Consider the following 115,343-nt stretch of genomic DNA (forward strand, 5'->3'; position numbering starts at 1 on the left):
AAATTCTTCTTTCTCGTTATTTCTCCAAGTTCTAGTTATTTTCTCTCCTTTTATAGTCACTACCCATAATGGATTGGACGCTACAACACTCCACCTACCCAAAGTATCTCCACCTTCAACTGATTCAAGCAGAACCCCTGGTGGATTCTTCTGGCCAATTTTTAGCCATGTAGAAAGAGGAGTCTCAAGATCTGCTGGCCAAGTTTGAACTAAGGGAATAAAATTTATACCCCTAGAAGCAGCATCTAAAAAAGAAACACGATCAGATATTGACATTTATTTATCATCGCAGACTTAACAAACAATTAAAACCTATCAGTCCTAAGAAGTTGTTATCTAATCAAGCGTCGAACGTGTTTTTACCAGTAAATTTAATGCTTGCAGGATTTGGATTCTGACCAATTCTGCGAGGATTATGATTTGTAATTGGTCTACCCTCATTAACTTTTTCTGGGAATACCCCATCTTTTGGATGAAGATACTCTGTATCTCCTCCTGGGAAAATTCTATAAATTTTAAAGTCCTCAATTCTAGGCTTAAAACCTCTAAATTGAGTCCCTAAGGCTAGGCATTGCTCCTTTCTAGCAAAATACATAATATTCTCTCCTTCGTTCATCATGGCTGCTCCCCCTGTAGGGAGTTCAAAAGCTTGTGATTTTTTACTTGTCCAAGTTATTGCATACTTCTCCTCAGTTTCAGCAGAATTCAGAAGGCCTCCTGTACTTCCAATACTTTGAGGGAGACTACCTTTGAGAACTTCAGTCATTGCGGTTCTTAATAAACTGACTTCACTACAAGTTGAAAGTAGCACTAACTTTTGTACCTTTTATCACTTTAGGAGGAGAACCTTCACACGAGTCAACATTAGAACCAGCAATTATTTGATTTCTGCTGTGGGAAAAAATATTGTTATCCCTCTATCTCGTCTTCTGATTAATCTCCCACCAAGACTTGCCAATAATCTTTGAGTAGCAGCTTGAGTCAATTGAAGGCTTCCTGTATTTGGGTTCCAACTTAATACAGTCCCAAGATCAGAATTTTGATCAAAAGTGCTTTCATTCCTTTGTTTTGTATATGAGAAATTACTGGTGATTTTGAGTTTTAGACGTTGTCCTGCTGGTCTCAATTCCAACAAGAGAATCCCTCCATTTTGAATCCCTCTAGTATTTCTATCAATTAATCCTCCCAACATCAATTCAAGACGTTCAGGATCACTCAGGACCTCTGGTAAGTCTGGTGTTATATCTAATTGAAGTTTAATTCCACGTCTATTCAATTGTTGTTCCCAAACAGGAAATAATATTTCAAGAATATTCCCCAAATCCGTTTTAGCTAAATCTGACTTTTGAGTTTGATTTCTTTCAAGCTCAACAGCATTAAAAATCAACCCAAATCTATCAATTTGCTCTGTACATTCTGCATCAATTTCTTTTAATCTAGAAACAACCGTAGGAGCTAAATCCTCCCTTCGCAATATTGACCGGATAAGTGTTCTAATAGTTGCCAAAGGAGTACGAATTTCATGAGTGAGAGCTTCTAATAATGAAATTTCTCCTGGAGGTTGAGACTCGTGTTGATCTAATTGCTCTGAATTCTGGTAAGTCTGAATATTTAAGCTAGGCGCAATACCTGCCAACCTAGAAGCAATAAGAGGCCAAAAAACCTTTGCTACATCTTCATTGCTGGTTAACTGGCCTAAATCTGCCAAAGAATCTCGTATTTCCTTTGCTTGTTCTGGAGCTTCTAGATTCAATCTTTGATCCAAAATATTTAATACATCAGTCAAAGTTTCAGGATCACTTCTCATAATTAAATTTCTTTTACCTGGTTCACCTTGCAAAGCAAGAGCTATCTGCACTTCAGGAGTAAGTATTATTAGCAAAGGATCTTGTCCATCATTTTTACGTAAAGGCAACCGCCTAAAATGCTTAGAGCCAGAAACATTACCCTGATGAATCGACCTGGTAGATGCAGGCAATAAGCCTGCGTAAGGAGAACTAAGCATCGACAGTTCCTCAGGAGCCCATACCCATCCTTGCAATCGCGCCAATAATTTTGACTCATAGAGAGCTGGTAAAGGTGAAGCAAGCCAGAGTCCTTTCTCAAGGTTCATAGGCAACAAAATTTGTTCTTGGAGAATATCCAATGCAGCCCACCACAGTCTTCGAACAATTTGCTCATCAACGCTTCCAGTAGGTGCACCAAGAGCCATACGCTGCTGAATAGAACTAATTGAAGCTGTATTTACCACTAATTTCGATGAAATAATTTTGCTCTACGAGATACAGATAGACACAGTCCTAACCCAATAAAACTAGCGATCAATGCTGTTCTTCCATAACTCATAAATGGTAATGGAATACCAGTTATAGGTCCAAGACCAATGGTCATAAAAATATTTACTGCCACTTGAAATAAAATCATAGTAGCGATTCCAATAACAATTAAAGACTCAAAATTTGTATAAGCATTTCTAGCAATAGTCAATAGCCGAAAAATGAATAGCAAAAATGCAATTGATACAAACATTGTTCCAAAAAAGCCTATTTCTTCTCCTAATGCACTAAAAATAAAATCTGTATGTTGTTCCGGAATAAAGCGTAATTTAGTCAATTGACCTTGTAATAAACCGGTTCCAAAAAGGCCTCCTGACCCTATCCCTATAGTACTTTGAATTAAATGATAACCTCCGCCAAGAGGATCTTTCCCTGGATCAAGAAATAATATGAGTCGATCTCGTTGATAATCCTTTAAGGCATTAATCCAAAGCCAAGGTGTAGAAATAGCTATTCCACTTAAAGTGCTCATTGTTAAAAATGCACTCAAATATTTTTTAGGCAATGAACGATATGCCAAGAATCCCATGAAAGGAATCCATAAAAAAAGTCCCCAATGAAATATTCCAACTAAAACAGCTGTAAGAATTCCTGATAAAAATAATAACAACCACTCCAACGGCATACCTGACCAATAAAGCATAATCAACAAGACTGCTCCAAAAACAAGTGACGTGCCTAAATCAGGTTGAATAAAAACCAAAAACCAAGGTATTAAAATGACTACAAAAGGCCTCCATAATTGTATTGGAGAATTAAACTTTTGATTTTCAAGTATAGAAGCAAGAATAATTATCAAAGAGATTTTTGCAATTTCAGAGGGCTGAATATTTAATCCTCCAATACTGAGCCAGCGTTGTGCCCCTAAAGCAGAAACACCTAAAAGTTTTACAGCTAAAAGACTAGAAATAGTAATTAAGTATAAAGGAAATAAAAAATTACGTATTCTTTCTAAATGCAATCGAGAAATAATTAATGCAAGAAAACCCCCAAATACTGCAGTAATTAAATGCTGGTACCAACTGCCATAAAATACTTGTCTTTGAGTACTTGCAATTAATACACTAGATAAAACAACTAAACTTAAAGGAACAAACCAAAGAATTAATTCAGCATCATTTAACTGTTTTCTTCTGAAATCTAATTTTGTTGATCGATTACTCTGTCGAGCAAAAGAATTAACAATAGAAGGCATTTAATTTGAATTTGTCTCAATAATTTCTAAAACTGAAAGAGCTAGTCTTTCAAAAGCCTTTGCAGTTTTTGAATCTGGGTATTGAAAAACTATGGGTTTATCTTCCTCATTCCCATTAGAAGTATTCATTTCTAAAGGCAATTTTGCTAGTAGAGGTACAGAGTTTTCTTCCGATAAGACTTGTCCACCACCTGTGCCAAATATTGCATATTCTCTCTCCGGCTGATCAGGGGGGATGAAACTAGACATATTTTCTATTACTCCAAGTATTGGAACATTCATTTGCTTGAACATAGCCAAGCCTCTGCGTGAATCTTGCAATGAGACTTTTTGAGGAGTAGTGACTATTAAAACGCCACTCATCGGAACAGCCTGAGCAAGCGAAAGCTGCGCATCTCCTGTGCCAGGGGGAAGATCAACTACCAAAAAGTCTTTTTCGCCCCAACTAGCTTGATAGAGAAATTGTCTAATAATCCCATTCAGCATTGGTCCACGCCAAATCACTGGTTGATTGTCGTCAATTAGCAATCCCATAGAAACCATGGAAATTCCAAAGCTCTCAATTGGAATAATTTTCTGTTCAGCTCCACTACCTTGAACTTCTGGAGTTTTATCTGATACTCCAAGCATAATTGGCGTATTTGGACCATATATATCTGCATCAAGTAAACCCACGCTATATCCTTTTTGAGAAAGTCCACAAGCAAGATTTACTGCAACGGTACTTTTACCTACTCCTCCTTTCCCACTGCTAACTGCAATTACATTCTTAACTCCAGGAATTTTCTGAAGAGAGGAGACTTGACCATGCCCAGCATTACCAATTTCTGATTGACCATTGGCATTGCTTAATTCAATCTGCAATTCAGAGATTTCTCTATAACTCTCAACAATTCTTTTTGCCTCAGCAGCTATTCGATCCCTTTGGCTTTGTGCATAGCTGGGTAAATTCAATCGAACAATTGCCTTGGGGTGGTTAATTCTTAGTTGATCTAACCAACCAAGATCGACTACGGATCGATTACTCCCAGAGTCTTTTATAGAAGAAAGTGCTTTCAGTAGCTCTTCTTCGGAAAGCATTGTTTAAATACATCTATTACTAATCCTAATGAAGAGAATCAAATGACTTAGCCTCCTAGAGAAAAACAAAATAAAATTGTTCTCTCATGAGCCTTAGCCAACCATCAACACAATCAAGAGTTAAGGTAAAAAGTTTTCTCACAGGTCTTCAAGATGACATATGCAAAGGACTTGAAAATATAGATGGTGAGGGTACTTTTCAAGAAGAATCATGGGAACGACCTGAAGGCGGTGGTGGGCGATCTAGAGTCATGAGAGAAGGGAGGATTTTTGAACAGGGTGGAGTAAATTTTTCAGAAGTACACGGTGAAGAATTACCTCCCTCAATCCTGAACCAACGACCAGAAGCAAAAGGTCATAAGTGGTTCGCGACTGGGACTTCAATGGTCCTACATCCTAGAAATCCTTATATACCAACTGTTCATCTAAATTATCGTTACTTTGAAGCAGGCCCAGTTTGGTGGTTTGGGGGAGGGGCAGATCTTACTCCTTACTATCCCTATTTAAAAGATACTCGTCATTTTCACAAAATTCATCAAGAAGCATGCGACTCTATCAATCCTAAACTTCACAAAGTTTTTAAACCATGGTGTGATGAATATTTCTTCTTAAAGCACCGGAATGAAAGTAGAGGCGTAGGAGGAATATTTTTTGATTATCAAGATGGGTCTGGGAAATTATATAAAGGACAAAATCCTAATGGACTTTCTTCAATTGCTTCTAAAGAGCTTGGAGAATACAAACTATCTTGGGAAGATCTTTTCTCGCTCGCAAAGGCATGTGGCAATGCATTCCTACCCTCTTACATTCCAATTATTGAAAAACGTCATAATCAAACGTTTAGTGATAGAGAGAGGAACTTCCAGTTATACCGACGTGGAAGATACGTTGAATTTAATTTGGTTTGGGATAGAGGGACTATTTTTGGACTGCAAACTAATGGAAGAACAGAATCTATCCTCATGTCTTTACCACCACTGGCACGATGGGAATATGGATTTAAAGCTCCTCCAGAATCAAGAGAATCTCTACTCACTGACGTCTTTACAAAACCACAAGAATGGTTTACAGATGAGAGTCTGGAAGAAAAATGTCGTCCTCATCACGCAGTGGATTAAAAGGACCAGTTTTCATCACACCATCCAAGATCCCTTGAACAATGAGATTTGCAATTTTCTCTATTGTCTTGTCCCTTGAATCTAAGTCTCTTAATTTTTTTTCCAGATCGCCCTCTAATTTGCCTATTTCCAAAATTCTTATTTGGCGTCTTGGCCCACCCAAACCGCCACGAAAAAATATTGGATAACGTCCAAAGCTCTGAGCAAGCGCCTCATCAATATTGTTGATATTTTTGGACAATGGTGGAATTAATCCTGAGCCAAAACCGTGTTTACCATAAGAGTCAAAGTGAATCTCAATGACATAGCCACCCTTTGCAGCATGTCGAGAACCAACTGACCAATTTGTCTGAAAATCATTTTCATCAACTATGGTTCTAATACTTGGAGAATAAGAGTCAATCGTCAACCCATTATCCTTGCCTACTTTGACCACAGCATCTTGAATTTTAAAATTCCAAAACAGTTCATCACTAATTTCTGGATCCATAGGTTTAGATCCATTTATACCTACTGCCTCTCCGACCGTACCCGCTCCTTCAATTCCTTGAGAATCAGCATGCCCAGCCAAAATCAAAATCGAGATTGAAGGTGATACAACTTGATTGCCAACCCATCTAGCATTTTTCTGAATTCTTTGACCGAGAAAAGAATCAAGATTTTCTGCAGAAAGAAATAACGGGATACATGAAGCATGAAGAGTTAGAAAAACAACACTCCAAAAATTTAATCTGAGAACCTTTGCAAATAACGCGGGAGTTAGTCCCATACGTTTTCAAATTGGAGAAGAAGTCAATGAACCATCGCTTGCCAATTGAAGGTTCTCTGCTAGTTCTGCTTCTATAGCAATCAATTCATCTCTATGCGCCTTTATGCGCAATTGACTTTTCTTATCATTAACCTTGCTTACTAATCTCATTTCTAAGGACTCTATTCTCGAAGCTCTATTTCTATAAAAGAAGCCTGCAAAAGGGCCTAGCAGAACAAGTACTAATGGCCACCAATTTAATGAAGCATAAAGCTGACAAATCACTAATCCCAAACAAGCACCTCCTAATCCACAAAGTATTGATAAGAAAACAGCTAATACTGGGCTAGATGAAACACGACCGTTAAACCTAAGCACTTTTCTATCAGCATCTCCACCTTCTCTTCTCCATCCACGCTCCTCAAGCCAATTGCTAATTCCATTTAACACATCTAGCGGAGGCAAGGGTGAGGAAATATCTACAATAGTTGTACGATCTTTGCTAGCCGCTCGTAGAAAAAAGGCAAGACCAATAGCTAACAATATCGTTAAAATAAATGTTGAATAATATGAGGATTCCATCTCTCAAGAATAAATCAGGTAAATCCAATTGATATCAAAACTTTAATGGCAAACAAAGTTAATTGATAAATATTTGGAAAATAAAACAAGACCTATAAGTCTGTAAACTAAGACTAGTAAGAAATTAAATTAAAAGCTATTTAAACGTGGTGAAATTTGTTTCTTCTAAAAAAGTCTGATCTAAATTTTCTCTGTAAACGTATGTCAAGCTTTGCCAAAAAGCCAGCCAGTTTTAAGGTCTTTGAGACTGACCTTGATGATCAATGGACGCAACATTTTTCCACACAATCCTGCTTAGCTATAGATACAGAAGCGATGGGTCTTATACATGGTCGTGATCGACTTTGTCTAGTTCAAATCTGCGATGAGCAAGATAATGTTGCTTGTATAAAAATCCAACAACACCAAACAAAAGCAAATAATCTCCAATCATTAATGGAAGATTCCGCTATTGAGAAAGTATTCCATTATGCAAGATTTGATGTAGCTGCTATTTCATGCAATCTCAATATTGCTGTAAATTCAATATTCTGCACAAAATTAGCGAGCAAAATTGGGAGGACATATTCCCCTAGGCATGGATTAAAAGAAGTGATTTTGGAACTTGTTGGAATAGAACTAGATAAACAAGCTCAAAGTAGCGATTGGGGAAGAGTTGGTGAGCTAACAGAAAAGCAACTAGAATACGCTACTAATGATGTTCGCTATCTTATTCAAGCAAGAAATCAATTAGAAAAAATGTTAATCAGAGAAGACAGGTGGGAGCTAACAAAACGGTGTTTTGAATGTATATCGGTCATGTCAGAATTAGACATCAGACGTTTTCACAATATTTTTGAACATTAATCTTCTACCATAAAATTTTCTTCTTCTGCTAGTGCCTCTAATAAATTATCCAATTGATTAGCAATTGTAGTTTCATTCGAACTTGAATATTTAATAGCTTCTTCTAGCAATTTTGCAGCTATTTCTTTTCTTGAAGAAAGATCTCTTGCTCCTTTTCTGGCTGCAGCAAGATCAATTTTCTTTTTTGCAGCTGAAATACTAATGCTTAAGCAAGAGGCCAATTCAGCACATACTTTTAAATACTCATGTTCTTTAATACTTGACATGACTTAGATCAATAAAACTTTGATATATCTACTTTAGTTTAAGCATCTCAAATTATTGAATATTTACCACAAAAGAATTCAAAATCAATTTAGCCAAAGCCTTACTTCCCCCCGCTGGCCCCATACGTTTCTTCCCTACTAATGATAGAGAATCTCTAAATTTAGACTGTCTCAGCAATACAGGAATTATTTGCGCCATTTGTTTAGGGCTCTTACATGGAATGACAGCACCACCTAGCAACCGACTCTGGCGAGTCGCAAATGCATATTTAAATTGCGGTCCATCTCCTGGTAAAGAAACACAAGGAACACCTAGGCCTACAAGTTGCTCAGTAGCCGTTCCTGCATTGGCAATTCCCACTTCAGCAAACCTTGACCATTCAACGAATTTGCCAACCCCAATAACAATTTTGAGTCCTTTTTTTTCAAAGCAAGCGTCTGAAGATAATCCTTGCTCAAAAGATGGTTCCTTTCGATAGCCCACTCTGCTCAAATAATCGCAAAGCTCAATCAAAGAAGGTTCAGCTCCAATTGCTACAAGAATCAAAAAAGGAGTATTCCTTTCAATTTGTTCAATAGCTAAAAGTAATCGCTTGAAATTCCTCATTGCTTCTGGCATACGACTACCACAAAGCAAAATCAAACGCCTAAAACTTTTTAAAGAAAGTGGGCACTGCATGTGACCCAAGCCATCCATCATTGGATTGCCACAGGCCATTGCTCTTATACGTTTCATTCTTAAGCTTCTTGCAGTTAATTGATCTCTAACAGCAACTACTTTGCATCTAACATCTTGCATGAGATAGCACTCCCAAGGATCCCATTCCGTCCCTTTAAATCGATGATAATAATCACTAAAGGATTGTCTTTGAGCAGATACCCATGTGTAATCACTTTTAGGAGTACCCAAGAAAGCATATAAACCGCCACTACTCCATGCAAAAAAAAGAGGTAACAAGTCTCCAATAGCCAGAATAAAACTGCCATTCTTTGCAGCATTTCGGACAACTAACCAATTCTTCCAAGTGACACATATAAGACCTGCTGTTATATCAGCAAGAAACCCCCTAAGACTCTGATTACTAAACCCACCACTTGGCAAACGCTTAGAGATACCTTTCTTGACCAGCCATTGATTTGCAATTGCTTTTGAAAAGGTTTTACCTTCTCCAACCAATGGAAGCACCTCAAGTTTTAATTCATGATTTAAGTGATGTAAAGCCTCAATTACTCTTAAAGCAATTAGATCTTCCCCATGACCATTCGAGAGCACTAGAACTTTTTTTTTCTTTTGACTGATACGATCCAAAGGTGTGATTATATCTTTCAATCCCACGGCGGCATGGCCAAGCGGTAAGGCAGAGGATTGCAAATCCTTTATCCCCAGTTCGAATCTGGGTGCCGCCTTCTTTATTTTATGCTTAACTTTCCTGAGAAGGCTCTCTAGAACTATGCTCCAGCGGTATCGAGTAGCAAGTCTCAAGAGCAAATCAAGCTATTAAACGAATGGTACATAGCAATGGAGCCAGACCGTATATTAATTGTCGCAAACACATATAACTGAGGCACTTACATAAAACATTCATCGCCAAGGCTTTTTGGAACGCTGAAGAAGCAAATATAAAATTAGACAAAAAAAAGAGCGCCCTCAACGAGCAGCGCCCTATTGGACAATTGTGTGAGGAGTGTCCTTTATCACTCTATACCAAGAAAAAGAACTTTTCCAAAATTAATCCGATTTTACAATTCAATAGTTATCGTCTCCTCCAAGCTAATTCCTGATAATTCATTGAAGCTAAGGCTTCTCACAGAAATCAAATCCTTCTTTCTGTGAGCAAAAAATAAAATGAAACCAGGAATACTGTTTGCTTATGAAATATATTGTCCCTAAATCCAGCAGAAATTTTTATTATCAATTACTTTTTAGCAAGTGAGACTTGTAAATTGTTAAGATCTTTCGCTTTATTTTGACTAATCTTATAGAGTCCTGAAAATAAATTAAACAATTTCATGGCGCCTCAAGTACAGCCTCAAGATAATCTATATACACTTTTCGGAGTGTTATTATTTTCCAGCATTATTATAGCTTCCCTTGGAGCTTTAATAGGTTATGAAAAAGTTTTCTTCCCATTCTCATAATTAACTGAAAAAAGGAACGTCTAGTATTAAAAAATTAAACTATATTTAATCAGTTAAATATATAACTTTTAAAAAAGACAGGCTTCTAGTAATCATTATCAGCAACACACATACCAATGCATGACAGGCCATTGTTTTTTGTCCTCTTGCAATAGGGACAAAGCACCTTGAACTTGCTATCTTCTATTTCATTATTTAGTTCCCTTTCTAGTCTTCTTTTCTCAAAATCCTTAGAGGATTTAATTGCCATCTCGATATTTTAATAACTGGATTATTTCAACTCATCCGTAATTAATACTGCTGAAGTATTAGATGAAGAAGGTAGATCAACTATTTGAAGTGGTGGCGAATCATCTTTAACCACTTCTGGGACAGGAGCATTCTTTGCGTCCTCTTCTTTTGCACAAGCCTCTAGAGCCTCTCGTAATAATGAATCAAAAGTTGCTCCAGGTAATCTATGACGAGCAACCTCAAGAAAAGTTCTCGGCAAAGACTCTGTAGCAGCATCTTTTAATGCAGGATTATTGCGTCTATGATCCTGTTCCCCTTCTATAGCCCTTATAAACCTAAGCGTAACCTCATGCTTGGTAGAAGCCTTAATTAAAGTGTCATTATCATTATTTGTAGTGTCACCCTCTAAATCAGTAATACGCCTCTCAAGGCTGGTCAACACTTCCTCGGCTTCCTTGGATATATGTGCTAACTGACCATCTGAAAGATTTGGTAAATCGGCAACATAGACTTTTCCATGATCTCTAAGAGTAAGGAATGTCGGTCTAGGTCCCTGTCTATTATCCATGACAGAAGAATTGTTGCCCAAAGGCCTCCTAGGAGGAACTGGACCTGCTGAGCTTCGTCTACGCGTTGAACGCTGTTGATTTTCCAGTGGCATTGATTAATTTAAGTCAAGATCTAACTTCGCAGCTTCCGAAATAATCTTCGGTTTGCATTAATAATTAGTGTTTTAGTATCTATCATCATCAACTTTTGGTCAAGAGGCATTATTTACTTCATTCCTTAAAAAGCAATAATTTAATTCAAAGAAACAATAAATACCTTTGATCTAAGTTGGCAATCCAACAATTCTGGACTGCATTTGTTTAGGTTGCTCTTCAACTTGACCAATGTTCCAAGCAACGAAGCCATTAGCAGAACACATATCTATTAAATCCTTAGATTGGTCTGGAGATACAACTAAGCAAAACCCAATACCAAAATTAAATGTATTCCACAAATCACTCTCTGGAATATCTCCTTCATTGCGCAACCATTTGTAGATAGAAGGTTCTTCCCAATTGTTTCTATCAATCGAAGCTGCCAAGCCATCAGGAAGGCATCTTGGCAAGTTCTCAGGCAATCCTCCGCCAGTGATATGTGCCATTCCCTTTACTGGCAAATTTGCTTGAAGTAATGCTTGCACTAAATGGACATACAACTGTGTGGGCTTAAGTAAATAATCGATTAAAGGAACTTTCCTTGATCCAAAGCAACTTTTTTCATTAACGCCAGCCAGTTTCACAACCTTGCGTATCAAACTAAAGCCATTGCTATGAAACCCATTACTTTTAATCCCAATAATTTGATCGCCAACTTTGATTTTGCTTCCATTAATAATTTTATTTTCTTCTACTACAGCCACACAAAAACCTGCTAAATCATATCTTCCATCAGAATAAAAACCTGGCATTTCCGCAGTTTCCCCACCCAATAAAGAGCATTTAGATTGATTGCATCCTTCTGCTATCCCTTCAATTACTTCCGTTAAAGCCTCAGGAGTCAATTTCCCAGTTGCAATATAATCAAGAAAAAAGAGTGGTTCTGCTCCACTAGTAATTACATCATTAACACACATAGCAACCAAATCGATGCCAACCCCATAATGAGAACCATAATCCTGAGCTAGTTCAAGCTTTGTCCCTACACCATCAGTTCCAGATACTAAAACTGGTTTTTCCAATCCTCTCGGTAATCGCATAAACCCCCCAAAACCGCCTATCCCACCAATTACCTCAGGGCGCGAAGTGCTTTCGACACTTGCTTTGATTCGATTTACAAAGGCTCTACCTGCCTCAACATTGACACCAGCTGACTTGTAATCCATGGTTTTAATAAATTATGCTTTTGCTTAATCTTTGATTTTTATTTTTAATCAAAAATTTCGCCAATGTGGAGTAAATACTATTTTCACTAAAAACAGACTATCAAAGGAAATTTTAAAATGATTGCTATTAATCCATTTTGAACTTAACTATTCTCAGAACAAAAACTGCTTTAGAAGATTGGTGTAGGCAAAAACACAATCATGAAATTAATTTTGTCCCAACTATGGGAGGTCTACATCAAGGCCATCAAGAATTAATCAAAACAGCGCGATCTTTTTGCAAAAGAAAACACTCATCGCAAGTATTAGTAAGCATCTTTATAAATCCACTTCAATTTGACCTTGAAGAAGATTTTAAGAAATATCCTAGAACTTTCGAAAATGATTGCAAAATAGCCTATGAGGCAGGCGCAAATGCGATTTGGGCTCCTTCATTTGAAAGTGTATTCCCCAATGGGGAAGAGGCTCATTTCAAAATCCAAGTCCCTTTTTCACTAAACAAATATTTATGTGGGGCTTCCCGGGAAGGACATTTCGATGGTGTTGCAACAGTAGTAGTCAGACTATTAGCTCTAGTGCGTCCTAATCGTATTTTTCTCGGTGAAAAAGATTGGCAGCAATTAGTTATTTTGCGTCAGTTAATTAATGATCTTGGCTTACCAGTCTTAATTCACTCAATCCCCACAAAAAGAGATCAAGATGGTCTTCCATGCAGTTCGCGAAACGTTAACCTTTCAAAAGAAGAAAGAAAGAAAGTTGTAGCTTTACCTGCCGTACTTCAACAAGCAGCTCAGGCATTTCAAGAGAATAAGCCTATTAATCTAAATAATATGAAGACAACGTTAGAAGAGCATGATCTCAAAGTTGAATATCTAGAAACTGTAGATTTAAAAAATCTCAATCCAGTCAATCACGATGAAAGCAAGCTTTGCTTGCTTGCTGCAGCTGTCCACTGCGGCAATACTCGCTTGATAGATCACGGCTTTTTAATGAAAAGAAATCCAATTGTTGCTATAGATGGACCTGCTGGAGCAGGAAAAAGCACTGTCACCAAAAAGTTCGCCCAAAAACTTGGTCTCATTTACCTTGATACAGGGGCAATGTATAGAGCTGTTACTTGGCTAATTCAAGAAAACAATATCGATCCTCAAAATTCCAGTGAACTAGAATTAATTTTAAATGATATCAATCTAGATATTTGTTTATCAAATACAGGAAATCAACAGGTTTTAATAAATGGTAAAGATATCACTACTTTAATTCGTTCGCCTACAGTAACTTCTCAGGTGTCTTTGGTCGCTGCCATAGGTTCAGTACGAGAAAAACTTACCAGTCAACAAAAAGAATTAGGATCAAAGGGTGGACTAGTGGCTGAAGGTAGAGATATTGGTACAGCAGTCTTCCCAGATGCTGAGCTAAAGATTTTCCTCACCGCTACTGCCCAAGAAAGAGCAAAACGAAGAGCTATCGATTTAAAAAAGCAAGGTTTTTCTACTCCTAGTCTTTCAGAGCTTGAAAAACAAATTAAAGAAAGAGATAGACTTGATAGTTCACGAGAAATAGCTCCTTTATCAAAAGCCAAAGATGCACAAGAATTAATTACTGATGGAATGAATATAGAGGAAGTAGTAGAATTATTAATTAATATATTTAGAGAGAAAATTCCACAAGAGGTTTGGCCCACTAATGCTACTTAATATCTCTAATTAATCCTTCGATTGCATTTTCTAGAAGATTCAAAACATCCTCAAAACCCTTTTCTCCTCCATAATATGGATCTGGTACTTCAACCAAATCTGTATTTGTTGCGTATTCTAGCAAGGGCTTAACTTTCGCCTTATAAGAAATATTCAACTCTTTTGCCAGAGAATTTACATCATCTAAATTTGATTGATCCATTGTTAAAATTAAATCAAAATTATTAAAATCATTTAATGATATTTGTCTAGCCCTACTTTCAATCACAATTCCTCTACTCAATGCAGCAGATCGCATTCTTGAATCTGCCTTTTTACCAACATGCCAACCACCAGTACCTGCCGAGTCAACAATGAATTCATTGATTAGATCTATCTCTCTAAGATGATGTAAGAAAATAGCTTCAGCAGCAGGAGAACGACATATATTACCTAAGCAAATAAACAAAACTTTTCTAATCATGGCATATGGTTAAAGAATAGATAACAACTATCACACAATAAGTAGGCTTCAAATAAAAATATCAAATAAATTTATTGTCAATAGAGGTTTCTAAATATTAAAAAGAACTTTATGGATATAGTCTTCTGTCCATTCTTTGCCATAAAAACGACAAAGCATTGCTCGAGCAGGATCTTTAGTAGACCTATAATTGATATAAGCTTTCTGCCCTTCTAGAATTTTTAAAGCACGTTCTTTTTTTAAAGGTTTGGCAATATGAAGTAGTTCAATATAAAGAGAAAGGTATTCTCCAAAAGCAGGTCTCAAAATTTCACTAATAATATTATCGCTCTCTTTACTCAAAGGTAGTCTTGACCATAAAAAACCTGGAGAGAAATAAGGTTCTGCCTCTTTAGGAATTTCACCTCCTGATGGAAGTAATGATTGCCAGTGATCATGTAAAGGAATCAATCTGGGCCAGACATTTTCTGTATGAATATTATCTAATTTTAATGCAGGTTGTAGGTCTAATGCTAACAGGTGACCATTAGGTAAGGTTACAAAGTCAGCTCCAAAGAAAGGTAAATCATAATCGTTTAAAGGATGTATTAATAAATTAAAAACTGATAATGATTCCCCACCCTTAATACAAGCAAGACGCACCTGCTTTATTTTTTCAAATTTAGCTGCCCAAGTTAAGGTAGTAACATGTACAGGATTTCTTCGAGAGCCAGTAATACTTTCTTTGGATAGAAAATCATGAGATACCGGATAAGGCTCAATTTCAAAAACAGACAATTTATCGACTAAGTCATTGAAAAATGGAGTCCATATCCAATCTCGTAAATCTATTTTTGATAGACTATTATCTCTTTTAATTATCATCTAATCAGCAGTCAAATGACTATGAGGGAATAAAAATTCCCGGACAAATTGGTCCGCCCATGTTTGGCCAAAATAACTTTTAAATAATCCATGGGCAGGATCTCTTTCAGCACTATATATATCATAGTTAATATGCAACTGCTCTACCTTGGAAGGAATTATCTTGATATATTCCCTAGAATTATTATTATCCACTTGCCAATAAGCATGCAAAAATTCATCTAGAATTTTCGCTAATGAGCATTGTAAATCATCAAAACTTCCATTATAAAGTAATACCCAGGGCGAAAAATACTTATTTGAATCGTAAATCTTCATTGTTTTTTGACTATTAAAATCTACAAAACGATTTTTCAAAATTTGAAGGTCTTTATAATATCTGCAAAAATAACGCTCTTCTTGAACAAGAGGTTGAAAATCAAGTACTGCAACTAATTTACGCTTTAAACCAAACCAAAGAATATCGATTCCTAAAATTGGTTTGTCATTAGTATATGCAGGATAAGCAACTGAATTTAAAACTTGTAGTTTATCACCTGCATCCATCCTAGTAACCCGCCAGCGTCTAAACCCCGGAACATCCCAAAGCCAACTTTTGATTACAGTATCTTGTTTATGTGAGAAGCGTTCACTCATACCATTTTCCACTTCTATGGGCTTGCCACCATGAGAAATAATTCGTCTTTTCAAATTATTATGAAGATCTTGAAGCATTAATTTATTCATCTTTCTATCCAATTACTCTTCTTTAAAATAGTTAGATATAGCTAACATAATAAATTAATTTAAAATTGAAGTAGAATCTCTAAATTAAACACTTTCGGTACTTCCACGCCTAGATTTTCTTGTCAGAAAAGAGAACAATAGTTTACCTATGACACCAATCAGATTTCCTTCTAACTCTTTGAACATATCCATATTATATTTAAAAGCTAAATTAGCTTCATCTATTATTGAATCTGCCATTTCTTGATCTATGGGCAATGTATTTAAAGTTTGAGTATATTTTAATTTAAATTCTTTTTGGTCGGAAATTTGTTCAAATTCATAGAATCTTAAGCCATCTTTGCCAGTTAGATTCATAGCCTTTCGTGCAATTCTGCTTAAAATTTGTCCTCCTGAAAGATCGCCAATATATCTTGTATAGTGATGCCCTACTAATAACTCAGGGGTAGCTTTGGCAATATGGCGTATTCGATCTACATAGGCCTTTGCCGAAGAAGAGGGCTGTACAAGATCTGACCAATCTTCTCCAAAATAAAAATGTAAATCTTGCTCAATAGTTTCAAGTCTATTTAGTTCTTGAAAGCCTATTAAAGAAACGACAGGATGATTTGCTTTAGATAGTCTCCCAATCTCATCTTCCATAGCTAAATAAACAAAATATAAATCTGCCATCAATTTCCTATAAGTTGACTTATCTACAACTCCTTTTAAGAAACAACTTACAAAGCCAGTGTTCTCAGCCAATGTATGGGACTTTTTGGTCCCTTCTCTAAGTTGTATAGCAAGAGCTAATGGCATTTTAAACCTTGGATAAGACTTTGGTTGAAAGAGTATTTCTACTCTAATGAGCTTTTTAAGTTAAAACAGAGAGGACCAAACACTTACACTCATTCTGAAGGAAAAAGAAGAAATAAATCACGACATATGGAATGCAACTGATTCATTACTACTAGTTGCTGTGGCAAATGAGAGCCAGTTGGTTGCCAATCACCCACTGTGGCAAGTCTCCACCTCTCACCATCAAATGTAACCCCTCTCATAATTACACCTAACAAGCGAGGTAACTCCCTTGGCTGATCTTTTACAACTCTAAGTTGTATCAAAAGGCTCCTGCACTGAAGTCTTGGGCTCCAGCCAGGGAAATGAAGTGCCAAATCAAGACTGTCTTCTTCAAACCATAGTTTTGTAGAACAGTCCTCTCTCCAGGGACTGAAATTAATAGATGCAACAGGGAAGTAATTCTTTAAAAGACTTCCTGTTGAAGCAAGCGCTTGAATAGACCACAAGTTTGTTGCATGATCGGCAGCATTCAATTAAAGAACTCTCTAATTAGCTTTGACAATGCCACGCAAATGGCCTAAATGCACGTTTAAATCAAAAGTGTTAAATGTGCGTTGTGAAATGCGGATTTAGTCCAAGAGGTTCCAAAAAGTCATATTCTCAAGAAACACCCTAGAGAGTTAGCAATTTAAATGGTTCATTATGAGAAGCTCTCTCCACCAACCACAGGAGAAAAAATTAAATTCAATAATGGATTGCCTATAGTGCCCGCAAATCCCATCATTCCTTATATAAGAGGAGATGGAACAGGGGTAGACATCTGGCCCGCAACACAAAAGGTAATTGATCAAGCCATAGAAAAAGCCTATGGGATTGATAGAAAAATAGAATGGTTCAAAATATATGCAGGCGATGAAGCTTGTGATTTATATGGCACTTACCAATATCTACCTAAGGACACCATAGAGGCAATTCGAGAGTATGGAGTGGCAATTAAAGGGCCCTTAACAACACCAATTGGGGGAGGCATTAGATCTTTAAATGTTGCTCTTAGGCAAAAATTTGATCTATATAGTTGTGTACGACCATGCCGTTATTATCAAGGTACACCAAGTCCTCATAAACATCCTGAAAACCTAGATGTAATTGTTTATCGCGAGAATACTGAAGATATATATATTGGTATTGAATGGGAGTCAAATGATCCAATTGGCATAAAGCTTATAGAGCATCTAAACAATGATGTAATTCCTGCTAGTCCGTCTCTTAAAAATCGAATTATTCCTCAAGGATCAGGTATTGGAATCAAGCCCGTTAGTAAAGATGGTAGCCAACGACATATTCGAAGAGCTATACAACATGCTTTGAAACTGAATGGCAATAAACGTCATGTAACGCTAGTACATAAAGGAAATATTATGAAATTTACTGAAGGCTCATTTCGAGATTGGGGATATGAATTAGCAACTAATGAATTTCGTAATGAATGTATAACTGAAAGGGAAAGCTGGATACTTTCCAATCTAGAGCAAAATCCTAGATTAAGTATTGAAAATAATGCAAAGTTGATTGACCCTGGTTATGAATCATTAACAAAAGAAAAAAAAGATATTATTTGCAATGAGGTTCAACTTGTAATTAATAATATTCATAAAACACATGGAAATAACAAATGGAAAAAAATGGTTTTAGTTGACGATAGGATTGCAGACAGTATATTCCAACAAATACAAACCAGACCTCAAGAATATTCCATATTAGCAACATTAAATTTGAATGGGGACTACATATCAGATGCCGCTGCTGCAATTGTTGGAGGATTAGGAATGGCTCCCGGTGCAAATATTGGTGATCGAGCTGCGATTTTTGAAGCCACACATGGCACTGCTCCAAAGCATGCTGGACTCGATAGAATTAATCCAGGTTCAGTGATTTTAAGCGGCGTAATGATGCTGGAATATATAGGTTGGCAAGAAGCTGCTGACTTAATTACAAAAGGTTTGAGTCAATCAATTTACGATAAACAAGTCACTTATGACCTTGCCAGGTTAATGGAACCTCCTCAATCTCCATTAAGTTGTAGTGAATTTGCAAATGCGGTAATTGAACGATTCTAAAACTAGCTTAATTAACCTAATTACTGATTCTCCATAATCTTCCAAACATTTAAAAGACTTTTCTGATCACCTAAGTTGCCAGGAAAAGTAATAATCGGTAATCGTACTTTATATGGTTCATCAGGGCATACAACAGATACTCCTGGTACAACTTGTCCTTTTAAATTAACAGATTTCAAATTCAAGCCTTTCTCAAGAAGTGTATGCGTAGTAATTCCGCCTTTACTTATTACATAACCCAACTTATTCGAAATTTTAGAAACTAAGCGACTAATTAATTCTGAAAGAGCAATTCCGAAATTTATTCTTTCTAAATTAGATTCCAATAAGAGCTCTCCTCTACTAGTATATAAAACTGGGGTTTTACCTCTTTTCATTATATTAGTCAATTGTTTAAACCAAATATTCTCCAAATCAGGAAGTAAAGTATCTCGCAAGGATCCACTTAAAATTCTAGAGATTTTTTTTACAGGCAACTGAACTCCATCAAAACATTTCTCTGCTAATAAAACTTCTAATTGATCATCTGCTAGTTTCACATGAGAGCCAATGACGACTAAACCAGGCCGAGGGGTGCCAGATTCATCTTTTAATCTTAAAGAAGAAAAATCTTTAATACTATTAGAGTCAGAAGTGATTCCAGATAAAGCATTAATTAAACTTGCTGCAGAGCGGAAAAGAAAATTTTTTTTATAATGCAAATCTTTAATTGCATATGCAAATGAAGATAAATCAGCTGAAGTTTCTGCATCTACAATAACAGAATCATTTCCTGAAAATTTAGATAATGAATTAATGAAATTCTTCATTTCTATTTTGTTATTATTTGCTCGTTTTAATTTTTCGAGTGAAATAGATTTAACATCTTTAGAATTTATTTTACCTTTGCTTTTATCTTCTAACCAAAAAGCTAAGTTACTTGTCTTATATCCAAAAATCTTATCTTTAGCAAAAATTGTTTTGTGAACAGGGATTCCATTTAAAAGATGAATCCCATTAAGAGTAGTTCTGCCACCTTCAATAAATGCTGGTACATGAAAAGTTGCATCGAAAGGGCCAAGTTCTTCATGTATGACTTTTGGTTCTAAATATCCATGCCCTCTTAACGTTGAGTCTCCCCTACTTATAAAAAAAATATCTTTATATCTTAAAGCATTCTCTTTGATTACCTGTTTAAGCACTTTGCAAATCTCTCTGAGTCTTTCCTCTGCCATCTCAGGAGATAACGATCTCGTATTAGTTAATAAAAAAAGCAATGGCGAAGAATCTTGAAGACCTTTTCTCACCATTTCTTTATCCCAACGAAGCAATAAAGGACATCCGTAAACAGTCTGCGAGCCAGTGGGATCATCGTCAAACACAACAATCTTAATCATCAAACTATAAGCTCGCTCTCAATGAGGCAAAGCCAATCTATTTCCAACTTTCAGGAATAGTTATAAAAGAATTATTTAAACTTTTTACTGAATCGCACCCTAATAATTTCATCGTACGTAAAACATCAGTTTTAATAATTTCAATTGCCCTCGCAACACCTGGCCCGCCAGCAGCGGCTAACCCATAAGCATATGCCCTACCAATCAACACTCCCTTAGCTCCAAGACATAAGGCTTTAATAACATCGCCCCCACGTCTAATACCTCCATCTAACAAAACATCTATTTTCCCATTTACAGCTTTTACAACCTCAGGTAAAACACGAATAGTGGGAGCAACGCTATCTAATTGGCGTGCTCCATGATTAGATACAACAATTGCATCAACGCCTAAAGCAAGGGCCTTACGAGCATCATCTCCAATATGAACACCTTTAACAACAATCTTGCCACCCCAAGCTTCTCTAATCCATTTGAGATCTTCCCAAGTCACAACGGATGCCTCTAAGGCAGGGCCAATTTCGGTATAGCCCATGGGCCCATCTTCAAGTTCAACATTTGGAAAGCTCATTAAGCCACCATCCCCCAACCACTGAGTCATCCAGCAGGGTTTAACAACCATTTGAGAAAGATAAGGAAGCATTTTGATTGGATTTCTAGAAAGCAACTCTTTAGTCCCATTAAGCAAATCACGTTCTCTTAATCCTGAAACAGGGGTATCAATCGTCACAACTATTGCGGAAAAGCCTGCCAACTTCGCTCGCTGAATTGTTTTCAAGGCGACATCACGGCCACCAAGCAAATACAACTGATACCACGCAGGAGAGTTAGTTGCTTCCTTCACATCTTCTAATCTGCAACCAGACAAAGTGGATAGTGTATAACCTGTTCCTGCCTTCCCTGCTTCTCTAGCTGCTACAACTTCTCCTTTTGGGTAAAACAAACGACTGCTACCTACCGGCGCAAGCATAAAGGGAAGCTGAAACTCTTGATCAAGAACTGAAGTAGTTAAATTGCAAGTTGGTGTTGCAACAGCACATCTTGGACGAAAAAATATTTCATTAAATGCTGCGCAATTTTGAGATAAGGTTTGCTCTCTATCAGCACCACTATCTATATAGTCAAAAACCATTCTAGGAAGCCTTTTCTCCGCCAATAAGCGTAGATCGCTAATATTTACAACTGCCGGTGATGAAACATTAGCGCCCATATCAAAAGCTATGATGTATAAAAAATATTCTAAGATATAACGTGGCAGTAAAGAAAAAGAAATCGATTAAGTGAATAATTTGAGTAATAAGTGTAATTACTACAATTTTTATTCAACTTATTGGTAATTTTTTCTCTTAGACATTTTGCCTATACCTGAGTTAAAAGTATTAGTAGGATCAAGTTCTCTATAAAAAACTTCTAATGATTTTTCAGCCTTATATAAATGACCAACATTATGTTCGGCAGGATATTTTGCATTTATTGAATCCAAGAATTTCAGTATTTTTTCTTTTAATAATTTTGAATCGACTCCTTTTTTAACGACAAAATCTAAGTGGAATACCATGCAAAGAAAATGCGCCATCTCAAATGAATCTGACATTTCATTAAGAATATCCTGAGGTAATAATTGATCCCAATCTTTAAAGTTACGTGGAAATGCAATATCTAAAGGTAGTAGATCTCCTGCTAAGTCCGGATTAAGTATTTTATATCTAGCAGGAGCTGCTCCTGCAACATATCTATGCAATAATGCATCTTTGCCTTCACTCTCTGTACATTCTATATATTCAAAATCTTCACTTTTTTCTGTTTCAATATCTAATAATAGTTTCATTTCTTCAATAGAGTTATTACTAGCCAAGAGCAACATATAATAATTAAATTTCTTGCGGAAAGATAGTAGCCTTATTGGCAGGTGGTTAGGAAGAATATCTGCTATAAATTGCATCAATCTATCTGAAATATTTTCTGGTAGAAAAGTTACTTGTCCTGTTAACTGATCTATATATCGTTTGGCTTCTAAAAGTTTAGGTAAATACTTAGTTCCAAAATATTTTAGAAACAAAAAAGTGTCTTTACAATACTTAGCAGATCCATCAAAGTAACTAAAGTGCATATATTCTCCCATGTCAGGCAAAGAATTCATATTTGTCAATATTTTCTCTCTTAAATGCGTCAAATGTTCGGCATTATTTGTACCAACAAAGAAAACTTTTTCTCTTTCAGGAAGTGGAAAAGTGTCAAGTCTTACAGCAAAAACAGCGATTTTTCCTGCACATCCACTTGATTCAAACAGGCGTCTTGAATCTGAATTAAATCTAGCTGGTGAACTGGCATTAATATCTCTTACACGAAATTGGTATTCCTTATCAGATGCTAAAGATTCTGTATCAGGAACGTTCTGAATATTAAAATTAATAGCCTGTAAATTTGTAAAAATTGATCTGGGAGATTTACCTAGATTTATGCCTAAATGATTCACTAATTCTAACTTTCCTAACTCATTTAATCTTGCATAAAGCGAAAGCTCGGTATAAGCAGGTCCTCGATTAACCAAATTTCCTCCTGAATTATTGCATACTCCACCAATAACTGATGCGCCAATGCAGGAGGATCCAATTACTGAATGCGGTCCTCGACGAAATGGCAATAATTTTTCTTCTAGATCATATAAAGTAGTACCTGGCAATGCGATTACTTGAGAAGCAGAATTAATTAAAATTAATTGTTTAATATGAAGACAGTTTATTATAACTATCTCTCGATCATAATTATTTCCATCTGGTGTGGAACCTCCTGTTAAACCAGTATTAGCAGCTTGCATAATAATAATTTTTTCATGCCGAATACATTCTTCCAAAACCTGCCAAAGTTGAAATAAATCATTAGGGAAAACAACCATAGCAACAACTCCGCCTCCAACTCTTATCCCAGTGCTATAAAATAGGGTTTTATTCTTATCAAGTAAAATATTTTTTCTGCCAGCAATAGAAATTATTTTACTATTAAAATCTGATTGAGAAGTATTATTCATATTGAAATCAAATGCTAATTTTGATCATGATAAAAATAATCATCACTAGATAAATAAATCTCTATTAATTATTTGAAGTAAAATAAACAATCTAAATGAAAAAATTAATACATTCATGCAATTTATTGTGAAACTAAAAAAGTGCAAATCAATTCTTTATATTCTCTTGGATTAAGAAATAATGTTTGTTCACCACTATTTAAAGAGTTTCTTGGACTAGTCCAGGGTTCCAGGCAAACCATATTTCTAGGTGGATCAGTCCAAACAACTACATTATTAAAAGGGTAAAGATATTTCATTTCTATAGTTGTCCCTGTTAATAAATCTTTTAAGTAAAAAGGTCCTTTTCCATTGCTAAGAAAATCAACTCCTTCTGATAGTTTTTCTATTTGTTTAGATGTCAGAGATTCTTCTTTTTGCAGATGATTAAAACAAATATCAGGCAATCCTGCTATCGATACTTCTGTCAAATCTGTTACTTTAAAATAAGGGTGGATACCAAAACTAAAGGGCATATTCTCTTCACCTCGGTTATGAACAATACTCTTGATTTCCAAAGTATTTTTAGAAGGCCTTACCTCAATCGCAAGTGAAAAAAAATATGGATATGACGCAATGGTTTGTGGAGAATCATTCATGGTCAAGGAAAAGCCTTTGTGATCATTCAGCAAATTAATTTCCCAAATTGCATCTCTAGCAAAGCCATGTTGATTAAGCGAAAACTCACCCTGAGGCAACCGCAAAATACTTCTAGGCAAATCCCCACAAATAGGAAATAAAATGGGCATACCTCCTCTTACACTCTTAACTGTTTGTTGAAAACGATCTAGATCAAAATATAAAACTTCCCTTCCATTGGAAAGCCATTCTGTGATCAAGCCTCCTCTTTCAGGGACTATTCTTAAGCGGCATTGATTGTTCTCATCAGAGTATTCCCAATGAGAATAAGGCTCATTTCTTTCTGTTAATTGTACAGACATTTTACGACAATTCTCTTTAAAGAGTTTTCAACCACTCTAAAAGTGCTGTGTTCACCTTCTCTGGCACTTCATCGTGAGGACAATGACCTGCGTCCAATATGACTTCTTTTGTGGAAGCAGGAGTGAATCGAGAATACATTGCTCTTTTACTTGGAGCATTCATCCAAGGATCTTGATTACCCCAAACCAGAAGCAGAGGAGAACTTAATTGAGCAAATAATTCATCTAAAGGCCTTCCTTGAGGGCCAGCAGGTTCGAATACACTTCTAAAAACACCAAAGGCTCCTTTATCAAGAGATGGTCTTCGAATCGACTCGACAAGATCATCGTCAACATTACTACTATCGATATAAACCTGATTCAATGTCCTTCGAATAGTTGAAGGTTGTCTAAGGTTTTCAAAAAGTATTCTTTGGAAAAGGGCATTTTTTAAAAAAATGTCTGCAAATGTTTTTCTAGCAGTAGACCAAAATCCTTTAACAGTGACTTTCTCTTCACTAAATCTGCCTGCAGCATTCAACAAAACAACACCTGCAGCTTCATCTCCTAAGGCACAGCCTGCAGCTAAAGCTGCATATCCACCTAAAGAATTTCCCACTAAGACAGTAGGTCGACCAATCTTTTCTTTTACATAAGCACTAACTTGGTCTTTCCACAAAGGTCCTCCATATTCCAATCCTGCAGGTTTAGAACTTCTGCCAAATCCAAGTAAATCAATCGCATGCACTTCGCAAAAGGTACTAATTACTGGAAGATTATGTCTCCAATGATCAGTAGAAGCCCCAAAGCCATGAATCAAGAGCACTGCTGGAGATTTAATTAAAGCTTCTCTTGATAAATCTGGTGAATTGCTACAGCAATAAACAGAATGTCCCATATAAGTCCATAAATTATTTTTCTCTTGAGCTTGAACAGAAGTCACAACAATTTAATGGAAATAACTGGATTAAAATACTACTTAATTTGTGCACCAGATAGGACATGAGAGAAGCAAGCTAAATGCTTCTAAATGCTTCTATTGATTTAGATAATGCATTAAGGAATTCAAAGCAAACCTACAGGATCCGCAGCAATATCATCAGGTATTGCATTCCCTCCTCCAGGCTTTTTATCTTTAAGAACAATTCTAAGTAGCACAGGAGCAAGAAAAGTTGTTCCTATAACCATCAAAAGAATTGCAGCTTCTAAGGAAGGTGTAAGTAATCCTGCACTAGTACCAAGACCTAGAAAAATCAATCCCACTTCGCCTCGAGGCATCATTCCTAAACCAACAACTAATCTATTAGTTGGCTTATCAATTACAAAAGACCAACCAGCTGCAATCTTTCCAATAATTGCAACTATCAAAAGGAATCCTGCAACAATCAAAGCTGAGCGACTCGCTGGGTCTAAAGGGTTGATTACCGAGAGATCCATTCCAGCACCAACTAAAACAAAGAAAATTGTTGCGAATAAAGATACGAGAGGTAGAACAGATTGCTGAATTGCATGATTATTTTTTGAGCTACTCAGAATCAAGCCAGCAGCAAATGCACCCAAAGCAGCTTCAAGACCAATTGCTGTAGCTACAAAACAACTAAGAACCAAAATCACAAAAGAAGCTACTACTACCGCTCCTGGAGCCTTAAGCCTATCTAACAACCAATCAAAAGCTGGCGCTGCAGTTCTGCTTAAGCCAATGGGTGCTATTACAAAAACTGTTGCTGCAACAACAAGTTTCACAATTGGGGCAATTTCTAATGAACCACCTGTTGCCAAAGCTACTACAACCGCAAGAATAACAATTCCAAGAATGTCATCAAGAACAGCTGCTCCAATAACTATCTGTCCTTCACGAGTCTTTAGATAGCCAAGCTCTCCAAAAACACTTGCTGTTATACCAATACTTGTAGCTGTCATAGAAGCACCAGCAAATATTGCAGGTATTAAATCGACATGAAAAATAAACATCAATCCCAATGTTCCAAATGCAAACGGCAATATCACACCTGCCATAGCAACAGTGAAGGCTTGGGTGCCAACTGCAACAAGCTCTTCTAATTCACTTTCTAAACCTGTTAGAAATAGCAATGCATATAGACCCAGAGTCGCAACAGCTTGCAAAGAGGGAAAAGTCTCAAAATACAAATCTGGCACTGCTTCTTTAGGTATCGAGGCAAGAGAACTAATTATATTGATCAAACCATTATTTAAAGAAGCATGAGCACTTGGTGGTATCAGCAAATGCAGGCCAGAAGCACCTATTAAGACACCTGCCAAAAGCTCTCCAACAATTGTTGGCAAACTCAATCTGACTAAGATCTCAGCCAATGTTCTTGCTGCAACAAATATCAAAAGAAATCTAATTACACCGATTAATGTTTCTGCAACCTCTATATCGTGAGTGCTCAGAACAGAAATTACTGGTGAAAACAACATGATTTAATTGTTCAATCCTTTATTAAGAACTTAAATTACTCGATAGACAGTCTCTTAAGAACTCACCATAGAAAAGAACTGTAGGAAATCAGGTGTTGATCTGAAGTTACTCAAGATCTGAATCCAAAAGCTTGGCTAGCGTCCTTCAATATAAAACTCTACCCATGAGCAGCTCTCAGCCTAAAGATCTGCGTCTGCCTACTCCTGGATGTTACGCAGATCCAATCAAAGCTGGCATTGATGCAGATGCAGTCTTTGATGGAATGACTGAGCATCTATTTTTTAGCCTTGGGAAACTTGCTACAACAGCTAGTCTCAGAGATCTTTATATGGCATTGAGCTATGCAGTAAGAGATAGATTGATGACTAGATACCTTGCATCACAAGAAGCAATACGTGCAAAGCCACAGAAAACAGTAGCTTATTTGTCTGCAGAATTCTTAATTGGACCTCAATTAAACAATAATTTACTCAATCTAGGAATTACAAAAGAAGCAGAAGAAGCAGTAGGAAGATTTGGAATTGAATCGCTTAGTCATATTCTTGAGGTAGAAGAAGAACCAGGCTTAGGTAATGGTGGTTTAGGAAGACTGGCAGCTTGTTACATGGAATCACTTGCCAGCTTGCAAGTTCCCGCAATTGGATATGGCATTCGTTATGAATTTGGTATTTTCAATCAACTGATAAGAGATGGATGGCAAGTTGAAGTAACAGATAAATGGCTCAAAGGAGGTTGGCCCTGGGAATTACCACAGCCTGATGAATCATGCTTTGTAGGATTTGGAGGTCGTACAGAAAGTTATGTAGATGAGAAAGGGAAATATCGCTCGCGCTGGATTCCATCAGAACATGCTATAGGGGTTCCTCATGACATTCCTATTCTTGGATATAGAGTAAACAATTGTGATCGCCTACGTTTATGGAGGGCAGATGCAACTGAAAGTTTTGACTTTTATGCTTTCAATATTGGTGATTATTATGGCGCAGTAGAAGAAAAAGTGGCTTCGGAAACAATTTCCAAAGTGCTCTATCCAAACGACGGAACTGATGAAGGTAGACGTTTAAGACTTAAGCAGCAACACTTTTTTGTTAGCTGTTCTCTGCAAGACATGTTGAGAAGTTTAGAAAAAAGAGGAATTGAAGTTGAAGACTTTTCAGAGCATTGGACAGTCCAACTCAATGACACGCACCCAGCCATTGCAGTTGCAGAATTAATGCGACTACTAATAGACCATTACCATTTTGAATGGGAAAAAGCTTGGCACATCACTACAAGCTCAGTTGCATATACAAATCACACGCTTCTCCCAGAAGCATTAGAAAAATGGGATTTAGATTTATTTAGTAGCCTCCTTCCAAGACACTTAGATTTAATTTACGAAATCAATAAAAGATTCTTACAACAAGTTCGCCTACGTTATCCAGGTAATGATTTGATTTTAAGAAAACTCTCAATAATTGATGAAGATGGTTGTAAAGCAGTGCGAATGGCTCATTTAGCAACAATTGGCGCACATCATGTAAATGGAGTGGCTGCCTTACATTCTGATCTAATTAAAAGACAATTAATGCCTGAATTTGCTGAATTATGGCCAGAGAAATTTACAAACATTACTAATGGCGTAACTCCTAGAAGATGGGTTGGCCTTGCTAATCCTGAACTGTCTTCTCTTTTGGATAAAGAAGTTGGTAAAGATTGGATTACCAACATGGAATTACTTAAAAAACTTGAACAAAAAGAAAATGATTCTGGATTCCTAGAATTGTTTTCTAAAACAAAACTATCAGGGAAAAGAAAATTAGCTGGATATATTCATAGACAAACAGGTGTTTTAGTTGATCCATCAAGCTTGTTTGATGTTCAAGTTAAACGAATCCATCAATATAAACGTCAACATTTAAATGCTCTACAAGTGATTGCCCAATATCTGCGAATTAAAAATGGAGTAGATCAAGACATTGCTCCAAGAACTGTAATCTTTGGAGGCAAAGCAGCGCCTGGTTATTTCATGGCAAAACTGATGATTCGATTCATTAATGGAATTGCTGACGTTGTTAATGCAGATCCTGATATGGATGGTCGTCTGAGAGTTGTTTTCTTACCTGACTACAATGTAAAACTTGGCGAGCAAGTTTATTCAGCTACTGACTTATCAGAACAAATTTCAACGGCTGGTAAAGAAGCATCTGGAACTGGAAATATGAAATTCGCAATGAATGGTGCGCTGACTATTGGAACACTTGATGGAGCAAATATAGAAATTAGAGATCGTGTTGGATCAGAAAATTTCTTTTTATTTGGAAAAACAGAGAGTGAAATCGTAGAGCTGAGAGAAAATCAATATGACCCTAAAACTTATATAAGCAATTGTAAGGAATTATCTGAAGCTTTAAGACTAGTCGAAGTAGGCCATTTCAGTAATGGAGATAGTGAGTTATTCCTCCCATTAATAAACAGCCTAACTGGCAGTGATCCATTTTTTGTCATGGCAGACTTTGCTGACTATCTACGTGCACAAGATGAAGTAAATAAAGTTTGGAAAAATCCTCAAAAATGGAATCGTATGGCGCTTCTAAATACTGCTAGATCTGGATTCTTCTCTTCAGATAGATCGATTAAAGAATATTGCAAATCAATCTGGAAAGTTAAACCATTAGATGTAGAAATATCTTGTGATATCAATTAAATAGAGTTTAACTTTTATCAGGCAAGTCTGGTGTCTGGTGAAGAAGTCGGTTCAATCTTAAGCGATCTGGATTTAATGGATCAGGAGCTAATTCACCAGCCAGTTCTCTAAATTTATCTTCAATAGTTTCTGGAACTTTGACATCAAAAACTTTCTCCATTAACACCTCAATTGAAAAAAGGTGAGCATTAATATTTTCAAGATCAGACAAAGCTTGTTGTATAGCTTCATCGGGCTTTTCTTCAAGAGGAATCAAATTAGATGTTTCTGAAACATCTTCATTAAGTTTTGAATTATATTGTTTCTGTAAATCCTCTAATACTCTTCCAGACAAGGTTCTAAAGGATTGAAGTGATGCCCAATTTAACTCTTGCTGTTGACGAAGAGTTGGGAATTCTCTGACCATACGGTCATGTTCTCTATAGAACCTTTGACAGTCAGGACATTGGCAGGGCTCTTCGGGCACCATTATCCAAATTGATTCAATACCATCATGCCATCTTGACGGCCTTGAAACGAAAAATCTAGAAATATCTTTAAACCTGATCTGATTCCTCGGAACTTTCAGGGATAGGTACTTCAATACTTGTTACGACTTGTATAACATCTCTTAATCTCATTGAATCGGCAAACCATCCCATAGCTTGTTCTGTATCACCACGCGATTCTGCTTCAGTCGCTTGATCTTCGTGGGCTTCTGCTAAAAGAGCAAGCCAGCAAAGACATCTTGCTTGCACAACAGAAAGATCTAAATCAGTTGGTTGAGATTTTGCAATGTGCTCACTCTCTTGCTGCACCAAGAGACGAAGTCGTAAATCATGAAGCTGTGTCATCGAACCTCTTTCCGTATTCACACGCTAGCGAGAGAGTGTGGGTTTTGGCCACCCACTACATGTAGCTTATGCAACTATTTTTAGCATTTACGGGGCTGGCGGGATTCGAACCCACGACCTACGGTTTAGGAAACCGTCGCTCTATCCTACTGAGCTACAGCCCCACTGGAAGGATTCCCTCCTGCAAGGCATTATGGAATCTGAAAGCAGGAGAGGTGATCGCAATCGAGATTTATCGCGTTTCCGCAATAAACTCTCGGTTGAGGAAAGTCCGGGCTCCCAGATGGTCCAACTTGCTGGGTAACTCCCAGTGCGGGTGACCGTGAGGATAGTGCCACAGAAACACACCGCCGATGTCTCATAGAGCACAGGCAAGGGTGCAAAGGTGCGGTAAGAGCGCACCAGCAGTATCGAGAGGTACTGGCTTGGTAAACCCCGGTTGGGTGCAAGGCAAAGGTTTTAGGATGACCATTTTGCCTATTTCCTATTTAAAGCCGCTCGAGGCTGTTGGAGACAACAGTCCCAGATAGATGATCACCCACTAACCAATTTTGGATAGTGAACAGAACCCGGCTTACTTCCTGCTTTCTTTCAAAATTTAATTCTAACAATCAATAAACGCATTTAATAATGCAATATGACTAAAAAAGACATAGTTTCAATAGTTTCAAAAGAAAGAGCTGAGGAAATCTATGGATTGTTGACGCAAAGTAACCTGCATTCTTCAGATATAGAAGTAATCAAAAAAAACGAAGATTACTGTTTAAAAATACTTAACGAAGCCCTAACACATACATCTTTTAACTTATCAATCAATCATGAAAGATTAGAATTTCAAGGTGATGCGGTTCTACGGCTGGCTGCTTCTGAATACATTCAATCACACTTCCCTAAACTATCAGTTGGAGACAGGTCTGCATTAAGAGCACAATTAGTCAGTGACAGATGGCTGGCAAAAGTAGGTTACAAAATAGGTATTAAAACAACAATGCTTATAGCCAACAAAGCATTAAAAGATGAAGCTGCAACTGACACTATATGTGCAGAAGGTACTGAGGCTTTAATAGGAGCTTTGTACGAATGCTTAAGGAACATAGATGCAATACAAAATTGGCTGGAGCCATATTGGAATATTGAAAGCGAGGAGGTACTTGCAGATCCACATAAACAAAATGAGAAGTCAGCACTTCAAGAGTGGAGTCAGGGTCAGGGATTAAACAAACCTATCTACACAATCAAGGAAATTTCAAAGCAACATGGTGATTTAAAGAGGTTCTATTGCACAGTTCATATACAAAATGATTTTAGAGGCGAAGGCTGGGGGAGCTCACGAAAAAAAGCTCAAAAAGAAGCAGCAAAAGAAGCTCTGAAAAAGTTGACCAACTAAACCAATTCCAATTCATTGATAGGAATGGTTAATAATTTATCCCAATTACCACCTTCAAAAAGCACAGCTGCTTTATTTTCCGCAATACGCTGAACAAAACCTTTATATCCATTGTAAATGGAACTAGGGTTATTAACCTTGACTGAAGATCCAGGCAAGATAATGCCTTCTGAATTATTCAAAATTTAAATGAAATCACTATTTATTTTAATTCTATTCAAAATAAATCATGTGTAAAAAGATTATTTGGTTAACCATTGGAAAAATCGTTGCTCCTCAAGGCTTGAGTGGCAAGGTAAGAATTAATCCAAGTAGTGATTTTCCAGAACGATTTATCAAATCAGGTGATAGATGGTTGCAATACGATAATGAAGAACCTCAAAAAATCCAATTAAATTCTGGAAGACAGATTCCTGGTAAATCAATTTATGTTGTTGAGTTTCAAGGAATAGATGATAGAGAAAAAGCAAAAGCGCTAGTAGGAAAAAAATTATTAATTGATTCATCTCATAGACCGACTCTTGCTCCAGGAGAATTCCATCTCCTAGATCTTCTTGGATTAAAGGTCAGATTGAAAAATGATCATAGAGAAATAGGAGAAGTTACTAATTTAACTAGTGCTGGTAATGACCTATTAGAAGTAAGATTATTATCAGGCAAAAAAGTTTTAGTTCCCTTTGTGAAAGAAATTGTTCCAGAAATCAAGCTTCAGGAAGGCTGGTTAATGGTTTGTCCTCCCCCAGGTCTATTTGATCTTTAAACAATTACTAAAGTTTTGCACAATAGAATTCATGAATGAGATCAAAAAGTGACACAAAGTTCTTTAATCCCAGTAATACTCTGTGGCGGCTCAGGTACTAGGCTTTGGCCGTTATCACGAGAAAGTTATCCAAAACAATTTTGGGATCTTACAGGCGATAGCAATAAGACACTTTTACAACAAACTCATCAACGCATCCAAAACATTAGGGGGCTTCAAGAGCCTTATTTAATTTGCAATGAAAAACATCGCTTTATAGTTGCCGAACAAATGAGAGAAATAAATGTTCAACCACAAGCAATTTTCCTTGAACCAGTAGGTAGAGATACAGCACCAGCAGTCACAATAGCTGCATTAAAGGCACAAGAAAAAGGAGAAGACCCTTTACTTCTGGTTCTATCTTCAGACCATATAATTGCAAATAATGAGAATTTTACAAAAGCAATCGATGAAGGTCGTCAAGCCGCAGAATCAGGAAAACTTGTAACCTTTGGAATATATCCAACTGCTCCCGAAACTGGATATGGATATATAGAAGCAACCGAAAATGATAACAAATCATTAATAGCATTACCTATTAAAAGATTTGTAGAGAAGCCTGATCTCAAAACTGCTGAACAATTTCTTAAAGACAGTCGATTCACATGGAATAGTGGAATGTTTCTTTTCAAAGCCAGTGTCATTCTTCAAGAAATTGAACGGTTCTCTCCTGAGATACTTAGTCATTGCAAAAAAGCACTGAAAGATAATTCAAAAGATCTAGATTTTCTGAGACTAAATGTCCAAGCATTTCATAAATGTCCTAGCCTCTCAATTGATAAAGCAGTAATGGAAAAAACGAACTTAGGTGCTGTACTTCAACTAAATGCGGGATGGAATGACATAGGCAGTTGGCAATCACTTTGGGAGACATCCACAAAAGACAAAAATGGTAATGTCCTTAAAGGAAAAGTAATTTTAGAAGATAGTAAAAATTGTTACTTACGGAGTGAAAAGCGTTTAGTAGTTGGACTTGGTGTGAAAGATTTAATTGTTGTAGAAACTGATGATGCAGTTCTTGTTGCAGATCGCCAACAATCTCAAAAAGTAAAATCAATAGTTGCAACACTAAAAAACAATAAAAGTGCTGAAGCAAAAGCACATACAAAGATTTATAGGCCTTGGGGTCATTACACTTCCATAGTCCAAGGTAAAAGATGGCAAGTAAAAAAAATTGAGGTCAAATCAGGGGCTAGTCTTTCATTACAAATGCATCACCATCGTTCCGAACATTGGGTAGTCGTCAAAGGTACTGCCTTAGTAGAGCGTGATGGAGAAAAACAATTATTAGAAGAGAATCAAAGTACTTATATACCTCTAGGATGTAAGCATAGACTGACTAATCCAGGTAAAATACCCTTGGAATTAATAGAAGTGCAAAGTGGTGCATATATTGGAGAAGACGATATCGTGAGAATTGATGATAATTATGGACGTAAAAATTAATTTATATCTTATAAAAATATCTTTTATTCTACAGTAACACTTTTAGCTAGATTTCTTGGTTGATCAACATCCAAACCTCTATGAGCTGCAATGTGATAACTCAATAATTGCATAGGAATTATTGTTAACAAGGGACTAATCCATTCACTGACTTGTGGGATTGGTAATAAGTGATCAAAAATATCAGTTTCTGGAACTTTAGGTCCTATACCAATCAAGCATGCATCCCTAGCTTTAGCTTCTTGCGCATTGCTTAAAGCTTTTTCAAAAACAATACCTTTAGTGGCTATTGATACTACTGCAACTTTCTTATCTAATAAGGCAATTGGACCGTGTTTCATTTCACCAGCAGGATATCCTTCTGCATGTATATAACTAATTTCCTTAAGCTTTAATGCTGCTTCCAGGGCTATTGGATAATTGATTCCTCTGCCTAAAAATATGACATCTTTAGTCTCAGAGAATTGGTGCGAGAGTTTTTCTGTTAGCTCATTATGCGTTTCTATAAGATTTCTTAATTGCTTAGGTAAGGACCGCAATTGATTACATAAATCTAATATTTCATTTGCAGAACGTGCTTTTCTTCTAGCTGCAAACATTATTGCTAAACCATAAAAAGTTAATAATTGGCCTAGAAAAGTTTTTGTAGCTGCAACACCAACTTCTAATCCCGCTCCTATATCAAGAATATTAGACACTTGTCGTGCCAAGGAACTTTCCACCATATTGGTCACACCCAATTGTCTGGAAGCAAACGCAATATCATTACAAGCAGAGCGTCTTTCATGTTCCATTGCTAAAGCGGAAAGAGTGTCTGCTGTCTCTCCAGACTGTGTCACACCAATAGTCAAAGTATTTGGAGCTAAAGGAGGCGCTGCATAACGAAATTCACTAGCAAAAAAAACCGTAGTAGGAATTCCAGCAAATTGTTCCAGAAGATAAGCCCCTACCATTGCTGCATGACGACTAGTGCCACAAGCCAAAATCTGTATTTCTTCAATTGGGTCAAAAAAGGAATTATCAAATGGGAGAGCAACAGGTGCTTCAACCGGCAGGTCATCAGGCAGATATCTTGAAATCCATAGATCCGCAGTTGCAGGCTGCTCAAAAATCTCTTTGAGCATGAAATGTCTGAAGTTACCTTTTTCTATATCACTTTCATATCCATTAATAAATGAAGGCGACCTATATTGTCGTTCTCCTGAAGAATTATAGATTTCAACACCTAAAGGGGTTAATAGAGCCAATTCTTGATCTTCTAAAGATAAAACTGCTCTCGTGAATCCTGCAAAAGCAGGCGTATCACTTGCACATAGAAACTCCCCTTCCCCAAAACCTATTAATAGAGGGGCTTTGCTCTTTGCAACAATCAAAGCATCCGGAGTTGCAGTCCAAATAACCGCAAGCGCATACGATCCTTCTAGATAATCTAAAACTGTTTGAACAGCTAATAGAAAAAGCTGATCATTCGTTTCATGTCCATCTTTTTTTAATCTTTTAATTTCTTCAGAAATTAAATGTGGAATGACCTCTGTATCTGTATCCGAAGAGAATGAAATCCCCCTATCCTCTAATTTCTTTTTCAATAAAGTGTAATTCTCAATAATTCCATTTTGAACTACAGCTACTTCCCCTACTGAATCCATATGAGGGTGTGCATTCTGTTCTAATGGCTTTCCATGAGTTGCCCAACGAGTATGACCTATTCCTATATGACCCGGAGCACCATCTTGTTCTACTAAATTCAAAAGATTAATTAGTTTACCTTTTGCTTTTTTACAAGTAATAAAAGATTTGTGACTCCCTTTTGAAGTATTGACAGTTGCTAAACCAGCAGAATCATAACCTCTATATTCAAGTTTTTTCAGCCCTTCTAAAAGAATCGGCGACGCTTCACGAGAGCCAACTAAAGCTACTATTCCACACATATATAAAAGTATGAACTTAAATCCATAGATATTTAGGGTACAAAGAAACTAACCCAAGTATGGATTCTATCTAAAAAGCTTAGTAAGCCAAGCCCATGCTGCGAGTAGTTTCGTCTCCTAAATAGACCCTGACGCTTAGAAAATCAGTGGGACAAGCAGTTTCACATCTTTTACAACCCACACAATCCTCTGTTCGAGGTGATGAGGCAATCTGACCTGCCTTACAGCCATCCCATGGAACCATCTCTAGTACATCAAGAGGACAAGCCCTTACACATTGAGTGCAGCCAATGCATGTGTCGTAGATCTTTACTGAGTGGGACATAAAGCCCTATAGATAACGTTGCTTGTAAAAAACTTTACTCAATTTGGTTCAACATAAAGAGATTAATGCATCTGGCTTCACTCTTGTTAACTCGCGACCATGAGCTCGTAGGATAAGAACAAATATCCAGAATTATGTCTCAGGAAGCAATTCTCGAAAAAGTTCGTTCAATCGTTGCTGAACAACTCAGTGTTGAAGCAAGCGAAATCAAACCTGATTCGAACTTCCAAAATGACCTCGGAGCAGACTCACTCGACACTGTTGAGCTTGTTATGGCATTAGAAGAAGCCTTCGATATCGAAATTCCTGACGAGGCTGCGGAAGGCATAACCACTGTTGGAGATGCCGTTAAGTACATAGAAGACAAGCAGTCTTGAGGATCTAATGATGGAGAAACTCCATCGAGTTGTCATTACTGGTCTCGGCGCTATTACGCCTATTGGCAATACCGTCGCAGATTATCTCTCTGGATTGAAATCTGGCCTTAATGGGGTCGGACCAATCTCCCTATTTGATGCATCCCAACATGCCTGTAGGTTCGCTGCAGAAGTATCAAATTTTGACCCTACTGGGTTACTAGAGCCAAAAGAGTCCAAAAGATGGGACCGTTTCTCCAAATTTGGAGTTATTGCTGCAAAAGAAGCAATTGCAGACTCAGGCTTAATTATTGATGATGCCAATGCCTCAAGAATAGGTGTCATCATTGGTTCTGGAGTGGGGGGCTTACTAACAATGGAAACTCAAGCTCAGGTTCTAAATAACAAAGGGCCTGGAAGAGTTAGTCCATTTACAGTCCCAATGATGATTCCCAATATGGCTACAGGACTTACGGCTATTGCTCTTGGTGCAAAAGGCCCTAGTTCAGCAGTAGCAACAGCATGTGCTGCAGGATCAAACGCTATAGGAGATTCTTTTAGGCTGCTGCAATTAGGAAAAGCAGATGCAATGATTTGTGGAGGAGCAGAAGCAAGTATTACTCCCCTTGGAGTAGCAGGGTTCTCAAGTGCCAAGGCTCTCTCATTTCGCAATGATGATCCATCTTCAGCAAGCAGACCATTTGATGCAGATCGAGATGGTTTTGTTATAGGAGAAGGGTCAGGTGTCTTAATTCTTGAAACTTTTGACCATGCAAAAGAACGTAATGCCCAAATTTACGCAGAGTTAATTGGTTATGGCACTACATGTGATGCTCATCACATAACTGCCCCATCTCCTGGCGGAATAGGAGGAGCAGAAGCTATTAAAGAAACCATTCAAGATGGAAAAATCAATATTGAAGAAATTGATTACATTAATGCCCATGGAACAAGCACAGCCGCAAATGACAAAAATGAAACTTCTGCGATAAAAAACGCACTTGGAGAAAGGGCTAGACAAATCCCAATTAGTTCAACAAAATCGATGACAGGTCATCTTCTTGGAGGATCTGGGGGCATTGAAGCCGTAGCATGTGTACTTTCTATTAAACACGGGGTAATCCCACCAACAATCAATTATTCCAAACCAGATCCTGACTGTGATCTGGATTATGTGCCTAACACTGCTCGAGAAAGCAAATTAAATGTTGTGCTTTCTAATTCGTTTGGCTTCGGAGGGCATAATGTGTGCCTGGCTTTCCGAAAAATCAACTAAACAAACCCAAACACTTAATCAGTCAGAATCTTTCAATCACCAACTAACAAAATGGTCGCTGCGCCTGTTTCTCTTGAATCGCTCTGCATTAACAGCATAAGAATGCTCGCTGTAGATGCAGTAAATAAATCCAAAAGTGGGCATCCTGGCCTGCCTATGGGATGTGCACCTATGGGGTATACCCTATGGGACAAATTTCTCAGACATAATCCTAAAAATCCTAAGTGGTTCAATCGAGACCGTTTTGTTCTTTCTGCAGGTCATGGGTGCATGCTTTTATATGCACTGTTGCATTTAACTGGCTATGACTCAGTCACGATCGATGATATAAAACAATTTCGTCAATGGGGTGCAAGAACTCCTGGTCACCCTGAAACATTTGAAACTGCTGGTGTAGAAGTAACCGCGGGGCCATTGGGAGCAGGCATATCAAACGCAGTAGGCCTTGCAATAGCAGAAGCCCATCTTGCTGCCAAATTCAATAAAGCAGATGCCAAAATCGTTGATCACTTCACATACGTGATAATGGGAGATGGATGCAATCAAGAGGGAGTTGCATCAGAAGCTTGCTCTCTTGCAGGCCATCTCAAGTTAGGTAAATTAATTGCGTTATATGACGACAATCACATAACAATTGATGGTCGAACTGATGTTTCATTCACAGAGGATGTACTAAAACGCTATGAATCCTATGGATGGCATGTTCAACATGTTCAAGAAGGTAATACTGATGTAGATGCAATTGCCAAAGCAATTGAGTCAGCAAAAGCAATTTCTGACAAACCATCCATTATCAAAGTTACAACAACAATTGGTTTTGGATCTCCTAACAAAAGTGATACCGCAGGAGTTCATGGTGCGCCTCTAGGCGAGGAAGAGGCTGAACTGACTAGGAAATCATTGGATTGGCCATATGAACCCTTTGAAATTCCTAATGAGGTTTATCAGCAATATCAAAAAGCAATAGTGCGTGGCGAGAGCTTAGAAAAAGAATGGAATCAATTGTTAGATAATTATCGAAAAAAATATTCTAATGAAGCTGAAGAATTCGAAAGAATGTTAAGAGGTGAACTCCCTTCAGACTGGGATAAAGACTTACCTTCATACACCCCTAAAGACAATGGACTAGCAACTCGAAAACATTCTCAAATATGTCTAGGTGCAATTGGTCCCAATCTTCCTGAACTAATTGGTGGTTCTGCTGATTTAACTCACTCAAATTACACAGACATCAAGGGTGAAAGTGGTTCTTTCCAGCCTGAAACACCTGAGAAACGTTACCTTCACTTTGGTGTCAGAGAACATGCGATGGCAGCAATACTGAATGGAATTGCTTATCACAACAGTGGATTAATACCCTATGGAGGAACTTTCCTCGTTTTCGCTGATTACATGAGAGGGTCGATGCGATTATCTGCTCTCAGTGAACTTGGCGTTATCTACGTATTGACTCATGACTCCATTGGTGTTGGAGAGGATGGTCCTACTCATCAACCCATTGAAACTATTCCTTCTCTACGAGCAATACCAAATATGCTTGTTTTTAGACCAGGAGATGGCAATGAAACTTCTGGAAGCTATAAACTTGCAATAGAAAATCGCAAACGTCCTAGTTCTCTTTGTCTCAGCAGACAAGGCATGCCTAATCAAGCAAATTCATCAAGTAAAAAAGTTGCATTAGGAGGATACGTTATTGAGGATTGTGTAGGCACACCAGATCTCATTTTGATTGGTACAGGTTCCGAATTAAATCTATGTATTGAAGCTGCTCAAGAGCTAACAAATCAAGGTAAAAAAATTAGAGTTGTTTCAATGCCTTGTATGGAACTTTTTGAAGAGCAAAGCGCATCATACAAAGAAGAGGTTTTACCTCCTCTTGTTAGAAAAAGGTTAGTTGTAGAAGCTGCACTGTCATTCGGATGGCATAAATATATAGGCCTTGATGGAGACAGCGTTACTATGAATAGTTTCGGCGCATCTGCACCCGGAGGAACATGTATGGAAAAATTTGGGTTTACAGTTGAAAATGTTATCAATAAAGCAAAGAAACTTCTTAACTAAAAAATTAGACAAAGAAGTTTAGGTAATTAAACTTCTTTGTCTAATTTCATAGTATTGATTTCTTTTGCACCTTTAGAAGAAAGAATACTCTCTAAGTTTTCTAAGTCTTTATCTGTAATCTTAGTTTGCATTGGACAATGCTTAGGTCCACACATTGAACAAAATTCAGCTTGTTTATAAATATCTGCTGGAAGAGTTTCATCGTGATATTCACGTGCTCTTTCAGGGTCAAGAGATAATTCAAATTGTTTATTCCAATCAAATGCATATCTAGCTCTACTTAACTCATCATCCCTATCTCTTGCTCCAGAACGATGTCTTGCGATATCTGCTGCATGAGCAGCAATCTTATAAGCAATTAATCCTTCACGAACATCCTCAGGATTAGGTAAACCCAAATGTTCTTTAGGAGTTACATAGCAAAGCATTGCTGTCCCATACCAACCAGCCATAGCAGCTCCTATAGCACTCGTAATATGATCATATCCAGGAGCTATATCAGTAACCAAGGGTCCTAAAACATAAAAAGGAGCTTCTAAGCAATCTTCCATCTGCTTACGAACATTGAACTCAATCTGATCCATAGGAACATGACCTGGGCCTTCAACCATAACTTGCACATCATGTTTCCAAGCTCGTTGCGTAAGCTCACCCAAAGTTTTCAACTCAGCCAATTGAGCCTCGTCTGATGCATCATGCAAACACCCTGGACGGAGTGAATCCCCTAGAGAAAAGCTGCAGTCATAACGCTTGAAAATCTCACAAATATCATCAAAGCGAGTAAAAAGAGGATTCTGCTTATGGTGATAAAGCATCCATTGAGCGAGAATCCCACCTCCGCGACTAACAATCCCAGTCAACCTTCCTTTTACTTTTGGTAAATGCTCAATAAGTAAACCAGCATGAATTGTCTGATAATCAACCCCTTGTTGACAATGTTTTTCGATTATGTGTAAAAAATCCTCTTCTGATAATTTCTCAATAGAGCCATGGACACTTTCTAATGCTTGATACACAGGGACTGTCCCTATAGGAACAGGAGATGCCTGAATTATTGCTGTGCGAACCTCATCAAGATTTACTCCACCTGTAGAGAGATCCATCACAGTATCTGCACCATACTTAACTGCAAGATGAAGCTTCTTTAATTCTTCATTTACATCGCTGGCATTAGGAGAAGCACCTATATTTGCGTTAACTTTGCAACTAGAAGCAATACCTATTGCCATAGGCTCCAAATTGAGGTGATTAATATTCGCAGGTATTATCATTCTCCCTCTAGCAACCTCTTCCATAATTAAAGACTCTGGAAGATTCTCCTTCTTAGCAACAAAAGACATTTCTTCTGTTATCACTTCCCTACGAGCAAAATACATTTGAGAAACATTGCTTTGACCTTTACGTGAAGCAACCCATGAAGTACGCATAATCACAAAAACTATAGATAGCCTAGGGAGTATTCAGGCAAGCATTGATCTCGATCACTCTCTTTCACTTTCCTTCGACGGTATAAACCGAATCAGGTTCAGAGGGTGTGATCTCAGCCAAAAGCAATAGCTTGTAGGCACCCCTAGTGATATTTGTAAGGTAGCCACATTTCTGGGAATAGGACTTTATATTTAAACTCAAATTATTAATTCAAATTATTTTTTCTTTGAAGAACCTCATTCAATAATCGTTTTCTACGCAAATTCCTACCAATAGCACTAGAACAAATCACCCCTAGACCTGTAAAAAAAGCTGGTAATGCTTGTACTTTATCGTTATCTTTTCGATGGAAAAAAGCAATCATTGCAATAAGCACCAAACATGGAGCAGCAAGCGATAAAGAGAGTTTTCCAGATCCCTTCATAAATTATTGCTCTAGAGAAACGTTTTGCTGCTGTTTCATCCAATGCATAAGAGTATGAAAAATAATATTAATGCCAATCTCAATACTATTCTCATCAGGTGCAAAAGAACCATTGTGGAGAGGAGCACATCCTTCAGGAGGAGCTACTCCTAAGCGAAACATTGTTCCAGGCACATCATCTAGAAACTCTGCAAAATCTTCTGCACCTAAAGAAGGGGAGTCCAATCGTTTAACTTTTTCATTACCAATTAAAGATTGAGCACAATTCTCTAATAGAGCAGTCAACTTAGGATCATTAAAAACTGGAGGAGCTATAGGTGTATAAGTAATGACAACCTCTGCGCCACAACTAGTAGCAATACCTTTAATTGTAGTTTCAAGCCAATGAGGCAATTGATCGTTTAGATGTGCGTCCAAACAACGAACAGTGCCCAGCAGCTTTACTCGATCTGCAATGACATTAAACGCTTTACCACCTTCAATTTGTCCAAAACTAATTACCACCGGTAAAAGTGCATCCAGCTGTCTACTAATAGCTTCTTGAATACCACTAATGATTTTTGCCGCTATCCAAATTGAATCCACAGTTTGATGAGGTCTAGCTCCATGACCACCATCACCAATAATCTCTATCTCTAATTTGCCTGCTGCTGCAGTTAAAGTACCATCTCTAACACCAATGTGACCACTTGGCAGTTCAGGGTAAACATGCACACCAAAAAGAGCGTCTAGCCCTTTTGTGGCTCCATCTTCCTTCATCCACCTGGCACCAGAAGCAATTTCTTCAGCAGGCTGAAATAATAATCGTATTCCTGTTAACTCAAGCTGATTATGTTCTGCTAGAAGTCTTGCGAGACCAATACCAATGCAAATATGTATATCATGCCCACAAGCATGCATAACACCTTGTCTTAATGATGCAAATGAAAGACCTGTTTTTTCTTCCACAGGCAATGCATCCATGTCTACTCTAAAGCCAACTAAAGGGCCATCACAATTTCCTAGCTCTGCAATCAAGCCTGTTCTTCCTACTGATTCTTTAACAATCCATCCATACTTTCTTAATTCTCCTGCAATCAAAGCAGCTGTCTGATGCTCATGACCACTCAATTCAGGATGAGCATGTAAATACCTCCGAAGTTCAATAAGCTCAGGCAAAAAAGATTTTAGACTCAATATAGGTTCTTGAAAAATAGTCATATTGTCTCCAAGTTCAAAAATGCCATAAGATCCTCAATTGGCTGAGGAGGCCAACGACGTACATTCAAGAGCCAATCTGCTTGACTATATCTACTATCTAAACCAGCTGCTGCTGCCCAATGGCTTTCCGCTTCACCTGAGAAGCCTTCTCTCCACAAAAGAGCACTCAGAGCAGCTCGTCCATCAGCAAACATTGGGTATTTCTTAATTAATAAGCGAAGCTCTTTTTCTGCCTCATCAAATTCCCTTAATTGATAACAAGCCAAAGCCCGACTAGATCTAGCCATCACTAAACTAGGACTTGCAAAAGATGCTTTATTAAATAAAATTTTTGCCTCCAACCAATCACCCTGAGAACCCCTTACATTTCCCAAATTATATAAAGCCAAAGCATTTTGGGGCTCCTTTTCAAGAACCCATTTGTAATCATCGATTGCTTTTTTCAATTCACCTATAGATTCTTCTGCAATACCTCGATTTACATGAGGATCAATCGCCAAAGGTAAAAGTTCTACTGCTCGCGTTTGATCAAGAATTGCACCTTCAGCGTCGCCCAAAGCAAGTCGAACATTACCGCGATTGCTTATGGCAACAGCATCATCAGGAAATGAAACCAAAAATTCATCCCAAGTCTTTAGAGCTTGAAGAAAATTTCCCTCTCTACTTTCATTCAAAGCCTTTTTAAACAGTGGTGGTATCGAACTCTTATTGACAGCATCTACAGGGGAGACTAAAGACAAGAAGACCCAAACAAAAACTAAAATGAGCAAGTATTTTTTCATTTAATGATTGGTGAATTCTTACAAGAATTGAGATGTTCAAGAGCTGCTTGAGTAATGACTCTTCCCCGAGAGGTTCTTTTAAGGAAACCAATCTGCAAAAGGAATGGTTCCACTACAGATTCCAAGGTTGCTGCCTCTTCTCCTAAAGCAGCTGCAAGAGTATCTAATCCCACAGGACCGCCATTGTGTACATCAATAATAAATAGCAAGAAGCGTCTATCTGATTGATCTAAACCACACTCATCAACCTGATGCAAAGTTAAGGATTTATCGACCAAAGATTTATCTACTAGTTTTAATTGATTTTGAACAGTTGCATAATCTCTAACTCTACGCAGCAAACGATTGGCAATACGTGGTGTACCTCTACAGCGACGGGCTATCTCCAAACCAGCGTCACCAGTTAAGGACAATCCAAAGAGATCTGCTGCCCTTTGAATAATCCTGTTTAGATCAGAAATGCTATAAAAATTTAATCGTTGCGTGATGCCAAATCGATCTCGCAGAGGAGAACTTATTGATGCTGGTTTAGTTGTCGCTCCTACTAAAGTAAAACGAGGAAGATTAATCTCCCGAGTCCTTGCAGTTGTACCTTTCCCAACTGTCAAATCAATACGAAAGTCTTCTAAAGCAGGATACAAAAGCTCTTCTGCAACCTTGCTTAATCTATGAATTTCATCAACAAACAATAATTCGTTAGGTTCCAAATTTAACAACAAACCAATAATGTCACGCGGTCTTTCTAAAGCGGGTGCACTAGTAATACGACATTTAACACCAAGCTCATTTCCTAAGACTAAAGCCATTGTAGTTTTACCTAAGCCTGGCGGCCCATAAAGCAAAACATGATCTAAAGCTTCTTTTCTAGATAATGCCGCTTTAACCGAAATCCCAAGAACTTCTTTTAACGCAGATTGACCAATAAATTCATCCCAACATTTCGGTCTTAATGAATCTTCCTTCCTTACTTTTCCTTCCTCTAATGAAGGAGTTGGATCTAGCAGCCTTGTCTTCCGACTAAGGTTGCTAGAAGAATGTTTCTCAAAACCAGAGGACACAATTGCCATACTGGAAGGATAAGGACAGTTGTGTACTCTCAAAAGAGTAATGATAAAAAATGTCTAAAGCGCGGAATAACAAGAAGTCCAAACTATCTAAAGCTAAGTCCAATAGGCGCTTAGCAGAAAATCGATATGCAAGACATCAATATGAAATTTTAGAAGATATAGAAGCGGGAATTGAACTTTTAGGAACAGAAGTCAAATCCATAAGAGCAGGAAATGTCAATTTGAGAGACGGTTTCTGTCTTATTCGTGAAGGCAGTCTTTTATTACATAATGTTCATATATCTCCGTTTAATAATGCTGGAAGTTTTTTTAATCATGAGCCATTAAGGGTTAGAAAATTATTAGCCCATCGCAAAGAAATAAATAAATTAGAAACTCAAGTCAATAGAAAAGGATTAACACTTGTTCCACTGAATATATTCCTTAAAGGGTCATGGATAAAAATAACAATAGGCCTGGGCAAAGGGCGCAAGCTTCATGACAAAAGAGAAAATGAAAAAAGGAAGCAATCTGAAAGAGAAGTAAAATCTGCTCTTGCTCGCTATTAACTCACTATTAATATGTTCTACAAAAGAAATTCATTACCTAAATAATGAGAAAAGAAGACAAAAGAGTTGCAATTAAGTTTCAAAGAGAAAAGCTTATTGAAGAGTTAGAGAAAGTCTATAAAAATGCTTTTGATGAAATTAGTAATATGGAACTTGAAGAAGGGTCTGTCGCAAAGCTATCGAAAGCTTTCCTCTTATCTCGTCAAGCAGCTATAAGCGAATTAGAAAAGGAGATAGAGAAACCCATAATCACTAAAGCTGCTAATGAAAAATGAATTGCAAGCCTGGAACTCCTACCCTAAAAATGCAATGTCAATATGTCAGGGAATGCTTACAAAGCAATAGTTTTCGAGAATCGATAAAAAAATATATCTCTTTGAGAGCATTCCAATAAGAAGAAAATTAGAAATTCTTAGAAAATATTGAGGCTATTTCTGAGAATTAGGAGGCTCAAGGCTTACATTTTCAGGAGGAGGAGTTGGGTCAGGATCTGCAATCAACATATGTTGCAAAACAATTTCGGGCCTCTCACTATCCCTCCATCTAATGCGATATGCAGGCATTTTCGTCCCACGACTTGTGGTCTGTTCTACAGGTTCCATAACCCAACCTCGCCTGGAACGGCCCTGAGGATTGCGCTTAACCACAGCATCGGTGTGCTTAAACCTGAAACCAACGCGCTCTCCGCTCATCCCTAGACGACTTCATACTGGCTCTATTATCCACTTTGATGGTCCCCTTTAGAATTACTGAGAACCGGAATCTGGGCGAAGCAGTGGAAAAGCAATCACATCTCGTATTGATGGACTATCAGTTAAGAGCATGACCAGCCTATCGATTCCTATGCCAAGTCCGCCTGTGGGGGGCATTCCAACTTCCAATGCATTAAGAAAATCTTCATCTAATGAATGGGCTTCTATATCACCCTCATTTTTGCGAATCTGTTGCGCCAAAAGACGTTCTCTTTGATCAATTGGATCAATAAGTTCACTAAAAGCATTAGCTGTTTCACGGCCTGCAATAAATAATTCAAATCTCTCAACCATGTCTTCCTTACAACGATGTTTTCTTGCCAAAGGTGAAATGTCAATCGGATAATCAATTACAAAAGTAGGTTGAATAAGATTTGGTTCTACTTTTTGTTCAAAAGCCTCATTCATTAATCTTCCTACACTATCTGCAGTCGAAGGGACTTCCAATCCAAGATTGATCATTTCAGAGGATGCTTTTTCTTGATCGCCATCAAAGTTGTCAAAATCTATACCAGTAGCCTCAAGAACTAACTCCTGCATTGTCACCCTCCTCCAAGGGGGAGTGAGATCAAGGCTTACATCCTGATACGAGATTTTTGTAGAGCCACAGATCTCAATACATACTGATGAAATAAGTTCCTCAGTTAAATCCATCATCTGGTTGTAATCTGCAAACGCTTGATAGATCTCAACAGAGGTGAATTCAGGGTTATGTCTAGTACTAATACCTTCATTCCTAAAAATGCGGCCAAGTTCATAAACTCGCTCAAATCCACCAACAACAAGTCTTTTCAAATGAAGTTCAGTAGCAATACGCAGAAAAAGAGGTATGTCAAAAGTGTTGTGATGCGTAATAAAAGGTCTTGCATCAGCACCTCCAGCTGCTGACTGAAGAACTGGGGTCTCAATCTCTAAGAAACTCCTTTCATCTAACCATCGCCGTATAGCGCTAACTGTTAAAGCCCTTCTCCTAAAAGTCTTACGTGAATCTGGATTAACAACTAAATCAAGATATCTCTGTCTATATCGCTTTTCGATATCTGCAAGACCATGCCACTTATCTGGGAGTGGCTGAAGAGATTTGCACAAAATCTTCCAAGAATGAACTTTTATTGACAACTCACCACGATCTGTTCTTCTCAAGATTCCATTTACTCCTAACCAATCTCCTGCATCAACAAAATCGGTAATTTGCTTAAAAGAACTTACTTGATTTTCAGAAGTATCAAATTCTTCGAGAGTAGCTTTCTCTAAAAAAAGCTGAATAGAACCACTTTCATCTAACAAAGTAAAGAAAGCCAGTTTTCCCATAACACGACGCGAAAGAACTCTTCCTGCAACTGCAACTTTTATTTCTCTATCTTGGCCATTAGGCAAATCTTTATGATCAGACTGTAATTCAGCAGTTTTATGAGTTGGATGAAAATTAAGCGCATAGGGGTCTTTACCAACTTTCCGCAAGGAAGCAGCTTTTTCTAAACGAGTTTCTCTTAGGTCAGACAAAGGAAAAATAAACCAAGGAAGTTACCTTGAGCCTATATAGAGCAAGAAACAAAAAAAAGTATTTTTTTGTATTTAAGAGCTAACAGGAGGAAACTCATTCAACCTCTGAGATGAATAACCTATGCCTCTTACAGTAAGAATTAACTCCGGATTACGAGGATCTGGCTCAAGCTTGCCTCGCAAACGTGCTACATAAACGTCAACAACTCTTAAGTCAGCAGCACGCCTAGGAGGATATCCCCATAGCTGCTCAAGTATCTCTGCTCTAGGAACTACTTTCCCAGGGTCACGAAACAGTAATTCAAGCAAACTAAACTCTGTGTAAGTTAAACCAATCCTTTCTCCACCGCGACTAACCTGACGACGATTTGTATCCACAACTAATTCACCTAGTTTCATCACACCTTGCCCAGCAGGAATCTCTCTAGGTTCAGCTACAGACGCGCCAGGACCCATTCTACGCAATATTGTGGCTATACGTGCTTCAAGCTCTTTTGGACTAAACGGTTTAGATAAATAATCATCAGCACCCAAGTCAAGTCCCGCTACTCGCTCAGATATTGCTTCAAGAGCACTAAGAAAAATAATCGGGACAATTGATTCAGCTCGCAATCTCCTACATACAGCAAAGCCATCAAGCTTAGGAAGCATTACATCAAGAACGACAAGATCAGGAATTTCCCTATGAAAAACATCTAAAGCCTCTTCACCATCTGAAGCTGAAACAACTTTATAGCCTGCTAACTCAAGCCTGGTAACCAAGACTTTTAAAACTGCTGGTTCATCATCAACAACTAAAATTGTGGCAGAAGGGAGAGAGGCAGGTTTTGAACCGGGCCCATCATTGCTCTTCTCAAGCATGGATGAACCTTCTTCATACATGAGCATTGCCTCATCAAGCAGTGCAACTATAACCTTTCTCGTACCAAAACCAAAGACATTTCACCAGCTGCGCAAAAATTAGTTTTTCTAAGTGTTTAATATGTTTGGATAATTTTATATGTGTAAATAATTCCTAAAGCTATTTAAACACTATGCTTTATAAATAAATATTCAATAATAAAACGTCTTTTTTTGCTAAAGAAATTTGAAAAAAATTCAGCTAATTAATTCAATTAAATCTTTCCTCGAAAAAAAGTCCTCATGGTAAATGAACAAAGCAATGGAGCAATTAACCCTGTAACAATAGATCCAGCCAACAAAGTATAAAAAGACCAAGCATTAAAAATTAAAAAATTTCCATCCACAAAAAATATTTTCTGAGCCCAAATACTTACATCACTAATTATGGAACCAATCCAAGCGAGCAAGCCAAGGGTAAAGGTCTTATCAAAATATTGACTTTTAGTACCAAGTCGCCCCCACCAAAAACCTAGTAGCATCAATGCAGGAATTTGAGAAGATCCGTCAAGATTAATGGTATCTAGAATAGTACCTAAACAAAAGCCCGCAAAAAGACCTGCTAAAGGTCCTTCAATAAGCGCCCAAGGTAATAACCATAATTGAGCCCATCTTGCTCCTACTCCACCAAGCATTAACCAAGAGGGAGAAGAAAGTATCAACAACGGCACTAATAAAACTAAAAACTTATAAATAGTTTTTTTCTGCTCTTTCCTCATTTAAACCTTAGGATTTGAACCCAATCAATAGCTTCTGGTGAGGCAATTAACTGAACAACAGCATATGGTGAAGGTAAATTATCGCTATTGATTAGCTGAATCACTGCTACTGGAAGATTTGGTGGAACTAATGTGCTGGCAGGCGAAGTACTAATAATATCTCCAACTTTTGCATTAGGAACTTTTTCCAAAAAATTTAATTGAGGGCGATTAGTACCAATTCCCACTAACACACCATGAACCTTTTTATTTTCTATCCATACCCCTAATTTAGAACCAGGGTCTGTAAGCAGACGTGTTCGGGAGGTAGTAGGAGTAACACTCTGAATAATCCCTAAAAGGCCACCAGGTCCCATCACTGCATCCCCTCTTTGTATAGAATGATTAGACCCTTTATTAAGCTCCAATTGCTGCCAAAAGTCTCTAGACCTTCTAGAAATAACAGCCGCAGAGATAATATCTTTATTAGATGAATTCTTTAAATCTAATAATGTTCTCAAACGTTGATTATCCTTTTCTAATAAATCCAATCTTATTTGTTGTTCAAGATTAATCCCATTGGTTATCCATTCTTTCTGAGCTGTTCCAGGCCAAAAAGGTCTAGAAATAAATGCAAAAGAATCTAATAAAAATGCCCCCTTAGTTAATCGAACAAATATAAGAAATAAAGTAAAAGCAAACCCATACCACAAATTCCTTTTATACCACCAACGAAAAGCAGCCTTTCGTCGAGGGTTAATCATAGAATTAATCCCTTACAGCATTTCTAGCAAATTCAGGTGTATCAACTACCCGTCGCAATCGCTTGAAATTGTCGAGAACTTGGCCACACCCATTTACCACACATAGCAGTGGCTCTTCAGCCACATGAGTAAAGATGCCGGTTTCATGGCTGACAAGATCACTGATTCCTCTAACTAATGCTCCACCGCCTGCAAGCATAATTCCTCTATCAACAATATCTGCTGCTAATTCAGGAGGAGTCCGTTCTAAAACTCTTTTGACTGCATCAACAATTTTATTTAAAGGCTCAGCCATGGCTTCTCTAATATCACCTGCCTGCAAAGTAATTGAACGAGGCAATCCAGATAACAAATGCAGACCACGAACATCCATTGATTGCATATCAAAATCATTATTTGGGAAAGCAGATCCAATACGAATTTTGATTTCTTCGGCTGTCCTCTCCCCAACAACAAGATTATGCACCTTCTTTAAATAAACACCGATTGAATCATTAATTTCATCTCCAGCAACTCGAACAGATTCACTCAAAACAGTGCCTCCCAAGCTAAGGACTGCTACCTCTGTTGTACCACCACCAATATCAACAATCATTGTTCCTATTGCTTCGGTCACTGGAAGATGTGCCCCGATAGCAGCAGCTACAGGTTCGTCAATCAAATGAACTTCCCTAGCTCCAGCTAAACCAGCCTCTCGAACCGCACGACGCTCCACACTAGTTACACCACTTGGGATTCCAACGACTAACCTAGGAGCAATAATTCCACGACCTTCATTACACTTTTGAATAAATGTTTTCAACATTTGCTCAGCAGCATCAAAATCAGCAATTACTCCATCTCGTAAAGGTCTAACTGCTCTAATGTTTCCAGGAGTACGCCCAAGCATCATCTTTGCATCGTCTCCAACGGCTAGTGGTTCACCTTCTTCTAAATCCATTGCCACTACAGAAGGTTCTTCTAAAACTATTCCTTTACCCTGGACATAAATCAATGTGTTGGCTGTGCCAAGATCAATACCAATATCACGAGAAAGTCTGAAACGTCTTAAAAACACGATTGTTTGTATTTGTGACTAGTAACTTACACTAGTAAAACTATCTAGAAAAAACATAAGTATTTCTTTTCTAAAACATGGCAAATAAATCCAGCTATAGTTAATTCGATGTTTTCTAAAAAAATTAGATAGTGACCATTAATTCTATTAATCTAGTTGGAAGAGCCGGCAGAGATCCTGAAGTCAGATATTTCGAATCAGGTACCATAGTTGCAAATTTTACAATTGCAGTAAATAGACGAAGTCGTAATGAAGAACCTGATTGGTTTAATCTCGAAATTTGGGGAAAGCAAGCACAAGTAGCAGCAGATTACGTAAAGAAAGGATCTTTATTGGGAATAACTGGAAGCTTTAAGCAAGATCAATGGAAAGACAAAAATACAGGAGAGAATAAATCCAAGCCTGTAATTAGAGTAGACCGACTTGAATTATTGGGTAGCAAAAAAGATTCTTTTAACAACGGAGTGTCAAACAATCAATCTCATATAAATCAACAAAATCCTAATGATATTCCATTCTAATTTTTCTTTTTAGTAAAAATCCTACGTATCAATACCCAAACAACCAAAGACAATGCTGTAAATAATAGTAGGACCTTAATACTTCCTGAAATAGGTTCCAACCATACTTCTACATTGCTATAACTTTCTCCTAAAAATATTCCAGCAACAGTTAACAAAATTGTCCAAACCAGACTTCCAGCAGCTGTCCAAATAATGAAAGGTAGAAAAGGCATTAACTCAATTCCAGCAGGAACAGAAATTAATGTTCTAATTCCAGGTACTAGCCTTCCCCAGAAAACTAATGCATTGCCATGTCTATCAAACCAACTTCTACTTCTTTGAAGTTCAATAGGACTTATACCAAAATAATTGCCATATTTTCGAAGCCAATTTTCCAACTTCTCTTCATTAACCAATCTGCCTATTCCATACCATGGCAGTGCACCCAACAGAGTTCCAATCAAACCTGCAAAGACTACTGGAAGAAAATGCAATTGTCCTTGATATACATAAAAACCACCTAGAGGCATAATTATTTCCGAAGGAATCGGAGGAAACAAATTCTCTAAAAACATTGCTATCAAAATTGCTCCATAACCAAACCATTGATTAGATTCAACTGCAGCTCCAATAAGATCAGGCAATGAAGTTAGAAACTCTGCAATATTCATTGTTTTATCTCTATAAAAAACTTTTTAATCTTATTAATATCTATATTGCTCAGATTTATAAGGTCCTTCAATAGGAACATTAATATAATCTGCCTGCTCTTTACTTAACTCAGTTAAATTAGCCCCAATTTTATCCAAATGAAGGCGCGCAACCATTTCATCAAGATGTTTAGGCAATACATAAACATTATTCTGATAAGAATCACCCTTTTTAAATAACTCTATTTGTGCAAGTACTTGGTTAGTAAAGGAATTGCTCATTACAAAGCTTGGATGACCAGTAGCACATCCCAAATTCACTAAGCGACCTTCTGCTAAAAGTATAATCTTATTACCACTAGGCAAAGTGATATGGTCCACCTGAGGTTTAATATTTTCCCATTGATATGACTTTAAAGAAGCTACATCAATTTCATTATCAAAATGTCCTATGTTAGAAACAATAGCCTCATCTTTCATACGAATAAGATGGTCATGACAAATAACTTGAAAATTACCTGTAGCAGTAACAAAAATATCAATCTCCTCTACTACATCATCTAATCGAACTACTCGATAGCCTTCCATTGCTGCTTGAAGTGCACAAATTGGATCAATTTCTGCAATCATTACTGTTGCACCAAGACCTCGTAATGACTGAGCAGATCCTTTACCTACATCTCCATAGCCAATTACTAAGGCTACTTTTCCTGCAACCATTACATCAGTAGCTCGCTTAATCCCATCTACTAGTGATTCTCGACAACCATACAGATTATCGAACTTACTCTTGGTCACAGAATCATTAACATTAATTGCTGGGAAAGGCAGTTCACCATTTTTTTGCATCTGATATAAACGTGCAACACCCGTTGTAGTTTCTTCTGTAACTCCGAGAATTATTTTTTTGATCCGAGAATAAAAAGATTTATCTGTTGATAATTTGGACTTAATTGAGGCATATAAAGCAATCTCTTCTTCATTAGAAGGATTATCTAATACTGAAATATCTTTTTCAGCTTTACTTCCAAGTATTACTAAACCTGTTGCATCGCCACCGTCATCCAAAATCATATTTGGACCTTGTTCGCCACTCCATTCAAGAATGCTATGAGTAAAAGACCAATATTCAGAAAGTGTTTCCCCTTTCTTGGCAAAAACAGGAACTCCCGCTTTAGCAATTGCAGCAGCAGCATGATCTTGTGTAGAAAAAATATTGCATGATGCCCAACGAACCTGCGCTCCTAAAGCAACCAAAGTCTCTATAAGGACTCCTGTCTGAATAGTCATATGAAGACTTCCAGCGATTCGAGCACCTTGCAATGGCTTTTCTTGGCCATACTTGTCTCTAAGAGACATTAATCCAGGCATCTCTTTTTCAGCTATTGCAAGCTCTTTACGACCAAAATCTGCAAGCGTTATGTCTGCAACTACAAAATCTGAATCTCCAACTACTTGTGAAGTCGATGCTGCTGCTGTAACCATAATTAGTTATTAAATAAAGGAAAACAAGAAGGAACGTGTTTGATCAAATAAGTGTTCCTAGGACAATCCAAGGTAACTCTAACGAATCAAGTTGGATCCTTAACAATCATGACGCCACAATTCAATTTGGCGAATGTTTAGTCAAAGCCCTAAGTAATACACAAATACTTTTATTGGACGGTCCTCTTGGCGCAGGAAAAACATCCTTGGTAAAAGGTTTAGGCATAGGGCTTTGCATATCAGAACCAATTACAAGTCCCACTTTTGCTTTGGCGCATCACTATCTAATGGGAGAAAGAGCATTAATTCATTTGGATCTTTATAGATTAGGAAATCCTATTGCAGCCAATGAGTTATTTTTTCAAGAAGAAGAGATAGCCAATAACTTGAACGGTCTAATGGTTATTGAGTGGCCATCAAGATTAAAAATTGAAATTAATGACGCTTGCAAAATGCAAATCCAATATTTACCAAATGGTGGCAGAAAAATTCAACTTCTGTCATTCAAAAAAGATGATAATAGACTTTGCACTTCGGAGTAACTTGGCTGAGGCTCAATAGCTCCAGGTGCTCCACAAACCAATGCTCCGCAACCTGCTGAGAATTGAATCATTGCCTCAGCTTCCGAAAAAAGTTTCGGTTGTGAACTAAAAGAAATAATCTGAGTCATAAGGCCTGCCATAAATGCATCTCCTGCTCCTGTGGTATCAACAACTTTCTGTGGAGACAAAGCTGGCGTCTGTCCAGAGAATCCTCCAAGGACCCAATTAATAGGTTGAGCACCATCAGTAACAATTACACTTGGCTTTTCTGGAAGTGCATTTGAAATTTCCCAAGGATCTTTGCTATTAAAAAACCATTCTGCTTCTTCTTTTGCAAGTTTTATCAAAGATGCATGCTCCAAGAAAGATGTAATTAAGGAGCAAGTTTTTGTGTCTGGAGGATTATTAGGAGTCATATTGATATCCCAAAAAGTAGGGCGCCAATTCAAATCAAATGCAATTTGCAGCCCATTATTTAATGATTGTTCAATAGTCCATTGCACTACTTCTCTGGAGTGTTCTACTGCCAATGGAATAGTTCCCAGCAATAGCCACTTTGCTTCATCTAGAAGAGAAGGGAATATCTTCTTATGTACATTCAAATCTAAATACTGATCAGCAAAGATATTGGATTGATCTCCAGCAAACCCTCCAAAACTCCTCTCCCCATTTAGATCTCTATAAACGAGCACAATCCTTGATAGTAAACTCTCATGTATCTGTAAACCTGCAAAATTTACTCCTCGCGCCATAAATAATTCACGAAATTGATTTCCAATAGAATCATTCCCTAAACAACCAACAAAAGCTGCATTTATTCCCAGTCTTGCCAGTCCAGAAGCAACATTAGCTGGAGCACCCCCCAAACAATCATCAACAGGCTTATCAGAAGCAGGATCTCCACCGAGAGGGCCCAAGCGATCTACTAAAGCTTCTCCAAAACAAATCACATTGGGATTCTTCATTTCAAAAAAACGTTCATTCTTTAAATAATAGAAGCCTCTATAAAGCTTCACTATCTTTAGACAAAAGTAGATACTTTTTTAAAGCAGATATCATTTTTTTATTAGCAGCTGGAAAAGGATAATTTACTAATTCATGCGATTTAACCCACTTCAATTGCAAACTTGCTAAAGGCTTAGGGACACCAGAAATTAATTCACAAAAATAAACTACAAAATGAAGTTTCTTATGAGTATAAGAATGATCAAATTCAAGCAAAATATTTCCCACTCTAACTTTAATACCTAACTCTTCTTGAAGCTCTCTAATAATTGTATATTCAATTGATTCTCCCTCTTCTTGTTTACCTCCAGGAAATTCCCACATACCTCCCATGCTTTGATTGCTCTTCCTTTGAGCAATTAAAATTTCGCCTAAATCATTGAAAATTAATCCAATACCAATAACGAAATCGGGTAACAATTTTTTAGGACCTTTAATTGGAAATTCTGTTGGATTTCCTTGATGATAAGCCAAGCAATATTTTTTCCAAGGACAGCAACAACATTTTGGGCTTTTGATTGTACAAACTGTTGAGCCAAGATCCATAAGCGCTTGATTAAAATTTCTAGGTTCGTGATTATCCAATAACAAATCACTTAATTTCCAAAGCCTTGCAGAATCTTTGGACAATATTTTCTTACTCCCAATCAACCTGGCAAGGATTCTTTTTACATTGCCATCCAATAAAGATGCGGGAACATTAAACGCTGAAGAAATGATACTAGCAGCTGTATTTCTACCAATGCCAGGTAAGGCTATCCAACTATCTATATCACTAGGCCACGAATCTGGATCTAAGGAATCAGCATGCCCAATAATATCAAGCAATTTTTTTGATGCTTGATGCATCCTATGTGCCCGAGAATAATAACCAAGACCCTGCCAAAGCAATAACACCTCATGATCTAAAGCATGCGCGAAATCTGGCAAAATAGGAAAGGTTCTCATCCATTTTTCCCAATAAGGCAAAACAACCTTCAATTGGGTTTGTTGGAGCATTACCTCAGCAACCCAAATAGGATATACAGGCAATTTTTCTTGGATTTTCGGCACATTCCCATCACTTTTGACTTTCCAAGGAATCCAATGTCTACCATTCAATTTGAACCAATTGAGAAGAGAAGATCGCATATCTTCTATCTGGTTCATGCTCTCAAAAACTTCTAACGCATAATTATCTTGACTAACACGAAAACCCATTTTTCAAACTGGAATAAATTGGAAGTTGCTTGGAAAAAAGAAGGAACTGAAAACAACGAGCCTTTTTCAATTTTGTTAATTCATGGTTTTGGAGCTAATAAAGAACATTGGCGAAAAAACCAAACTATTCTAGGAACAATTGCGCCATGTTATTCAATTGATTTAATTGGGTTTGGAGAAAGTAGTCAGCCACCTTCAAAGCTATTGGGGGAAAAAAAAACAAACAACAATTTTTGTTATAACTTCGACAATTGGGGCGAACAAATTGCAGATTTTTCACGTTCAATTATAAAGAAACCTGTTTTATTAATTGGTAATTCCATTGGTGGAGTCATTGCTCTAAGAGCAGCTCAAATTTTAGGTAATCATTGTAAAGGTGTTATTTTAATTAATTGTGCTCAACGTTTAATGGATGATAAACAACTATTAAATAAGCCAGTTTGGGAAAGATCTATAAGACCTATACTTAAATTAATAACTAGGCAAAGGTGGCTAAGTAGAAACTTGTTCAAAAATGCGGCAAGGCAATCATTTATTAAAAAAGTTCTTCAAATAGCCTACCCAAGTGGTAAAAATATCGATGAAGAGTTAATTAATATGCTTTATAGACCTACTAAGAGGGCAGGAGCATCAGAAGCATTTCATGGTTTTATAAATATATTTAATGATTACTTAGCACCTGAATTAATGGAACAACTTTCATTGCCTGTTTATTTAATATGGGGAAAAGATGATCCTTGGGAACCAATTGCCGAAGCAGAGAATTGGTACTCTTCTATTAAATGTATTCAATCAATAACAATAATCAAAGAATGTGGGCATTGCCCTCACGATGAGAACCCTGAAGAAGTCAATCCTGTTTTAATCAAGATTATTCAACAGGCTACATAGGCTTCAACTTGATGACCATACTGCCGTAAGCCTTTCAGACCATCTCGTAAAAGATTTCTAACTCGATCTCGACTAATGCCAAGCATCCTCCCAATACCAGTGAGTGTCATAGGTTCTTCACCATTAATTCCAAACCGCATCCTTAAAACCCTGTTTTGCAACTCAGGCAACTTTTGCAAAAGAACTTCTAAATCACCTTTCATACAATCCAGCTCAATTTGCTGATCAGGTAAATCAGTATCAATAGCTAACAAATCCAATAAGGAAGTATCTTCACCATCGCCAACTTTGGATTCAAGACTAACTGGTTGACTTGCCCTAAACATTAAATCTTTTACCTCTTCAACTGGGATTTCGACATAAGCAGAAAGTTCTTGCATAGTTGGTGTTCGTTCCAAATGCTGACTTAACTCTCTCTGACCTTTCTTTAATTTATTTAAAAGCTCAGTAATATGAATTGGTAAACGTATAATCCTACTTTTTTCAGCAATAGCTCTTGTGATTCCTTGTCTAATCCACCAATAGGCATAGGTAGAAAATTTGTATCCTCGAGCAGGGTCGAACTTTTCCACTCCACGCACCAAGCCAATTGTTCCCTCTTGAATTAAATCCAAAAGTTCCATATTTCTCTTTGTATATTTTTTGGCAACACTTACAACTAATCTCAAGTTGGCGGAGACCATTCTCTCTTTTGCGCGAACACCACGCTTCAATCTCTTACTAAGCTCTCGAACTGAAATTCCAGCATCTATTGCTAAGTCTTCTTTTGAGGGTTTCTTTCCATTAGTGCTTTCAAGTTCTCTTTCCAATTTTTCCAAAGAGATAAGCTCTTGAACTTGACGTCCTAAAGTTATTTCTTGCTCATTAGTCAAAAGAGGAACTCGACCTATATCTCTTAGATAAGATCTAACTAAATCAATTTCAGTAGCACTCTTTTTTGCAGGAACAATCAAAGGATTGTAAGAGGACATTTCTTAAAAACTGGCTGAATGAAACTCTATTGAGTTTTGTAAAGAATATCATTAAGAACTGTAAAGCACAAAAAAATACTTGAAAAAAAGTTTTTTTTAGGTGTAAATACCTACTCCAGAGTTTAATTCGCCATGCTCGAAAGAAGCCATGAAGCAGTTTTCAAATAAATCCATACGCCTGCCACATCAGTTGCGGTCGTAATAAATGGAGCCGACATTAGTGCAGGGTCTAGCCCCATTCGATGAAATAACAAGGGCAAAGAAGCTCCAGCAGTTGCCGCCAAAGTAGTTATACACATGAGACTTATTCCAACAGCAGTGCCTACTAAAGGACCTTGACCTTGCCACCAAGCAAATGGAACAACAATTAAAAGCATTAACAATCCCAGCAAAGCACCAGCAATAGTTTCCCTAAAGACAGCTTTAAGCAACCCAAGAGTCTGGATTCGCTGAGTACTTAATCCTCTTATAACAACTGTTGAACTCTGAGCACCAACGTTTCCTCCAGTGCCAATTAACAAAGGTATAAACGCTGCTAACAAAACAACCTGTTTCAATACATCATCGTTAGTTGCAATTACTTTGGTAGTCAATCCATTAGCAAGAACCAAAACAACAAGCCAAACAACTCTTCGACGAGCTACTGCAAATAAATTGCTTTGAAAATAATCATCCTCATCTCCAGCTTGTACAGCACCCGCCGCATAAATGTCCCTCGTAGCCTCTTGCTCTATTACATCAATTACATCATCAACAGTCACAATGCCAACCAAGCGTTTTTCTCGGTCCACAACTGGTAATGCTAAAAAATCATATCTTTGTATTGCTCTAGCAACTTCTTCTTGATCAGTATCAGTTTGTACATTTACTACTTCTCGAGTCATTACATCTCCAATTCTGCTTTCAGGATCTGCAGTCACTAAATCTCTTAATGACAAGATCCCAGTTAAATGTCTCTCTCGATCAGTAACGTAAAGGCTATAAATAGTTTCTGTATAAGGCGCTCGACGTCTAACAATTTTCAAAGCCTCAACTGCTGTGTGAAATTCCTTTAAATCTATAAACTCGGTGGTCATTAGACGTCCAGCAGTTTCTGCTTCATAGCCCAACAATTCCGCCGTCACACGTCTTTCATCAGGGCTTAATTCAGCTAGCAATCTACGAACAACTTTTGCTGGTAATTCATCAAATAATCTCACTCTGTCGTCTGGTGACATCCTTTCGACCAATTCAAGTACCTCACCAGAGCGAAGACGATCAAGAAGACTTTGTTGTACTGCAGGATCTAAGTATTCATAAACTTCTATAGCTTCATTTTTGCTTAGCAATCGAAATGCTAATGCCTGCAATATTAAAGGAAGATTACCAATCGATTCTGCAATATCTACAGGCTGAACTGGCTTCAGTAAAGTCTTGACTCCATCATAATTTCCTGCAGAAAGCATTGCTTCCAACTGTTGAGTCACCACCTCTGCAATTTGAGCTCCAGTCACAGAGGCTTCACCATCAATAGGTGCACCTATCCCACCTTGATTCATTGGCGCACCAAACAGGCTTAAATATTTTATGACTATTGAGGTATAAATAAATGTCGAATTTTTCTACCAATCCAAAAAGTCACGCTTAAAGCAGTAAACCCTCCAAGCAAATTAGAACAAATTAAGCCAGCTGCCTTCCAGAAGAAACCAGTTCTAAACAAGTCAAAGACATCAAGTATCCATCCACTAAAAGTTGTAAACGAACCACAAAAACCGATCACAAGAAAAAATTGTATGCGCGAACCAGCTCTCAAGCCAACAATCAATCCAAGTAATGCCGCACCAGAGATATTTACCCAAAAATAATTATTTAGTTTCCAACGTAAAATAGCACCTAATATTGAACCAACAATAAGAAGAAATATCTTATAAAGTTGTTTAGATTGAATATTTAATTTGCTATGCATTAAATAAATGAGATCCTAAAGAAATAAATATTATGCCAAGACCTATTGAAGTAAAAGTAAAAAGAAAAAGTTCCATCCATTGCTGATCAACAAATAAATAGTAAATCTCAAGAATTAATGACGAAAAAGTGCTAAAACTTCCTAAAAAGCCTACACATAATAATAAATATAATGGCTGATCATTATTTATATAATGTATATAATTCTGCTTCGCCAAAAAAAAACCAAGTAGGAGACATGCACTTGAATTTACTAATAAAATGCCCCAAAGATTATGCTTATTTCTAAATAAATTATCGGATATTTTCATTCTGCAAATTGCGCCAGGTACAGCACCAAATGCAACTAGAAAAAAAGACTTATAAGTACTAAGCCCATCAAACACTAATCCAACCCCTAGCAACTTCCTGAGTAGAAATATCATCCAAGTTATAATTCAACAATTTCACTTGAGCCCAACTTTCTCCTTCTTCATTTTCCCAAATTCTCAAAATTTTCAGAGGGGTGCCTACTTCAAGATTACGTAAAGAAGAAGCTTTTAAAGAAGGGCTAGATAATAAGAAACAGGAATCTCCAGCAAAATAAAATCCTTTAGATTGACTATAAACACATTCATTCTTATTTCGATTAGCACCTCCTGCAGGTAGAGCAATAGGTGCAACTAAAGCAAGTATTAGCAAACACCCCCAACGAAAAAAAAATCGCATATCTAACCTTTAAATATCTAAAGAAGCCATGTCAAGCTCAACACTGTGGGTTTCTATGAATTCTCTTCTAGGAGCCACTTTATCGCCCATGAGAATAGTAAAAATTCTGTCTGCTTCTAAGGCATCTTCAATTTCTACTCTTTTCATCATTCTCGTTGAAGGATCCATAGTTGTTTCCCACAATTGTTTTGGCATCATTTCCCCTAAACCCTTAAACCGCTGAATAGTGTAATTAGCTTTCTCCCCAAAACTAGTGATAGTTTTCTGTAAATCTCCTTCGTTATAACAATAAGTATGATTCTTTCCTCTTTCAACTTTATAAAGAGGAGGACACGCAATATAAACATAGCCACCTTCTACTAATTCTTTTTGATAACGATAAAAGAAAGTTAATAATAGTGTACGAATATGTGCTCCATCAACATCTGCATCAGTCATGATGACAACTCTATGATATCTTAAATTCTTGAGTGAAAAATCCTCGCCTTTAATACCTAATCCAAGCCCAGTAATTAAAGCCTGTATCTCAGTATTTTTGTATATCTTTGCATCATCAGTTTTTTCAATATTTAATATCTTTCCTCTTAAAGGAAGAATAGCTTGAAATCTTCTATCTCTTCCTTGTTTAGCAGAACCTCCAGCCGAATCACCCTCTACTATATATATCTCTGACTCTGATGGATCTCGTGAGCTACAATCAGCCAATTTACCAGGCAAAGTAGTACTTTCAAGAACACTTTTTCTACGTACAAGTTCACGTGCACGTCTTGCAGCCTCAGCTGCATTAAAAGCTTGAATAGCTTTCTCTAAAATTAAATCAATAACTGAAGGATTAAATTCTAAATATTGTGCTAAGGATTCCCCTACAAGGCTGTCAACAATTCCTCTAACTTCAGTATTTCCTAATTTAGTCTTAGTCTGACCTTCAAATTCAGGTTCTGGGACTTTAACTGAAAGAACAACTGTCAGTCCTTCTCTAATATTTTCACCTGCAAGATTTGAATCACCATCTTTACGCTTACCTCTCTTACGAGCAAATGAATTAAGTGTACGAGTTAATACAGTTTTCAACCCTTCAATATGAGTTCCTCCATCAACTGTACGAATATTATTTGCAAAGCCAAGAATACTATCAGAATATGCATCTATGCACCATTGAAGAGCAGCTTCAACTTGAACACCTTCTTTCTCAGAATTGACATATATGATCTCTGGATGTAATGCATCTTTTTCAGAATTCATATAAGCAACATATTCTTTGATACCTCCCTCATAAAAGTAAACTTCTTCATAAGCTTTTTCTTCTTTATCAGAAACAGATTGACGTTCATCGCGAAAAACTATCTTGACTCCGCCATTTAAATAGGCCAATTCTCTCAATCTTGACGACAAGATTGAGTAATCAAAAACAATTCCAGTAGTAAATATGTCTGTATCAGGCTTAAAATTTACTTTGGTTCCTGTCAATTTCTTTTCAGATACTGGTTGTTTTGTAGAGCGAAGATTTCCTATAGGGGCACCTCTTTCAAATCTTTGATTATGAATATGGCCTTGCCTCCTAACAGTTACTTCAACCCATTCACTAAGCGCATTTACTACCGAAACACCAACACCATGCAACCCACCAGAAACTTTGTACCCGCCACTTCCAAATTTTCCTCCTGCATGCAAAACAGTCAAAACTGTCTCTAATGCACTTTTACCCGTCTTTGGATGAACATCAGTAGGAATACCACGACCATTATCACTAATAGATGCTGAACCATCACTACAAAGAACCACAACTATTTCATTGCAATGACCTGCCAAAGCCTCATCAACAGCATTATCTACAACTTCATAAACAAGGTGGTGCAAACCTCTTGGACCTGTAGATCCTATATACATACCTGGCCTTTTCCTGACCGGCTCCAATCCCTCAAGTACTTGAATCTGTTCAGCTCCATAAGCAGCTTGAACTTTTTGAACAGTGGAGTCTTCTCTCATTCGACTAATAAATACCCAGGAAGGTTGTTGTGAAACAATTTATTTACCAGAAACCTCACCTGGCAAGTTCAATTTACCACTGCTTTCCCAGAAAGGCTTGAAAGAAATGGCTAACAAAACAAAAAACATTTGAAAACAACAACTCACTAACCTCTTCATCTTTTTTGCTCATGCAAAACCCAAAACCATTGGTAATAGTTTTGCTTGGACCAACAGCAAGCGGGAAAACTGATCTAGCTATACAAATAGCCAAAAAGATAAAAGTAAGTATTCACAATATTGATTCACGTCAATTATATAAAGGAATGAATATTGGTACTGCTAAACCAACGATAGAGCAGCAAGAAGAAATAAAGCATTATCTACTAGATCTTAAAGATCCTAATAACCCCATCACATTGCATGAATTCAAAAAAGAAGCAGAGTTGAGCCTAAAGAATATTTTTAGCAAAGAAAAGTGTGGCTTTTTGGTCGGCGGAAGTGGCCTCTATTTAAAATCTCTAACAAGTGGTTTATGCCCACCATCTGTTCCAGCACAAGAAAAACTCCGGAAAGAGTTTAGAAGACTTGGACAAAAAGAGTGTCATCAAATACTGAAAAAATGTGATCCCATTGCTTGGGAAAAAATTTCCCCTAGAGATTCTATTAGAACAATAAGAGCATTAGAAGTTTTCTATTCCACTGGACAGACAATAAGCTCATTAAAAACTTTAAAGCCTCCTGACTGGAATTTATTAGAGCTAGGGTTAGATCCAAGAAATCTTCAACAAAGAATTGCTAAAAGAACAAAAATATTGTTCCAAAAAGGTCTTATTGATGAAACTAAAGCTTTAATTCATCAATATGGAGAAGATCTTCCTTTGCTACAGACAATTGGATACAAAGAAGCTTGCACAGTAATAAAAGGCGAATATTCAATTACAGAAGCAATCGAAATCACAACCCAACGAACGAATCAATTTGCTAAGAAGCAAAGGACTTGGTTTAGAAGACAACATAATCCAAAATGGCTAAATGAAAAAAACTCTCTTGAAGAAGCTCTCTCTTTGATCCAAAACGTTATAGGGTGAATTGAAGTAGATTAAAGATTGGACTTATCCGCTTTTTTTGCTTTATACCCTAATCACACTGAATGCCCCCACGTCCCCGGTTTGATCGACGCGCTCCTGTCAGAGAGCTTCCCAACATTAATGAACGTATCAAATATCCAAAACTCAGGGTAGTTGATGCAGATGGAACACAACTTGGAATAATTAGCCGTGAAGAAGCATTAGATGTGGCTCAAGACAGAGAACTTGATCTTGTGTTAGTTAGTGAAAAGGCTGATCCTCCTGTTTGCAGGATCATGAACTATGGAAAGTTCAAATTTGAACAAGAAAAAAAAGCCAAAGAAGCTAAGAAGAAATCTCATCAAACGGAAGTTAAAGAAGTAAAAATGCGCTACAAAATCGATGAGCACGATTATCAAGTTCGTATTGGACAAGCAACTCGATTTCTAAAAGCTGGAGATAAAGTAAAGTGCACAGTAATTTTTAGAGGACGAGAAATACAACATACAAATCTTGCAGAATCGCTTCTTGCTCGAATGGCAAAAGATCTTGAAGAACCAGCGGAAGTTCAACAAGCTCCCAAAAGAGAAGGGCGAAATATGATTATGTTCTTAACTCCTAGGAAAACTCCTCTTATTAAGAAAGAACAAGAATTAGAAGAGGCTTCAAAAGCAAAGAGAACAATATGATTTTCAAGGTTATATTCGTTCAAAAATAATCTTTCATTAACATTTTTTTCGTATTCATAGATTCAGCAGTCCGTCACATAAGCTTAGGACAAACACATAATTGTCACTTAGGCATTAATTCGTTATTGTGGCCACATTGAAACTTGGCATAAAGGCGTGAAATTCCATATCCAACAAGAGAGTGAAATCCCTGCTTCCACTCAACTTTATAACCAAATATGTTTTGCAATAGCAGCTAGACACTATCCACCAGGACATAGACTTCCAAGCACTAGGCAACTTGCTATGCAAACAGGGTTGCACAGAAATACCATAAGCAAGGTATATCGACAATTAGAAACAGATGGTGTGGTTGAGGCAATAGCAGGGTCTGGTATTTATGTTCGAGATCAACAAAAGAAACGAGAAGCAAAAAACTCTAATACCTTTAGAAAAAAAGAAATTACTGATTTAGATCAAGAAGTTCGCAAAAGCGTTGATGGATTACTTAATGCAGGTTGCACTCTTCAACAAACACGAGAATTATTTATTCAAGAAATTGACTGGAGACTTCGATGCGGCGCACGAGTATTAGTAAGTACTCCAAGAGAAGATTTAGGTGCCTCAATGTTAATAGCTGAAGAACTAGAACCAAGCCTTGACGTACCTATTGAAGTAGTACCAATGGAAGAATTAGAAACTGTTTTAGAAAGTTCAAATATAGGAACTGTAGTCACTAGTAGATATTTCTTACAACCATTAGAAGAAGTTGCCAAAAGGCATGGTGTGCGAGCAATTGCGGTAGATCTGAGTGATTTTGGCAAGGAGCTAGCCATGCTCAAAGAATTACGCTCAGGCAGCTGTGTAGGAATTGTGAGTATTAGCCCTGGAATACTTCGAGCTGCGGAAGTGATTTTGCACAGCATGAGAGGAAACGAGCTTTTACTAATGACTGCCAATCCTGATGTAGGAAGCCGTTTATTAGCATTACTAAGAGCAGCAAATTATGTTTTATGCGATAGTCCTAGCCTTCCTTTAGTTGAACATACGCTGCGACAAAATAGATCCCAACTAATTCGAATGCCGCAAGTTCATTGCGCTGAAAGATATCTCAGCGAATCTACACTTGAGAGACTTCAAAAAGAAATCGGTCTTCTTAAATAAACCTCATTGCTTGGAAAAAATGCTTAAGTCTTTCCACTCAGATCTAGAAATCATTCGCGAAAGAGATCCGGCCGCACGGGGTTTTATCGAAATTCTGCTTTGTTACCCTGGTTTTCAAGCTCTAATTCTTCATAGGATTAGTCACAAACTATGGAACATTGGACTACCTCTATTTCCTAGGGTACTTAGCCAAATAACTAGATCATTAACTGGAATAGAGATACATCCAGGTGCCAAAATAGGAAAAGGCGTTTTTATTGATCATGGGATGGGAGTCGTTATTGGTGAAACAGCAGAAATAGGTAATAGATGTTTGCTATATCAAGGAGTTACTCTTGGAGGAACAGGTAAAAGCCATGGGAAAAGACACCCAACCTTGTCAGAAAATGTAGTAGTTGGAGCGGGAGCAAAAGTTTTAGGAGCTATTGCAGTAGGAGCAAACACAAGAATTGGTGCTGGCTCAGTTGTTGTTAGAGATGTAGAAGCTGATAGCACAGTTGTAGGCATACCAGGGCGAATTATTCATCAAAGTGGGGTTCGGATTAACCCTTTGGCTCACTCAGCTCTACCAGATGCTGAAGCAACTGTAATTCGCAATTTGATGAAAAGAATTGATTATTTAGAAAGTCAAGTGCAACTTCTAACCAATAATCTCCAAACAATTAGTAAGGGAAATATGCCAAATAAAATCATTTCAGGAGAAGCTCAAAATTTAAAGGATAGAGAAATTATTGAATTCCTTGGTGATACATTAAAAGAAGATTAAGTAAAATTTATTCCTTATCTGATGGTGGAGCTGGCTGAAACATGAACATAGAGTAAATCACATTCCTTCTCATATTTGTCATCATTTCAAGAAACATGTCATATCCTTCATTTTTATACTCAATCAAAGGATCTTTTTGGCCATAACCTCGTAAACCAACTGATTCCCTTAGTGCATCCATAGACTGCAAATGCTCACGCCATAGAGTATCAATTTGTTGAAGAATAAAGAATCTTTCAGCCTCACGCATAAGTCCAGGTCTGCTTTCTTCTATTTGAGACTCCTTTAAATCGTAAGCATTTCTTAATTGCTCTTGGAGAAATGCCTGAAGCTCATCAATATTTAATGCCTCAATATCTTTTGGTTTTAAATCATCTAATAAATAAACAAATTCCTTAACTTTTCCAACTAATTGTTTTAAATCCCATTCTTCTGATGGCAACTCAGGGTTTACATATGCATAAACAATTTCCTGCATAGTTCTTTCTCCATATCCAATAACTTGTTTTTTTAATTCATCTCCTTCTAATACTCTATGTCTCTCAGAATAGACAGCGCGTCTTTGATTATTCATTACTTCATCATATTCAAAGACTTGTTTTCTAATATCAAAATAATAAGTTTCTACTTTCTTCTGAGCGCTTTCTAATGACCTGGTCAGCATTCCTGACTCAATAGGCATATCCTCATCGACTCTGAAAGCATTCATTAATGCAGCAACTCGATCACCTCCAAAAATACGAAGCAAATTATCTCCTAAAGACAAAAAGAATCGGGTACTTCCTAAGTCTCCTTGGCGACCAGCTCTTCCTCTTAATTGATTATCTACTCTGCGTGATTCATGCCGCTCAGTACCAATGACATGCAAGCCTCCAGCTTCGCGAACATGAACTTCTTCCTGCTTAACAACAACATCGTATTCTGATTTTACTAAGGAAATAGCTTCCCTGAGAGATTGAACTAATGGATCTTGTGTAGGAGCCTTTTCTGCCGCAGTTGAAATTCGATCTTCTAGTTCTATAGGGCTTAAAACACGATCTCCCCATTCTTTAATTAATTGATGCTCTAAATCAAGAAGAACCTGCTCAGTTGAATCTGTCAAAACACAAGGGTAGAGATTTTCTTGAGCACGAACATCATTAGAATGGTTTACTTTTTTATCTTTTGAGTTGTTTTCTTCTTTTCCAAAGCCAACTGATGAGTCCTTACGACGTTGCAAAGGAACAGGCGGTTTATGGCTATCTTCTGGCTTGACTAATTTAGGAAAAAGAACTTCTCTAACTTTTAGCCTAGCCATATAATCACTATTCCCCCCAAGAATGATATCTGTTCCTCGCCCTGCCATATTGGTCGCTATGGTTACAGCTCCTGCTCTACCTGCCTGAGCAATAATTTCGGCTTCTCTTTCTACATTTTCAGGTTTCGCATTTAATAGATTATGAGGCACATCCTGCTCTCCTAGTAATGCACTTAAGACCTCGCTCTTTTCAACACTTGTAGTTCCTACTAAAACAGGTCTACCTTTTTTATGAATTTCTACAGTTTCATTTGCAACAGCCCTCCATTTAGCAGATTCAGTTTTAAAAACTTGATCGACCCAATCCGCTCGGGAACGTGGTCGATTAGTTGGTATAACTGTTGTTTCAAGCTTATATGTTTTTTCAAATTCCACTTCTTCAGTTTTAGCAGTACCTGTCATGCCCGCAAGACGTGGATATAAAAGAAAGAAATTCTGATATGTAATTGAAGCAAGAGTTTGCGTCTCAGGTTGAATAGGCAATTCTTCTTTTGCTTCTATTGCCTGATGTTGGCCATCACTCCACCTTCGACCAGGCATCACTCTACCTGTAAATTCATCAACAATTACTGCATCTTCATTCCTAACTATGTAATTCACATCTTTAACAAAAAGTTCTTTGGCTTTTAAAGCATTAGTTATATAATGGGCCCATGGATCTTTAGGATCAAATAAATCTTTTACCTTTAATAACTCCTCAGATTTAGCAAAACCTTCATCAGTAAGAGTACATGTTCTTTGCTTTTCATCTACTTCATAATCTCCTTCAGGATCAATTCCATCTTTTCCCATCTCAGCAGCTCTTTGCAAAGTAGAAACAACTTCAGCTGCTTTTTGATATTTCTCTTGAGGTCTCTCAATTTGTCCAGATATAATTAAAGGTGTTCTAGCCTCATCAATCAATATCGAATCAACTTCATCAATTATGCAAAATTGAAAATCTCTTTGGACAATTTCATTTATATCATTAGCCATATTATCTCTTAAATAATCAAAGCCAAGCTCTGAATTAGTTGCATAAGTAATATCACATTCATAATTCTTGCGTCTTTCTATAGGAGTCATGTCTTGTTGAATCAAGCCAACAGATAAGCCTAAAAATCTATGGACTTGCCCCATCCATTCGGCATCCCTGCGAGCCAAATAATCATTAACAGTAACTATATGAACACCTCGTCCAGTGAGGGCATTTAAAAAGCTTGGCAAAGTTGCAACGAGAGTTTTACCCTCACCGGTTTTCATTTCAGCAATTTGGCCCTCATGTAAAACCATTCCTCCAATGAGTTGAACATCAAAATGACGCATCCCTAAAACCCGCTTACTAGCTTCTCTTACAACTGCAAAGGCTTCAGGGAGCAGATCATCCAGGCACTCTTGAATAGAAGAATCTGAAGATTTATCTAATCGAGTACGGAAATCAGATGTTTTCCCTCTCAGTTCATCATCATTCAGAGAAGCTATTTCATCTTCAAAAAGATTGATATCAGTCAAAATTGGCTGATAGCGCTTCAGCTTGCGGGCATTTGGATCTCCCAGCAAAAGCTTGAGCATAATTACAGCAAAGACAAAGACACATTAAGACTAACTACCAAAACACCTTGACGTCAGAAATCGATTAAGCGCTATAAAAGAAATATGCAGATTTCTTTAAAAATCTAATTGCATAGCCTGATTCATAAAGTGTTCAATATGCAACGATTAAAACTTATCAAACATGCAAAAGGAGCTCCTGGACTGAGAGTATTTGGTCTTGGACCTAATCTTTGGCCTTCAAAAGGATTATCCAAGCTAAAATTGTTACTTGATGAGCATGCGTTTTGGGCAAGTGGCAGAAGCGAGGAAAATCTCAAAAAATTGCTCAAAGGAAGCAATGTTGTAATTACTGTATGGCGAGGAAATCGTATAATTGGATTTGGAAGAGCAACTAGCGATGGAATCTACCGAGCCGTTTTATGGGACATTGTGGTTGCTGATGATTTACAAGGCCTAGGATTAGGAAAAAAAGTAGTTGAAGCTCTTCTATCTAGGCCTTGCATTAAAGGAGTAGAACGAATTTATTTAATGACAACAAATAGTTCTGAGTTCTACAAGCAATTTGGATTTGAAAACTGTCATCATCAAAGTTTGTTGATCAAATCAAATTGGTCTTAAAGCAAAATTAATCAAACGGTTTTAAAAAGCGGATGAAGAGATTCGAACTCTCGACCCTCTCCTTGGCAAGGAGATGCTCTACCACTGAGCTACATCCGCATTAATGAAAGTTTTTAACTTTACAAAAGCAGCATGCCTCAAAAAAGGGGTCACGGTCAATCAATTCTTCTAATTGATACGCGCTGATTACTTCAAAGCTTTCATTAAAGAACCCATTTCTATAGCCTGTAATGCATAATTCCAACCTAAATTATTTTTTACACCTGCTCTTTCAAGAGCTTGTTGCATAGTGTCAGTAGTTAAAACGCCAAAAATAATAGGAACTCCTGTTTCCCTAGAAACTGAAGCGATTCCCTTACTTGATTCATTTATAACAACCTCGAAATGAGGAGTATCTCCTCTAATCACAGCTCCAAGAGTAATTAAAACTTGATAACGTCCACTCTTCGCCATTGTTTGAGACACCAATGGCAGTTCAAAAGATCCAGGTACCCAAGCAATATCTAACTGAGAGCTAGATTCAGATGTATCAATACCATGTCTAGTTAAGCAATCAATACAACCACTTAAAAGCTTGCTGGTAATTAAATCGTTGAAACGAGCAGCAACGATACCTATTTTCAAACTAGAAGCTTCTGTAAAGCGACCTTCAATTGAAACCATTGCTAGCTAGCAAAAATTGACTATTTATATCCACCATCGCATGAGAGGTGTTTAAGTTCAAACTAAAAAGTCAAGCAATCCATTGATTAATACTAGGTGAAACCAGACTCCACCTAAGATTTCAATTTTCTTAATCTCTCCATTGCGACGATCTGAAGGATCAGATTGAGTCATATAAAGCACTGGAACACCAACAACTAATAACAATGAAGCAAACAGAAGGGCGTTAATAGCAACCGAACTAAGTACCTGCATGGGGAATGTAGCGATGGAGCAAAAGCTCTCTTCAATCAGCTAATTGTCACATGAGAAAGGACATTTTTTACAAAGATGACAATGGTTGTCGCGAGGCTTCACATCCAAAAAGGCAAAACGGCTTTACGATGCCAATTAACAGCATGGCAGAAATGCACCTATGACTGCCGAAAACACTCCTTTACAAGGAAACTTGTTCGTTGAATCTGAAGAAAATTTGTTAGATGCGAACTCGTTACAAAACACAAACAGTGTTAAGGATTCAAATCTAAATGACGAAGAGCTTTCTAAAAATGCTGAATTAAGACCTCGAAAAAGAAAGAAATCAGTTCTTCTACAAAATAGTGTTGGGGAACAAACGGAAGATTTCTCTAATGATGAACGCCCTGCATGGTCTCATCACAGTTTAGTTGAAATCAATGAATTAACCCCTGTCCTACGTCATTACGTAGAACTCAAACAAAAACACCCTGAAAGAATATTGCTCTATAGGTTGGGAGATTTTTTTGAGTGCTTTTTTGAAGATGCAATCGGTTTATCTGAATTATTGGAACTAACACTGACTGGAAAAGAAGGTGGAAAAAAAATTGGAAGAGTGCCTATGGCAGGTATTCCACACCATGCAGCAGAAAGATACTGCTCAACCCTTATACAAAAAGGTTTATCAGTAGCAATATGTGACCAACTAGAAAGTATTCAAAATAAAGAAGGGAAACTTCTCAAGAGAGGTATTACAAGAATCCTTACTCCTGGAACAGTTCTTGAAGAAGGAATGCTTCAAGCAAAGAAAAATAATTGGTTAGCAGCTATCTTAATTGAATCAAATTCTCAGACCAATCAATTGAAATGGGGGTTGGCCAGTGCAGATATAAGTACAGGGGAGTTTACTGTTAAAGAAGGAAATGGAATTGATACTCTAGAGCAAGATTTATTAAATATTGAAGCTTCAGAGATTATCTGCGAGCAACTAGATGTTGACATCTCAAAAAAATGGCAATCCAATCGTATAAAAATTACTCAACAATCTAAGACGTCTTTTAGTCTGCAAGAGGCTAAGGCAATTTTAAAAAAGCATTATAATCTAAAAACTATTAATGGGCTTGGATTAAATGAAACAGAATTAGCTCTTAGAGCTGCTGGGGGACTATTATATTACCTTAAGGAAACCAACCCAATTCACAATATAGGAGTAAAGAATAAATGTTCAAAAGTTGTACTTGACTTTCCTAAAAATAATTTAAGAGGAGATTCATTAATAATTGATGCGCAAACTCGAAGAAATTTAGAACTAACAAAAACTCAGAAAGATGGACATTTCCAAGGCTCACTTTTATGTGCAATCGATCGAACTCTTACCGCTATGGGAGGAAGGTGCTTACGACGGTGGATTGAAAACCCTCTAATTAATTCAGAATTAATTCTGCAAAGACAAAGATTAATCACACTCCTAGTAGAGAAAAGACCACTAAGAAAAGCATTGCGCAATTTACTAAGAACGATGGGAGACATCGAGCGCCTTTCAGGTAGAGCTAGTGCAGGTCAAGCTGGAGCAAGAGAACTAGTGGCAATTGCTGATTGCTTAGAAAAATTACCGAAATTGGCAGCGAATCTTCAAAACCTCTCAATCAACCCTCCTAAATGGTTCTCTAAACTTGAAAATATAAATCCAGAGCTTACAAAGCTAGCAGAAGAAATTAAGGATAAATTAATAGACAACCCCCCATTAAGTATTACTGAAGGTAATCTAATAAATGATAGTGTTGATAAGATATTAGATGGTCTCAGAAACCAGTTGGATGATCAAAATGAATGGCTATCTAATCAGGAAAAAAAAGAAAGGAACATAAGTGGTAATAATAACCTTAAGCTTCAACACCATAGGACTTTTGGATATTTTTTAGCGGTAAGTAAATCCAAGGCTAATACTGTTCCAGATCATTGGATTAGAAGACAAACTTTAGCTAATGAAGAAAGGTTTGTTACTCCTGCATTAAAAGAAAGAGAAAGTAAAATCTTTCAATTAAAGGTAAAAGCAGCAAACCGTGAATATGATTTATTTTGTGCCTTGAGGGAATTGGTTGGTGGTTATGCTCCAATAATAAGGGAAACAGCAAAAGCAATTGCAGGTCTTGATGTTCTTTTAGGCCTTGCAGAGTTAGCATCAACAAACAACTATTGTGCACCAAATATTATTGATAAAAAAAGCTTATCTAATTCTAGAAGTATTAATATAAAAGGATGCAGGCACCCTGTAGTAGAGCAAATGTTAGTTGAGGAAAAATTTCAAGCAAATGACATTGAGTTAGGTGATGGGGTCGATTTAATAATACTTACAGGTCCTAATGCTAGTGGAAAAAGTTGTTATTTAAGACAAATAGGTCTGATTCAAATATTATCTCAAATTGGAAGTTGGATTCCAGCAGATAAAGCTTCTATCAGTATTGCAGATAGAGTTTTTACTAGAGTTGGAGCAGTAGATGATTTAGCAGCTGGTCAATCAACGTTTATGGTAGAGATGGCAGAGACTGCTTTTATCTTAAATCAAGCTACACAAGATTCTATAGTTTTATTAGATGAAATTGGGAGAGGAACCTCTACATTTGATGGTCTTTCAATAGCATGGTCAGTCAGTGAATTTCTTGCAGAAAATATTAAAAGTCGTACTATCTTTGCAACGCATTATCACGAGCTAAATGAGCTTGCAAAAAAAATGGGAAATGTTGCTAATTTCCAAGTTCTTGTACACGAAACTGGAGAAGATATACATTTCCTTCATCAAGTAATTCCAGGAGGTTCAAATAGAAGTTATGGAATTGAAGCTGCTCGTTTAGCTGGCGTTCCTAAAAGTGTAATTAATAGAGCAAGAGGAGTGCTTAAAAGATTAGAAGAAAAAAATAAAGGTTGAATTCTTATTCAGCTGATAATTTTTTATTGGTCTGTTTTATATTCCAAGAAGCTCTTAACAAAGCATTTACTGTTGCTGCTGCCATAGCTGCTCCTCCTCTATTTCCATCAATTCTTATTTGAGGTAAATCCATCTGTGATAAAAGCATTTTGCTCTCAAGCACACTAATAAAACCAACTGGCATGCCAATAATTAAGCTAGGAGATAATGCTCCATTAGCAATTAATCCTAATAAGACTTCCAATGCCTTAGGTGCACTTCCAAACAAAATGATTGGTGAACTTTCATTATTAAAATTCTTGGAAAGATCAGTCCAGGCACTTTCTATCCCAAGAGCTGTGCGAGTAAGGCCAGAATGACCTTTTTTCGGAGCCCAATCCAAAATACAATGCACAGAGGACTGCATTGTGCGAGATGCCATTGGATTGACAGCAGCAGCAGCCATAAAAGTGTCAGTTAATATTGGCGCTCCTGCTTGAAGAGCCGCAACTCCCAACTGACATGCATTTGGTGAAAAGGTCAAATAATCTTGAATACCAAAGTCTCCAGTTGTGTGAATTAATCTCTCAAGAACTTGAACTTCTAGTTTGTCCAGTTCTGGACAATGAAGTCTAGAACGAATAAATCGAACACTTTCATCAAAAATCGGATGATCAATTGTCGTCACTTTTCCTATATCCAAAAGAGTGATTTAAGGCATGATTTATAAACAACCACAAATCTACTTGCCATGCCAATACATTTGATATGGGGTGATGATTTTGGTGCGATTGATAGATCAATCGAAAAATTTATTAAAAAAGCCATTGATCCTAATTGGATAAGCATCAATTTGAGCCGTTTAGACGGTCAAAATGCTTCAGAAGCACATAAATGTCTTGAAGAAGTCCGGACACCTCCATTTGGGAATGGTCACCGAATCGTTATTGTTAAGAAAAGTCCATTTTGCAATGGATGCTCTAATGAATTATCTAATCACTTCGAAAGCATAATTAATTTAATTCCAGAACAGACCCATCTCATACTTGTCAATCAAAATAAGCCTGATGGTCGATTAAAAACGACAAAATTGCTCAATAATTTAATTAAATCCAAAAAAGCGTTTGAACAACGATTTATATTGCCTCCAGCCTGGGACGGATTAGGCCAAAAAAAATTGGTTGAAAGAACTGCTGAAGAAATGAATATAGAGCTCACGGAAGATGCAATTTTGACTCTTGTAGAAGCGCTTGGTAGCGACAGTCAAAGGATTGCAATTGAACTTGAAAAACTGGTTTTATTGGAAGAAGCAAAAACTAATCAAAAAGAAGGGGAGAAAATTATTATCAGTCAAGAATCAGTTAATGATCTAATTCACAGTATTTCTAGTAACTCATTACAAATTTGTGAATTCCTTTTAAAAAGCAATTTTGGGAAAGCTATTGAAAAAATAGATTACCTTTTAAATGAAGGAGAACCAGCTCTTAGGATACTCGCAACAATGACCTCGCAAATTAGAGGTTGGCTTTGGGTCTCTCTTCTTGATCAAGGAGAAAACAAAGAAGTTTCTTCTATTGCTAAACAAGCAGGAATTGCCAATCCAAAACGAATTTATGTAATCCGCAAACAAATTCAAGGGAAATCTCCTATGTTTTTTATTGAACTTCTTAGCAGAATATTGGAAATAGAAGCATTATTAAAAAAAGGAGCTTTACCTAAGCATGCTTTTCGAGATGGCCTAGTCACAAAATCTGATTTAATCGTCTAAACCACTTAAATAATCAAACTCTACTCTGAGATATAAATGACTCTTCTGGTGCAAAAATTTGGTGGCACCTCTGTAGGCAATGTGGAGCGCATTCAAGCTGTTGCTAAAAGAATTGCATTATGCAAAGAAGAAGGGAATCAGCTTGTAATTGTTGTCTCAGCTATGGGTAATAGCACAGATGAGCTTACAAAATTAGCCTTATCAATAAGCGGCAATCCACCATCAAGAGAAATGGATATGTTGCTCTCGACAGGAGAGCAAGTAACCATAGCGCTGCTCTCAATAGCTCTGAACAAAATTGGCATACCTGCAACATCAATGACAGGAGCACAGGTTGGAATAATTACCGAATCAGCTCATGGCCGAGCGCGCATTCTTGAAATCAAAACCGAGAGGATTAAGGAACTTTTAAATGCTGGTCAGATAGTTGTGGTCGCAGGGTTTCAAGGAACCAGCCTTAGTAGTGGGAAAACTGCTGAGATTACTACTCTAGGCAGAGGTGGTTCGGATACATCTGCAGTAGCACTTGCATCAGCTCTAGAAGCTGATGCGTGTGAAATTTATACAGATGTTCCAGGAGTCTTAACTACAGATCCTCGTTTAGTGCATGACGCGAAGCTCATGAAAACGGTTAGTTGTGATGAAATGCTTGAATTAGCCAGTCTAGGAGCTGCAGTTTTACACCCAAGAGCAGTTGAAATAGCAAGAACTTATGGTGTGAACTTAATTGTTAGATCAAGCTGGAAGAATGAACCTGGAACAACTCTTACAAGCCAAGCCAAGCAATCCATAGTGAGAGGAGGCCTAGAACTAAGCAGGCCTGTAAATGGTATTGAACTTATTGAACACCAAGCCGTAATAGGCCTTTCACATGTTCCTGATCAGCCAGGTATTGCAGCAGACTTATTTGAAACACTATCAAAAGGAGGCGTCAATGTTGATTTAATCATCCAATCAACTCATGAAGGCAATAGCAATGACATCACTTTCACAGTTTCCGAACAAAATTTACCGACAGCAAAATTACTCTGTGAAAAACTAATTAAAAAGCTAGGTGGAGAATTAACTACTCAAAAGCAAATGTCTAAATTGAGTATTCGAGGAGCAGGAATAATGGGAAGACCAGGCATTGCAGCAAAATTTTTTGAAACATTATCAAAGTCAGGAATCAATTTAAGACTAATAGCAACTAGTGAAGTAAAAGTAAGTTGTGTAATAAATTCCGAATTTGGTACTAAAGGATTAAAAGTTACTAGTAAAGCCTTTGATCTCAAAAATAATCAAATTCAAATCAATCCAACGATTGATTGTATTAATGAACCAGAAGTTCGAGGTGTTGCTTTAGATCCAAATCAAGTACAAGTTAGTGTTGTCAATGTTCCCGATGTACCAGGTTCAGCTGGAACATTATGTAGATCTTTTGCTGACTCTGGTATCATTCTGGACACGATTGTTCAATCGGAAAGAAAAGGTGATGCTAACGGCAAAATTATCAGTTTTACCCTGAACAAAAGTGATAGAGAAAATGCAGATTCTGCTTTGACACCTCTTTTGAGAAAGTGGCCTAATGCATATATGAAAGATGGCGCGGCAATCGCCCGTATTAGTGCTGTAGGAGCAGGAATGCCTGCTAGCATAGGAACAGCAGGCAGAATGTTTAGAGCATTAGCAAATAAAAAAATTAATATCAAAATGATTGCGACTAGTGAAATTAGGACTACTTGCATCATTGCTGAAAAAGATGGAAATCATGCACTTGAAGCAGTTCATACATTCTTTAAATTAAATGCGTAAACAAGACTATTAGTAAAAATTATATTTATCAATTACCTAATTAATTTTTTTCTTAGTTGGTGAATTTTATCTCTTAATTTAGCAGCATTTTCAAAATCTAAATCTTTAGCTGATTTTTTCATCTTTGTCTCTAATTCATCTATTAATTGAGGTAAGTTTTCAATAGCTAATTCGGAATTATTATTGAATTTAAATTCATCTACTACATTTCCAGCAATTTCAACTAGATCATTATCAATTCCATCCTTTTGAACTCTTCTTGATAGTTCTAAAAAAGAAAGTATTGAATTATTTGCTTTCTTACCTGCGGGCATAGGGACGATATTATTTTGCTGGTTGTATGATTCCTGAATAGCCCTTCGACGCTCAGTTTCCTCAATTGCTTTTTTCATCGAATCTGTGAAATTATCTGCATAAAGCAATGCCTTACCTTCTATATGTCTTGCAGCCCTGCCTATAGTTTGAATAAGAGATCTTTCTGCTCTAAGAAAGCCTTCCTTATCTGCATCAAGAATTACTACCAAAGACACTTCTGGCAGATCTAGTCCTTCCCGAAGTAGATTTACACCTACCAAGACATCATATTCCCCCATTCGTAAATCTTGAATTATTTCAATCCTTTCTATGGAGTGAATTTCAGAATGAAGATAACGAACCCGCACATCATTTTCTGATAGATAATCTGTCAAGTCCTCTGCCATTCTCTTTGTTAATGTAGTAATTAAAACTCTTTGTTTTTTACGAGATCTTTCTCGTATTTCATCTAATAAATCTTCAACTTGTCCTTTCGTTGGACGAACCTCAACCAGTGGATCTAATACACCTGTAGGTCTAATTACTTGTTCAATAATTGCACCACTGCTAATTTCCAGCTCCCAATTACCAGGAGTTGCGCTAATAAAAACTGTTTGATTGGCTTTATTCCAAAATTCTTGCGATTTCAATGGTCTATTATCAGCCGCACTTGGCAATCGAAAGCCATGCTCAATTAAAACTTTCTTTCTTGATTGATCACCGTTATACATAGCCAACAATTGAGAACAAGTAACGTGGCTTTCATCAATTACTAATAACCAATCTTTAGGAAAATAATCTATCAAGCATTCAGGAGGTGAGCCTGCCTCTCTGCCTGACAAATGACGAGCATAATTCTCAACTCCATTGCAATAGCCAACTTCACGTAACATCTCTAAGTCATATTTTGTTCTCTGTTCAAGTCTTTGTGCTTCAAGAAGTTTTCCTTCTTTATTAAAAAAATCTAATTGTTCTTTTAATTCCTTTTGAATATCATCAATTGCTGTTACTAGCCTTTCCTTAGGTGTAACAAAATGTTTTGCAGGGTAAATACTTATGCAATTCAAACTGTCTAAAATCTCTCCAGTAATTGGATCAACATATCTTATTGCTTCTATCTCATCCCCAAATAATTCTATACGTACTAATCTATCATCGTAGGCTGGTCCAATCTCTAAAACATCTCCTTTAACTCTGAATTTACCTCGTCCAATATCAAAATCATTTCTAAAGTATTGATTGGCAACTAATTCTCTTAAGGATTTGCGTAGATTTATCTCATTACCAACCTTAAATTTAACAGAAGCTTTTAAATATTCACTAGGAATACCAAGTCCATAAATACAACTAATTGAGGCAACTACTATTACATCATCTCGTTCAAATAAAGAACGTGTTGCAGAGTGCCGAAGCATATCTATTTCTTCATTAATCGATGATGTCTTGGCAATATATGTATCACTGACAGGGACATAAGCTTCTGGTTGATAATAATCATAATAAGAAATAAAATACTCCACTGCATTGTTAGGGAAAAACTCTCGTAACTCATTACAAAGTTGTGCTGCAAGTGTTTTGTTGTGCGCTAAAACAAGTGCAGGACGACCTGTTTTAGCAATCACATTTGCAATAGTAAATGTCTTACCGGTTCCTGTTGCTCCTAAGAGAGTCTGATATTCTCTACCAGAATTAACACCATCAACAAGCTTAGTTATTGCTTTTGGTTGATCACCCTTTGGTTGATAAGGTGCCTTTAAATAATATTTAGACATATCAAATATCAAGCAAAGTAGTTACTGTTTTGCATGATTCAATGCACAAGGATTTCAACTGAATCCTCATGAAGGAGCCTAATATTATATTTATAAAATAGAATCCGAAAGTAAGCACTTAGAAGATTCAATTGCGTGACGCAGAGTCCTAACCATAGCAATCATTTCCAACTCATTATCAAGACCATTAATAGCTGAACCAATCCCAACTCCAGAGGCCCCAGAAGCAAGAGCCATAGGAACAGTTACATCTGACAAGCCAGAAGCACATAAAACTGGGGCTTTACAAGCTACTTCTTCAAAACTCTTGGTAATACTATGCGCTGCAGCAAGTGTTGGTGCGGCTTTCTCAATAAGACCTAGAACACCAGACTTTATAGGGTGGGAACTAGTTCCTCCTTCAGTCTGAATTAAATCAGCCCCAACTTCAATTAAGTCCAAAGCCAATTTACCTTGCTTATCTAAAGGCAAAATATGAGGGACAGTTACAGACAAAACAACATTCGGAAGAAGTTTTCTACTTTCAATTGCTAAAGAAAGCACTTCATCAGCATCAAAAAATCTGCCTTTTGGATAAAAAGTGTCAAAGTTACCTATTTCTATCATTGATGCTCCAGCATTTATAGCAGCAGGAAAACTTTCAGGTTCAACAGAACTTACACAAATAGGAAGAGCAGAGCTTTCAATCGCAGCCTTGACTAAATTAGGAGCGCATGCGACATCTAATAAATCTGCACCTCCAACTGAGGCGGATCGCGCCACTTTTGTTACTAACTTTTGATCAAAATTATTTAACCCAGTAATTACTTTCAGCACTGAGCGATTAAACAAACTCTTTTGAAGCTGATATGGAAGATTTTGAAGACGCGACATTAAATGAAGAACGAATAACCTAATGGTGATATTAGTTCGAGATAAGAACTACACAAAGTCCATATAGTGAATTAACCAATGAATATGACAAATTCCACCAAAGTCGAAAAACCATGGACCAAATGGCATGAAAGATTACATAAATCACTAAAAAGCAAAAGCAATCTACTGCCCTATGGATCATCTCTTCTTATCTCAGTCTCAGGAGGACAAGATTCGATGGCGTTACTCAAATTAATTCTTGATCTGCAAAGAATTTATGAATGGAAAGTTCATGTTTGGCACGGAGATCATGGCTGGCATAACCAATCAAGACAAATAGCCGAAGAACTAGAAGAATGGTGTAAATGTCAAAAGCTGAGTTTTTTTTGCAATAGAACAAATAAGCAAAAAGTATCTACTGAAGAAGATGCAAGAAACTGGCGCTATAAAAGCCTTATCCAACAAGCTAAAACTCTTTCGAAAGAAAGCCCTTCTTTACCTTGCGAACGCGTTTTGACTGGTCACACAGCTAATGATAGAACTGAGACTTTTATCATGAATCTCGCAAGAGGAGCGCATTTAAAAGGTTTAAGCAGTTTAAGAGAGGACAGAACACTTGAAACCAAAATACAACTGATTCGTCCAATCCTAAGATTTAGCAGACAAGAAACTATTCAAATATGTGATGAAATGGATCTTCCAATATGGATTGATCCCTCTAATTCCAATATTGCTTACAGCCGAAATAAAATCCGAGCAGAAATAATTCCTGTGCTTGAGTCATTACATCCACAAAGCACTATAAGAATCTCAAATCTTGCAGAACGTCTTACATCTTTGCAAAAAGATCAACATCAATTAGCTCACCTTGCCCTTGGAGCATTACTTACTTCAACAGGGTTAAGCAGAAGCAAAATGACAAAACTATCTAAAACAGTAAGAGCAATTATTCTGGCGCAATGGTTAGAAGACAACAAAGCACCTCTGCTTTCATCAAAGCAACTGGAAGAGCTTAGTCAGAAGATTGGAAAAAACAAAGGACCAGGAAATATGGATATATCTAATCATTTAAAAATTAGATGGAACAAAAATTCCATCGAGCTGATTAATTAATCCAAGCTAGAAGTTTCTATAATTTTCTTTCCTCTAACCAATTGCAGAACGACGACGTCTAGTTCTACCTGCTGGCTCTTCTAGAGTTGTATTCTCTTGCTGAGGAGTTGAAGTACTGACACTTGCAGCTAACGGTTTTTGATTGTGATTAGTGGAATGAATTGGCTGCTGATTTCTAGGTGTATTTGCTTTTTTTGGAGCTGCTTTTGAATTAATTTCTTCATCAACTCTTCCTTTATAAGCAGGAGTACCTCCTGGAGCAGGCTGAACTAAGCACAGAATTAAAGGCTCCACTTGAAACTCTCTACGCATTCTTCTTGCCAAACCAGATTCAACCTCTCTCTGAAATCCAATCCAATCAACTTCAACAGAATTTGCACTGACCTGTCTAGAAAGTTGCTTCCAACGATTCTGTAAAACCCAGATAATTTCTTTTTCAGTCCAAAGAGACATTTTCCTAGGCTCTGCAGTTGTGACAACTCCTCGTAAATTGACCCTAGGTGGAGCAACCATTACTCCATCTGTACTAACTGCAACAAGAAGAGTAATAACACCATCTTCGGCTAATTGCTGCCGTTCTTTCAACACGCGCGCATCAACAATGCCATTTCTAGAGGCATCTAAAAGTTCGATTCCTGCTTTTACGGGTTGCCCTCTGGTAATGGAATTAGGTGTGAGTTGAACTACATCTCCATTCTCCAAAAGCAAAATATTATTTTCGGGAACTCCCATCGACTGAGCACTTTTACTATGACAAACAAGCATCCTGTGCTCTCCATGCACAGGAACAAAATACTTTGGCTTTGTTAACGCCAACATAAGTTTCTGATCTTCTTGGAAACCATGCCCTGAAACATGAATCCCCTCGCCTTTCCCATAAATTACCTTTGCACCAAGTTGCATCAAACGATCAATAGTATTCACAACAGAAATTGTGTTTCCAGGAATGGGACTAGCTGAAAAAATAATGGTATCAGTTGTTTTTACTTGCACATGTTGATGATCACCACGTGAAATGCGACTTAAAGCAGCTAAGGGTTCTCCTTGACTACCAGTCATTAAAAGCAATGTCTCACGATCAGGAAGATCACGAATTTGTTTAATTGGAACAAAAAGCTCATCAGGTGCCTTCATATATCCAATTTCTCTTGCTTTAGCAATGACATTCAACATAGATCTACCCAGTAATCCAACCTTGCGACCATGTTTTAAAGCAAGCTCCAAAATCATTGCAACACGGTGAATGGAACTCGCAAATGTAGTAATAATTACTCGACCTTCAGCCTCAGCAACATGGCGTTCTAATGCAGGGAAAACAGTACGTTCTGATGGACACCACCCTGGAACCTCCGCATTAGTTGAATCACTAAAAAGGCATAAGACACCTTCTTCTCCATGCTTTGCCAGGCGAGCAAGATCAAAATGTTCCCCATCAACTGGCGTATGATCAAACTTAAAATCTCCTGTAAAAATCACTGTCCCTACTGGGGTTTTAATAGCTAAAGAAAAGCTATCTGCCATAGAGTGAGTATTTCGAATAAATTCAACAGAAAAAGACTGACCTACTTTGACGACATCTCTTGGTCCTACAGTTTGAATAGTAGTTCTATCTGTTACCCCTGCTTCTTCCATTTTCCCTTGAAGCATTGACATTGCTAAACGGGGACCATAAATGACTGGAATATTGAAATGCTTTAGATGATGAGAAATGCCTCCTATATGGTCTTCATGACCATGAGTAACAATCATTCCTCTAATCCGTTTCTGATTTTCTCTTAAATAACTCGTATCAGGCATGACAACATTTACTCCATGCATGCCATCACTTGGAAAAGCTAAACCTGCATCAACAAGCATTAGCTCATCACCATATTCAAAAACACATGTATTTTTACCAATCTCATGAAGTCCACCTAAAGGAATGACTCTTAAGGATGGTTCCTTAGAATGAGATTTTGTAGAAGGGCTGTTAGTCATAAGACAATTTATCGAGGAAACAAGCTTGATTTGTTAATGAGATAAGGCTCTCAAAAAAGCCAATTGCAAAAGAAACCGTTTGTTAGGTTTGAAGCAAGGCTGAAATGGTTTTCATAAGTTCGTTTTTCATTTGATTTTCCAAAGGGAGTAATGGACTGCGGGGAGCACCTACTGGCCATCCAATTAGTTCAAGAGCTGCCTTAACTGGAATGGGATTAGTTGTTGCAAATAAAGCTTTAAATAGAGGTTGTAATTGTTCATGATGACTAAGTGCAAGACTATTTTCCCCAGCGAAATATGCCTCAATCATTGCTTTTAAGCGCATGCCAACAATATGACTAGCTACGCTTACTACACCAACAGCACCAACAGATAACATCGGAAGAAGAAGCCCATCATCTCCACTATAAATTGCGAGTCTAGAACCGCATCTAATTCTTAGATCAGTCACTTCATTAGTTGTGCCACTTGCAGCTTTGAAACTTACAATATTCGAACAATTCATTAGTCTTTGAACAGTGATTGGAGATATAGAACAACCTGTTCTTCCAGGAATATTGTAAAGCATTAATGGTAAATCTGGAGCTGCTTGAGCAACTGCACGAAAATGTGATTCCAAGCCTGCTTGGGGAGGCTTGTTGTAGTAAGGCACAACTACCAAAGCACCATCAGCTCCAGCCTCAGCTGCCTTAGCAGTTGCATGAATCGCCTCAGATGTACTATTACTCCCAGTCCCAGCTAATACCTTTGCCGAACCATTAACAGCATTTCTTACTGTTTCAAGTAATTGATATTGTTCTTCCCAGCTTAAAGTAGGTGACTCTCCTGTAGTCCCACAAACAATAAGACCATCAGAACCTTGATCAACTAAATAACGTGCAAGTCGAGCAGCTAAGGCAAAATCAACAGCCCCTGCTGTATCAAATGGAGTAACCATTGCGGTTAATAAACGTCCAAAAGGAGCTGATGATATTTCAGGGACAGTACTCATGATCTTGTTAACAAAAGTTCGGCAATTTGAATTGCATTTAATGCAGCACCTTTACGTATTTGATCACCACATAGCCATAACTCTAAAGCCTTAGGATTGCTTAAATCTTGTCGTATTCTTCCAACTGCAATATCATCTTTGCCAGTAACATCAATTGGCATTGGGAATCTATTCATTTGAATATCCTCTAATAGTTTAATACCAGATGCATTAGAAAGAATTTTTCGTGCTTCTTCTACTGGAAAAGGTTCGGCAAATTCAATATTAATTGATTCAGAATGAGCTCTTAAAACTGGTACTCTCACACAAGTAGCAGTTATAGCTAACTCTGATTGATTCAAAATCTTTCGCGTTTCATTAATCATTTTCATTTCCTCCTCACAATAATTATTTGATTGCAATGGAGAGTTATGGAGAAACAAGTTAAAGGCTAGTGAATAAGGCAGAATTTCACTCTTGGGAATATTCCCATTCAATACATCTTGACTAAGTTGTTTTAACTCATTCATAGCTCTAGCTCCTGCTCCACTAGCTGATTGATAAGTGGAAACTACAACTCTTTTAATTGGTAATTGTGCTGATAATGGGGCTAAAACTAAAGCTAATAAAATAGTTGTGCAATTAGGATTTGCAATTAACCCTTTGTGAGTAAAAACCTGACTTGGGTTAACTTCAGGAACAACTAAAGGAACATCAGGTTCCATCCTATATGCATTGGAATTGTCAACAATCACAGCACCTGCAGAATTGATTACTTTTCTCCATTTTCGAGAAATTGATCCACCTGCAGAAGCTAAAACAAGATCAACATCCTCAAATCCTTCGGGTGAAACTTTTTTTACGACAAGATCTTCTCCTTTAAAAAATTGAACTTGACCTGCAGACCTTTCAGATGCCAATAAACGTAATTCCCTGATAGGAAAAGAACGTTCTTCAAGAATTTTTAGTATTTCAGCGCCTACTGCTCCGCTTGAACCAAGTACAGCAAGGGTTAAAGGTCTATCAGGGAAAGGCTTTTGAAGAGTCAAACTATTAAAAGATAAAAATTGTTTTTAAAAGATGGGTACTGTAGAAATTTGAAAAGCCGAAAGAAACTAATGTCCAAAAATCGAAAAAAGAAGCTCAGTTTTTGATAGATGGTCTTACTCTTCCCTAGTGTAATAGGCCAATGAGCTTCGACCCTTAGTGAACCAATGAGTAATTCCCAATTAAAAATAAAAACCAAGGCCCTCCCCAATAGTCGAATAGCAATTGAATTTGAAGTTCCAGCTCAACAATGCAAAACAAGTTTTGAAGATGCGCTGACAACTTTATGCAAATCTGCAAATCTACCTGGTTTCCGCAAAGGGAAAGTACCTAAATCTGTAATTCTCCAGCAAATTGGATCTAAAAGAATTCAAGCCTCTGCCCTAGAAAAATTATTAGAAAAAATATGGAAGCAAGCTCTAAAAGAAGAATCAATAGAACCTCTTTGTGAACCAGAGTTAGCAGGTGGATTTGAGCCCTTATTAGAAAATTTCAATCCAGAACAAACGCTTTCAGTGACTTTAGAAACAGATGTAGCACCTATTCCTAAACTAAAAACCACTAAAGGATTAACCACGGAAGCAGAACCGATCACCTTTGATGAAAGCAAAGTCGATGAACTAATAGAAGAATCTCGTAAACAATTAGCAACCGTTATTCCTGTAGAAAATCGTCCAGCCAATCATAGTGACATCGCTATTCTCACTTTCAAAGGTACTTTTGCTGATGATGGAAGTGAAATAGAAGGAGGTAGTGGCGAATCTATGGAAATCGACTTAGAAGAAGGTCGAATGATCCCTGGATTTATTGAAGGGATTGTAGGTATGAAGATCAATGAAACAAAAACTATAGATTGTCAATTTCCAAAAGATTATCAAGATGAAAAAGCTAAAGGAAGAAAAGCTAAATTTGATATCCAGTTACAAGATCTAAAAACTAGAGAGCTTCCAAAATTAGATGACGATTTTGCTAAACAAGCTAGTGATAAGAACAGTCTAAAAGAGTTGCGCAATGAATTAACTAATCGTCTCAAATCAGATGCCAAAAATCGTAATAAGAAGAATCGTCAAGAATCATTACTTGAAGCACTAGTAAAAGAGCTGGAAGTCGATCTACCAAAAACATTGATTGATGAAGAGGTGCGGAATTTAATTGAACAAACAGCAAGGAATTTTGCAGAGCAGGGAATGGATATTAAATCAACATTTACTCAAGACTTAGTAAGTTCTTTGATGGAATCTTCTCGTCCTGAAGCTGAAATCAATCTCAAAAAAAACCTTGCTTTGAATGCTTTAGCAGAAGCAGAAAATATTAAAGTTGATTCACAAGCCTTGGAAGAGAAAATCAAAGAAGTCAATATTGAGCTAGCTAACCAGAAAAATATAGATCAGAAAAAATTACGTCAAGTTGTTCAAAATGACCTCTTACAAGAAAAACTTTTTGATTGGCTTGAAGCTAACAACACAATTTTAGAAAAAAAGCCTAAAAAGGCATTGAATGAAAAAGTGAAAAGTTCTAAGCCAAAAAACACTCAGAAGAAAACTGACAAAACAAAGAAAGATTCCCCCTAAAAATAAATTCCACTTATAGATTGTTTATTAAAGGACTTTCAACTTCAAGGTGATTAACACTAAATGCATTCATCCAGTTCAAAACAAATGGAAGGGAGATCTTCCATGCTCAGGACCTGGTGTGCTCCCAACAGTTATTGAGCAATCTGGACGAGGCGAAAGAGCATTCGACATTTATTCACGTCTTTTGAGAGAAAGAATCATTTTTTTGGGCACTGATGTCAATGATCAAATTGCAGATGCATTGGTAGCGCAAATGCTTTTTCTTGAAGCCGAAGACCCTGAAAAAGATATTCAACTTTACATCAATTCTCCAGGCGGTTCAGTAACAGCAGGGCTAGCTATCTACGACACTATGCAGCAAGTGAATCCAGACATTGTGACTATGTGTTATGGCCTAGCAGCAAGCATGGGGGCTTTTTTGTTAGCTGGAGGATCTAAAGGAAAGCGCCTAGCCTTACCAAATTCAAGAATAATGATTCACCAACCTCTTGGTGGTGCTCAAGGTCAAGCTGTTGAAATTGAAATTCAAGCAAAGGAAATTCTTTTTTTGAAAGAGACTTTAAACAACTTACTTGCAGAACATACTGGCCAATCTCTTGAGAAAATTTCTGAAGATACTGATAGAGACCACTTCCTTTCTCCGCAAGAAGCGGTTGAATATGGCCTGATCGATAAAGTGGTGAACAGCCTCAACTAAAAAGGAATCGTTACGGAAAGCTGACTAAACATCAATTCGCAACGATCCTATAAGTAAGAACTGGTCATTATTAAAAAGATCCTTTTCTTAATCCTGGTATCCTTCGGAAATCGATGGCAAAATTTGAAGCCCATCTTAAATGCTCTTTTTGTGGCAAATCTCAAGAGCAAGTTCGCAAATTAATTGCAGGACCAGGTGTTTATATATGCGATGAATGCATAGACTTGTGTAATGAAATTTTAGATGAAGAGCTATTAGAAAATCCCTCGAAAGTCAAAGATGGGAATGATTCTAAAATCCCAACCTCTGCATCAACTGTCAGCAAACCTGCTCCAACACTTTCTTCCATCCCAAAGCCAATTGAGATCAAAAGCTTTTTAGACAACCAAGTAGTAGGACAAGAAGATGCGAAAAAAATTCTTTCTGTTGCGGTTTACAATCACTACAAACGACTAGCTTGGCAAGGAAGTGAAACTAACGAAATAGATTTACACACTACAAAACTTCATAAGTCAAACATACTTCTTATAGGTCCTACTGGAAGTGGAAAAACACTACTTGCTCAAACACTTGCTGAACTGCTGGACGTACCATTTGCAGTTGCTGATGCAACAACCCTTACTGAAGCTGGCTATGTCGGTGAAGATGTAGAAAATATACTGCTCAGACTTTTACAGAAATCTGATATGGATGTAGAGCTAGCTCAAAGAGGAATTATTTATATTGATGAAATCGATAAAATTGCTCGTAAAAGTGAAAATCCTTCTATCACTAGAGATGTCTCGGGCGAAGGAGTCCAGCAAGCATTATTAAAAATGCTTGAAGGGACAATCGCAAATGTTCCTCCCCAAGGTGGAAGAAAGCATCCTTATCAAGACAGTATTCAAATTGATACCAGCCAAATATTGTTTATCTGTGGAGGAGCATTTGTTGGTTTAGAAGATATTGTGCAAAAAAGACTTGGTCGAAATTCTATTGGTTTTATGACAAATGATAATCGTGGTAAAAGTAGAAAGAGCAATGACCTTCCAAAAAATCAAGTCTTGAACAATTTAGAACCAGATGATTTAGTTAGATATGGTCTAATACCAGAATTTATAGGGCGGATGCCAGTTAGCGCAGTCTTAGAACCATTGGATGTAGATGCATTAGAAGCAATCCTTCAGGAACCAAGAGATGCCGTCATCAAACAATTTATAACATTAATGAGTATGGATAATGTCAAACTAACTTTTGAAGAAAACGCGATAAAATCAATTGCAAAAGAAGCATTTAGAAGAAAAACTGGAGCAAGAGCTTTGAGAGGTATTGTTGAAGAATTAATGCTCGAATTGATGTATAAACTTCCTTCTCAGGACGAAATCAAAAATTGTTCTGTAACCCAAGCCATGGTAGAAGCTATTACAGGTGGAAAAATAGTTCCTCTGCCACCATCAGACAAAAGAGCAACAAAAGAATCTGCTTAATTTGAATTAATTCATACTTTTTCTATCAAAAAATCTCATCTGAGTAACAACTACAAAGATTTGCACATAACCAAGGCAAATTCAGTGAGCTTCTTCTTAGAGTATTGACCTTGAGTATTCTTTAACTTTGTCCAAAGCGGCGTATGAGCAAAACTTATCAACCGCTGCATCAAAAATATCGCCCTAAGCGCTTCGACGATCTTGTAGGACAAGACTCCATCGTAGCGACACTCAAGCAAGCTCTTATTAGCAATAGAATTGCTCCAGCATATTTGTTTTGTGGTCCAAGAGGAACTGGAAAAACTTCAAGTGCCAGAATTTTGGCACGATCATTAAATTGTCAACAAAGTGAAAAGCCTACGATTGCTCCATGCTGCCAATGCAACTTATGTAAAGAAATTGGGAAAGGTACTGCACTAGATATCATTGAAATAGACGCTGCCTCAAATACAGGAGTAGACAATATTAGGGAATTAATAGAAAGATCTCAATTTGCACCTGTTCAAGCTCGTTGGAAAGTTTATGTAATTGATGAATGCCACATGCTTTCAACAGCTGCATTTAATGCTCTTTTAAAAACTCTAGAAGAACCTCCATCTCAAACAGTCTTTGTATTAGCTACGACTGATCCCCAAAGACTGCTACAAACCATTCTAAGCCGATGCCAAAGATTTGACTTTCGTAGAATTCCTATTACTTCATTAACGAGTCACCTAACAACAATTGCCAGTAAAGAAAAAATTGAAATAGATCAAGAATCTATAAATTTAATCGCACAACGTTCAGAAGGTGGACTCAGAGATGCAGAAAGTTTACTTGATCAACTAAGTCTACTAAAGCCCCCAATTAATTTACAATCTATATGGGAATTATTAGGAGAAGTCCCTGAGAATGATCTCATTATTCTTACATCATCTTTAATATCACAAGACCCTATTTCCTTACTAAAAACATGCCGAAAATTATTTGATAATGGTAAAGAACCAATATCAATTTTACAAGGACTAACAGCAACTTTAAGGGACTTGGTTCTTATTAAATCACTTCCTGATCAACCTAGTTTATGTAGTTTATCCAAGCAATCTCAGGAAACGCTAACCAAAATTTCATCAGAATTAGAATTAGATAGAATCTTATATTGGCAAAAATATCTGAAAGGTTCAGAATCACAAATTAGGTTTAGTCTTCAGCCGCGTTTATGGCTTGAGGTTCTGTTACTTGGTCTTTTAAGTAATCCAAACATAAGTGAAAAGAAAGCTAGTAAAAATATACAAGAGGTAAAAGTGAATGCAAACAATACATTAAATAATGACCATGTTATAGAAAAACAAATCTTAAATACTGATGAAAGTGTAAGGCAAGAAGTGACTGCTGATAATGAGCAATCCAAGTCAGGTTTATTAAGTCAATGGGAGCAGATTCTGTCCCAAATAGAATTACCGTCAACAAGAATGCTTTTATCTCAACAAGCAAGATTAACTAACTTAACAAAAAATCAAGCAGAGATTTCTATCTCTGAAAATTGGTTAGGGATGATTCAAAGTCGGAAAAATATTATTCAAAAAGCAATTAGAAAGTGCCTTGGAGAAAATATAGAGCTAAGCCTGATACAGCAAAGTAAACTAAATACACCCTCAATTGAAGTTGATGATAAGAATTTATTAACTGAGAAAAATATTAAAGATAGAAACCTGAAATTAGATAGTAATAAATTAAATAATAACAATACTTCTTCAAAATTGAATGATGTAATCTCAGAGGAAACGGAGAATTTTGCAAATTTTTTTAATGGGAAGATTATTGATTTAGAAGGTAATGAATAATGCAATACATTTAATTTCCTTTGTGCATTGTTTTAACCCATACTAATTTTTTAGGAATGAATGCCATTTTAATTGTTATAAGAGGGATTACAAAGAACCAATGCGATAAATATATTATTGAGATAATTAAATGAAATGGTGTTGGATTTGGTATTTTAGGTCCAAAAGAACTTCTTCTACAACCACTGAAAAATGCCAAGCCTGAGATGCTAAAAGCAACTATAGAAAGAGGCCAATAAACAGGGATCGTTTTTGTAATCAGAAAAGTTATTACATCAAAAAAAGATATAACTGGAAGAACATATTGCAAAAGAAAAAAAGCAGTTAAATCAAGGTGTTGAGCACTATTTAATCTTCGAGATATCAATAAAGGCCAATAATCAAAAAAGCGTTGCAACCCTCCTTCAGCCCATCTTTTCCGCTGACGCATTAAAGGTCCAAGTGTTTCTACTCCTTCTTCATAGACTGGAGGATCCCAAAGAATACCTATTAAGCCTCCGGAGAGTAAAAAGCGAAAGCTTAAATCAAGATCATCAGTAACAGTTCCCTCATTAAAACCACCACATTTATCCAAAGCTTGTCTATTCAAAAGTGCGCCATTTCCTCTTAATTCAACAACTCCACCTATCGATTGACGGCCTTGTTGAATAACAGTATCCATAGCCATTTCCATTGCCTGACAACAAGTTAGAAGATTCTGCTGAGAATTCACCACTGCTTTTCTTAATTGCACTGCAGCCCATCTACCCTCTTTAGCAAAAGGAACTAATTTCAACAAAATCTCATCATTAAAGTCAGCATCGGCATCCAAGATGAATACCCATTCTCCATGCACCTTTTTTAAAGCTTGATTTAGAGCCCCTGACTTCCCTCCGCCAGATTTTCTTGAACGACTTATAACTTTCAGATTAGAAAATTGTTTATTTAATTCTTGCAAGATCAATGAGGTCTTGTCCTGACTACCATCATCAATAATACAAATTTGGATTTTTTCTTTTGGATATTGCATAGCAGCAAGTCTTTGGACCAATTTTCCGACTACTGCTTCTTCATCTCTAGCTGAAACAATGACATCAACAAAAGGTAAGTCATCATCTATCTCTAAAATATCGTTTGAGACAGTCAACAAATTTTTAAAATTTGAACGCCCTCGCAAAACAACTCGGAAGGCATATATGCCTAATAAAAATGCAAGAGTCAACGCTGGAAAAAAGCTTTGAGGTTGCTTCATGCAATGAGGAAGAGATCCTGCCAATGCACAGCAAATAAGAAACAAAAATGCTTTGCTACGTCGGTGCCCTCCATTAACACTTGGTATTGCCATGGAAATCCCGAGGTTCAAGGAGTGACTCTAAGTGGTCTTCTCAAAACTATTTAAAAGATTCATATGTTGTTCCTGGGTAGTAATACTTAAGAATCTTAGTAGTATTCCAACCTCTTAAAGCCAAATCAATTGCCCCAGCTTGAGATAAACCAGCTCCATGTCCAAAACCTCCTCCAATAAATTCCCACACTCCTTCTTCCAATTCCTCAATTATAAAAAGTGTGCTTGGCAAATTTCTTAACGTTCGTCGTATCGCATCTAAGCGAAGAATAATTTGAGAATCATCTGTATCACCTTTAATTTCAAGGGCTACAACCCTGCCACTCGGTCCTCGCTCCAGAACACGAATTGTTTGAGGAAATTCCTTTTTAGAATTTGATAAATTCAGGGCTTTTCTAAAATCTTCTTTCTTCAAAATTCTTTTCCATCTAAATCGACGATGGTTATTACCAAAAGCCCCATCTCGCTTAGAAAGCAATCTTTTTACTTGAGTATCTTCATCAATTGGCAACAAAAACTGTCTTTTCCATCTTATAGATCCATCTAGCATTGTTCTTAAATAAGGTAAATCTGCTATCGCCCAAGCCTCATAGCCAGCCGCACTGACTCCTCCATTAGTAGCGTGATAAACAGCATTAATAGGTTTACCATTCCAATTCAGAACTCTTCCATGAGTTTGTTTAATTGCATGAATCACTGCATCATTTGCTTTTGCAGGATCTTTATATATCTGACACTGCGTATCACTACATAAATGATAACCATCTATTGAAAAACGATGACTATTAGCAATAGCCCATGTCCTAGCAAGGACTGCTTGGGCGGCTAATGCATTTGAAGGAGATGCACTACCAATCTCATGAGGTAATACGCCTCGTAAATATTTCTCAATAGGAAGCTTCTCGATAAAAGTCCAAGTTCCATAAGCATCTGGTTTCAAAAGAAATTCTCCTGAATACAAGCCACCCTTCCAAAGCAATCCATCTGGAGCCTGAATTGAAACATCACCTGACAGCAAATAGTTGCCTGAACCAGTTTCTAAAACAGGTTTAACTTCCTGCAAAACCTTTTGATTGACTTCATTAAATTGAAGTCCATTAGGTAATTTGGCATCCTTTGAAACCCAAATCTCCCATTCAGATGGATGCGCTATAAAATTTTCGACTCCATCTTCTTCTAATAAAAGAGAAATTCTTTGGGCAGATTCAAAACTTGCAAATGGTCCTATAACTTTACGAATAAAAAAACGTGGGGTTTTGAGTTGAACATTACGCCAACCAATATTAATTTCTGACGCCTTATGGACTAAACCATTCGAATCTTTTAAAAGCAAAGGTCTATCAGCACTAACCAATTTTAAAAGAGGCGCTTTGGAACTAGCAAAAGCCTCTCTGCCCAAATATGGCTCTAAGCTTACTAATAAACTCTTAGTTTCTTTAAGAGCTAATGGCTTTGAAACCTCCCAATGAGTAGAAAAAGAAGAATCTGAAGAAATCACATTGTTGGCTTTCGATTCATAATCCAACCCAGTCAGCAGAAAAACACAGCCGTAAAAAAATAATCGTTGTAGAACTGCTTTATACATCAAAAATAAGAACACGAAACAACCAAAAACCAGCTAATCAATAAGCCAATTTTGCTTAAGGGAGTATTAGGAAGTAGAGTAATAGATTGTATTTGTGTTTTTGCCAAAAATGCCTAAACTCAAAACTCGCAAAGCTGCCGCAAAACGATTTAAAGTTACAGGCACTGGCAAGTTCATGAGGCGCAGAGCTTTCCGCAATCACTTGTTAGATCATAAGAGCTCCAAGCTCAAACGCCATCTTGGAACAAAAGCAGTTGTTGATGAGCGGGATTCAGAAAACGTTAGCCTGATGCTCCCCTACAGCTAATTGTTTTTTATTGAAATTCAAAAAACAACTTTTTTAATTTTTCACCCTTTGATTCTCTTCAATTATGTCTCGCGTTAAAAGAGGAAATGTTGCTAGAAAGCGCAGAAACAAAATACTCCGATTAGCCAAAGGCTTTCAAGGAAGTAACGGTTCATTGTTTCGCACTGCGAACCAGCGGGTAATGAAAGCCCTATGCAATGCATATAGAGATAGAAAACGTCGTAAGCGGGATTTCAGACGGCTATGGATAGCTCGAATTAATGCAGCAGCAAGAATGAATGGAATGAGCTATAGCAAGCTAATCGGCAATCTAAAAAAAGCAGATATTAGAATTAATAGAAAAATGTTGGCCCAAATAGCTATTCTTGATCCAACAAACTTTCAAAAAGTTGTAGCAGATGTTAAAAAATAAATTGATTAATTTAGCTTAAACAAGAAAAGTATACTTTAATAATTATATTAAAGTCTTTTGATTATAATTAAAGTTATCACGAATCCTCAGAGAATTTAGCTTTATCAATGCCATCATCTTTGCCCCAAACCTACTTAGTTATACTTACAAGCATATTATTAATTCTAGCAATTGTAGTTGGTCGTCAAGTGTTAAAGGTAAGAAGAAATGAAATTAATCTGGCCAAGTTAGAGAAGAGTGGCGCAATTGATTCAAGTAAATCTGAGAACTTATATGAATTAGGCTCTGCTCAATTAAAAAAGCGATTATATCCACAAGCTACAATTAGTCTAAAAAAGGCGCTAAAACAAATTACTGATGAGCCAAGTGAAGCAAAAGCAATTATTGAGAATGCCTTAGGTTTTTCATTGGCTGCACAAGATAAATTTAACGAAGCAATAAAACATTATAAAAATGCTATCAGAGAAAAAAATGATTACCCTGTAGCAATGAATAATTTAGCATTTGCTAAGCAAAAACTATTACAAGAAGACGAGGCATATGATCTATATAAAGAGGTTCTAGAAATAGATCCAAATAATAAAACAGCAATTAAACAACTAGGTAAATTGAATAAAAGGAAAAAAAGTAGTTCGGAAAATATTATTTATAAAAAAGGTTTTTAATTCTATTTAGATTCAATGAACAATAATTCATCTTCCTTATCTATAGGAAACAAATTATTTAAAAGTAGGCTTTTAATTGGTACCGGAAAGTATCAAACTCTCAATCAAATGCAAGAAAGCATTATTAACTCAGAATGTGAAATTGTTACCGTTGCTGTCAGAAGAGTTCAATCGTCAGAATCTTCACATAAAGGCTTAATGGAAGCAATTGATTGGAAAAAATTGTGGATGCTTCCTAATACTGCAGGTTGCACTAATTCGGAAGAAGCAATACGTATTGCAAAAATGGGTCGAGAACTTGCCAAGTTGTCCGGTCAAGAAGACAACAATTTTGTCAAGCTAGAAGTCATTCCAGATAATAGATATCTTCTTCCAGACCCATTTGGCACCCTAGAAGCTGCTGAAGCACTTATTAAAGAAGGATTTGTTGTAATGCCATATATCAATGCTGATCCTCTATTAGCAAAAAGACTTGAAAATATTGGTTGTTCATGCGTAATGCCGTTAGGTTCTGCTATTGGATCAGCCCAAGGAATTCGCAATGAAAGCAATATTCGAATAATTATTGAAAATTCAAATGTTCCTGTAATTGTAGATGCTGGTATTGGAGTACCTAGTCATGCCGCTGAGGCAATGGAAATGGGTGCAGACGCAGTTCTAATCAATAGCGCAATTGCTTTAGCAAAGGATCCCAAATCGATGGCGGAAGGAATGTGTAAAGGCGTTCACGCTGGCCGAAAAGCCTTCTTGGCAGGACGCTTAGTTGAACAGCCTTTAGCCAATCCAAGCTCACCTTGTACAGAAATATCTAAATCTTCTTACGTTCAATAGCGTAACGGTAAGTAACAGAAGTACTAAGAACTAAGAGGAAATTCATATTCTCCCTCGAGGAATATTAGTGAAATGACAATTACCAACGAGTCTGGCGGTAGACAAAATGCATTTGCAAATGAGCCAAGAATCGAAGTAATTAATTCAAGACCTAGTAGTTATAAGCGGTTTCAGCTATTAGCCCTACTTGGTGCAATAGCATTAATTAGTATTATTGGTATTTATTTAGTTATTTAGTCAAAGCTTATAGTAGCTTTTCTAGTACTTTGGGTCCTCGGATCTTCACTCCTGGAGTTTTGGGTGAAAGTTTTTGTTCTTGGTGGTGACGGCTTCTGTGGTTGGCCTTGTTCAGTGAACTTGGCTGAACACGGGCACGATGTCTTAATCGTTGATAATCTCAGCCGTCGAAAAATAGATATCGATTTGGAAGTGGAATCTCTTACGCCCATTGCCAATATTCGAGAGCGTTTGGAAGCTTGGCAAGAAATAGGGGGGAATCCTATCCGCTTCAGTCAGATGGATATTGCTAGTGAATACCAGCGTTTATTAGATTTGATTATTGAAGAACAACCTGATGCAATAGTTCATTTTGCTGAACAGCGTGCTGCTCCTTACTCAATGAAAAGCAGTGCAACCAAAAGATATACTGTGGACAATAATGTCAATGGTACGCACAACCTCTTAGCCGCAATTGTTGAATCAGGGTTAGACGTACATGTAGTTCATTTAGGCACAATGGGGGTATATGGATATGGATCCCATCGAGGTGCAACTATTCCTGAAGGATATTTAAAAGTCGAAGTTCCTCAACCTGATGGAAGCCGTTTTGAAGAAGAAATTCTTCACCCAGCCAGTCCAGGAAGTGTTTACCATATGACTAAGACACTTGATCAGTTACTTTTCCTTTATTACAACAAAAACGATAACGTTAAAATTACTGACTTACATCAAGGAATAGTTTGGGGTACTAATACTGAAGCGACTGGAAAAGATCCCCGGTTAACTAATAGATTTGACTACGATGGTGATTATGGGACAGTCTTAAATAGATTCCTAATGCAAGCTGCGATCAACTATCCACTCACAGTACATGGAACTGGCGGACAAACTCGGGCCTTTATTCACATTAGAGACTCAGTAAAATGTGTTCAACTTGCTCTAGAAAACCCTCCTGAAAGTGGAGAAAGAGTAAAAATATTCAACCAAATGACCGAGAGTCATCAAGTTGGAGAATTAGCAAAAAAAGTAGCGAAATTAACAGGAGCTGAAGTGAATTACTTGCCAAATCCACGAAATGAAGCTGTAGAGAATGATCTGATAGTAGATAATCGTTGCTTCATTGAACTCGGTCTAAAGCCCACAACATTGGATGATGGTCTTCTCACAGAGGTTGTAGAAGTAGCTCGCCGTTGGTCTGATAGATGTGATAAAAAACGTATACCATGTATATCTGCATGGACCGCAAACCAAGCAAAAGCAATAAAACAGTCAAAGTAATTCAATCAAGTGAAGATAGCTTTTTTTACCGAAACTTTTCTGCCCAAAGTAGATGGAATTGTTACTAGGCTAACAAAAACCATTGAAAGTCTTACGGATGCAGGAGATGAAGTAATTATCTTTTGCCCAGAAGGTTGCCCAGAAGAATATATGGGTGCAAAGGTTGTTGGTGTACCAGCCATGCCCTTACCTCTTTATCCAGAGCTAAAGCTTGGTCTTCCAGGAGCATCTGTATCGGATGCACTAGAAACTTTTAAACCAGATCTTATACATGTTGTGAACCCTGCCGTGCTAGGTCTTGGCGGGATTTGGCTAGCAAAAACTAATGGAATTCCACTTGTAGCGAGTTATCACACACATCTGCCCAAATACCTGGAACATTATGGAATGGGAATGCTTGAGCCATTGCTTTGGGAGCTTTTAAAAGCTGCTCATAATCAAGCAATGCTAAATCTTTGTACCTCAACTGCAATGGTCAAAGAATTAAGTGAGAAAGGTATTCAAAATACAGCTTTATGGCAGCGCGGAGTAGATACACAGAATTTTCGTCCAGAACTCAGGAACAACAATATGCGAAAAAAACTATTAGGCAAATTTAGTGATGAAGGAGCTCTACTTATCTATGTAGGAAGGTTATCTGCAGAAAAACAAATTGAACGAATTAAACCTGTTCTTGAAGCCTTACCAAATGCAAGACTTGCTCTTGTAGGAGATGGCCCTTTTAGAAATCAACTAGAACAAATCTTTGAAAATACTCCTACCACTTTCATTGGTTATCTTGCAGGTGAAGAACTTGCTAGTGCATATGCTTCAGGAGATGCTTTTTTATTCCCATCCAGTACCGAAACATTAGGCTTGGTTCTATTAGAGGCTATGGCAGCTGGATGCCCAGTAATAGGAGCTAATAAAGGAGGAATTCCAGATATAATTACCGACGGAATAAATGGATGTCTTTATGATCCTGACGGCGAGAACAATGGTACTGAAAGTCTTATCAAAGCGACTGAAAAGTTATTGGGAGATAATAAAAACGAGCGTCAATCCATGAGAGAAGCAGCAAGACTAGAAGCAGAACGTTGGGGCTGGCCAAGTGCAACTGAACAACTCAAAAGCTTTTACACTCAAATCTTGGAAAAAAATACTACCAATAATATTGCTGCATAATCACTCAAATCAAACTAAGCGGCATGTGGAGGAGGAGTAGGAGATCCAATACGCTGAAAAGGTAAAATCAAAGTAGCGAGCCTTTCAGGAATCTGAGGTCTTTTTCTTCTGGGATGCCGAACACCAAAAGGAACTCTCACTACATTAGTACCATCAACATTTAATATTTGACCTTTGCTTAACGTGGACTCATCAATGCCTGATAATAACGGCAAAGTCAATTCATCCTTCGCTAAGCCTTTGTCCAGTTGATTACAAGAAATGTCTTTAAACAAGTTGCCCCCATGCAACGTGATAACTGCTAAAGAGAAATCCAACTCTTAGATGCAGCATTAAAAGCCAATATTTTGGTTTTCGCTCAAAATTTAACTATTAAATAAGAAATAAGCTAGTGCTGTTAGAAAATTAGGTTTCTGAAAGTTCTTCTAAAGTGCTACAAGAACAAACTAAATTCCTATCACCAAAAGCATTATCTATTCTTGAAACAGCTGGCCAAAACTTGTTCATAAACTGATCTTTTAATGGAAAAGCAGCCTGTTGGCGAGTATATGGTCTATCCCAAATTTCAGCAGTGACTGTTTCCATTGTGTGAGGGGCCAAACGCAAAGGGTTATTACTTAAATCAGTAATTCCAGACTCAATCGCATCAATTTCTGACCTTATAGAAATCATCGCCTCACAAAAACGATTGATTTCCTCAAAACTTTCACTTTCTGTTGGTTCAATCATCAAAGTACCAGCCACTGGCCAGCTAATAGTTGGAGCATGGAATCCATAATCCATTAATCTCTTAGCGACATCATCCACTTCGATTCCAGTAATACGTTTAATTGATCTCAAGTCCAAAATGCATTCATGTGCAACTTTCCCATTAGGTGCTTTAAATAAAACTTGAAAATAAGGATCTAATTTATTAGCAATATAATTTGCTGAAAGAATTGCTAAAGAGCTTGCTTGACGTAGGCCATCTGCGCCCATCATTCGTATATACATCCAACTAATAGGCAAAATACTTGCGCTTCCTAAAGGTGAAGCAGATATAGCTCCTATTGCAGCATTATTATCAGAAGCATGAAAATTCTTTGATGGTAAAAAAGCAACTAGATGCTTTGCCACAGCAATTGGACCAATACCTGGGCCTCCACCTCCATGGGGAATGCAAAACGTCTTATGTAAGTTTAAATGGCATACATCAGCCCCAAACGCACCTGGCCGACAAAGTCCAACTTGTGCATTTAAATTAGCTCCATCTAAATACACTTGACCACCATGTAGATGAACTTGATCGCAAATCTGCCGAATATTGGGCTCAAATACACCATGTGTAGATGGATAAGTAATCATTAAAGCCCCTAATTCAGAAGAATATGTTTCTACTTTCAAAACAAGATCTTCAAAATCAATATTTCCATATTCATCACACTCTACGGCTACAACTTTAAACCCTGCCATCACTGCACTTGCGGGATTTGTTCCATGAGCACTTTTAGGAATCAAACAAATATTCCTATCGGCCTGATTAATAGCTTTATGCCAAGCACGTATTACCAGCAAGCCTGCAAACTCTCCTTGGGATCCGGCATTTGGTTGAAGCGAAACACCATCAAAACCTGTAAGAGCACACAACCAACCTTCTAATTGTTCTGACAAGTATCCATAACCTTTTGCTTGATCAGATGGAACAAAAGGATGAATTGAAGAAAATTCTTTCCACGTAATTGGTAACAATTCAGCTGTGGCATTTAATTTCATTGTGCAACTGCCCAAAGGAATCATTCCATTGACTAATGAAAAATCTCGACTGGCTAATTTTTGGATATACCGCATTAACTCAGTTTCAGTTCTATAGTTATTAAAAACTTGCTGCTTTAACCAAGGAGTAGTTCTTAAAGGTAAAGATGTTAAAGACTCCTTAAAATTAAAATTAGTATTTTCTCTAGGCTCGAAATTCTTATCTTTGACATCTGCAAAAATTTTGCATAATTTATATAATTCTTTTGTAGTGCTTAACTCATCAAAAGATACTGCAAAACCTTTAGATTTTTCTATAGAAGCACCTAAAGGAAGAATTCTTAAATTAAAACCACTTAATATTGATAATCTATGAATTTCTGGTGCTTCTAAGCAATGAATTTCTAATGTGTCAAAACGACAGTCAGGAGCAAAAGTATATCCAAATTCTTTTAAATATAATTCTAATTGTGATCGCAGGTAAATAATATTTTTAGCTATCTCTTCTAAACCATGCGGTCCATGATAAACAGCATAAAAAGAAGCAATGGTCGCTAATAGAGCTTGTGCAGTGCAAATATTACTTGTAGCTTTATCTCTGCGAATATGCTGTTCTCTAGTTTGTAAAGCCAATCGCAACGCAGAATGACCTTTGGAATCTATAGATTGACCGACTAATCTGCCTGGAACTAGTCGCTTATATTCCTCTTTAATAGCAAAGAACGCAGCATGAGGGCCGCCAAAGCCTATAGGCACTCCAAAACGCTGAGAACTGCCTATAGCAATATCAACGCCAAGTTGACCCATAGGAGCAATTAAAACCTGTGCCAAAGGATCTATAGCTACAGTTACTAAAGCATTAAATTCATGAGCTTGAGCGATTAGCGAAGAAGGATCCCAAAGTTGTCCACTTTTCCCTGGCAATTGAATGAGTAGACCAAAAACAGTTTCATTAATAACTAAATCTGTAAGATTAACTACCTCTATATCTAACTCCAAAGGCTCTGCTCGTGTTTTAAGAACTGCAAGTGTCTGAGGAAGTACCTGATCATCAACAATAAATTTACGAGCTTTAGTTTGCTTATTTACTGCAAAACTAAGGCTCATTGCCTCAGCTGCAGCAGTACCTTCATCTAAAAGTGAAGCATTAGCAATAGGTAAACCTGTTAATTCAGTAATTAAAGTCTGAAAATTAAAGAGAGCTTCTAATCTGCCCTGTGCAATTTCAGCTTGATAAGGAGTATATGAGGTATACCAAGCGGGGTTTTCAAAAACATGTCGCTGAATCACTGCAGGTGTGTATGTCCCGTAATATCCAAGACCAATCAAAGAGCGTTTAATTTGGTTCTTCTTAGCAATTGATCGCAATTCTTCTAACGCCTCGATTTCATTCAATGCCTTTGGCAACAATTCATCTGGAGGTTGAGCATCAAGAATTTCCTCAGGAACAACAGAAGAAATAAAATCATTTATATCGGCATGTCCTAAAGCATTCAAAATCTCTACTTGAGCCTCTTCTATGAGACCAAGATGACGATCTGAAAATTTTGAAGCTTTAGTGTTTCTCACAATTAATTTGTTCCAAATTTACAAGAAATACACTTATTTCGAAGACACTTTTTCAGAATATATTTCTGATGACATCAATTTGTCTAATTGACTTGCATCAGAAGGCTTAACAAGTAATAGCCACCCTTCTCCATGTGGATCATTTTGCAACTCTTCAGGACTATTTAGAACAGATTCATTTATTTGTAATACCTCCCCTCCAATCGGAGCATTCATGTCCTCTACAGCCTTAACGGACTCGACAGAGCCAAAACTGATTCCTTGTTCTAACAAAGTGCCAATTCCAGGAAGATCAACAAAAACTATGTCCCCTAATTGATCTACAGCAAAAGCACTAATGCCTATTCGAACTAAATCTCCTTCGGGACAGGCATATTCATGACTATCAGCAAAGCGAAACTTTTTTGGAAAATCAAAAATCATTAGCCATTAAGAGCAAAGGTAAACAATCATTAAATCTAAGGCAAATCTACAATTCCTGATTGAACTAATGCAATGACTGCTTGGGTAATTGCAATTTTAATATGCGCTCTATGTGTGCCGCCTTGAACATATAGATTATAAGGAGGACGTAATGGTGCATCTGCCGAAAATTCACTTGTACTACCATCAACAAAAGTGCCTCCAGCCATAATCAAATCTGATTCATAGCCAGGCATAGAAGAAGGAATTGGATTTACATAAGAACTGACAGGAGAACAAAGTTGAAAAGACCTGCAAACTATTTCAAGAGTTTCAACATTACCTAGGCAAACAGATTGGATCAAATCACTACGAAATTGTCCAGGCAAAGGATTGACTTTAAAGCCAAGCTTCTGAAACACACCTGAAATAATATCAGCCCCAATTAAAGATTCCGCGACCATTTGCGGAGATAAGAATAGGCCCTGCAAAACAAGTCTATTTAGATTAAAACTAGTCCCCACATCACTTCCAATTCCAGGCGCTGTTAATCTGTTACAAGCCTTATCTACTAAAACAGATTTACCAGCTATATATCCACCGGCAGGAGCAATCGTCCCTCCCAAATTTTTAAGCAATGATCCTGCAATTAAGTCTGCTCCAACATGGTTAGGCTCCTGCAATTCAACAAACTCTCCATAACAATTATCCACAAAACAAACACAATTAGGTTGTTTTATATGACAAATATCACAGATTTTTTTTATATCAGCAATAGACAAAGATTGCCTCCATGAATATCCACAACTTCTTTGTATAAATATCATTTCCCTTGAAACCTCTAAAGCCTTTTCTAAAGATTTTAAATCAATCTCTCCATCATTAAAAACAGATATTTCATCATAATTTATACCAAAATCCAATAAAGATCCCTGTCCTTTTCCTCGTAAACCTATCACTTCCTCAAGGGTATCATACGGTTTTCCAGTAATAGATAGTAAATTATCTCCTGGTCTTAAAATACCAAATAATATAGAAGATATTGCATGGGTACCACTAACAAATTGCATTCGAACTAAAGCTTTTTCTGCTCCTAAAACATTTGCAAAAACTTTATCTATCAAGTCACGACCCAAATCACCATGACCAATTCCACTAACAGATTGAAAATGCTGAGGTCCTAATCCTTCAGTAGAAAATGCCTGTAATATCTTTGACAAACTTATTGCAACATCTTGAGTTCTTTGATCAGCTACTTCTTTTAAATCTGCTTCTACCTTTGAAACAAGATTGCTAACCCTCGGATAACAATATTCATTACTCAAAAATTGCTTATCTTTTATATTCACAATGAATTCTTTTTTTGAATCTGTGCAGAATCATCTGGTACTAGAACTCTTGCTCTGAGACTTTCTAGAAACAAATCTACAGTTTGAATATTAGATGGAAAAATTTTTTGATAAGTTGCGAACAAATCTAATAATTCACCATCTAATTCTTCAGCGGTATAGTCCTTTAAACCTGACATAACGGCAGCAAATCTTTCTCGACGATCAGATTTATTAACAGGATAGGCTGCCATAACTTCTTCACGACATTGTCTCCAAGGTCTTTTGTTGCATAAATGATCTGATAAAGCTCCACTAAGGTTCCCTGCTTCTTCTTCCTCAATAAACCAATCAAAAATAGATGGCAAAGGAGACAATCCAATGAAAATTTCAAACAAATCACCTGCAGTCAATGGTTTCTTATCGTCATCTAATAAAGGAATAGCTGAATCGGCAAGAATTTGAAGCAACTCCGGATGATCCTCCTTAAGACGATCCCTTATCCCATCAATTCCTTGATAAAGAACATGATTAACTTGTGACAATGCAAGAAAAACTTCTGGCCCAGGTGATGAAAGTTTTCCATTACGAAGATTGGAAATTTGAGAATTATGAACTCTTCCTAAATCCAGGCAATCAGCTAGGGCAGGCAAAACTTTATGAGACCAACTATTGCGCTCATGCCAAATATGAATGAGGTGGGCCATTGATCGCCTACCTTTCAATAATCGATCGCGAAAACCAAGACTCATAACTAAATCATACAAAAGATCAAGCCAGAGCCCTGATACTGATCCTTATCAAGTACTATAATAGGCTATTGTTAATAAGGTCAATGTGGTGTCCAGCGTGATTGAAGCAACGGCTCCGTTAAGAAGGCCAGTATCCGCAGATAAAGCACTGGCTGCATCAGAGAAGCTTCAAGTAAAAACTAAAAAAGAATTGAGGTATCCACGCAAATTTAAACGGCGCTGGGGAACTGTAGGTTTCATGGGAGCTATCCATGCCTTAACAATTTTTGCTCTACTTCCAAGGTTCTGGAGTCTTCAGAATATAGCTGCATTATTAATTCTTTATTGGGTTACAGCCTGTTTAGGAGTCACGTTGGGTTATCACAGACTGCTTTCGCATAGAGCTTTCAAAGTTCCTCACTGGCTAGAGAGGTTTTTTGCAACCTGCGGGGCTTTAAGTTGCCAACATGGACCTATTGACTGGGTAGGACTTCACAGACATCATCACACATTTTCAGATACAGATGCTGATCACCACAACAGTAAAAAAGGATTTTGGTGGAGTCATATGGGATGGATGTTTGAACCAATTCCAGCACTGCAAACAGTTCCTAATTTCAGTGGAGATCTTATTCAAGACCCCTATTACAGATTTTTAAACAAAAACTTTTTGCTACTTCAAATTCCATTAGGAGCATTGCTTTACTGGATTGGCCATGGCTCTGAATCAGGAGGCTGGTCCATGGTTCTATGGGGCATTCCATTCCGTTTGGTTGTCGTTTATCACGTGACATGGCTTGTTAATTCAGCTACTCATTGCTGGGGCAATGTTGCATTTGATAGTGGAGATGGATCTAAAAACAATTGGTGGGTAGCAGCTCTTACCTTCGGAGAAGGCTGGCATAACAATCACCATGCTTATCCAAGCTCAGCTCGTCAAGGATTATTTAAAGGTCAAATTGATCTAACTTGGCAACATATTCGTTTACTCCATGCTTTAGGCCTTGCTAAAAAGATACGATTACCCATGAAGCCTTAAGATTAACTCTTAAAATAATTAACTGAAATTCAACTTCGTTGAATCTGATCCAATTCCTTTAAACAACGATGGCGAAAAGAGTAAAAGTAGTTCTCAAAGAAGATATTCTCAGCCTTGGCAAGGATGGGGATGTTGTTGAGGTAGCACCAGGGTATGCACGCAATTTCCTCCTTTCTCAACAGAAAGCTTTAGCGGTCACTCCTTCAGTTCTAAAACAAGTTGAATATCGTTTAGCAAAAAAAGCTGAGCTTGAGGCTGCCAAAAAGCAAGAAGCTATTGATTTTGAAACTGCGCTTAAAACTATTGGCAGATTTAGCATTAAAAAGCAAACAGGGGAAGATGGCGTTCTTTTTGGCACAGTCACAAATGGTGACGTCTCAGAAGCGATTCAATTAGCTACACAAAAAGAAATAGATCGAAGAAATATCATTGTTCCTGAGATTCATGAAACGGGAAAGTATAAAGTACAAGTAAAGCTTCATAGCGAAGTCACCGCTGAGATTAATCTTGAAGTAATTGGTAACTAAGATTTAGTTGCAAGCTTGATCTTTCAAGCCAAAGTAGGTATCTCTGCTAATTAATATGAAATGGTTAATGTTCCTTTCCCTAAAAACGAAAAACCAAGCAACTATCAAGGGATAAATAGTAAGCATTATGAAAATTCTCAATCTAGAGGATTTGAAGGGCAACAAGATCTAGTTCCACCGCAAAATCTTGAAGCCGAGGAGGCAGTTATTGGAGGCATTCTATTAGATCCCGATGCCATTAATCGCATTGCAGATTTAGTTCAAGCAGAAGCTTTTTACCTCAGTGCACACCGAAAAATCTTTAGAACTGCTTTGATGCTGAATAGTCAAGGTAAGCCAACTGATTTGACATCAATGAGTGCTTGGTTAGCAGATACAGGAGAACTAGAAAGCATTGGAGGTAATAATCGATTGGTTGAATTAGTAGAAAAAATATCTTCCACAGCTTCTATAGAACAAGTTGCAAAATTGATTACCGACAAGTTCCTTCGACGCCAACTGATACGGTCTGGTAACGAAGTTATAAAACTTAGTTTTGATCAAAGTATGCCCATGGAGGAATTACTTGATAAAGCAGAACAAAAAATATTTTCCATTAGCCAAGAAAAACCTTCTAAAGGACTGATTCCAACTGCAGAGATTCTCACAAGCACATTTAATGAAATCGAGAGTCGTTCACTTGGAACAGCTATGGCTGGTATTCCGGTAAATTTCTACGATCTTGACGCAATGACTCAAGGTCTACAACGAAGTGACTTAATTATTGTTGCAGGAAGGCCAGCAATGGGGAAAACATCCATTGTTCTCAATTTGGCAAAAAACGTTGCCCAGATTCATGATTTACCTATTTGTGTGTTCAGCTTGGAAATGAGTAAAGAGCAACTCACTTATCGCCTGCTATCTATGGAGGTTGGCATTGAAAGTGGAAGACTTAGAACTGGGAGATTAAATCAGGAAGAATGGCCCCTTCTAGGACAAGGAATTAATACACTTGGTCAACTGCCAATTTTCATAGATGACAAGCCTAATTTAGGAGTGTTAGAAATGCGCTCTCTTTGCAGACGTTTAATTGCTGAACAAGGCAAAGACCTTGGGCTGATTGTTATCGACTACCTGCAACTAATGGAAGGATCAACACCTGATAACAGAGTTCAAGAACTCTCAAGGATCACAAGAGGTTTGAAAGCAATGGCACGTGAACTAAAAGTACCAGTAATAGCCCTTTCCCAATTAAGTAGAGGTGTTGAATCAAGAACCAACAAAAGACCAATGCTTAGTGATCTTCGTGAATCAGGATCTATCGAACAAGATGCAGATCTCGTTCTAATGATCTATAGAGATGAGTATTACAATCCTGAAACTCCTGATAGAGGAATTACCGAAGTGATCGTTACAAAACATCGAAATGGTCCTATAGGAACAGTTAAGTTACTTTTCGAGCCTCAATTTACAAGATTCAGAAATCTTGCAAACTAAGCAATAAATGTGCCAGACGTCAGTACTGAAAATTGTGAGATGAGTAATTACAGCAATGCCAAAGAAAAGTTTGATGTAATTGTTGTTGGTGGTGGTCATGCAGGTTGCGAAGCTGCAATAGCTACTGCAAAATTAGGCCTTTCCACAGCCTTATTTACTCTGAATCTTGATCGGATTGCATGGCAACCATGTAATCCTGCAGTTGGAGGTCCCGCCAAAAGTCAATTAGTCCATGAAGTAGATGCTCTTGGGGGAGTTATTGGTCGTTTAGCAGATTCAACAGCTCTACAAAAAAGGATCCTAAATGCCAGCAGAGGACCAGCCGTTTGGGCTCTTAGGGCTCAAACAGATAAAAGGCAATACTCTATTGAAATGCTTCAAATGCTTCAAGAAACACCAAATTTAAGTCTTCGAGAAGCAATGGTAACCGATTTGGAAATAAAGAGTTCTCCCAATAGAAAAAAAATAAAAGAGCAATCAGAAGAAAAAACAATAGGTCAGGTCCAAGGCATAAAAACTTATTTTGGCAGTATCTATCTAGCCAAAGCAGTAATTCTTACTACTGGTACTTTCCTTAAAGGGAAAATATGGATTGGGAATCAATCAATGGATGCTGGTCGCGCAGGAGAACAAGCTGCAACAGGTCTCACCGAAGCACTTCAAAAGCTTGGTTTTGAAACAAGTCGCCTAAAAACTGGAACTCCTCCAAGAGTTGATAGAAGAACAATTGATCTTGGCAGTTTAGAAGAACAAAAAAGTGATGCTGCAGATCGATTTTTTTCTTTCGATCCTGAGCGATGGAAAAGTGGGCAACAAATGAGTTGTTATATGACGCGCACTACTCAAAAAACACACCAACTTATCAAAAATAATCTTCATCTCACACCTATATATGGAGGATTTATAAATAGCAAAGGTCCACGATATTGCCCTTCAATTGAAGATAAAATTGTTCGTTTTTCCGATAAAGAATCACACCAGATTTTTCTAGAGCCCGAAGGTAGAAATACGCCCGAAATATATATACAGGGGCTATCGACTGGATTACCTGAAGGAATGCAATTGCAACTACTTCGGACTCTACCTGGTCTAAAAAATTGTGTAATGCTTCGTCCAGCCTATGCAGTTGAGTATGACTATCTTCCAGCAACTCAACTACTAGCCTCACTAGAAACAAAGAAAATAGAAGGTCTATTTAGTGCAGGACAACTTAATGGCACAACTGGCTATGAAGAAGCCGCGGCTCAAGGTCTAGTTGCTGGATTAAATGCTGCCAGGTACGTTAATAATCAAGATGCAATTATATTTCCTAGAGAAGAAAGTTATATCGGTACTATGATTGATGATCTTATAAAAAAAGATCTAAGAGAGCCATATAGAGTTTTAACTAGTAGAAGTGAGTATCGACTAATACTTCGAGGAGATAATGCAGACAGACGACTTACTCCACTAGGATACAAAGTAGGCCTGGTTAATGATTATCAATGGAATATTTTTCAAATTAAGCAAAGTAATATGGAAAAAGAAAAGAAAAGGTTAGAGCAACAAAGAATAAAAGATAGTGATCCTATTGCTTTAAAAATAGAGAAAGAAAGTGGCGCATCAATTAAAGGATCTATAACCCTAGCGAATCTCTTACGCAGACCAGGAATGCATATGAATAATCTAATTCGGCATAAATTAGCTAACAACTCTCTCCCATTAGATGTTAGAGAAGGAGTAGAAATAGATATTAAATATAGTGGGTACTTAAAACGCCAAAATTTGCAAATAGAGCAAATAAAAAAACAAAATAAGAGAGCACTGCCTTCGGAGGTTAATTACACAAATATAAAAACACTATCTCAAGAAGCTCGTGAAAAATTAAATGCAACCCAACCAAAAACATTTGGGGAAGCTAGTCAATTGCCCGGTGTAAGTAAAGCAGATCTCAGTGCATTGCTTATCTGGCTTAAAATTCAAAACCGCAAAAGTCATGCAGCAAAAATTAGAAATAATGAAGCCAAAATAAAACTTCATTCAAACTTAGGAGTTGATTTCTGAAAAACAAATTACTGCAATCGCCGGAGCCAATCTGGGAAGCACTCACAACGTCAGTCATATCAGGCAAAGTTCCTATAAAGTTGCCTGGGGCATGGCAATTGATGCTTTTAGGAGATGGAAGCCCTACGCGACATCTCAGTCTATTAACTGGCTATGAAGTAAAAATTGAGCTTATTGCAATGGAGTCAGATCTTAGTCCCGTTAAAAACGCACCTAAAGAAGTCAACGAACTTAAACATCCCTTATTGAGAAGGCAAGTTTGGCTGCAATGTGGTTCTCAAACACTTGCATGGGCAGAAAGCTGGTGGAATAAGAATGAAGCAGAACATCACTTAAAAAATAAAAATCAACCAATTTGGCAAAGCTTGACACAGGGACGTTCTGAATTATTTCGTGAAGTAGATGGACTAGCTTTAGTCAAAGCTGAATGGTTAGAGAATAAATTCAAAATCAAAGGACCTTTTTGGAGCAGGCATTATCGATTTTTTAGGCATGAACGAGAACTAACAGTCATAAGAGAAGTATTCAGCCCAGAATTGGAAGAATGGCTTGGAAGCTCAGGTCGGGAACAAATCGAGTATCTTTGATTAACTTAATTTCTTCTCCGACTAGATCGAGGTAAAGGACGCCCCCCTTGAATTTTCTGCTGCTTAGTGGAATTCTCCAAACCTTTAGTTTTACGTCCATCTTGCTCTTGCAAAGAATCCCGTTCCCATCTTTCAACTCGAAAAGAAGAATCATCAGGCCATTGATCTACAACATCAGGCGAAACATTTTCTTGATCTGCAGCTGATAGCGCCTTAGGAACTCTTAAAGATATTGCCTGTAAAGGTCTCTTCGTTATTGGAATGGTCTGTCGCACATCTGTGTCGAATTCTATAGGAGTAGACCAATCATCTTCTTCTTCAAAAAACCAATCAATTTTTTCTTCTACCCATCTGCCCATATTATTAAATCCAGAACGATTATCCTTTCTTCGTTGTCCAGGTCTATTACCAGCAACACCATCAACCAATTGCCTCCCACTTTCGACCCATTTATCCATACGCCGTTCTATAGCATCTCTCGAACGCTGGCGACGTTGATTTGAATAACGGCTTCTATTCATAGAAAATTTTTCTTGAAATTAGTACAATTACAAATTCAAAATGATAAAGATTTGAAGCAATGAACAAACGAACTAAATCATGATTCGTAATAACAAGTGAATCATCATTTCTGTATATTAAGAGGCTCATAAATTAGAACACAACTTGCATGCCACTTTCCACCGTGAAAAGTTTCGCAGCAATGCCTACACGCTACTCCTTTGACAAGACGTTTATAAGGAGAACGTAAGCCACAAGAAGGACAGACTCCCCACCACTTGGGCAATTTTACAGGAACTGGGAATTGATGGCGAACATTTATTTGAAAATTTTTCTGTAAAGAATTAATGAGTTTCATTCGAGCATGAAAATTAGGCCCATGGCCCTCTGAAACTTTTAGGACAAGATCAATCCAAGCATGAATCATCTCGTGACACAAAGTGCTTTCCAAGGCACTTTGTGGGAGATTTTCTAACACTGGACTAGATAAAACAATCTCGCAAACCCTTTTACCTCCAGCCATTATCCCATTACGATAAAATCCAGCTGTATTACGTAATCTGCCATCACTCCATCTTATCGAAACGATTGGCTTATCGTCTTTGACTAGTAAGCCATCAAAATAGTCACGATTAAAACGATGAAATATGGGCAATAGGGGAATTAGTGGCATGAATTCTTTAAGAGAACAGCGCTACTAAAGAGAAGGCATGACATTCTGTCTAAAACATAGTGACTGTGAAATAGTCTTATCCCTAAAGTTAGTAAAACTAACTTTATCTTTTACAGCATTTAGAAAATGGATGGGGCACTAGTCAAAGCAATCGGCATCAAAACACTTCTTTATGGAGGGGGTGCCTTACTACTGTTATGGACTTTTAACGCCATAAAGCTAGTAATAGGAGCTAGAGGAATTAATCCTCTGATCAAGCAGTTCTTCGATCAAATAGCGTCAGGTCGAATAGATGGTGCGTACAGGCTTACAACCAAAACCTATAAGCAACATGTCAATCGTCAAGATTTCCTCAAATTCTTAAAAGAACTGCAATTGAACAAATACAAAAACTTGAAGTCAGGCCGACCTCGTATCGAAAACAATCAAATTCTGCTGACTTTAAATCTCAAATCAGAGGACAAATCAACTCAATTACCTTTGGAATTTACTTTCACCAAAGTCGACAAAGATTGGAGAATCAATCGAATTGCTAGGGCAAACAGTTAGCAAAAGCTCCTACTTCAAATCTCAGTGGCAGAAACGAATCATTCCAAGCGGATTTCCGAGCTTCGTTCTCTTCTGAACAAAGCTAATCACGCCTATTACATACTTGATTCACCTTTGATAGAAGATGCAGTTTTTGATCGTCTTTATAGAGAACTCATTGAACTTGAAAAACAATATCCGTCTTTAGTGACACCCGATAGTCCATCGCAACGATTAGGAAACAAGCCAGCAACAAAATTTGAAAGCATTAAACACCGAATTCCCTTACAAAGCCTAGATAATGCTTTTAATTTTGATGAACTCAATTATTGGCATTCAAGAATGCAAAAGCATCTTAAAAGTCATTCCGCCATGGTGTGTGAATTAAAAATAGACGGCAATGCTTTAGCTCTTAGTTATGTGAATGGGGTGCTAACAAGAGGAGCTACTAGAGGCGATGGTGCTGAAGGAGAAGAAATTACAGCAAATGTCAAAACTATCGTTTCAATACCATTATCCCTACATCTGCAAAATCCACCTGCTTGGGTTGAAATTAGAGGAGAAGCATTTATTCCAAATAAAGTTTTTATTTCTCTCAACAAAGAACGTCTAAAAGAAGAAAAACAACTTTTTGCAAACCCTAGGAATGCCTGCTCTGGAACACTTAGACAATTAGATTCTCGAATAGTTGCATCAAGACATCTAGATTTTTTTGCCTACACAATTCATTTGCCAGACGATTGGATACCAGGTGAAACAGACCCCAAAAAACCAAAAGGGCAATGGGAAGCATTGCTATGGCTAAAAGCAGCAGGTTTTAGAGTCAATCCAAATGCCAAATTAATTTCTCAACCAGATCAAGTTGAAAAGTTCTGCATTGATTGGGAAAAACGTCGACACCAGCTTCCTTATACAACTGATGGGATAGTCATCAAAATAGATGACTTCAAACTACAAAAAACTTTAGGAATAACCCAAAAAGCACCTAGGTGGGCCATAGCCCTGAAATATCCCGCAGAGGAAGCACCCACACAATTAAATAAATTAATATTTCAAACAGGTAGAACGGGAACTGTTACACCCGTTGCTGAATTTAACCCAATTCCTCTGGGAGGGACATTAGTAAGCAAAGCAACTTTGCACAATGCAAATAGATTATCTGAACTTGACATTCATGAAGGAGACACAATTGTTATACGTAAAGCTGGCGAAATTATTCCTGAAGTTATTCGAGTTATTAAAGAATTAAGGCCTAACAATGCAAAAAAATTAGTTCTACCTGAAAAATGTCCAGAATGTAACTCAAAACTCTTAAAAGAAACTGGTGAGGCAGCAACTAAATGTCTAAATAATGATTGTCCTGCAATTCTTCGAGGAGTGCTCCGTCATTGGGTCAGCAAGGGTGCTATGAACATAGATGGTTTTGGAACAAAGCTTGTAGAACAATTAGTTAAGAGAAAGATCATTAAATCGATTGCAGGAATATATGAACTTAAAGAAAAAAATTTAGAAAATCTTGAAAGAATGGGTACAAAATCAGCAGAAAAGCTTTTAATTGAAATTAATAACTCAAAAAAACAACCATGGCACAAACAACTTTATGGCTTGGGAATTTTACATATAGGCGAAGCTAATGCAAAAGCAATTGCTGAAGTGTTTCCAAGCATATCTCTACTCGCTGATGCAGCGATTGCATCTCCTGAATCCATTTCAAATATTTATGGAATTGGAAGTGAAATCACAGAATCTCTTCATAAGTGGTTTAATTGTTCGATAAATCAAAACTTAATAAAGGAATTAAAAGACTTAGGTATTGCACTAGAAAGAGTTAACGAGGAAGGGGCAATAGATAATATATTGATGCAAGAAAAGCTTCAATTCTCTGGCAAAACTTTTGTTATTACAGGTACGATGCCATCCTTAAGCAGAGCAAATTTAGAAGAGCTAATTGAACGTGAAGGTGGCAAAGTAAATTCATCAGTTAGCTCAAAAACCAATTATCTAGTCGCAGGAGAAAAACCTGGAAATAAGTTAAAAAAAGCTAAAGAACTTGGGATAAAGGTCATTAATGAGCAAGAATTAATGACACTTATTAGCAATTAAAGAAATGAAAAGACCTATAATCTTCTCTTTAATTAAGACCACTTGTGGCAGGGAAAAGTATAATCAGCTTGTCCAAAAAAAAGATTTAATTGGACAAATTAGACTTATTTGGTTTATATCAATAGCAACAATTAAAGATTGGAATATAAAATCAATAGATTAATTTATTTCATTTGAATCTTTTAACGATTTATTTACACCTCTTGCCAAAATAAAAACTACTATAGCAGTAGAAATCAAGCTAAGTATAGTATAGAAAAGGGAATTCCATTCACTTTTATTAGAAAGAATCTCATTAAATCGAGATATTTCTCCAGCCAAAGATCCCAACGAGCAATATAAAAATGTACCTGGAGCAATAGCAAGTAAACCTATTAAAAAATCTCTAAATTTTACATTGCTAATACCATAAGCAAGATTTAAAAGACCAAATGGAAAGGCTGGCGAAAGTCTCATCATAATAATTAGTTTTAAACCTTCATTAGTAATAGTATTTTCAATTGATTGTAATTTAGGCCATAAAGATAAGCGGCTTTGAATCCAACTTCTTAAAAATATCCTTACTGAATAGAAAGTTAAAACTGCCCCCAAAGTAGCACCGATAAAAACAAAAATACTTCCAAGGAATGAACCATAAATCAATCCTGCAAGCATCGAGATCCATGAACTTGGTAATAAAATGCTTACCCAAAATGCATAAAGTATTATAAAAAAAATAATCCCCAAAGAGGAGTTGAGAAAAGACGCTTGACTTTGAAATAAGTTTTGTATAACACTCATAATAGAAGCTTAGGCTTTCATTTCAAACCTAATAATCGTTGACGAACTAGTTCAGCTTGAGCTTCTGCATCAGAAAGCTTCAACCTACATTCCTCAATAACTTTCTCGGGAGCCTTTTGAACAAAACTAGGATTATCTAGACGTTTGGAGAGAATACTCAGTTCATTTTCAGCCTTAGACAAATCTTTCTGAAGCCTGTTCCTCAAAGCCTGCAAATCCACTAAACCTTCGATAGGCAAAAGAACTTCTAACTCCCCAGAAACACCTGCTAAAGATCTTCCGCTGGATTCTTCGAATATTTCTCTGGGATGAAGAATCTCAACTTTATTTGCTCGAGTCAGCGCTTGGATATCTTGAGTCGCCTTCTTTAACAGATTTAAGAGATTTTGATTCTTAGTAACAAAGCGAACAGGTGCTCTTTGAGATGGCTTTAAACCTGCCTCTGCTCTTAAATTACGAACCAAACGAATCGCTCCAAACAATTCAGAAAAAGATAGTTCCAAGTCTTCATCTATTAGGTCTTTATC

The 115,343-nt window shown here is 37.2% G+C and carries 112 protein-coding genes, 3 tRNA genes, 1 other RNA gene and 1 riboswitch (2 of these 117 only partly in view); of the genes, 45 read left to right on the forward strand and 71 right to left on the reverse strand.

Translation table 11 applies throughout. The features are described 5' to 3' along the window. From PRO_RS08510 to PRO_RS08530, 5 genes are all read right to left on the reverse strand, one after another. Window positions 1-276 carry the 5' end (the start) of an anthranilate synthase component I family protein gene (locus PRO_RS08510; protein WP_011125881.1) on the reverse strand. 1,242 nt of this gene lie to the left of the window's left edge, so only the first 276 of its 1,518 coding nucleotides appear in the window; it begins with the start codon at window positions 274-276; the stop codon falls past the left edge of the window. Between the two features lie 64 nt (window positions 277-340). Continuing rightward, on the reverse strand, window positions 341-766 hold the full coding sequence (locus PRO_RS08515; protein WP_011125882.1) for a photosystem I reaction center subunit II PsaD: 426 nt from the start codon (window positions 764-766) through the stop codon (window positions 341-343). A gap of 111 nt (window positions 767-877) precedes the next feature. Next, window positions 878-2,251, reverse strand: coding sequence for a sensor histidine kinase (locus PRO_RS08520; RefSeq protein ID WP_011125883.1), 1,374 nt, complete (start codon window positions 2,249-2,251; stop codon window positions 878-880). Continuing rightward, window positions 2,251-3,531, reverse strand: coding sequence for a rod shape-determining protein RodA (rodA, locus tag PRO_RS08525; RefSeq protein ID WP_011125884.1), 1,281 nt, complete (start codon window positions 3,529-3,531; stop codon window positions 2,251-2,253). The genes PRO_RS08520 and rodA overlap by 1 nt, the downstream gene beginning before the upstream one ends. Further along, window positions 3,532-4,611 carry an Mrp/NBP35 family ATP-binding protein gene (locus PRO_RS08530; protein ID WP_011125885.1) on the reverse strand — a complete coding sequence of 360 codons (1,080 nt, stop codon included), beginning with the start codon at window positions 4,609-4,611 and terminating at the stop codon, window positions 3,532-3,534. A gap of 86 nt (window positions 4,612-4,697) precedes the next feature. Between PRO_RS08530 and hemF the strand changes: the two genes are divergently transcribed. Next, window positions 4,698-5,729 (forward strand): oxygen-dependent coproporphyrinogen oxidase, encoded by a 1,032-nt coding sequence (hemF, locus tag PRO_RS08535; RefSeq protein WP_011125886.1) that lies wholly within the window; start codon window positions 4,698-4,700, stop codon window positions 5,727-5,729. Here the strand turns inward: hemF and PRO_RS08540 are convergent. Beyond that, complete coding sequence (locus PRO_RS08540; RefSeq protein ID WP_011125887.1) at window positions 5,677-6,498, reverse strand: dehydrogenase; 822 nt, start codon at window positions 6,496-6,498, stop codon at window positions 5,677-5,679. The genes hemF and PRO_RS08540 overlap by 53 nt on opposite strands. A gap of 6 nt (window positions 6,499-6,504) precedes the next feature. Further along, complete coding sequence (locus tag PRO_RS08545; protein WP_011125888.1) at window positions 6,505-7,059, reverse strand: cofactor assembly of complex C subunit B; 555 nt, start codon at window positions 7,057-7,059, stop codon at window positions 6,505-6,507. 201 nt (window positions 7,060-7,260) lie between these two features. On the opposite strand from PRO_RS08545, the gene PRO_RS08550 reads away from it, so the two are divergent. Next, window positions 7,261-7,905: a ribonuclease D gene (locus PRO_RS08550; protein WP_011125889.1), complete on the forward strand. Its 645-nt coding sequence runs from the start codon at window positions 7,261-7,263 to the stop codon at window positions 7,903-7,905. Here PRO_RS08550 and PRO_RS08555 read toward each other — a convergent pair. Next, window positions 7,902-8,171 carry a hypothetical protein gene (locus PRO_RS08555; RefSeq protein WP_011125890.1) on the reverse strand — a complete coding sequence of 90 codons (270 nt, stop codon included), beginning with the start codon at window positions 8,169-8,171 and terminating at the stop codon, window positions 7,902-7,904. The genes PRO_RS08550 and PRO_RS08555 overlap by 4 nt on opposite strands. A gap of 52 nt (window positions 8,172-8,223) precedes the next feature. Further along, window positions 8,224-9,507 carry a lipid-A-disaccharide synthase-related protein gene (locus PRO_RS08560; RefSeq protein ID WP_225866390.1) on the reverse strand — a complete coding sequence of 428 codons (1,284 nt, stop codon included), beginning with the start codon at window positions 9,505-9,507 and terminating at the stop codon, window positions 8,224-8,226. On the opposite strand from PRO_RS08560, the gene PRO_RS08565 reads away from it, so the two are divergent. Next, window positions 9,508-9,578: transfer RNA gene (locus PRO_RS08565), tRNA-Cys, on the forward strand. An 817-nt stretch (window positions 9,579-10,395) separates the two neighbouring features. Here PRO_RS08565 and PRO_RS09490 read toward each other — a convergent pair. The 3 genes from PRO_RS09490 to purM form a co-directional block, all read right to left on the reverse strand. Next, window positions 10,396-10,560, reverse strand: coding sequence for a Zn ribbon-like protein (locus PRO_RS09490; RefSeq protein ID WP_011125892.1), 165 nt, complete (start codon window positions 10,558-10,560; stop codon window positions 10,396-10,398). Window positions 10,561-10,581: 21 nt separating this feature from the next. Beyond that, window positions 10,582-11,202, reverse strand: a complete 621-nt coding sequence (locus PRO_RS08570; protein ID WP_011125893.1) for a hypothetical protein — start codon at window positions 11,200-11,202, stop codon at window positions 10,582-10,584. 171 nt (window positions 11,203-11,373) lie between these two features. Beyond that, window positions 11,374-12,411 (reverse strand): phosphoribosylformylglycinamidine cyclo-ligase, encoded by a 1,038-nt coding sequence (gene purM, locus PRO_RS08575; protein ID WP_011125894.1) that lies wholly within the window; start codon window positions 12,409-12,411, stop codon window positions 11,374-11,376. A gap of 137 nt (window positions 12,412-12,548) precedes the next feature. Between purM and PRO_RS08580 the strand changes: the two genes are divergently transcribed. After that, window positions 12,549-14,108 (forward strand): bifunctional pantoate--beta-alanine ligase/(d)CMP kinase, encoded by a 1,560-nt coding sequence (locus tag PRO_RS08580; protein ID WP_011125895.1) that lies wholly within the window; start codon window positions 12,549-12,551, stop codon window positions 14,106-14,108. Here PRO_RS08580 and PRO_RS08585 read toward each other — a convergent pair. The 5 genes from PRO_RS08585 to PRO_RS08605 all read right to left on the reverse strand — a co-directional run bounded on the left by PRO_RS08585 (window position 14,101) and on the right by PRO_RS08605 (window position 17,474). After that, entirely contained in the window at window positions 14,101-14,571 is a 471-nt protein-coding gene (locus PRO_RS08585) for a low molecular weight protein-tyrosine-phosphatase (RefSeq protein ID WP_011125896.1), read from the reverse strand. The two genes, PRO_RS08580 and PRO_RS08585, sit on opposite strands and share 8 nt — an antisense overlap. Window positions 14,572-14,661: 90 nt before the next feature. Next, window positions 14,662-15,435 carry a phycoerythrobilin:ferredoxin oxidoreductase gene (locus PRO_RS08590; RefSeq protein ID WP_011125897.1) on the reverse strand — a complete coding sequence of 258 codons (774 nt, stop codon included), beginning with the start codon at window positions 15,433-15,435 and terminating at the stop codon, window positions 14,662-14,664. Beyond that, window positions 15,436-16,149, reverse strand: coding sequence for a 15,16-dihydrobiliverdin:ferredoxin oxidoreductase (locus PRO_RS08595; protein WP_011125898.1), 714 nt, complete (start codon window positions 16,147-16,149; stop codon window positions 15,436-15,438). Window positions 16,150-16,245: 96 nt separating this feature from the next. Continuing rightward, entirely contained in the window at window positions 16,246-16,959 is a 714-nt protein-coding gene (locus tag PRO_RS08600; RefSeq protein WP_011125899.1) for a heme oxygenase (biliverdin-producing), read from the reverse strand. An 89-nt stretch (window positions 16,960-17,048) separates the two neighbouring features. Further along, entirely contained in the window at window positions 17,049-17,474 is a 426-nt protein-coding gene (locus tag PRO_RS08605; protein ID WP_011125900.1) for a hypothetical protein, read from the reverse strand. A gap of 159 nt (window positions 17,475-17,633) precedes the next feature. Between PRO_RS08605 and PRO_RS08610 the strand changes: the two genes are divergently transcribed. Further along, window positions 17,634-19,058 carry an NADP-dependent isocitrate dehydrogenase gene (locus PRO_RS08610; protein WP_011125901.1) on the forward strand — a complete coding sequence of 475 codons (1,425 nt, stop codon included), beginning with the start codon at window positions 17,634-17,636 and terminating at the stop codon, window positions 19,056-19,058. A 20-nt stretch (window positions 19,059-19,078) separates the two neighbouring features. Here PRO_RS08610 and PRO_RS08615 read toward each other — a convergent pair whose 3' ends face one another. From PRO_RS08615 to PRO_RS08640, 6 genes are all read right to left on the reverse strand, one after another. Continuing rightward, a complete protein-coding gene (locus PRO_RS08615; protein ID WP_338107185.1) occupies window positions 19,079-20,434 on the reverse strand; it encodes a four-carbon acid sugar kinase family protein in 1,356 nt (451 codons plus the stop codon). A gap of 37 nt (window positions 20,435-20,471) precedes the next feature. Beyond that, on the reverse strand, window positions 20,472-21,644 hold the full coding sequence (locus PRO_RS08620; RefSeq protein ID WP_011125903.1) for an alpha-hydroxy acid oxidase: 1,173 nt from the start codon (window positions 21,642-21,644) through the stop codon (window positions 20,472-20,474). Window positions 21,645-21,761: 117 nt separating this feature from the next. Continuing rightward, complete coding sequence (gene dld, locus PRO_RS08625) at window positions 21,762-23,462, reverse strand: D-lactate dehydrogenase (RefSeq protein WP_011125904.1); 1,701 nt, start codon at window positions 23,460-23,462, stop codon at window positions 21,762-21,764. Between the two features lie 122 nt (window positions 23,463-23,584). Next, window positions 23,585-24,442 carry a galactose mutarotase gene (locus PRO_RS08630; RefSeq protein WP_011125905.1) on the reverse strand — a complete coding sequence of 286 codons (858 nt, stop codon included), beginning with the start codon at window positions 24,440-24,442 and terminating at the stop codon, window positions 23,585-23,587. A gap of 16 nt (window positions 24,443-24,458) precedes the next feature. After that, the gene (locus PRO_RS08635) at window positions 24,459-25,319 is read right to left on the reverse strand and encodes an alpha/beta fold hydrolase (RefSeq protein ID WP_052039744.1); all 861 of its coding nucleotides are present in this window, start codon (window positions 25,317-25,319) and stop codon (window positions 24,459-24,461) included. A gap of 167 nt (window positions 25,320-25,486) precedes the next feature. After that, window positions 25,487-26,860, reverse strand: a complete 1,374-nt coding sequence (locus PRO_RS08640) for a cation:proton antiporter (RefSeq protein WP_011125907.1) — start codon at window positions 26,858-26,860, stop codon at window positions 25,487-25,489. A gap of 164 nt (window positions 26,861-27,024) precedes the next feature. Between PRO_RS08640 and PRO_RS08645 the strand changes: the two genes are divergently transcribed. Continuing rightward, window positions 27,025-29,547 (forward strand): glycogen/starch/alpha-glucan phosphorylase, encoded by a 2,523-nt coding sequence (locus PRO_RS08645; protein ID WP_011125908.1) that lies wholly within the window; start codon window positions 27,025-27,027, stop codon window positions 29,545-29,547. A gap of 7 nt (window positions 29,548-29,554) precedes the next feature. Here the strand turns inward: PRO_RS08645 and PRO_RS08650 are convergent, their stop codons facing one another. The 3 genes from PRO_RS08650 to PRO_RS08660 all read right to left on the reverse strand — a co-directional run bounded on the left by PRO_RS08650 (window position 29,555) and on the right by PRO_RS08660 (window position 30,544). Beyond that, the gene (locus PRO_RS08650) at window positions 29,555-30,013 is read right to left on the reverse strand and encodes a hypothetical protein (protein ID WP_011125909.1); all 459 of its coding nucleotides are present in this window, start codon (window positions 30,011-30,013) and stop codon (window positions 29,555-29,557) included. 70 nt (window positions 30,014-30,083) lie between these two features. Continuing rightward, window positions 30,084-30,380 (reverse strand): hypothetical protein, encoded by a 297-nt coding sequence (locus tag PRO_RS08655; protein ID WP_011125910.1) that lies wholly within the window; start codon window positions 30,378-30,380, stop codon window positions 30,084-30,086. A 90-nt stretch (window positions 30,381-30,470) separates the two neighbouring features. Further along, a tRNA-Arg gene (locus tag PRO_RS08660) sits at window positions 30,471-30,544 on the reverse strand. A gap of 39 nt (window positions 30,545-30,583) precedes the next feature. On the opposite strand from PRO_RS08660, the gene rnpB reads away from it, so the two are divergent. Continuing rightward, window positions 30,584-30,972: RNase P RNA component class A (gene rnpB / locus PRO_RS08665), an RNA gene on the forward strand. A gap of 45 nt (window positions 30,973-31,017) precedes the next feature. Beyond that, window positions 31,018-31,767 (forward strand): ribonuclease III, encoded by a 750-nt coding sequence (rnc, locus tag PRO_RS08670; protein ID WP_011125911.1) that lies wholly within the window; start codon window positions 31,018-31,020, stop codon window positions 31,765-31,767. On the opposite strand, the gene PRO_RS08675 is transcribed toward rnc, so the two are convergent. Beyond that, on the reverse strand, window positions 31,764-31,949 hold the full coding sequence (locus tag PRO_RS08675; protein ID WP_011125912.1) for an NAD(P)H dehydrogenase subunit NdhS: 186 nt from the start codon (window positions 31,947-31,949) through the stop codon (window positions 31,764-31,766). The two genes, rnc and PRO_RS08675, sit on opposite strands and share 4 nt — an antisense overlap. Window positions 31,950-31,996: 47 nt before the next feature. Here PRO_RS08675 and rimM point away from each other — a divergent pair, with 47 nt between their 5' ends. Together rimM and PRO_RS08685 are read left to right on the forward strand one after the other, a co-directional pair. Then, entirely contained in the window at window positions 31,997-32,527 is a 531-nt protein-coding gene (rimM, locus tag PRO_RS08680) for a ribosome maturation factor RimM (protein ID WP_011125913.1), read from the forward strand. Window positions 32,528-32,575: 48 nt separating this feature from the next. Continuing rightward, window positions 32,576-34,012: a mannose-1-phosphate guanylyltransferase/mannose-6-phosphate isomerase gene (locus PRO_RS08685; protein ID WP_011125914.1), complete on the forward strand. Its 1,437-nt coding sequence runs from the start codon at window positions 32,576-32,578 to the stop codon at window positions 34,010-34,012. 23 nt (window positions 34,013-34,035) lie between these two features. Here the strand turns inward: PRO_RS08685 and glmS are convergent, their stop codons facing one another. Next, entirely contained in the window at window positions 34,036-35,940 is a 1,905-nt protein-coding gene (gene glmS, locus PRO_RS08690) for a glutamine--fructose-6-phosphate transaminase (isomerizing) (protein ID WP_011125915.1), read from the reverse strand. 79 nt (window positions 35,941-36,019) lie between these two features. Further along, window positions 36,020-36,265, reverse strand: coding sequence for a photosystem I iron-sulfur center protein PsaC (gene psaC, locus PRO_RS08695; protein WP_011125916.1), 246 nt, complete (start codon window positions 36,263-36,265; stop codon window positions 36,020-36,022). Between the two features lie 134 nt (window positions 36,266-36,399). Between psaC and acpP the strand changes: the two genes are divergently transcribed. Genes acpP through tkt form a run of 3 tightly spaced genes read left to right on the forward strand, consistent with a single transcriptional unit; the run spans window position 36,400 to window position 39,958 of the window. After that, window positions 36,400-36,642: an acyl carrier protein gene (gene acpP / locus PRO_RS08700; RefSeq protein ID WP_011125917.1), complete on the forward strand. Its 243-nt coding sequence runs from the start codon at window positions 36,400-36,402 to the stop codon at window positions 36,640-36,642. Between the two features lie 7 nt (window positions 36,643-36,649). Beyond that, on the forward strand, window positions 36,650-37,897 hold the full coding sequence (gene fabF, locus PRO_RS08705; protein WP_011125918.1) for a beta-ketoacyl-ACP synthase II: 1,248 nt from the start codon (window positions 36,650-36,652) through the stop codon (window positions 37,895-37,897). A gap of 51 nt (window positions 37,898-37,948) precedes the next feature. After that, window positions 37,949-39,958: a transketolase gene (tkt, locus tag PRO_RS08710; protein ID WP_011125919.1), complete on the forward strand. Its 2,010-nt coding sequence runs from the start codon at window positions 37,949-37,951 to the stop codon at window positions 39,956-39,958. Window positions 39,959-39,984: 26 nt separating this feature from the next. On the opposite strand, the gene thiC is transcribed toward tkt, so the two are convergent. The 5 genes from thiC to ruvB all read right to left on the reverse strand — a co-directional run bounded on the left by thiC (window position 39,985) and on the right by ruvB (window position 44,859). Then, window positions 39,985-41,385, reverse strand: coding sequence for a phosphomethylpyrimidine synthase ThiC (gene thiC, locus PRO_RS08715; RefSeq protein WP_036892565.1), 1,401 nt, complete (start codon window positions 41,383-41,385; stop codon window positions 39,985-39,987). 52 nt (window positions 41,386-41,437) lie between these two features. Continuing rightward, a riboswitch (TPP riboswitch) is annotated at window positions 41,438-41,540 on the reverse strand. 51 nt (window positions 41,541-41,591) lie between these two features. Further along, the gene (locus PRO_RS08720; RefSeq protein ID WP_011125921.1) at window positions 41,592-41,810 is read right to left on the reverse strand and encodes a DUF3188 domain-containing protein; all 219 of its coding nucleotides are present in this window, start codon (window positions 41,808-41,810) and stop codon (window positions 41,592-41,594) included. A 3-nt stretch (window positions 41,811-41,813) separates the two neighbouring features. Then, on the reverse strand, window positions 41,814-43,010 hold the full coding sequence (locus tag PRO_RS08725) for an amidohydrolase (RefSeq protein ID WP_011125922.1): 1,197 nt from the start codon (window positions 43,008-43,010) through the stop codon (window positions 41,814-41,816). Further along, the gene (locus tag PRO_RS08730) at window positions 43,007-43,792 is read right to left on the reverse strand and encodes a tetratricopeptide repeat protein (protein WP_011125923.1); all 786 of its coding nucleotides are present in this window, start codon (window positions 43,790-43,792) and stop codon (window positions 43,007-43,009) included. The genes PRO_RS08725 and PRO_RS08730 overlap by 4 nt, the downstream gene beginning before the upstream one ends. Beyond that, complete coding sequence (gene ruvB / locus PRO_RS08735; protein ID WP_011125924.1) at window positions 43,789-44,859, reverse strand: Holliday junction branch migration DNA helicase RuvB; 1,071 nt, start codon at window positions 44,857-44,859, stop codon at window positions 43,789-43,791. The genes PRO_RS08730 and ruvB overlap by 4 nt, the downstream gene beginning before the upstream one ends. Before the next feature lie 50 nt (window positions 44,860-44,909). On the opposite strand from ruvB, the gene smpB reads away from it, so the two are divergent. Together smpB and PRO_RS08745 are read left to right on the forward strand one after the other, a co-directional pair. Continuing rightward, window positions 44,910-45,407 (forward strand): SsrA-binding protein SmpB, encoded by a 498-nt coding sequence (gene smpB, locus PRO_RS08740; protein WP_011125925.1) that lies wholly within the window; start codon window positions 44,910-44,912, stop codon window positions 45,405-45,407. A gap of 44 nt (window positions 45,408-45,451) precedes the next feature. Next, window positions 45,452-45,682, forward strand: coding sequence for a hercynine metabolism small protein (locus PRO_RS08745; protein ID WP_011125926.1), 231 nt, complete (start codon window positions 45,452-45,454; stop codon window positions 45,680-45,682). Between the two features lie 153 nt (window positions 45,683-45,835). Here the strand turns inward: PRO_RS08745 and PRO_RS08750 are convergent, their stop codons facing one another. The 6 genes from PRO_RS08750 to PRO_RS08775 form a co-directional block, all read right to left on the reverse strand. Next, complete coding sequence (locus PRO_RS08750; RefSeq protein WP_011125927.1) at window positions 45,836-46,099, reverse strand: hypothetical protein; 264 nt, start codon at window positions 46,097-46,099, stop codon at window positions 45,836-45,838. A 54-nt stretch (window positions 46,100-46,153) separates the two neighbouring features. Further along, window positions 46,154-47,662 (reverse strand): lysine--tRNA ligase, encoded by a 1,509-nt coding sequence (lysS, locus tag PRO_RS08755; protein ID WP_011125928.1) that lies wholly within the window; start codon window positions 47,660-47,662, stop codon window positions 46,154-46,156. A gap of 72 nt (window positions 47,663-47,734) precedes the next feature. Continuing rightward, complete coding sequence (rpaB, locus tag PRO_RS08760) at window positions 47,735-48,523, reverse strand: response regulator transcription factor RpaB (protein WP_052039745.1); 789 nt, start codon at window positions 48,521-48,523, stop codon at window positions 47,735-47,737. A 254-nt stretch (window positions 48,524-48,777) separates the two neighbouring features. Then, the gene (locus PRO_RS08765; protein ID WP_011125930.1) at window positions 48,778-49,281 is read right to left on the reverse strand and encodes a hypothetical protein; all 504 of its coding nucleotides are present in this window, start codon (window positions 49,279-49,281) and stop codon (window positions 48,778-48,780) included. Beyond that, window positions 49,278-50,024 carry a rod shape-determining protein MreC gene (gene mreC, locus PRO_RS08770; protein ID WP_011125931.1) on the reverse strand — a complete coding sequence of 249 codons (747 nt, stop codon included), beginning with the start codon at window positions 50,022-50,024 and terminating at the stop codon, window positions 49,278-49,280. Before mreC ends, PRO_RS08765 begins: the two co-directional genes overlap by 4 nt. A 4-nt stretch (window positions 50,025-50,028) precedes the next feature. Then, window positions 50,029-51,081 carry a rod shape-determining protein gene (locus PRO_RS08775; RefSeq protein WP_011125932.1) on the reverse strand — a complete coding sequence of 351 codons (1,053 nt, stop codon included), beginning with the start codon at window positions 51,079-51,081 and terminating at the stop codon, window positions 50,029-50,031. Window positions 51,082-51,212: 131 nt separating this feature from the next. On the opposite strand from PRO_RS08775, the gene PRO_RS08780 reads away from it, so the two are divergent. Continuing rightward, on the forward strand, window positions 51,213-51,602 hold the full coding sequence (locus tag PRO_RS08780; RefSeq protein ID WP_011125933.1) for a single-stranded DNA-binding protein: 390 nt from the start codon (window positions 51,213-51,215) through the stop codon (window positions 51,600-51,602). Here the strand turns inward: PRO_RS08780 and PRO_RS08785 are convergent. Next, window positions 51,599-52,255: a DedA family protein gene (locus tag PRO_RS08785; RefSeq protein ID WP_011125934.1), complete on the reverse strand. Its 657-nt coding sequence runs from the start codon at window positions 52,253-52,255 to the stop codon at window positions 51,599-51,601. The genes PRO_RS08780 and PRO_RS08785 overlap by 4 nt on opposite strands. Window positions 52,256-52,288: 33 nt before the next feature. Then, window positions 52,289-53,719: an adenosylhomocysteinase gene (gene ahcY / locus PRO_RS08790; protein ID WP_011125935.1), complete on the reverse strand. Its 1,431-nt coding sequence runs from the start codon at window positions 53,717-53,719 to the stop codon at window positions 52,289-52,291. Window positions 53,720-53,754: 35 nt separating this feature from the next. On the opposite strand from ahcY, the gene tsaE reads away from it, so the two are divergent. Next, window positions 53,755-54,261: a tRNA (adenosine(37)-N6)-threonylcarbamoyltransferase complex ATPase subunit type 1 TsaE gene (gene tsaE / locus PRO_RS08795; RefSeq protein WP_011125936.1), complete on the forward strand. Its 507-nt coding sequence runs from the start codon at window positions 53,755-53,757 to the stop codon at window positions 54,259-54,261. Here tsaE and PRO_RS08800 read toward each other — a convergent pair. Both PRO_RS08800 and mutT read right to left on the reverse strand, forming a co-directional pair. Continuing rightward, window positions 54,210-55,226, reverse strand: coding sequence for a carbohydrate kinase family protein (locus PRO_RS08800; protein ID WP_011125937.1), 1,017 nt, complete (start codon window positions 55,224-55,226; stop codon window positions 54,210-54,212). The two genes, tsaE and PRO_RS08800, sit on opposite strands and share 52 nt — an antisense overlap. A 37-nt stretch (window positions 55,227-55,263) precedes the next feature. Next, complete coding sequence (gene mutT, locus PRO_RS08805; protein ID WP_225866391.1) at window positions 55,264-56,415, reverse strand: 8-oxo-dGTP diphosphatase MutT; 1,152 nt, start codon at window positions 56,413-56,415, stop codon at window positions 55,264-55,266. A gap of 30 nt (window positions 56,416-56,445) precedes the next feature. Between mutT and PRO_RS08810 the strand changes: the two genes are divergently transcribed. Then, the gene (locus PRO_RS08810) at window positions 56,446-57,357 is read left to right on the forward strand and encodes an alpha/beta fold hydrolase (protein WP_011125939.1); all 912 of its coding nucleotides are present in this window, start codon (window positions 56,446-56,448) and stop codon (window positions 57,355-57,357) included. Here PRO_RS08810 and PRO_RS08815 read toward each other — a convergent pair. From PRO_RS08815 to gyrB, 6 genes are all read right to left on the reverse strand, one after another. Next, window positions 57,342-58,328, reverse strand: a complete 987-nt coding sequence (locus PRO_RS08815; RefSeq protein WP_011125940.1) for an RpoD/SigA family RNA polymerase sigma factor — start codon at window positions 58,326-58,328, stop codon at window positions 57,342-57,344. The genes PRO_RS08810 and PRO_RS08815 overlap by 16 nt on opposite strands. Window positions 58,329-58,450: 122 nt before the next feature. Beyond that, window positions 58,451-59,866, reverse strand: coding sequence for a magnesium transporter (gene mgtE, locus PRO_RS08820; RefSeq protein ID WP_011125941.1), 1,416 nt, complete (start codon window positions 59,864-59,866; stop codon window positions 58,451-58,453). A 32-nt stretch (window positions 59,867-59,898) separates the two neighbouring features. Next, window positions 59,899-60,273, reverse strand: a complete 375-nt coding sequence (locus tag PRO_RS08825) for a fluoride efflux transporter FluC (RefSeq protein ID WP_011125942.1) — start codon at window positions 60,271-60,273, stop codon at window positions 59,899-59,901. Beyond that, window positions 60,266-60,697 carry a fluoride efflux transporter FluC gene (locus tag PRO_RS08830; protein WP_164923253.1) on the reverse strand — a complete coding sequence of 144 codons (432 nt, stop codon included), beginning with the start codon at window positions 60,695-60,697 and terminating at the stop codon, window positions 60,266-60,268. Before PRO_RS08830 ends, PRO_RS08825 begins: the two co-directional genes overlap by 8 nt. Continuing rightward, on the reverse strand, window positions 60,651-60,980 hold the full coding sequence (locus PRO_RS08835) for a hypothetical protein (protein ID WP_011125944.1): 330 nt from the start codon (window positions 60,978-60,980) through the stop codon (window positions 60,651-60,653). The genes PRO_RS08830 and PRO_RS08835 overlap by 47 nt, the downstream gene beginning before the upstream one ends. A gap of 9 nt (window positions 60,981-60,989) precedes the next feature. Then, entirely contained in the window at window positions 60,990-62,966 is a 1,977-nt protein-coding gene (gyrB, locus tag PRO_RS08840) for a DNA topoisomerase (ATP-hydrolyzing) subunit B (protein WP_011125945.1), read from the reverse strand. A gap of 170 nt (window positions 62,967-63,136) precedes the next feature. Between gyrB and miaA the strand changes: the two genes are divergently transcribed. From miaA to cysE, 4 genes are all read left to right on the forward strand, one after another. Beyond that, complete coding sequence (miaA, locus tag PRO_RS08845) at window positions 63,137-64,036, forward strand: tRNA (adenosine(37)-N6)-dimethylallyltransferase MiaA (RefSeq protein WP_011125946.1); 900 nt, start codon at window positions 63,137-63,139, stop codon at window positions 64,034-64,036. 62 nt (window positions 64,037-64,098) lie between these two features. Next, the gene (infC, locus tag PRO_RS08850) at window positions 64,099-64,704 is read left to right on the forward strand and encodes a translation initiation factor IF-3 (protein ID WP_011125947.1); all 606 of its coding nucleotides are present in this window, start codon (window positions 64,099-64,101) and stop codon (window positions 64,702-64,704) included. 156 nt (window positions 64,705-64,860) lie between these two features. Then, complete coding sequence (locus PRO_RS08855; RefSeq protein WP_011125948.1) at window positions 64,861-65,847, forward strand: GntR family transcriptional regulator; 987 nt, start codon at window positions 64,861-64,863, stop codon at window positions 65,845-65,847. Between the two features lie 19 nt (window positions 65,848-65,866). Next, a complete protein-coding gene (gene cysE, locus PRO_RS08860) occupies window positions 65,867-66,613 on the forward strand; it encodes a serine O-acetyltransferase (protein WP_011125949.1) in 747 nt (248 codons plus the stop codon). Window positions 66,614-66,620: 7 nt separating this feature from the next. On the opposite strand, the gene secA is transcribed toward cysE, so the two are convergent. Continuing rightward, complete coding sequence (gene secA / locus PRO_RS08865; protein ID WP_011125950.1) at window positions 66,621-69,461, reverse strand: preprotein translocase subunit SecA; 2,841 nt, start codon at window positions 69,459-69,461, stop codon at window positions 66,621-66,623. A 138-nt stretch (window positions 69,462-69,599) separates the two neighbouring features. On the opposite strand from secA, the gene PRO_RS08870 reads away from it, so the two are divergent. Next, the gene (locus PRO_RS08870) at window positions 69,600-70,061 is read left to right on the forward strand and encodes a GNAT family N-acetyltransferase (protein WP_011125951.1); all 462 of its coding nucleotides are present in this window, start codon (window positions 69,600-69,602) and stop codon (window positions 70,059-70,061) included. A gap of 27 nt (window positions 70,062-70,088) precedes the next feature. Here PRO_RS08870 and PRO_RS08875 read toward each other — a convergent pair. From PRO_RS08875 to psbZ, 3 genes are all read right to left on the reverse strand, one after another. Then, window positions 70,089-70,160 (reverse strand) — tRNA-Gly (locus PRO_RS08875). An 87-nt stretch (window positions 70,161-70,247) separates the two neighbouring features. Further along, window positions 70,248-70,724, reverse strand: coding sequence for a 6,7-dimethyl-8-ribityllumazine synthase (gene ribH / locus PRO_RS08880; protein WP_011125952.1), 477 nt, complete (start codon window positions 70,722-70,724; stop codon window positions 70,248-70,250). 57 nt (window positions 70,725-70,781) lie between these two features. Then, a complete protein-coding gene (gene psbZ, locus PRO_RS08885; RefSeq protein ID WP_011125953.1) occupies window positions 70,782-70,979 on the reverse strand; it encodes a photosystem II reaction center protein PsbZ in 198 nt (65 codons plus the stop codon). A 160-nt stretch (window positions 70,980-71,139) separates the two neighbouring features. On the opposite strand from psbZ, the gene mutS reads away from it, so the two are divergent. Further along, on the forward strand, window positions 71,140-73,884 hold the full coding sequence (gene mutS / locus PRO_RS08890) for a DNA mismatch repair protein MutS (RefSeq protein WP_011125954.1): 2,745 nt from the start codon (window positions 71,140-71,142) through the stop codon (window positions 73,882-73,884). A 4-nt stretch (window positions 73,885-73,888) separates the two neighbouring features. On the opposite strand, the gene PRO_RS08895 is transcribed toward mutS, so the two are convergent. After that, window positions 73,889-74,551: a precorrin-8X methylmutase gene (locus PRO_RS08895; RefSeq protein ID WP_011125955.1), complete on the reverse strand. Its 663-nt coding sequence runs from the start codon at window positions 74,549-74,551 to the stop codon at window positions 73,889-73,891. Between the two features lie 63 nt (window positions 74,552-74,614). Here PRO_RS08895 and holA point away from each other — a divergent pair, with 63 nt between their 5' ends. After that, window positions 74,615-75,631, forward strand: a complete 1,017-nt coding sequence (holA, locus tag PRO_RS08900) for a DNA polymerase III subunit delta (RefSeq protein ID WP_011125956.1) — start codon at window positions 74,615-74,617, stop codon at window positions 75,629-75,631. Window positions 75,632-75,667: 36 nt separating this feature from the next. Next, window positions 75,668-77,425 (forward strand): aspartate kinase, encoded by a 1,758-nt coding sequence (locus PRO_RS08905; RefSeq protein ID WP_011125957.1) that lies wholly within the window; start codon window positions 75,668-75,670, stop codon window positions 77,423-77,425. Between the two features lie 32 nt (window positions 77,426-77,457). On the opposite strand, the gene uvrB is transcribed toward PRO_RS08905, so the two are convergent. Both uvrB and PRO_RS08915 read right to left on the reverse strand, forming a co-directional pair. After that, entirely contained in the window at window positions 77,458-79,491 is a 2,034-nt protein-coding gene (gene uvrB, locus PRO_RS08910) for an excinuclease ABC subunit UvrB (protein ID WP_011125958.1), read from the reverse strand. 90 nt (window positions 79,492-79,581) lie between these two features. Beyond that, entirely contained in the window at window positions 79,582-80,364 is a 783-nt protein-coding gene (locus tag PRO_RS08915; RefSeq protein WP_011125959.1) for a DUF561 domain-containing protein, read from the reverse strand. A gap of 84 nt (window positions 80,365-80,448) precedes the next feature. Here PRO_RS08915 and tilS point away from each other — a divergent pair, with 84 nt between their 5' ends. Further along, a complete protein-coding gene (gene tilS / locus PRO_RS08920; protein WP_011125960.1) occupies window positions 80,449-81,459 on the forward strand; it encodes a tRNA lysidine(34) synthetase TilS in 1,011 nt (336 codons plus the stop codon). Window positions 81,460-81,492: 33 nt separating this feature from the next. Here the strand turns inward: tilS and PRO_RS08925 are convergent, their stop codons facing one another. The 3 genes from PRO_RS08925 to PRO_RS08935 form a co-directional block, all read right to left on the reverse strand. Continuing rightward, window positions 81,493-83,436, reverse strand: a complete 1,944-nt coding sequence (locus PRO_RS08925) for a ribonuclease J (protein WP_011125961.1) — start codon at window positions 83,434-83,436, stop codon at window positions 81,493-81,495. Window positions 83,437-83,518: 82 nt separating this feature from the next. After that, on the reverse strand, window positions 83,519-84,427 hold the full coding sequence (dapA, locus tag PRO_RS08930) for a 4-hydroxy-tetrahydrodipicolinate synthase (protein WP_011125962.1): 909 nt from the start codon (window positions 84,425-84,427) through the stop codon (window positions 83,519-83,521). Continuing rightward, window positions 84,424-85,455, reverse strand: coding sequence for an aspartate-semialdehyde dehydrogenase (locus tag PRO_RS08935; RefSeq protein WP_011125963.1), 1,032 nt, complete (start codon window positions 85,453-85,455; stop codon window positions 84,424-84,426). Before PRO_RS08935 ends, dapA begins: the two co-directional genes overlap by 4 nt. A gap of 165 nt (window positions 85,456-85,620) precedes the next feature. Between PRO_RS08935 and tig the strand changes: the two genes are divergently transcribed. The 4 genes from tig (at window position 85,621) to PRO_RS08955 (ending at window position 91,013) form a co-directional block, all read left to right on the forward strand. Continuing rightward, a complete protein-coding gene (gene tig / locus PRO_RS08940; RefSeq protein ID WP_011125964.1) occupies window positions 85,621-87,024 on the forward strand; it encodes a trigger factor in 1,404 nt (467 codons plus the stop codon). 49 nt (window positions 87,025-87,073) lie between these two features. Beyond that, entirely contained in the window at window positions 87,074-87,724 is a 651-nt protein-coding gene (gene clpP / locus PRO_RS08945; protein WP_011125965.1) for an ATP-dependent Clp endopeptidase proteolytic subunit ClpP, read from the forward strand. 113 nt (window positions 87,725-87,837) lie between these two features. Further along, complete coding sequence (clpX, locus tag PRO_RS08950) at window positions 87,838-89,190, forward strand: ATP-dependent protease ATP-binding subunit ClpX (RefSeq protein WP_011125966.1); 1,353 nt, start codon at window positions 87,838-87,840, stop codon at window positions 89,188-89,190. Window positions 89,191-89,333: 143 nt separating this feature from the next. Continuing rightward, on the forward strand, window positions 89,334-91,013 hold the full coding sequence (locus tag PRO_RS08955) for a DNA polymerase III subunit gamma/tau (protein ID WP_011125967.1): 1,680 nt from the start codon (window positions 89,334-89,336) through the stop codon (window positions 91,011-91,013). A gap of 10 nt (window positions 91,014-91,023) precedes the next feature. Here the strand turns inward: PRO_RS08955 and PRO_RS08960 are convergent, their stop codons facing one another. Continuing rightward, window positions 91,024-92,337 carry a glycosyltransferase gene (locus tag PRO_RS08960; RefSeq protein WP_011125968.1) on the reverse strand — a complete coding sequence of 438 codons (1,314 nt, stop codon included), beginning with the start codon at window positions 92,335-92,337 and terminating at the stop codon, window positions 91,024-91,026. 46 nt (window positions 92,338-92,383) lie between these two features. Beyond that, window positions 92,384-93,922 (reverse strand): SpoIID/LytB domain-containing protein, encoded by a 1,539-nt coding sequence (locus tag PRO_RS08965; protein ID WP_011125969.1) that lies wholly within the window; start codon window positions 93,920-93,922, stop codon window positions 92,384-92,386. A gap of 109 nt (window positions 93,923-94,031) precedes the next feature. Here PRO_RS08965 and rpmI point away from each other — a divergent pair, with 109 nt between their 5' ends. The 7 genes from rpmI (at window position 94,032) to PRO_RS09000 (ending at window position 98,798) form a co-directional block, all read left to right on the forward strand. Further along, window positions 94,032-94,229 carry a 50S ribosomal protein L35 gene (gene rpmI, locus PRO_RS08970; protein ID WP_011125970.1) on the forward strand — a complete coding sequence of 66 codons (198 nt, stop codon included), beginning with the start codon at window positions 94,032-94,034 and terminating at the stop codon, window positions 94,227-94,229. A 64-nt stretch (window positions 94,230-94,293) separates the two neighbouring features. Further along, the gene (gene rplT / locus PRO_RS08975; RefSeq protein WP_011125971.1) at window positions 94,294-94,641 is read left to right on the forward strand and encodes a 50S ribosomal protein L20; all 348 of its coding nucleotides are present in this window, start codon (window positions 94,294-94,296) and stop codon (window positions 94,639-94,641) included. Between the two features lie 107 nt (window positions 94,642-94,748). Further along, window positions 94,749-95,306, forward strand: coding sequence for a tetratricopeptide repeat protein (locus tag PRO_RS08980; protein WP_011125972.1), 558 nt, complete (start codon window positions 94,749-94,751; stop codon window positions 95,304-95,306). Between the two features lie 15 nt (window positions 95,307-95,321). Then, on the forward strand, window positions 95,322-96,137 hold the full coding sequence (locus PRO_RS08985) for a thiazole synthase (RefSeq protein WP_011125973.1): 816 nt from the start codon (window positions 95,322-95,324) through the stop codon (window positions 96,135-96,137). Window positions 96,138-96,209: 72 nt separating this feature from the next. Further along, window positions 96,210-96,374: a DNA-binding protein gene (locus PRO_RS08990; RefSeq protein ID WP_011125974.1), complete on the forward strand. Its 165-nt coding sequence runs from the start codon at window positions 96,210-96,212 to the stop codon at window positions 96,372-96,374. A 63-nt stretch (window positions 96,375-96,437) separates the two neighbouring features. Next, the gene (locus PRO_RS08995) at window positions 96,438-97,634 is read left to right on the forward strand and encodes an NAD-dependent epimerase/dehydratase family protein (protein WP_011125975.1); all 1,197 of its coding nucleotides are present in this window, start codon (window positions 96,438-96,440) and stop codon (window positions 97,632-97,634) included. 9 nt (window positions 97,635-97,643) lie between these two features. Then, a complete protein-coding gene (locus tag PRO_RS09000) occupies window positions 97,644-98,798 on the forward strand; it encodes a glycosyltransferase family 4 protein (protein ID WP_011125976.1) in 1,155 nt (384 codons plus the stop codon). A gap of 14 nt (window positions 98,799-98,812) precedes the next feature. On the opposite strand, the gene PRO_RS09005 is transcribed toward PRO_RS09000, so the two are convergent. The 5 genes from PRO_RS09005 to PRO_RS09025 form a co-directional block, all read right to left on the reverse strand. Then, on the reverse strand, window positions 98,813-99,115 hold the full coding sequence (locus PRO_RS09005) for a hypothetical protein (protein WP_011125977.1): 303 nt from the start codon (window positions 99,113-99,115) through the stop codon (window positions 98,813-98,815). An 88-nt stretch (window positions 99,116-99,203) separates the two neighbouring features. Next, window positions 99,204-102,098, reverse strand: coding sequence for an aminomethyl-transferring glycine dehydrogenase (gcvP, locus tag PRO_RS09010; RefSeq protein WP_011125978.1), 2,895 nt, complete (start codon window positions 102,096-102,098; stop codon window positions 99,204-99,206). Between the two features lie 33 nt (window positions 102,099-102,131). After that, entirely contained in the window at window positions 102,132-102,521 is a 390-nt protein-coding gene (gcvH, locus tag PRO_RS09015) for a glycine cleavage system protein GcvH (RefSeq protein WP_011125979.1), read from the reverse strand. A 35-nt stretch (window positions 102,522-102,556) separates the two neighbouring features. Continuing rightward, a complete protein-coding gene (locus PRO_RS09020; RefSeq protein ID WP_225866426.1) occupies window positions 102,557-103,843 on the reverse strand; it encodes an aminotransferase class I/II-fold pyridoxal phosphate-dependent enzyme in 1,287 nt (428 codons plus the stop codon). Between the two features lie 2 nt (window positions 103,844-103,845). Then, window positions 103,846-104,580, reverse strand: a complete 735-nt coding sequence (locus PRO_RS09025) for a hypothetical protein (protein WP_036892573.1) — start codon at window positions 104,578-104,580, stop codon at window positions 103,846-103,848. An 85-nt stretch (window positions 104,581-104,665) separates the two neighbouring features. Here PRO_RS09025 and PRO_RS09030 point away from each other — a divergent pair, with 85 nt between their 5' ends. From PRO_RS09030 to PRO_RS09050, 5 genes are all read left to right on the forward strand, one after another. Continuing rightward, on the forward strand, window positions 104,666-105,598 hold the full coding sequence (locus tag PRO_RS09030; protein WP_011125982.1) for an acyl-CoA desaturase: 933 nt from the start codon (window positions 104,666-104,668) through the stop codon (window positions 105,596-105,598). Between the two features lie 68 nt (window positions 105,599-105,666). Then, the gene (rplI, locus tag PRO_RS09035) at window positions 105,667-106,125 is read left to right on the forward strand and encodes a 50S ribosomal protein L9 (protein WP_011125983.1); all 459 of its coding nucleotides are present in this window, start codon (window positions 105,667-105,669) and stop codon (window positions 106,123-106,125) included. 60 nt (window positions 106,126-106,185) lie between these two features. Continuing rightward, the gene (gene dnaB / locus PRO_RS09040) at window positions 106,186-107,601 is read left to right on the forward strand and encodes a replicative DNA helicase (protein ID WP_011125984.1); all 1,416 of its coding nucleotides are present in this window, start codon (window positions 106,186-106,188) and stop codon (window positions 107,599-107,601) included. A gap of 39 nt (window positions 107,602-107,640) precedes the next feature. After that, the gene (mnmG, locus tag PRO_RS09045) at window positions 107,641-109,644 is read left to right on the forward strand and encodes a tRNA uridine-5-carboxymethylaminomethyl(34) synthesis enzyme MnmG (RefSeq protein WP_011125985.1); all 2,004 of its coding nucleotides are present in this window, start codon (window positions 107,641-107,643) and stop codon (window positions 109,642-109,644) included. A 29-nt stretch (window positions 109,645-109,673) separates the two neighbouring features. After that, entirely contained in the window at window positions 109,674-110,231 is a 558-nt protein-coding gene (locus tag PRO_RS09050) for a chorismate lyase (protein WP_193328877.1), read from the forward strand. 5 nt (window positions 110,232-110,236) lie between these two features. Here PRO_RS09050 and PRO_RS09055 read toward each other — a convergent pair whose 3' ends face one another. Together PRO_RS09055 and PRO_RS09060 are read right to left on the reverse strand one after the other, a co-directional pair. Continuing rightward, a complete protein-coding gene (locus PRO_RS09055) occupies window positions 110,237-110,752 on the reverse strand; it encodes a hypothetical protein (protein WP_011125987.1) in 516 nt (171 codons plus the stop codon). 104 nt (window positions 110,753-110,856) lie between these two features. Continuing rightward, window positions 110,857-111,405 carry a SprT family zinc-dependent metalloprotease gene (locus PRO_RS09060; protein ID WP_011125988.1) on the reverse strand — a complete coding sequence of 183 codons (549 nt, stop codon included), beginning with the start codon at window positions 111,403-111,405 and terminating at the stop codon, window positions 110,857-110,859. Between the two features lie 126 nt (window positions 111,406-111,531). On the opposite strand from PRO_RS09060, the gene PRO_RS09065 reads away from it, so the two are divergent. Further along, complete coding sequence (locus PRO_RS09065) at window positions 111,532-111,954, forward strand: membrane protein (protein ID WP_011125989.1); 423 nt, start codon at window positions 111,532-111,534, stop codon at window positions 111,952-111,954. A gap of 24 nt (window positions 111,955-111,978) precedes the next feature. Further along, on the forward strand, window positions 111,979-114,036 hold the full coding sequence (gene ligA, locus PRO_RS09070; RefSeq protein WP_011125990.1) for an NAD-dependent DNA ligase LigA: 2,058 nt from the start codon (window positions 111,979-111,981) through the stop codon (window positions 114,034-114,036). A gap of 159 nt (window positions 114,037-114,195) precedes the next feature. Here ligA and PRO_RS09075 read toward each other — a convergent pair whose 3' ends face one another. Together PRO_RS09075 and PRO_RS09080 are read right to left on the reverse strand one after the other, a co-directional pair. Further along, window positions 114,196-114,816, reverse strand: coding sequence for a TVP38/TMEM64 family protein (locus PRO_RS09075; RefSeq protein WP_011125992.1), 621 nt, complete (start codon window positions 114,814-114,816; stop codon window positions 114,196-114,198). A 17-nt stretch (window positions 114,817-114,833) separates the two neighbouring features. Then, window positions 114,834-115,343: the end of a valine--tRNA ligase gene (locus PRO_RS09080; protein ID WP_011125993.1), read on the reverse strand. It continues 2,292 nt past the right edge of the window; only the last 510 of its 2,802 coding nucleotides appear in the window; its start codon lies off the right edge, out of view; its stop codon occupies window positions 114,834-114,836.

Origin of the sequence: Prochlorococcus marinus subsp. marinus str. CCMP1375 (assembly GCF_000007925.1) — a bacterium.
GTDB lineage: Bacteria > Cyanobacteriota > Cyanobacteriia > PCC-6307 > Cyanobiaceae > Prochlorococcus_E > Prochlorococcus_E marinus.

Excerpts from the sequence above, each read along its gene's own strand:
- PRO_RS08515 (WP_011125882.1), bottom strand. The coding sequence starts at position 766 with ATGACTGAAGTTCTCAAAGGTAGTCTCCCTCAAAGTATTGGAAGTACA.
- rodA (WP_011125884.1), bottom strand. The coding sequence starts at position 3,531 with ATGCCTTCTATTGTTAATTCTTTTGCTCGACAGAGTAATCGATCAACA.
- PRO_RS08530 (WP_011125885.1), bottom strand. The coding sequence starts at position 4,611 with ATGCTTTCCGAAGAAGAGCTACTGAAAGCACTTTCTTCTATAAAAGAC.
- hemF (WP_011125886.1), top strand. The coding sequence starts at position 4,698 with ATGAGCCTTAGCCAACCATCAACACAATCAAGAGTTAAGGTAAAAAGT.
- PRO_RS08540 (WP_011125887.1), bottom strand. The coding sequence starts at position 6,498 with ATGGGACTAACTCCCGCGTTATTTGCAAAGGTTCTCAGATTAAATTTT.
- PRO_RS08545 (WP_011125888.1), bottom strand. The coding sequence starts at position 7,059 with ATGGAATCCTCATATTATTCAACATTTATTTTAACGATATTGTTAGCT.
- PRO_RS08550 (WP_011125889.1), top strand. The coding sequence starts at position 7,261 with ATGTCAAGCTTTGCCAAAAAGCCAGCCAGTTTTAAGGTCTTTGAGACT.
- PRO_RS08555 (WP_011125890.1), bottom strand. The coding sequence starts at position 8,171 with ATGTCAAGTATTAAAGAACATGAGTATTTAAAAGTATGTGCTGAATTG.
- PRO_RS09490 (WP_011125892.1), bottom strand. The coding sequence starts at position 10,560 with ATGGCAATTAAATCCTCTAAGGATTTTGAGAAAAGAAGACTAGAAAGG.
- PRO_RS08570 (WP_011125893.1), bottom strand. The coding sequence starts at position 11,202 with ATGCCACTGGAAAATCAACAGCGTTCAACGCGTAGACGAAGCTCAGCA.
- purM (WP_011125894.1), bottom strand. The coding sequence starts at position 12,411 with ATGGATTACAAGTCAGCTGGTGTCAATGTTGAGGCAGGTAGAGCCTTT.
- PRO_RS08585 (WP_011125896.1), bottom strand. The coding sequence starts at position 14,571 with ATGATTAGAAAAGTTTTGTTTATTTGCTTAGGTAATATATGTCGTTCT.
- PRO_RS08590 (WP_011125897.1), bottom strand. The coding sequence starts at position 15,435 with ATGATAATTAAAAGAGATAATAGTCTATCAAAAATAGATTTACGAGAT.
- PRO_RS08595 (WP_011125898.1), bottom strand. The coding sequence starts at position 16,149 with ATGCTTCAAGATCTTCATAATAATTTGAAAAGACGAATTATTTCTCAT.
- PRO_RS08600 (WP_011125899.1), bottom strand. The coding sequence starts at position 16,959 with ATGCCATTAGCTCTTGCTATACAACTTAGAGAAGGGACCAAAAAGTCC.
- PRO_RS08610 (WP_011125901.1), top strand. The coding sequence starts at position 17,634 with ATGGTTCATTATGAGAAGCTCTCTCCACCAACCACAGGAGAAAAAATT.
- PRO_RS08615 (WP_338107185.1), bottom strand. The coding sequence starts at position 20,434 with ATGATTAAGATTGTTGTGTTTGACGATGATCCCACTGGCTCGCAGACT.
- PRO_RS08620 (WP_011125903.1), bottom strand. The coding sequence starts at position 21,644 with ATGGGCGCTAATGTTTCATCACCGGCAGTTGTAAATATTAGCGATCTA.
- dld (WP_011125904.1), bottom strand. The coding sequence starts at position 23,462 with ATGAATAATACTTCTCAATCAGATTTTAATAGTAAAATAATTTCTATT.
- PRO_RS08630 (WP_011125905.1), bottom strand. The coding sequence starts at position 24,442 with ATGTCTGTACAATTAACAGAAAGAAATGAGCCTTATTCTCATTGGGAA.
- PRO_RS08635 (WP_052039744.1), bottom strand. The coding sequence starts at position 25,319 with ATGGGACATTCTGTTTATTGCTGTAGCAATTCACCAGATTTATCAAGA.
- PRO_RS08640 (WP_011125907.1), bottom strand. The coding sequence starts at position 26,860 with ATGTTGTTTTCACCAGTAATTTCTGTTCTGAGCACTCACGATATAGAG.
- PRO_RS08645 (WP_011125908.1), top strand. The coding sequence starts at position 27,025 with ATGAGCAGCTCTCAGCCTAAAGATCTGCGTCTGCCTACTCCTGGATGT.
- PRO_RS08655 (WP_011125910.1), bottom strand. The coding sequence starts at position 30,380 with ATGACACAGCTTCATGATTTACGACTTCGTCTCTTGGTGCAGCAAGAG.
- rnc (WP_011125911.1), top strand. The coding sequence starts at position 31,018 with ATGACTAAAAAAGACATAGTTTCAATAGTTTCAAAAGAAAGAGCTGAG.
- rimM (WP_011125913.1), top strand. The coding sequence starts at position 31,997 with ATGTGTAAAAAGATTATTTGGTTAACCATTGGAAAAATCGTTGCTCCT.
- glmS (WP_011125915.1), bottom strand. The coding sequence starts at position 35,940 with ATGTGTGGAATAGTAGCTTTAGTTGGCTCTCGTGAAGCGTCGCCGATT.
- psaC (WP_011125916.1), bottom strand. The coding sequence starts at position 36,265 with ATGTCCCACTCAGTAAAGATCTACGACACATGCATTGGCTGCACTCAA.
- acpP (WP_011125917.1), top strand. The coding sequence starts at position 36,400 with ATGTCTCAGGAAGCAATTCTCGAAAAAGTTCGTTCAATCGTTGCTGAA.
- fabF (WP_011125918.1), top strand. The coding sequence starts at position 36,650 with ATGATGGAGAAACTCCATCGAGTTGTCATTACTGGTCTCGGCGCTATT.
- tkt (WP_011125919.1), top strand. The coding sequence starts at position 37,949 with ATGGTCGCTGCGCCTGTTTCTCTTGAATCGCTCTGCATTAACAGCATA.
- thiC (WP_036892565.1), bottom strand. The coding sequence starts at position 41,385 with ATGCGTACTTCATGGGTTGCTTCACGTAAAGGTCAAAGCAATGTTTCT.
- PRO_RS08720 (WP_011125921.1), bottom strand. The coding sequence starts at position 41,810 with ATGAAGGGATCTGGAAAACTCTCTTTATCGCTTGCTGCTCCATGTTTG.
- PRO_RS08725 (WP_011125922.1), bottom strand. The coding sequence starts at position 43,010 with ATGACTATTTTTCAAGAACCTATATTGAGTCTAAAATCTTTTTTGCCT.
- PRO_RS08730 (WP_011125923.1), bottom strand. The coding sequence starts at position 43,792 with ATGAAAAAATACTTGCTCATTTTAGTTTTTGTTTGGGTCTTCTTGTCT.
- ruvB (WP_011125924.1), bottom strand. The coding sequence starts at position 44,859 with ATGGCAATTGTGTCCTCTGGTTTTGAGAAACATTCTTCTAGCAACCTT.
- smpB (WP_011125925.1), top strand. The coding sequence starts at position 44,910 with ATGTCTAAAGCGCGGAATAACAAGAAGTCCAAACTATCTAAAGCTAAG.
- PRO_RS08745 (WP_011125926.1), top strand. The coding sequence starts at position 45,452 with ATGAGAAAAGAAGACAAAAGAGTTGCAATTAAGTTTCAAAGAGAAAAG.
- PRO_RS08750 (WP_011125927.1), bottom strand. The coding sequence starts at position 46,099 with ATGAGCGGAGAGCGCGTTGGTTTCAGGTTTAAGCACACCGATGCTGTG.
- rpaB (WP_052039745.1), bottom strand. The coding sequence starts at position 48,523 with ATGCTTGAGAAGAGCAATGATGGGCCCGGTTCAAAACCTGCCTCTCTC.
- PRO_RS08765 (WP_011125930.1), bottom strand. The coding sequence starts at position 49,281 with ATGAGGAAAGAGCAGAAAAAAACTATTTATAAGTTTTTAGTTTTATTA.
- mreC (WP_011125931.1), bottom strand. The coding sequence starts at position 50,024 with ATGATTAACCCTCGACGAAAGGCTGCTTTTCGTTGGTGGTATAAAAGG.
- PRO_RS08785 (WP_011125934.1), bottom strand. The coding sequence starts at position 52,255 with ATGAATATTGCAGAGTTTCTAACTTCATTGCCTGATCTTATTGGAGCT.
- ahcY (WP_011125935.1), bottom strand. The coding sequence starts at position 53,719 with ATGGTTACAGCAGCAGCATCGACTTCACAAGTAGTTGGAGATTCAGAT.
- PRO_RS08800 (WP_011125937.1), bottom strand. The coding sequence starts at position 55,226 with ATGAAGAATCCCAATGTGATTTGTTTTGGAGAAGCTTTAGTAGATCGC.
- mutT (WP_225866391.1), bottom strand. The coding sequence starts at position 56,415 with ATGAACCAGATAGAAGATATGCGATCTTCTCTTCTCAATTGGTTCAAA.
- PRO_RS08815 (WP_011125940.1), bottom strand. The coding sequence starts at position 58,328 with ATGTCCTCTTACAATCCTTTGATTGTTCCTGCAAAAAAGAGTGCTACT.
- mgtE (WP_011125941.1), bottom strand. The coding sequence starts at position 59,866 with ATGAATCAAGGTGGGATAGGTGCACCTATTGATGGTGAAGCCTCTGTG.
- PRO_RS08825 (WP_011125942.1), bottom strand. The coding sequence starts at position 60,273 with ATGCATAGCAAATTAAATATTCAATCTAAACAACTTTATAAGATATTT.
- PRO_RS08830 (WP_164923253.1), bottom strand. The coding sequence starts at position 60,697 with ATGATATTTCTACTCAGGAAGTTGCTAGGGGTTGGATTAGTGTTTGAT.
- PRO_RS08835 (WP_011125944.1), bottom strand. The coding sequence starts at position 60,980 with ATGCGATTTTTTTTTCGTTGGGGGTGTTTGCTAATACTTGCTTTAGTT.
- gyrB (WP_011125945.1), bottom strand. The coding sequence starts at position 62,966 with ATGAGAGAAGACTCCACTGTTCAAAAAGTTCAAGCTGCTTATGGAGCT.
- miaA (WP_011125946.1), top strand. The coding sequence starts at position 63,137 with ATGCAAAACCCAAAACCATTGGTAATAGTTTTGCTTGGACCAACAGCA.
- infC (WP_011125947.1), top strand. The coding sequence starts at position 64,099 with ATGCCCCCACGTCCCCGGTTTGATCGACGCGCTCCTGTCAGAGAGCTT.
- cysE (WP_011125949.1), top strand. The coding sequence starts at position 65,867 with ATGCTTAAGTCTTTCCACTCAGATCTAGAAATCATTCGCGAAAGAGAT.
- secA (WP_011125950.1), bottom strand. The coding sequence starts at position 69,461 with ATGCTCAAGCTTTTGCTGGGAGATCCAAATGCCCGCAAGCTGAAGCGC.
- PRO_RS08870 (WP_011125951.1), top strand. The coding sequence starts at position 69,600 with ATGCAACGATTAAAACTTATCAAACATGCAAAAGGAGCTCCTGGACTG.
- ribH (WP_011125952.1), bottom strand. The coding sequence starts at position 70,724 with ATGGTTTCAATTGAAGGTCGCTTTACAGAAGCTTCTAGTTTGAAAATA.
- psbZ (WP_011125953.1), bottom strand. The coding sequence starts at position 70,979 with ATGCAGGTACTTAGTTCGGTTGCTATTAACGCCCTTCTGTTTGCTTCA.
- mutS (WP_011125954.1), top strand. The coding sequence starts at position 71,140 with ATGACTGCCGAAAACACTCCTTTACAAGGAAACTTGTTCGTTGAATCT.
- holA (WP_011125956.1), top strand. The coding sequence starts at position 74,615 with ATGCCAATACATTTGATATGGGGTGATGATTTTGGTGCGATTGATAGA.
- PRO_RS08905 (WP_011125957.1), top strand. The coding sequence starts at position 75,668 with ATGACTCTTCTGGTGCAAAAATTTGGTGGCACCTCTGTAGGCAATGTG.
- uvrB (WP_011125958.1), bottom strand. The coding sequence starts at position 79,491 with ATGTCTAAATATTATTTAAAGGCACCTTATCAACCAAAGGGTGATCAA.
- PRO_RS08915 (WP_011125959.1), bottom strand. The coding sequence starts at position 80,364 with ATGTCGCGTCTTCAAAATCTTCCATATCAGCTTCAAAAGAGTTTGTTT.
- tilS (WP_011125960.1), top strand. The coding sequence starts at position 80,449 with ATGACAAATTCCACCAAAGTCGAAAAACCATGGACCAAATGGCATGAA.
- PRO_RS08925 (WP_011125961.1), bottom strand. The coding sequence starts at position 83,436 with ATGACTAACAGCCCTTCTACAAAATCTCATTCTAAGGAACCATCCTTA.
- dapA (WP_011125962.1), bottom strand. The coding sequence starts at position 84,427 with ATGAGTACTGTCCCTGAAATATCATCAGCTCCTTTTGGACGTTTATTA.
- tig (WP_011125964.1), top strand. The coding sequence starts at position 85,621 with ATGAGTAATTCCCAATTAAAAATAAAAACCAAGGCCCTCCCCAATAGT.
- clpX (WP_011125966.1), top strand. The coding sequence starts at position 87,838 with ATGGCAAAATTTGAAGCCCATCTTAAATGCTCTTTTTGTGGCAAATCT.
- PRO_RS08955 (WP_011125967.1), top strand. The coding sequence starts at position 89,334 with ATGAGCAAAACTTATCAACCGCTGCATCAAAAATATCGCCCTAAGCGC.
- PRO_RS08960 (WP_011125968.1), bottom strand. The coding sequence starts at position 92,337 with ATGGCAATACCAAGTGTTAATGGAGGGCACCGACGTAGCAAAGCATTT.
- PRO_RS08965 (WP_011125969.1), bottom strand. The coding sequence starts at position 93,922 with ATGTATAAAGCAGTTCTACAACGATTATTTTTTTACGGCTGTGTTTTT.
- rpmI (WP_011125970.1), top strand. The coding sequence starts at position 94,032 with ATGCCTAAACTCAAAACTCGCAAAGCTGCCGCAAAACGATTTAAAGTT.
- rplT (WP_011125971.1), top strand. The coding sequence starts at position 94,294 with ATGTCTCGCGTTAAAAGAGGAAATGTTGCTAGAAAGCGCAGAAACAAA.
- PRO_RS08980 (WP_011125972.1), top strand. The coding sequence starts at position 94,749 with ATGCCATCATCTTTGCCCCAAACCTACTTAGTTATACTTACAAGCATA.
- PRO_RS08985 (WP_011125973.1), top strand. The coding sequence starts at position 95,322 with ATGAACAATAATTCATCTTCCTTATCTATAGGAAACAAATTATTTAAA.
- PRO_RS08990 (WP_011125974.1), top strand. The coding sequence starts at position 96,210 with ATGACAATTACCAACGAGTCTGGCGGTAGACAAAATGCATTTGCAAAT.
- gcvH (WP_011125979.1), bottom strand. The coding sequence starts at position 102,521 with ATGATTTTTGATTTTCCAAAAAAGTTTCGCTTTGCTGATAGTCATGAA.
- PRO_RS09025 (WP_036892573.1), bottom strand. The coding sequence starts at position 104,580 with ATGAGTCTTGGTTTTCGCGATCGATTATTGAAAGGTAGGCGATCAATG.
- rplI (WP_011125983.1), top strand. The coding sequence starts at position 105,667 with ATGGCGAAAAGAGTAAAAGTAGTTCTCAAAGAAGATATTCTCAGCCTT.
- dnaB (WP_011125984.1), top strand. The coding sequence starts at position 106,186 with ATGGTTAATGTTCCTTTCCCTAAAAACGAAAAACCAAGCAACTATCAA.
- mnmG (WP_011125985.1), top strand. The coding sequence starts at position 107,641 with ATGAGTAATTACAGCAATGCCAAAGAAAAGTTTGATGTAATTGTTGTT.
- PRO_RS09055 (WP_011125987.1), bottom strand. The coding sequence starts at position 110,752 with ATGAATAGAAGCCGTTATTCAAATCAACGTCGCCAGCGTTCGAGAGAT.
- PRO_RS09060 (WP_011125988.1), bottom strand. The coding sequence starts at position 111,405 with ATGCCACTAATTCCCCTATTGCCCATATTTCATCGTTTTAATCGTGAC.
- PRO_RS09065 (WP_011125989.1), top strand. The coding sequence starts at position 111,532 with ATGGATGGGGCACTAGTCAAAGCAATCGGCATCAAAACACTTCTTTAT.
- PRO_RS09075 (WP_011125992.1), bottom strand. The coding sequence starts at position 114,816 with ATGAGTGTTATACAAAACTTATTTCAAAGTCAAGCGTCTTTTCTCAAC.